We start from the raw sequence: 85,734 nt of genomic DNA, 5'->3' as shown, positions 1-85,734 counted from the left end.
GCGGATACGCCGGCTGTTTTTCAAAATCGACTCAGACTGGTTCAAGCAACACCTCCGGCAAGTTTTTCCCGCAACAACGCTTCAAGCTTCAACTGATCCGCTTCAAAACCCCGGATGCCTTCGGCCAACTTCTCGGTGGCCATGGCATCCTCGTTCATCTGCCAGCGGAACTCGGCTTCACTCAGTGGGCTGGGCAAGCTCCCCCTCTGCCCGGCGCCATCGATCCGTACCGGCACCAGCAGACCCTCGGTGCCCTCAAGCGCCTCCAGCAGCGCCGGACTGATGGTCAACCGGTCGCAACCGGCCAGCGCCTTGATCTCACCGACATTGCGAAAGCTCGCGCCCATGACCACGGTCGAATACCGGTGCTGACGGAAGTACTGCAGAATGCGTTGCACCGAGCGCACGCCCGGCTCTTCGTCGGGCGCGTAAACCGTCCCGGGCTCGGCCTTGCCGTACCAATCGAGAATGCGCCCCACGAACGGCGAAATCAGGTAGGCCCCGGCTTCGGCACAGGCCCGCGCCTGGACGAAGTTGAAGATCAGCGTCAGGTTGCATTGGATTCCCTGCCCCTCCAGCACCTCGGCGGCGCGCAGGCCTTCCCAGGTCGCGGCCAGCTTGATCAGGATCCGCTCGCGAGCGATACCGGACTGTTCGTACAACTCCACCAGGCGCTGCGCCTTGGCAATACTCGCCGCGCTGTTGAAGGACAGCCGGGCGCTCACCTCGGTCGAGACACGTCCCGGCACGAGGGCCAGAATCTGTTTGCCCATGGCCACCACCAGCCGATCGCAGGCCTCATCTATCGCTGCATCGCCGCTGATCCCCTGGCCACGCACCTCACCGAGGATCTCACCGACCAGAAGGTCGTACTGACCGGACTGCACCGCCTTGAAAATCAGCGACGGGTTGGTGGTTGCGTCCTGGGGGACGAAGCGGCGAATCGCATCGAGATCGCCGGTATCGGCCACCACGACGCTGTGTTGTCTCAATTGTTCAAGCAGGTTGGACATTTCTTGGGCTCTTGTTGATTTTGTTCAGTCCCTGGCACTGACCCTGACCAGACTTCATCAGGCACGGCGGTCCCCGACCTATGTGCCGGACAACCCCCTGTTCGCGGCCTCGACGGCCGTGATCCGCTCGACCTTCGAGCCGGAACGCTCAGCTTCGAACTCGGATCCGAGGAAGATTTTGACAATGCTCTTGGCCAGCTCAGGACCGATCACCCGTGCACCGATGGACAGGATCTGCGCATCGTTGCTTTTACGTGCGCGCTCGGCGGAATAGGTGTCATGGGCCTGCGCGGCACGCACCCCCTTGATCTTGTTCGCGGAAATGGCCATGCCGATACCGGTTCCGCAAATCAGCACCGCCAGGCGGTGCTCGCCGGCACTGACCGCGGTCGCCACCGCGGCCGCGATATCCGGGTAAAGCACCGGACTCGAGGAGTAGCAACCAAAGTCCTGAAGCCTGTAGCCCAGGGCGGCAATGTAGGGCTTGAGCAGTTCCTTGAGTTCGTAGCCCGCCTCATCGCTGCCGATGGCCACCGAAAACAGTGTGTTTGCATCCATAAGTTTTCCTCCGTTGCCCGACAGAAGCACAGGCAACGATCAAATGATCACGCAATGAAATTTTGCACAAGCATTACTCAGCCACAAACAGGCTTCTGTCAAGCTATTTCTTTGACAAAAAACAGCAAAAACAGCTTATAACGAGCTAAATCGTCAAAAAATAGAAGACATCGTTGACAGGGTACGGAAAATTGCTTTAAACATATGATCACTCGCCGATCATTTGATCGGTGAGACCTAACAATAAAATCAGCAAGAGGATTTCCCGATGGCGATGCCATTACTGCTCCAGGCTGAAAATGTCGCCAAAGCCTATGCAGGGATCCCCGCCCTGCGTGACGGGCGCCTCTCTCTGCGAGCCGGCAGCGTGCACGCCTTGTGCGGCGGCAACGGTGCAGGCAAATCAACCTTTCTCAGCATCCTCATGGGCATCACCCAGCGTGACGCGGGCAGCATCCTGCTCAATGGCCAGCCGGTGCAGTTCGATCGTCCGAGCGCGGCCTTGGCCGCCGGGGTGGCGATGATCACCCAGGAGCTGGAGCCCATCCCCTACATGACCGTCGCCGAAAACATCTGGCTGGGCCGCGAACCACGCCGCGCCGGTTGTATCGTCGACGGCAAGGAGCTGAACCGGCGTACCCGGGAACTGTTGAAAAGCCTGGAGTTCGACGTCGACGCCAGCAGCCCGATGCATCGCCTGAGCGTGGCGCAGATCCAACTGGTGGAAATCGCCAAGGCCTTCAGCCACGATTGCCAGGTGATGATCATGGACGAGCCGACCTCGGCCATCGGTGAGCGCGAGGCTGAAACCCTGTTCAAGGCCATCCGCCGCCTGACCGCGCGTGGCGCCGGGATCATCTATGTGTCCCACCGCCTCAGCGAACTGGCGCAGATCGCCGACGACTACAGCATCTTTCGCGATGGCGCCTTCGTTGAAAGCGGACGCATGGCCGATATCGACCGCGCCCACCTGGTCCGTGGCATCGTCGGCCAGGAGTTGCAACGCATCGATCACAAGGTCGGGCGCGAATGCGCCGCGCAAAACTGCCTGAACATCGAAGGGCTGAGCCGCGACGGTGAGTTCCAGGACATCAGCCTGCAACTACGCCAGGGTGAGATCCTCGGCATCTACGGCCTGATGGGCTCGGGCCGCAGCGAGTTCCTCAATTGCCTCTACGGCCTCACCGCGCCCGACTCGGGAAGCGCCACGCTCCAGGGCCAGCCCCTGCCGATCGGCGTGCCGGCGGCGACCATTCGCGCCGGCATGTCACTGGTGACCGAAGATCGCAAGGACAGCGGCCTGGTCCTCAGCGGCAGCATCCTGGCCAATATCGCCCTCTCCGCCTACAAGCAGCTGTCGAGCTGGTCAGTGATCAATACGCGCAAGGAAAACGAACTGGCCCAGCGCATGGTCAAGCGCCTGCAGATCAAGATTTCCTCCCTCGACCTGCCGGTGGAATCCATGAGCGGCGGCAACCAGCAGAAGGTCGTGCTCGCCAAGTGCCTGTCGACCCAGCCGATCTGCCTGCTCTGCGATGAACCGACCCGCGGCATCGATGAAGGCGCCAAGCAGGAAATCTATCACCTGCTGGATGAGTTCGTGCGCGCCGGCGGGGCGGCCATCGTGGTCTCGTCCGAAGCCCCGGAACTGCTCCATCTGAGTGATCGCATTGCCGTCTTCAAAGGTGGCCGGCTGGTCACCGTCAGCTGCGATACCGCCCTTTCCCAGGAAGCCTTGTTGAGTCTCGCCTCATGAACGCCAAAACCCTTGCCCCACCTGTTCCTGCCCGCGTATCCGCAACCACCCGCCCAGGCGCGCGCCTGCGCCTAGCCCTGGACCGCTTCGGCCTGCCGCTGGTGTTCATTATGCTGTGCATCGTCATGGCCTTCGCCAGCGAGTACTTCATGACCTGGCGCAACTGGATGGACATCCTGCGCCAGACCTCGATCAACGGCATTCTCGCCGTGGGCATGACCTACGTGATCCTGACCAAGGGCATCGACCTGTCGGTCGGCTCGATTCTCGCGTTTGCCGGTTTGTGCAGCGCCCTGGTCGCCACCCAGGGCCATGGCCTGCTGGCGGCGGTCAGCGCCGGCATGTTCGCCGGCGCCATGCTCGGCGTGGTCAACGGTTTCATGGTCGCCAACCTGGCGATCCCGCCCTTTGTCGCCACCTTGGGCATGCTCAGCGTGGCCCGCGGCATGACCTTCATTCTCAACGACGGCAGCCCGGTCACCGACCTGCCCGACAGCTACCTGGCCCTGGGCATCGGCAAGCTCGGCCCGATCAGCGTTCCCATCCTTATCTTCGCGGTGGTCGCGCTGATTTTCTGGATGGTGCTGCGTTACACCACCTATGGCCGCTATATCTACGCCGTGGGCGGCAATGAAAAAAGCGCGCGGACCTCCGGGATCGGCGTACGCAAAGTAATGTTCTCGGTCTATGTGGTCTCGGGCCTGCTGGCCGGCCTCGCCGGGGTCGTCCTCTCGGCCCGGACCACCTCCGCCCTGCCCCAGGCCGGCACCTCCTACGAACTGGATGCCATCGCCGCCGTGGTGATTGGCGGCACCAGCCTCTCCGGCGGCACCGGCAGCGTGGTCGGCACCTTGTTCGGCGCCCTGTTGATCGGCGTGATCAACAACGGCCTGAACCTGCTCGGCGTGTCCTCCTATTACCAACAAGTCGCCAAGGGCTTGATCATCGTGCTCGCGGTGCTCATCGATGTCTGGCGCAAGAAAAAACGTTAAGCCGTTTCACTGAACCAACCGACTACAACAATAAAGGAGTTCCCCATGAAACTTTGCAGCGTAAAACTTTCCGCCCAAAAACTCGGCAAATCCCTCACTGCGCTGGCGGCGCTCTCCCTGCTCACCAGCAGTATTGCGCTGGCCCAGGAAAAGACCTACAAGATTGGTGCGGCGGTGTACGGCCTCAAGGGCCAGTACATGCAAAACTGGGTGCGCGAGCTGAAGGAGCACCCGGCGGTCAAGGACGGCACCGTGCAGCTCACCGTGTTCGACGGCAACTATGACGCCCTGACCCAGAACAACCAGATCGAAACCATGGTCACCCAGCATTACGACGCGATCATTTTCGTTCCGATCGACACCAAGGCCGGGGTCGGTGCCGTGGCACGCGCCCAGGAAAGCAACGTGCTGGTGATCGCGTCCAACACCAAGGTCGCCAGCGCCAACGTGCCCTTTATCGGCAACGACGATGTCGAAGGCGGTCGCCTCCAGGCCCAGGCCATGGTCGACAAGCTGCAAGGCAAGGGCACCGTGGCGATCATCCAGGGTCCGATCGGCCAGTCGGCACAGATCGACCGGCAAAAAGGCGAGATCGAAGTCCTGCTGAAGAACCCGCAGATCAAGGTCATCGAAATGAAGACCGCGAACTGGTCGCGCGCCGAAGCCCTGACCCTGACCGAAGACTGGCTCAACGCCCATCCCAAGGGCGGCATCTCCGGCATCATTGCGCAGAACGACGACATGGCCCTGGGCGCCCTGCAAGCGGTGAAATCCCACGGCCTGTCGCCAGACGACTTGCCGATCACCGCTATCGACGGCATGCCCGATGCCATCCAGGCGGCCAAGAAAGGTGAAGTCACCACCTTCCTGCAAGACGCCCAGGCACAATCCCAGGGCGCCCTCGATATGGCCCTGCACACCCTGGCGGGCAAGGACTACAAACCGCAATCACTGATCTGGGAGCGTTATGCCAAGGACGTGAAGTGGGCCGATGGCAGCGCCAAGACCTACATCCTGCCGTGGGTGCCGGTCACCAGCAACAACGCCGATGCCCTGTACGCCCAGGTCACCGGCACCAAGTAAGCGTCTGCCCAACCGAGAACCCGGGCCGGATCCGGCCCGTATGGAGTGTATGCAATGTCCAATTTCTGGAATCAGGCGTTCGACCTCAACGGTCGCTGCGCCGTGATCACCGGCGGTGCCGCCGGTATCGGCCTGGCCTGCGCCCAACTGCTGGTGGAGCGCGGCGCCAGGGTCGCCCTGCTGGACCGTGATCCGGCCGTGGTCGAGATGGCCGCCAGCCTCGGCGCAGGGCATATCGGCCTGGCCGTCGACCTGCGTCAGCTGGACCAGGTGCAAAGCGCCGTCGACCAGGCCGCCAGACAACTCGGCCGGCTGGATTACCTGGTCAACAGCGCCGGGGTCGCCTTGCTTGACAAGGCCCTGGACGTCAATGAAAGCGCCTGGGATACCACCCTGGACATCAACCTCAAGGCCAGTTTTTTCGTGGCCCAGGCCTGCGCCCGCTATATGATCGAGCAAGGCCACGGGCGCATCGTCAACCTCGCCTCCCAGGCCGCCGTGATTGGCCTGGATCGGCATGTGGCCTACTGCGCCAGCAAGGCCGCGGTGGTCGGCATGACCAAGGTCCTGGCCATGGAATGGGCCCCCCATGGCATCAACGTCAACGCGGTGTCGCCGACCATCGTCGAAACGGCGCTGGGCAAGAAGGCCTGGGCCGGTGAACTCGGCGAGCGGGCCAAATTGCAGATCCCGATCGGGCGCTTCGCCCAGCCGGAGGAGATCGCCGGGCTGGTGCTTTACCTGCTCAGCGATGCGGCCAAGATGATCACCGGGGAAAACGTGGTGATCGACGGCGGCTACAGCATCCAGTAATCGGCTCAGGCCTTACAAGAACAAGGAAACACTGCATGAATCGAATCATCAACGATCCGGACCAGGTGGTCGAGGACATGCTTCAGGGCATCCTCGTGGCGCATCCGCAACTGGCCCAGTACGAAGCCAATCCACGGGTCATCCGCAAGCGCCAGCCTTCCCCGGCCGGCCAGGTGGGGATCGTTACCGGCGGCGGCTCCGGCCATGAACCGGCCTTCCTCGGCTACGTCGGCCCCGGCCTGGTGGATGCCGTGGCCGTCGGCGAAATCTTCTCCTCGCCCACCGCCAAGAGTTTCTTCGATGCCTTCCGCGCCGCCGACCAGGGCGCTGGTGTCGCCTGCCTGTACGGCAACTACGCCGGCGACAATATGAACGTCAAGCTGGCGATGAAAATGGCCGCCAGCAAAGAGATGAACATTCGCACCGTCGTCGCCAACGACGACGTGGCCTCCGCCCCGCCGGCCGATATCGCCAAGCGCCGTGGTGTTGCCGGGGAAATCTTCATGTGGAAAGTCGGCGGCGCGGCCGCCGCCCAGGGCTATGACCTGGACGGCGTGATTCGCGTGGCCCAGAAGGCCGTCGACCACTGCCGCTCGATTGGCATCGGCCTGACCCCGTGCATCATCCCGGCGGTGGGCAAACCGAATTTCCAGATCGCCAATGGCATGATGGAGTTGGGTATCGGTCATCACGGCGAACCAGGGATCGAAGTCATCCCCGTGGAGTCCGCGGCGGCCATGGCCGAGCGCATGCTCGCGCCGATTCTCGCCGACCGCGATTTCGGCCAGGATGAAAGCGTCGTGGTGCTGGTCTCCGGCCTCGGCGCCACCCCGGTGATGGAGCTGTACATTTTCTACGCCGAGGTCGAACGCCTGCTCAAGACCAAGGGCCTGCGGGTTCACCGCTGTTATGTGGGCAATTACTTCACGTCACTGGAAATGATGGGCGTCACCTTGACCCTGCTCGGGCTCGATGCCGAACTGACCACCTTGATCGATCAACCGTGCCGCTCCATCGGCATGTCCCAGTCGGAGTAAACCATGGGCCAGCATTTCTCGAGTAGCAACGGCAGCGCCATCGTCACCAGCCTGGTTACGGTGATCGTCGCCAACCGCGAATACCTCAGCGAAGTCGACGGCGCCATCGGCGACGGCGACCACGGGATCAACATGGCCAAGGGCTTCGCCCGCTGCGGCAAGAGCCTTGAAGGTCGCCAACTGTCCCTGGCCGAAGCGCTGGACGAGTTGACCCTGGCCCTCATGGAAGGTATCGGCGGCTCGATGGGGCCGCTCTACGGCAGCCTGTTCATCGGCATGGCCGACGAAGTACGCGGCCGTGAAGAGATCGATGCAGCGAGTTTCGCCCGACTGCTGCGCGGTGGCCTCACTTCGTTGCAGGACATCACCGATGCAGGGGTCGGCGACAAGTGCCTGATGGACACCCTGATCCCCTCCGTGGAAGCCTTCGAACAGGCCGTGGCCGCGGGTATTTCTTTCAGCGAGGCCTTGGGCCGGATGAAAATCGCCGCCTCCCAAGGCCGCGATTCGACCCGCGACCTGGTGGCGAAAATCGGTCGCGCCAGCCGTCTGGGCGAGCGCTCCCTGGGGGTGCTGGACGCCGGTGCGGTGTCCTGCTGCCTGATCCTCACCGATCTCGCCGAATCGGTGGAAGCCCAACTGCGCGATTAACCTGGCACCTCCCCGACCGGGCCCTCGTCGAGTGCCGCCCGATCGCGGGAGGTTTCAGCCCTTCAGCTTGCGAGTCGCATCATCCAGCGCAAGGATGGTGTAGGCATTCGAGACCGTCGTCGCCAGGGTATTGATCACCCCGGAGCGCAACGCTCCCAGCGTCGCGGCGGCCTTGGTGTTCTCACTGGCAATCGCCACCACATCGGGAATCCGCGCCAACTCCTGCACGGTCAGGCCGATCACCCGCCCCTGCATGGTGTTGACGGCCGGTTGACCATGGATATCGATAAAGTCGTAGCCCATCATGTCGCCCACCGTACCGGAGAGTCGCGCCTGGGCAATTTCCTGGGGCGAGAACCAGCCCATGCGGACCATGTTGCTGTTCTCGCTCATATCGCCGATACCGATCAGCGCAATGTCGGCGCGACGGGCACGGTCAAGGGTCGAACGGACGGTGTCGTTATTGATCAGGATACTGCGCAATTCCGGATTCGCCACCAACGCCGGGGCATAGAGCGTTTCGCTCTCCGCGCCGAAACGCAAGGCCAGGCGCCGGCAGATATGGTCGGGATTCATATACTCGCCGGCTTTGAGCGAACCACCGATGGCACAGACAAAGGTGCAGTTGCGGGTCACCGGCAAGAACACGTTTTCAGCCACGGCCCCGACATTACGGCCCATGCCGACGGCAACGATCACGCCATCGCTCAAGGTCTTGTTCAGGTAGTGGGCGACCAGGCTGGCGACCGCCGAACGCTGGGTATCGGGGTCACCGTGATCGACGGCGATCAAGGCCCGGTCCAGCTTGAAACGCTCGACCAGCGCCTGCTCCAGTTCACTGTTCATCGCTGGATGTTGCAGCACCCGCACTTCGACGATCCCTTCGTCGCGCGCACGCTTGAGCAGCCGGCTGACTTTGGCCCGGGACAGCTCAAAGCGTTTGGCAATGGCCTCCTGGGTGATGTTCTCAAGGTAATAAAGCATGGCGACGTCGGTCATCAGATCGATGTCACTGGCGCCGCGCTGTGCACTGTCACTCATGAGAGCTTCCATTTCCGCGTCAAAAACCCATTGTCCCTATTTGCTACGGGTTAAGTCCAGTGGCGGGTCATCGGGATGACCTCGGCCTGGACCTCCTTGGGCTTCTCCTCTTCGACCTCGCCGTTGAGCACCTTGTGCATTTTCACGGTGTCCAGCGCCCCGACCCATTTGGCAATGGCCAGGGTGCCGACGCCATTACCAATCGTATTGGTGATAGCCCGTGCCTCCGACATGAACCGATCGACGCCCAGCAACAGCACCATTCCCGCGACCGGAATGGTCCCCAGGGAAGACAGCGTAGCCGCCAGGATGATGAATCCCGAACCGGTCACCCCCGCGGAACCCTTGGAGGTGAACATCAGCACCGCCAGCACGATCAATTGATCCGTCAGGGTCAGCGGGGTATTCGTCGCCTGGGCGATAAAGATGGCGGCAATGGTGTAGTAGATCGCCTGCCCATCCGGGTTGAAAGTCAGGCCCGAGGGAATGATCATCCCGGCGACCGGCTTGGAGACACCGGCCTTTTCCATCTTGGCAATCATCTGCGGCAGCACCGATTCCGAGGAACTGGTACCAAGCACGGTGAACAATTCTTCCTTGATGAACTTCAGAAACTTCCACAGGCTGAAACCGCTGTAGCGGCAGATCGGGCCCAGTACGAAGATCACGAACACCGCACAAGTCAGGTAGACACAGGCCATCAGCTTGCCGAGCGAGAACAGCGAGCCAAAGCCGTATTTACCAATGGTGAAGGCAATGGCGCCGAAGGCACCGATGGGAGCCAGGCGCATGACCATGTTGACGATACGGAACATGCCCTGCATCAGACTCTCCAGCGTATCGACGAAGACCTTTGCCCGAGGCCCCACATTGGCCAGCGCGATACCGAGCAGTATGGAAAACAGCAGGATCTGCAGTACGTTGCCCTTGGCAAACGCATCGACGATGGTGTCGGGGATGATGTTCATGACGAAGTCCATGAACGAGTCGTGTTTCACCGCAGAGGTGTAGGTGGCCAGGCTGGAGGTATCCAAGGTGGCGACATTGATGTTCATGCCAGCACCGGGCTTGAACAGATCAACCACCACCAGGCCGATGACCAATGCCAGCGTGGACACCACTTCGAAGTAGAGCAGCGCCCGGAAGCCGACCCGGCCCAGCTCCTTCATGCTTTCCATACGGGCGATCCCCGTGACCACGGTCAGAAAGATCACCGGTGCGAGCAGCATCTTGATCAGCTTGATGAACGCGTCGCCCAAGGGTTTGAACGCGGCGGCGGTTTCGGGAGCGAGTACCCCGACGATAGCGCCGAGGATGACCGCGATAAGGACTTGTACGTAGAGTTTGCCAAATATTCTTTTCATGACAGGGCCCTGATTTTTTATTGTTGTCAGGAAATGCCAAGGGCTCGGATCGCTGATCCGCCCCTTGGCGTTGCGCCGCAGTACTCCGTTGAATCGGTGGAAAATATCAGCGGCTGATCAGTTCGATCACCGCATCGGTGACCTGGCGGGTGGTGGCCTTCCCGCCAAGATCCGGGGTGTGCAAACCACTTTCGGTCACCGCTTCGATGGCCGACATCAGCTGTTTCGCCGCGGCGGGCTCGCCGAGATGTTCAAGCATCATGGCGGCCGTCCAGAACGTCGCGATCGGGTTGGCAACACCTTTGCCGGTGATATCGAAGGCCGAGCCGTGGATCGGCTCGAACATCGAGGGGAATCGGCGCGAAGGGTTGAGGTTGGCCGTCGGCGCGATGCCCAGGCTGCCGGACAGGGCAGCGGCCAGGTCGGAGAGGATATCGGCGTGCAGGTTGGTGGCGACGATAACGTCCAGCGTCGCTGGCTTGAGCACCATGCGCGTGGTCACGGCATCGACCAGTTCCTTGTCGATCCTGACGTCCGGGAAGTCCTTGGCGACTTCATAGAAGATCTCGTCCCACAACACCATGCCGTGACGTTGGGCATTGGACTTGGTGACCATGGTCAGGTGCTTGCGCGGACGGCTGCGTGCCAGCTCGAAGGCAAAGCGATGAATACGCTCGACCCCGACCCGGGTGAACACCGACACTTCGGTGGCGACTTCTTCGGGCAGGCCCCGGTGGACGCGACCACCGTTGCCGGAGTACTCGCCCTCGGAGTTTTCCCGCACCACCACCCAGTCGATCTGGTCACCGTTGAGCAGCGGGCTTTTCACCCCGGGCAGAACGCGAGCCGGACGCACGTTGGCGTACTGGTCGAAGCCTTGGCAGATCGGCAGGCGCAGCCCCCAGAGGGAAATGTGGTCCGGTACGTTGAGCGCGCCGACGGCACCAAAGAAAATGGCATCGAAGGTTTTCAGTTCTTCCAGGCCACCCTCGGGAATGTAGTAGCCGTTTTTCAGGTAGTTATCGGAGTTCCAGTCGAAGTGTTTGAAATCCAGCTCGAAAGCCGACTTTTTCGACAGGGCTTGCAGCACCTCGACGCCGGCGGCGATGACCTCGACACCAATCCCATCACCAGGCACCGCAGCAATTCTGTATGCGTTCATCGTCAACTCCACTCTCGTCACGTTCTTGTTGTTCCCGTTGGCCTGGGCTGTCCAAGCAGGGTGTGAACGGAGTATATGTAGTGAATCTGGAGACGTGAGTGACTCCAAATCACTACATAAATAACTTTGAGTTACGAATGAACCAGACGCTGGATTTGTCTTTTTTCTACCTGCTGGCCAACAAAGGCAGCCTGGCAGCGACTGCCCGGGAACTGGGTGTCACCCCGCCGGCGGTGAGCAAACGCCTGACGGCGCTGGAGGCCCGGCTGGGCGTACGCCTGGTCAACCGGACCACGCGCTCGATGAGCCTGACCTCGGAAGGCGAGCTGTACTTCTCCCATGCCGCCCGCATCCTGACGCAGATCGATGAGCTTGAGCAGTTGCTCAGCAGCAGCCGCGCCACGCCCAAGGGCCTGATTCGCGTCAACGCTTCGCTGGGTTTTGGCCGCCGGCATATCGGCCCGGCCCTCGCTGCATTTTTTGCCCAATACCCCGAGGTGGAAATTCAGCTGGAAATCAGCGACCACCCACTGGATCTGGCCACCCACGGCTTCGACCTGGGCATTCGCTTCGGCAGCTTGCCGGACGCCGCCTTACACGCCCGCAAGATTGCCTCCAATCGTCGCTTGCTATGCGCCTCGCCGCTCTACCTGGACAAATATGGAACCCCTTGCAAGCTCGCCGAACTGAAAAATCACAATTGCATTTTCATCCGCCAGAACGAGTCGCCCTATGGCGTCTGGAGTTTCAACAACAGCGGGCACACGGAAAACATCAAGGTACACGGAGCCTTGGCTTGCAACGATGGCGAGGTGGCCCTGAACTGGGCGCTGGAAGGCTATGGGATCTTGTTGCGGGCCGAATGGGACATCGCCCGCTATGTGCGCAGCGGCCGGCTGCGCCTGGTGCTGGAGGACCAGACGCCAACCCGCGCCGATGTCTATGCGGTGTACCCGCAGCAGTTGCATTTGTCCGCGCGGGTGCGCAGCCTGATCGACTTTCTGATCGAGCGTTTCAAGCATATCGACAATGTCGAGGACAATTGAATCGACGTTGGCCGCAAGCCGCTCCTAGCAGAAACATTTCCACCACCCGACCGACCAACGCCTGGACCTGTTCGACCTCCAGCGGTTCCGAACTGGGCTGGTAGAGCCTGACCCGTACTTCCGCAGTCATATCGACCGCGTCGTCTCGATGGCGCTCGATCATGAACTTGACGCCTCCTTCGGGTGAGTCAGCTCCCCTCTTCTCGCCTGATAGCACCATACGAAATCGCCGGGAAAAGGCATTGTGCTACCTGGAAAGTTGATGTTATGTTTATAACAACAACAAAACAAATGACATAAACATAACAATAGCAGATCTCGGCGCACCGATATGTCCATGGAAAAAAACAGCTTTCTCCAGCGACTGGAGCAACAGTTCTCCAGCCTGACCCCCACCGGCAAGCGCATCGCCAGCTATCTGCTGGGCAATCCGGAGCAGTTGCCGTTCGAGTCGGCCGACAGCATCGCGCAGCAAGCCTCCACCACCGGGATTTCCGTCGGGCGCTTTTTGCGCTCCCTGGGCTACCGCAACCTTGATGAAGTGAAAAAAAGCCTGCGCGGAGAAGCGCCGAGCTCATGGCTGATCACTGACCGGATTGCCGCCTTTCGCGCCGAAACCAACCAGGACGACGCGCTCGACCGCTCCATGACTCGCGAAATCGAAGCCATCCAGCACGCCTATGGCCTGGCCCGCAGCGAAGCCTTTGGCAAGATCGTGCAACGTATCCATGAAGCCGATGCCGTGTTCATTCTCGGGATCCAGTCGACCCGCGGGATTCTCACCGCGTTCCATAGCCACCTCGAATACATTCGCCCCAAGGTCTACTACGTCGACGGCCTCTCCGGCATCTACGCGGAAACCCTGAACTCCGGCTTCGCCAATCCCTACGCGATCATTGCCGACTTTCGCGCCTACTCCAGCGTGACCCAGACCTTCTGTGACGCGGCGCTGGAAAACAACCTGCCCCTGGCCCTGATCACCGACCTGCAATGCCCCTGGGCCCGGGACTACCCGCTGGATCTGTTGCAGCTGAAAACCGATGTCGGGCAGTTCTGGGACTCCCCCGCTCCGCTGGCCTGCCTGTTGAACCTGGTGGTCTCGGCCGTCGCGGAGAAGTACGGCGAACGCCTCGATGAACGCCTGGCCAAGAACCGCCAATTGCAAAAAGCCTTCGGCCAGTTCGAAGGCTGACCCACCGCCTCTGCGAATCCCAACTGGAGTGTTTGCGTGAACAACAGCCCCCTTGTAGAGATCGATGCCCAGCGTTATCAGGTGCAAATCGACCTGATCTACGCCAGCGCGGACAACCTGGCTGGAAAAGTGATCTACCCGACTGCCCGTTGCCTGCTGCATCGTCAAGCCGCCGACTGTTTGAACAAGGCCAGCTACCTGGCGCGCCTGGCCGGATTGACCCTGCGCATCTATGACGCCTACCGCCCGCCCTACGCCCAATACCTGCTATGGGAAGCCTTGCCGAACAACGACTACGTGCGCGACCCGCACCTGGGTTCGCACCACAGCCGTGGCGTGGCTGTGGACCTGACCCTGGTGGACGCCGATGGCGAGCCGCTGTACATGGGCACGGCCTTCGACGCCATGGAAGAGCGCTCCCATCAGTTCTACCCCGACCTACCCGCCGACGTGCAACGCAATCGCCTGCTGTTGCTGGGGATCATGCTCGGCGCCGGGTTCCAGGCGATCGATACCGAATGGTGGCATTACGAACTACCGAATGCCGACGATTACCCCCTGCTGGAGGAGGTGTAAACCACGGCCCTGAGAACCCCAATCAAACCGCAACGCCAGCACTGACGAAACCACAGAGTTTCGCAAGCGACACAGCGCAGCCCGCCTCAGGGGCGGCTGAAAACAACAATAAAACAGCGTTATTGATGCTTCACCTGCAACTGCCCGGTTATAGCTTTTATAAAAAACCTGACGAACTTCCATACATCGAATGATCAAGGAAACCGGCATGAACCCAACGAACACCGTGACCCGCAAACCCTTTCCCGGCACCGGCAAACTATTGCTGAGCGTTCTGTGCAGCGCCTTGAGCCTCGGCGCCTGGCAGGCCGCGACCGCGGCGGTGCCCAAGGACACCCTGGTCATCGGCAAACCCGCCGACCCGCAGACCCTCGACCCGGCCGTGACCTTTGACAACAACGACTGGACCATCACTTATCCGTCGTACCAGCGCCTGGTCGGTTACAAGGTCGAGGGCGATAAAAGCAGCACCGAAGTCCAGGGCGACCTGGCCGAAAGCTGGACCGTTTCCCCGGACAACCTGGTCTGGGAATTCAAGCTCAAACCCGGCAACAAGTTCGATGACGGCGCCCCGGTGGATGCCGCCGCGGTGAAGTTTTCCTTCGATCGCCTGATGACCCTCAAGCAGGGTCCGTCCGGGGCCTTCCCCGAGGATATGGTGGTGGCGGTGGTCGATCCGCAGACCATCCGTTTCACCCTGAAGACGCCCTTTGCACCCTTCCTGTTTACCCTGGCCCACAACGGCGCCTCGATCATCAACCCCGATGTGGTGACCAAGACACCCGACGTCAATGCCTGGCTGTCCAGCCACACCGCGGGTTCCGGCCCCTTCCGCCTGAGCACCTGGCAGAAAGGCCAGTCGCTGACCCTGGAGCCGAACACCTACTTCGCCGGGCCCAAGCCCGCGCTGAAAACCGTGGTGGTCAAGATCATCGCCGAGCCTTCCGTGCGTCGCCTGCAACTGGAACACGGTGACCTGGACATCATCGAAGACATGCCCGAAGACCAGCTCGGCGCGCTGGCCAAGAAGTCCGGCGTGGTGGTCCGGGAATTCCCTTCGTTGCGGGTGACCTACCTGTACCTGAACAACAAGAAGGGTCCGTTGGTCAGCGTCGATGCCCGTCGAGCGATTACCCAGGCGGTGGATTACAACGGCATCGTCAAAGGTATTCTCAAGGACAAGGCCAAGCTGATGAACGGGCCGATCCCGGACGGCATGTGGGCCTACGACAGCTCGTTGCCACCGATGAAACAGGACCTCGCCGCCGCCAAGGACAGCCTGGCCAAGGCCCCGCAGAAAATCACCAGCCTCAGCTACATGTACTCGGACAAGGATCCCAACTGGGAACCGATCGGCCTGACGCTGCAAGCGGCACTGGCCCCCCTGGGCATCAACCTGAAGATGGAAAAACTCGCCAACGCGACCCTGCGCGAGCGCGTCGGCCAGGCCGATTACGACATTGCCTCGGGCGCCTGGAGCCCGGACTTTGCCGACCCCTATATGTTCATGAACTTCTGGTTCGACTCGAAGATGCAGGGCCTGCAAGGCAACCGTTCGTTCTACAGCAACCCCGAAGTCGACAAGCTGATCCGCGAAGCGGCCGCCACCAGCGACACCGCCAAGCGCGTCGAGCTGTACCAGACCGCACAGAAAATGGTGCTCAAGGACAGCGTCTACGCCTACCTCTATCAGAAGAGCTACACCTTGCCGATGCGTGACTCGGTCAAAGGCTACGTGTTCAACCCGATGCTCGAACAGGTCTTCAACCTGGGCAACATGAGCAAGTAAAGCGGCTCCCCCGCGCCGGCCGTTCGCGGCCGGCGCGGCGTCTGATTCTCGTCGTTGCTGTGACTGAGGTGCCCAATGGCCTTCCTGACTCTATTGCGCAAGCGCCTGCTCGGCCTGGTATTGGTCGTGTTCGGCGTTTCGCTGATTACCTTTGCAATTTCGCACCTGATTCCCGGGGACCCGGCCCGACTGATCGCCGGCGACCGTGCCAGCGATGCGCTGGTGGCGGGCATCCGTCACCAGTTGGGCCTGGACCTGCCGCTGTATCAACAATATGGCCGTTACCTGATGGACCTGCTGCACGGCGACCTGGGGACTTCGATCCGCACCAACCGCCCGGTCCTCGAAGACCTGCAGGCGTTCTTCCCGGCCACCCTGGAGCTGGCGCTGGTGGCGCTGGTGCTGGCGATCCTGGTGGGCGTGCCGCTGGGGGTGCTGTCGGCGGTCTATCACAACCGCGCCATTGACCAGATCGCCCGGACACTCGCGGTCACCGGTATTTCCACCCCGGCCTTCTGGCTCGGGCTTGGGGCGATTGTGCTGTTCTACGGCCAGTTGGGCTGGCTGCCCGGTGGTGGCCGCTTGTCCGAGGGACTGGCACCACCACCGACCTTCAGCGGTTTCTACCTGATCGACTCACTGATTGCCGGTGACGGCGGGCTGTTTCTCGATGTGCTGCAACACCTGATTCTTCCCGCCGCGACCCTGGGCTTCGTGACCCTCGGCGTGGTCGCCCGGCAGATTCGCTCGGCAATGCTGGAGCAACTGTCCGAGGACTATATCCGCACCGCCCGCGCCTATGGCCTGTCGCGCTGGACGGTGATCCTGCGCCACGCCCTGCCCAATGCACTGATCCCTTCGGTGACCGTGCTCGGGCTGACCCTGGGTGACCTGCTCTATGGCGCCGTCCTGACCGAAACCGTGTTTGCCTGGCCCGGCATGGGCGCCTATGTGGTCAAGTCGATCCAGTCGCTGGACTTCCCGGCGGTAATGGGCTTCGCGATCCTGGTGTCATTTATCTATGTACTGCTGAACATGGCCATCGATCTTTTGTACCGCGTGATCGATCCACGCATCGGCGAGGTGAATTGAAATGTCCGTGACCCTGACCGCCGCACGCGGCCCGCGCTGGGGCGAGAAACTCGCCTACCTGGCCTATCAGGTCCGCCGCAGCCCGCTGACCATGGCCGGCCTCACGATCAGCCTGATCGTCCTGCTATGCATGATCTTCGCCCCCTGGCTGGCCAGCCACGATCCCAATGCCCTGGACCTCGGCGCGCGCCTGATGCCACCGTCCGCCGAACATTGGTTCGGTACCGATGAGGTCGGCCGGGACCTGTTCAGCCGCGTCCTGTTCGGCAGCCAGCAATCGGTGGGCGTCGGCCTGTTCGTGGCCTTTGCTTCCTGTTTGATCGGTGGTTTGCTGGGCTGTTTTTCCGGGGTGATCGGCGGGCGTTTCGACGCGCTGATCATGCGCCTGATGGACATCATGCTGTCGGTGCCATCCCTGGTGCTGATCATGGCCCTGGCCGCGGCGCTGGGGGCGAGCCTGTTCAACGCCATGCTGGCGATTACCCTGGTGCGAATCCCATCCTATGTGCGGCTGGCCCGCGGCCAGGCCTTGAGCATCCGCCAGATGGGCTACGTCAAGGCCGCCCAGACCTTCGGCGCCGGACGCTGGCACATGGTCCACTGGCACGTGGCGCGCAACGCCATGCCACCGTTGCTGGTGCAACTGAGCCTGGATATCGGCAGCGCCATTCTCATGGCCTCGGCCCTGGGTTTTATCGGCCTCGGGGCACAGCAACCGACCGCCGAATGGGGCGCGATGGTCGCCACCGGGCGCAACTACATCCTGGATAACTGGTGGTATTCGACCTTTCCCGGCCTGGCGATCCTGATCACCGCCACCGGTTTCAACCTGCTGGGCGATGGCGTGCGCGATCTGCTCGACCCACGGCAACAGGGGAAATGACCATGCCGACCTCCACCCCCGTATTGGCCATCGACAACCTGAGCCTGGAATTCCCGGCCTACAAGAACAACGTCAAGGCCTTGAATGGCGTCACCCTGCACGTCAATCCCGGCGAAATCGTCGGCGTGGTCGGCGAGTCCGGCTCGGGCAAGTCGGTCACCGCGATGCTCAGCATGCGTCTGCTGCCCGAGCGCAGTTATCGCATTACCGCCGGCAGCTTGAGCATGCTTGATCGCGACATGCTGGCGGCCTCCGAGAAGGAGCTGCTGCAGATCCGCGGCCGCGATGCCGCGATGATTTTCCAGGAGCCGATGACCGCCCTGAACCCGACCCGACGCATCGGCCGGCAAATGCTCGACGTGATCATCCATCACCAGAAGATCAGCGCGGCCGAGGCCCGTCTCAAGGCCATCGCGCTGCTGCATGACATGCATATCGCCAGTCCTGAGCAAGTCCTGGAGAGCTATCCGTTCGAGCTGTCCGGCGGCATGCGCCAGCGGGTGATGATCGCGCTGGCGTTCTCCTGCGAACCGCAACTGCTGATCGCCGACGAACCGACCACCGCCCTCGACGTCACCGTACAACGCCAGGTGCTGTTGCTGCTCAGGGAGAAAGCCCGGCAGAAAGGCACCGCCATTTTGCTGATCACCCATGACATGGCCCTGGTCTCGCAGTTCTGCGACCGGGTTTATGTGATGTACACCGGGGCCGTGGTCGAGCAGGGCCTCACCGCCGAGGTGATGAACAACCCGCAGCACCCTTATACCCAGGGGCTGCTCAGCGGCCTGCCCGAGATGGTCGAGCCAGGGCTGCCACTGATGACCATTCCCGGGCAAGTACCGAACCTGGCCGCCCTGCCCGTCGGCTGCACCTTCGCGGAACGCTGCGCCCACAGCATGCCGATCTGCGCCCAGCGTCCGAGCCTCAACCCCATCAACGGTAATGAGCAACGCAAAAGTGCGTGCTGGTTACCGGTCAAGGAGCTTTCGTGATGAACAGTGCCGTGATTCACGCCGTGACCGACATGGCCCCCGAGATTCTCCGGCTGGACGACGTGCGCGTACGTTTCCCGGTCAGCAACGACTGGCTGGGCCGACCACGGGGTTACGCCCACGCGCTGAACGGTATCGACCTGCAAGTCAGGGCCGGCGAAACCCTGGGTATCGTCGGCGAGTCGGGCTGCGGTAAAAGCACCCTGGCCCAACTGCTGATGGGGTTGGTGGCACCGAGCAGCGGCGCACTGAACTGGGCCGCTCGCACCGACGGCAAAGGCAGCAGCAATGTCCAGATCGTGTTCCAGGACCCGCAATCCTCTCTAGATCCGCGCCTGCCGATCTGGAAAATCATCACCGAGCCGCTGTACGCCCGGGGTCATGCACCGCGTGGGCAAATGCGCGATATCGCGGCCCGGGTCGCGGCTCAGGTGGGCATACGTGCGGAATACCTCGACCGCTTCCCCCATCAGTTTTCCGGTGGCCAGCGCCAGCGGATCGCGATTGCCCGCGCCCTCTCTTCAGACCCGGACATCATTGTCCTCGACGAACCGACCTCCGCCCTGGATATCTCGGTTCAGGCGCAGATCCTCAACCTGCTGGCGGAGCTGCAACGCGTCCGCAACCTGACCTACATCCTGATTTCCCATAACGTGTCGGTCGTGCGGCATATGGCCGACCGGGTGGCGGTGATGTACCTGGGGCAGATCGTCGAACTGGGCAGCGCCGCCCAGGTGCTGGAGCAGCCACGTCACCCCTATACCCGCCTGCTGCTCGAAGCGGTGCCGCGACTCGGCGTGCCCCTGCAGGCGGAACAGGTGGCGGCGCCGACCGAACTGCCGGGGAACCGGCGCCTTCCAGAGGGCTGTTTCTTTCGTGAAAGGTGCAGCTTGTGTACTGCCGGCTGTGAAAAGCCGCAGGCCTTGCTGGGAGAGGAGCCGCAGCGGGTCAGGTGCCATGTGCAAGGCTGACAGGCGTTCGGTTTTCAAAATGTGACGCCGCGCGTTGAGAATGACACTAATGTTCTGTAGGCCATTCGGATTTTTCACGTCACGGACCTCTGGACACCATGAGAAAAACAACAAAGCAGTTGCTGGTTCACGAAATTGCCGACTGGCATCACCGCGGCCTGATCGATGCCGAAGCCCGCAAGCGGCTGAGCGCGCCCTACGAACAACCGGGCCAGCTGTTATCCAACGTCCTGCAATGGCTGGGGATCGGCGCGGTCCTGCTGATCGGCATGGCGGTGCTGGGGGGCTTGAGCCTGTTCAGCCAGTCGGTGACGGTCGGCGCCGTGCTGTTCTTCTTCGCCGGGGCCGGCCTGTGGTGGGGCGGTGTGCGCATGGCCCGCGATCCGGCCCAGCGCACGCCGGTTACCGGTGTGGCGATCCTGACCATCGGCCTGATCCTGATCGGCGCCAGCCTGTTGCTGGGCACTTCAGATAATGACGTGGGTGAGTATGGCAATCTACCGTTGGCGCTGCTGGTCACCGCGCTGCTGAGCGCCCTCACCGCCTACCGTTATCGTCTACGCTGGCCGCTTCTCCTGGGCCTGCTGTGTGCATTCCATGGGCTGGGCGCGTGGGGCCGGTATGTCGGGCACGGCGGTTATTTTTTCGATATCCAGGACCCGCGTTCGATGGCCGTGATTGCCGCGCTGGCGGCGGCATTGGGTCTAGTCCATCAACTGGCCGAGGAGCGCCAATTGCGCCGCTTCTGCGGATTTGGCCGACTGTATGTGATCTTCGGGCTGCTCTACCTCAACTGCTCCCTCTGGTTTCTCAGCCTCGATGACCTGGGCAGCGACACGCGCATATGGACCCTGCTGTTTACCCTGGTAGCCATCGGGCAATTGGTGGTCGGCGCACGCTTCAAGCATCCGAGCTTTACCGGTTTCGCCGTGGTGTTCCTGGGCATCGACCTGTACACCCGCTTTTATGAGTACTCCTGGGACCGCCTGGGCATTGCAACGTTTTTCGCGGTGGCCGGGATCATCGGCCTGTTACTGGGCTGGTCATTTGAACGCATGGCCCTGCGCGTCAAGGGAGCAGCACAATGAGCCCGGATCAGCGTAATCAACAGGTGCACAACGCACTGGATCAATGGCTGCGAGACGGCCAGATCGACATCGACCAGCACGCCCGCATTGGCGAGCGTTATGTACTGACGCGCTGGGACTGGCGCTCGCTGGGCCGCTGGTTCCTGACCTTTGGCGCGATCAGCCTGGCGGCGGGGTTGCTGCTGTTTCTGCGCGAACACCTGGAATTCACCTTGCCGAAACTGGCCGTCAGCCTGGCGCTGGTAACCCTGGGACTGTTTGTTGGCGGGCGCTGGCTGATCGGCAGGCAGCTGAAACTGTTGGGCGGCACCCTTGAGTTGCTCGGTGGTTTTGCCTTGATCGGCACCAGTTTTGTGCTGGGCATGATCTATTCGGACGGTTCGGGCAACTGGCCGGCGCTGCTGCTGGTCGATCTGCTGATACTGCTGGTCCTCAGTTACGCCCTGAACAACGTCTTGCTGTTGACCCTGTGCAGCGTGCTGTTCTTTGTCTGGTTTGGCGGGCGCAGCGGCTATCAGTCCGGCTGGGGCGCCTACTGGTTCGGCATGAACTACCCGCTACGCTTTCTCGGCGCTGCGGTCGCGTTGATCGCGGCGGGCGTGGTGCATCTGCGCGGCGAGGCCGGGTGGCTGGGACGTTATGGCGGCTTTGCCAAGGTGTGGATTTCCTGCGGTTTGTTTGTCGGCGAAATGTCCCTGTGGCTACTGTCGCTGTTTGGCAGCTACGAGCTGATCGATGGCCCCTGGCACCTGGCCGATGCCGGGGAACTGGTGATGTATAACGTGCTCTGGGCGCTGGTCAGCCTGGGGGTTCTCGCGCTGGGGATTCGCTTGCGTTTCGGCATGTTGGTGGGCTATGGCTCGACCTTCTTCATCATCCAGGTCTACACACTGTTCTTCACCCGGATCGCCGAGACCCTGGGTTGGCTGATGAGCTTGCTGATAGCCGGTGGCAGCCTGCTGGCGCTGGTGATCTGGCTGGAGTCCGAGCGGCAGAAACGCCGTGGCACGGCTGCCGAGGCTTGAGGCAGATTCACCCTGCGAGAGCAAAACCCTCGCAGGGTGCCCGGCGTTACCGGATAAACGCCTGCAAGTCGCTGCCTAGAGCCCTGATCGCCACTTTAAAGTCATTGGTGGTGACGGCTTGGCTCGAATTTCTCAGGGTTTCACCAAAGACTTTACGCACCACTTTGGCCACAGTCTGGCCGCTGCTCCCATCGATCAGTTCGGCTTCGATGTAAAGTTCGGTGCTCTGGTCGCGATGGCCCGTGGCGGCAGTCACGCCGCCGACGACGGCGGCGACCGGAACGATTTCATACCAGCGCATGCCTTCGTTCGACGCCGTAACACCAGTGATGGCAGCACGCATGATCAGCGTGCGCGAACCGACAGGCGCAGATTGAGCGTTCGCTACGATCCGGTATTTCTGGCCGAGGACGCTTTTGGCGTTGTTGGTCATGTACGCCTGCAACTCTTCAAGGGTCTTGAGATTGACCCTATCGTCGGGCCGAGGTGCCGGGTAGAGATCCAGTTGCTTGAACGCGACCGTATCGTAGGCGTTCGGGTTCCAGGAGGGGATGACCCAGCGCATCGCCTTCTGGCCGCTGCTGGTAGTAACTTCCTGCAAGTTGTTGTAGTTGGACAAGAAGCCGGAGTACTGCGACTTCTCGGTGATTTTCGAGGTACAGCCACCTAGCAACAGGCTACCGAATGCAACACCTAACAGGCATTTACGGACCGTGTTCATGTGTTCCTCACTTTTGGGTTTGATTGTTCCTTCAGGCAAGCCGACCACGTCATTTGCGAATCAATGTGGCAGGAACGAGTGTAGCCACAGATTGCCGGCGCATCCCCTAAGGGCACCCTATACCCTGATATGTCGACCAGTTGCGCGCGGCGCCAGCAATAATGCTCGCCAACTGCCCGATGGCCTGCTGATGGGCCAGCACCAGGTCCTGTACCTGCGGGCCGGCCGATTGGCGGATGACGCTGCTGCACGTCAGGCTGCGACGTTTCTCGCCGTCGCCGCGCAGGCTGATACTCCAGACCACATCGATCAAGGCGTACCGACCCGGCAGTGAGTCGAAACGTCGGACGTCGGTTTGCAGAGAGAGTGTCGCAAGGCCCTGGGCCTTGGGTAAGCCCGCCAGATCTCGGATACCCAGTTTGAGTTCCATCTGCCCGGCCAGGGCGTCATGGAACTCGTCGGCCAATGGCGCGCTCCAGCGCGAGGTTTCGAGGATCGTCAAGGCTCCGCTGCCCTGGCGAACAACCACTTGTGGCTGGTCGACCTGGACCGGTATGCGCACGGGCAGCATCTCGAACTGGAAGGCTGGCGCGGCTACATTCGTGCGCACTGTGCTATCTGTCGCCGTCGGCACCAGCGTGTAGTATTGGGTCGGCGCCGAGCTGCAGGCCGCCAGGCCCAAGGTGGTGAAAACAGCCAGGAAGCGACGGGTCATAGTGTTCATTCCTGGTCAATGTCCCGAGAGGTGGACGGCGAGGATTGATAGCGATCGGGCTGGTTTTCTTTGAGGCGTCCACGAATCAGTGCCTCGGGGTGCCGCCCCAGGAAATCGGTCAGCACCCGCACCGAGCGAGCAGTACGCTGGAGCTCTTCCATCGTCCGGCCCAACTGCTGGCGCTGCGGTGAGTCTTCGGAAAGGCTGTCATTGGCCGAGGCCACGGTTTTCCGGGTCTCAGCCAGGGTATCGCGCACTTGCGGCAAGACTTCACCATTGACCTTTTTCAGGGTTTTCTGCAGTTCGCCGAGGCTACCATTGAGGTTTCCAGCAATCTGCTCGATCGGCAGCTTGCTGATCTTGTCGACCACGCTTTGCAATTGCTCCTGAAGTTTGTCCAGGCTGCCCGGTATCGTCGGAATCTCCAGCGGCCGTGCCGCCACGTCGAACGTCACAGGTTTCGCACCAGGGTCGAAATCCAGGGCGATGTAGAGTTGTCCGGTGAGCAGGTTGCCGTTCCGGGCCTGCGCCCTGAGCCCTCGCGAGACGAGTTCGGCCATCAATTGCGCACCTTGGGTTTCATCGTCCCCACCCCGAAGCTTCAATATTTTTTCATGGGCCTTACCCAGCCTGTTCGGGTAAATCACGGCCCCTACTAGGGTGGGGAAGTCTTTCTTGACCTCGTCATAATCCAGGTCTACTGACACCACTCGGCCAAGGGTCACCCCGTGAAAATCCACCGGTGCATTGACCACCAGGCCGCGCAGGGGCTGATCGAAACGCATGCGGAAGTAGCGAGGCTCGCCATCGGCGGGCGCCATGGCGGTGTCCTGATCCTTGAACAGCGTAAACCGCGCCCGTTCTTCAGCCTGCTGAGGATTGGGACTGTATTTGGGTTCAACAAAGGCTATCCCTCCGGCGAGAATCGAGGTCACGGACTCAGTGTTCACCTTCAGGCCGTCGGCGCTCAGGCTGATATCAACGCCACTGGCATTCCAGAAGCGCGTATCGCTCGTCACGAATTGGTCGTTTGGCGCGTGGACGAAGATCTCCACCTCGACACCTTTACCGTCCTCCGAGAGTTTGTAGGACACCACCTCGCCAACCGGAATGCGGCGGTAGTAGACGTTGGAGCCGATATCCAGCGAGCCGAGATTGTCGGTGTACAAGGTGTAACGCTTGCCCTTCTGACCGTAGGTGATGGGCGGTGGGGTCTCCAGGCCGATGAAGTCCTTTTTGCTCTTCTCCGATTCACCGGCATCGGCGCCGATGAAAGCGCCGGACAGCAGTGTACCGATCCCCGAGACACCGTTAGCGCCGATGCGCGGGCGCACTACCCAGAACCGCGAGTCATCGGTGGCAAACGACTTGGCGGAGGCGTCCAGGTCAAGGGTGGTCTCGACGTGGCTGCGATCGTCTGCCAAGGCAATCGACGTCACTTTGCCGATCACCACGTTCTTGTATTTGACCTGGGTCTTGTTGACTTCCAGCCCTTCAGCCGTCAGAAAGCTCACGGTGATCTGCGGCCCCGCCTGCCTGGCGTTATGCACCACCATCGACAACCCGATCAGCGCCGCGACAATCGGCACCAGCCACACCAGCGATACGTTGAAGCGCCGACGCTTGACCTCGGGGCTGCCTGGAACCGGCGTATCGGCAGAACTTGGGTAGTCAGGCATTTTCAACCTCTGCGTCCCAGATAAGCCGGGGATCAAAACTCATGGCGGCGAACATCGTCAGTACCACCACCAGGCCAAAGAACAGGATGCCCATCCTCGGATCGATGGTACTCAGAGAACGAAACTGCACCAGGGCGGCGATCAGGGCCACCACCAGCACATCAAGCATGGACCAGTAACCCACCACTTCGATCAACCGATAGAGTTTGGAGCGCTCACGCATGGCCCAGCGACTGCGGCGTTGACAGGTAATCAGCAGCGTACCCAGCACCAGAAACTTCATGCACGGCACCGCCACGCTGGCAATGAAGATCAACAGCGCCAGGTCCCACTCGCCGGCCTGCCAGAACTCCATGATCCCGCTGAAGATGGTGTTTTCACTGCCACTGCCAAAGATGTCGGTGTACATCACCGGCATCAGGTTGGCCGGGATGTAGCAGATCATGCTGGCCAGCAGCAGTGCCCAGGTGCGGGCCAGGCTATCGGGTTTGCGCCGATGCAGCCGGGCGTCACAGCGCGAGCAGCTCGCGTCCGCCAATGGGCAGGCCTGCCCGCAGGTGTGACACAGGGCCAGATTCATTTCACTGGCATAGGGCGGCATGCTCACGGAATAACGCCCTCCAGGTCTTGCCACAGCCGACGGATACCTTTGCCCGAAATCAGGATGATCAACACCGTCAGCATGGCCAGTGCCCACAACCCGAGTCCCGGATGCACATCGAGCATGCCGGCCAGTTTGATGATGGCCACCAGAATCCCCAGCAAACACACTTCGAGCATGCTCCAGGGACGCAATTGCTCCAGGGTTCGCATACAGATCTTGAAGCCGGGAGCCGCACGCCCGACCAGGGCAAAACTGAGTACCCAGCACAACAAGATGATTTGCAGCATGGGCGCAAGGATGATCGCCAGTCCCGCCACGGCCGCTATTACGCTGATTTGTCCCTGTGCCAGGGCTTCCACGGACTGCCACAGCGTCGCCTGGTTACTCAGGCCTTGCAGGCTGATGGAGATCACCGGAAACGCGTTGGCGAAAACGAAAAGCAGCGCCGCGCTGATGGACAGCGCGAGGAGTTGTTGAAGGCTGAGTTGGCCGCCACGGGCCAGAATGGCAGAACAACGGACACAACGCGCAGTCTGCCCTTTGGCCAGCGGTACGGCTGTGTACACCGAATCGCAATGCTCGCAGATGATCCAGGCTGGAGAAGAGATCATAGGCTCGTCCGTGGCTTACAGAGGATTCATTCCCACGAGCCGGACAAGATCGCCAGGCTCAAGGGACGAGTTTCTTGTGGGATCAAATCATCATAGAAGCCCGGATCGAAACCGGTTGCTATTTGACGCATAAAATCAACGGTCCCGCTCCAAAGCACCCACAGCGGACACCGGTGTTACTGGTGGTGCGCAACTCTGACCAGCGCGCCGCGTGTGTTAGTCTGAATCGATGACAGATGAAACTCGGCCGGTCAGAGAAGTACAGGGCAAACTTGGCTCGACTCACAGCGCCTTGTACGCCCCTCATTCAGCCCTCACCGGCTGCATCCGAGCCTATCTATCGCGCAGCACCCGCGAAATCGCCGCCCTGACTCCCGAGGAGCGTCGCAATCACTTCCCACCCACCTCTACCTGCGTCATCGTTTGGGTTATCCGCGGGCAGGATTCTCGCGTGCCCGACAAATGCACGTCCTTGCCCGTTGTATTTTCAGGCCCACACACGCGCCCCTCGTTCAGCGACAACGGAAACGAGGTTCATTTCTTCACGCTGCTGATCTATCCCGATGCCATACAGGCACTCACCGGCCTGGAGATCAGGCCGCACATCAACTGTTACAGCCCGTTCGCCTCACTGTTCGATTCAGACTGGCAGGACATGGCACACGCGGTACTGACGGCCTCGGATGATGGGGCGCGGGTCAGGTTGATCGAGGAATTCCTGGGGCCGCGCTGGGCGGCGGCCCAATCGGCGACAGCCACGCAGAACCACGACTCAGTGACTACCGCGCCCCCTTACTCGGCGGCAATGGCCCGTGCACATCGCCTGGCAGCCTGGTCCAGCGATGTGGCCCTGCGCGCAACCGTTCAAGGCCGAGGCCAGAGCGAACGACAGGTCGACAGGCGGATCAAGAGCTGGACCGGCCAGACGCTACGGCAACTGCGTGGCCTGGGTCGGATCGAAGAAGTGCTACTGGCGGCGAATCCAGTCGCATCGGGTGTCGCGCCAGCATGGTCCAAGCTGGCTGCTGACAGCGGTTTCTCCGATCAACCCCATCTGTGCCGAGAGTTCCGACGCTACACCGGATTCAGTCCGGATGAATTGAAACGCTGCCTGGACCATGAAAGCTTCTGGGTCTACCGCATCTGGGCTTAGGCCCCCTCCAGTTTGTCCGAAACATTCAATACGGCGCCGGATTGCACGGATATATTCGAGGTCTGTTCCACTCCGAGGCGAATCGGCCGCCCAATAAAATGACACTTCGATTTCATACCGTCTGTACATGGGTTTGTGCATTGTGCCTGGCACTGGCCCTGATCTGGATGTGGGTGCCAGAACTTCTGCTGCAAAGCTGGAATGTCGGCTACACCGAGGCAACCGGTTTGGTGGCGCGGCGCTCGGCCGCACTATTCCTGGGCATCGCCCTGATGCTGGCGCGGTTGCGCAGCGCCCCGCCCTCAGTTGCCAGAACGGCGGTAGCCGATGGCTTCGCCGTGACCGGCGGCGTCCTGGCGGTGTTGGGTGTGGGGGAACTGTGGGCGGGTCATGCGGGGCCGGGTATCTTGTCGGCCGTGCTGGTGGAGCTCATTACCGCCTGGGCGCTCGCGTCCAGCGTTCGACACAAACCTGCCCCCAGGTCTGAGGAGCCGTAGCCTGCCAGGTATCACGTCCAGAGCTGACGCTGGGGCGCATCCCGGCAGGGCCGACTGACAACCGCCAGCCCTGCCGCTGATATACCGAGAGTGTTATTGATCATCCTCACGCCGTGGCAACGGCGGCCGGTACTCATTGGCCTCTTCGGCATCGGGCGCTTGCATGGAGCTGGCGGGCATGAACACATGGGTCAGCAGCTCGCGGGCATCGACGTCGAGCACCCCAGGCACCGCGCGGACCCGATCAATGACCTGCTCGCACTGGCGATGGGTCAGCACCCGGCCGCTCAACGACACCGTACCGGCATGGGTTTTCACATGGATATGCAGGCTTTGCGCGGAGTCCGCCATGGCCAGGGCGGATTTGACCCGGGCGGTGGTCCACGTGTCGTGCACGGCCATGCCCAGATCGTGGGAGTAATGCTGCAAGGAATGGTTTTTCATGGCAGAACCCTCTGTCGAGTCTTCAGACGTACTGTTCATACCCGGGGCGCGGCTGTGGAGTACGCGCCACCGCCACACAGACGCTGATTAATTATAGTGCGCTCTGCCCAAAAGCGACGGCAGGCGCCCGGCGGCACCCCATCCAACCCCTACTCGGAACGCGACTGAGCCCGGGCCCGCCGGAAGGCATGGGGCGATTCCCCCGTCCAGCGCTTGAACGCATGGATAAAGCTGGCGGATTCCGAATACCCCAACGTCTCGGCAATCTGCTCGATCTGCAGACGCGAGCCCGTCAACAAACGTTCGGCCATGGCCTGGCGCACTTCGTCGCACAAGCCGAGATAGGTCGCGCCCTCCTCCTGCAAGCGGCGCCGCAAGGTCCGCACCGACATGCACAAAGTGATAGCCAGTGGCCCCATCGCCGGCATGGCGGCCGGCTGCGCGGCCAGCAACTCGCGCACCCGCCCGGCCAACCCGGCGCTCTTCGGCCCGACCGGCAAACCTCGGCGACACTGGTCATGGGCGATATGCAGCGCCAGGGGATCGGCCAACGCCAGCAGGATATCCGCGTCGGCCTGGCTGAAGACCAGGGCGCTTTTCGGCGCATTGAAGCGCGGCCGTACACCGGTGAATTGCTGATAGAGCGCCACATCGGCCGGCTCGGCAAAGCTGAACTCGATGGCCCGAGGGATCGCCGTGCGTCCGAGCAGATCGCTGGCGATCCTCAATCCGGCGACAAAGGAGCGCTCGACGATGAACGGGCGCAAATCCAGGGGGATATCGCTCTCTTCGCATTCGATCCGCAGGTCCGTCGCCTGGGCGTCGACCACCACGCGCACCAGGCTGGCATTCAACTCCGAGTAATACGGAATCAGTGAAAAGGCATCGCGCAACGTGGAACTGCTGACCAGGGCAAAGCCCAGCGCGGCCAGTGAAGTGAAGCGGTAGCGCGAACCCACTTCCAGGCCCAGGCCTGTGACGCACCCACAGTGCTTGAGCAGGTTACGGATCAGGCGAAATTCCTGCTCGAAGGAAACCAGATGGGTCGGGGCTTCCAGGTCCGCGGGCTCAAGTCCGGAGCCGGCAAGAAAGTCCACGGTCGACAGGCCACGTTCACCACCGACCTTGGCCATGATCACCGCGCTGCTGATGCTACGCTGTTGATTATTCACTCGCGCGTCGACTCCGCCGAAAGGAACCCAAGGTCGATCACAGTGCACTCCCTATCAATAATATGGCCGAACAGATCATGTTCACCCCAGACGCCATCTCTAGACTATTGCTAACGCAAGACCGCGCAACACTCGCCCGCTTCGATCCGGACACTAACCGTCAGCGGCGCTCTCCATTTTGCCCATTTGACCAGAAGCCTCGACCGAGATGAACACCCGCCCTCCCCGCATCCCCCGTCCGGACAGACGCCTGCCAGGCAGCGCAAAAGTGCTGGCCGGCGCACAGGCCTGCCTGGCACTGGCCGGCTGCAAGCAACCGCCGTCGATCAGCGTGGTCGGTGCGTATTTCCCGGACTGGCTGTTTTGCGCGATCGCCGGCGTGCTGCTGACCCTTCTGGTCAGGGCCGTGCTGCTCAGGACACAGCGTACCCCATGGTTACAGCCATGGGTGCTGAGCTACCCACTGCTGGCCCTGGTTTTTTCGCTGTTGAGCTGGCTGGTCTTTTTCTAACCCGGGCGTTTCCCCATGCAAACACATTCGTCATCACAGGTTCCTCGTCGACTGCTCATTGCCGCCCTCTGCATCGCCGCCCTGGGCCTGCTGCTCTGGGTGATCGCCCGGCTGGATGCGCAACCGCGCACCGACGACGCCTACGCCTATGCCGATACCGTCAATGTCACCCCGCAGGTCAGCGGGCGCATCGTCGAGTTGCCGGTGCGGGAAAACCAGCAGGTCCATCAGGGCGATGTGCTGATGCGCATCGATCCACGGCCCTACCAGGCGGCACTGGACGAGGCCAAGGCGTCGCTGGTGGAGCTGGATCGGCAGATCGGCCTGAACGAACGGCAGATCGCCGCCCAACGCTTGAACGCCGAGGCCGCCCATGCCGAAATCGAGCGGGTCCAGGCCCAGGCCAAGCAAAGCGGCGACACCCTCAGGCGCCAGGAAGCCCTGCTGTCCCACGGTTATATCTCCGCGGAAGCCATCGACCAGTCGCGAACGTCCAGGCTCAGCGCCTTGTCGCAACTCAATGTCAGCCAACTGCAAGCGCGCCAGGCCAGCACCGCGGTCAGCGGCGTCGATGCCCAGGTGGCCCATCGGGCGGTGATTGAAGCGCAGATCGCCCGGGCGGCACTGAACGTCGAGTACAGCACTGTTCGCGCGCCGTTCGACGGCCGTGTGGTCGGCCTCAAGACCACCGCCGGCCAGTTCGCCTCGGCAGGCCAGTCGGTGTTCAGCCTGATCGACACCGGGCATTGGTTCGTGGTCGCGAATTTTCGCGAAACCGAGCTGAAAAATATTCGCCCGGGCGACGCCTCCACCGTCTACCTGATGAGCGATACCCGTCGGACATTCAGCGGCAATGTCGACTCGATCGGCTTTGGCGTATTTCCGGACGATGGCGGGAGTGATGTCAACGGCTTGCCCAAGGTCGCGCGGTCGATCAACTGGGTCCGGGTTTCACAACGTTTTCCGGTGCGCATCCGGGTCAATGGCTCGGACCTGCAGCCGTTTCGCCTTGGGGCGTCGGCGGTGGCGGTCATCAACACCGGTAACAGCCCGACGCCCGCCTCGACGACCCCGACGCCATGAAGGGAGAAGCGCAGGGACAATCGTTATGGGACATTTTCAAGGAAGAAATGAGCGATCACCCTGGCCGAGTGAACGCGGTCCTTCGTCATCTGCTCGCCTGCACGATCGTCATCCTGATCGCCATGAGCTTGCAGGTGCCGTTGCTGTCGATCTCCCTGGTGCTGGTGTTCTTCGTGAGCCAGCCGAGCGTGGCCCTGACCCGGATGCTCGGCACGCTGTTTGTCGTCAGCACCACGCTGGCCGTGGGCGTGGCGATCCTGTTGCTCAAATTCAGCTTCGACTATCCCCTGCTGCGCATCACCGGCGCCAGCCTGGTGTTTTTCGCCAGCGTGTTTTTCATGCGCACTTGTCGGCTCAGCCCCTTGTTTTTCGTGATGGCCCTGATAACCATCTATATCCAGAGCCAGGTCGACCTCAATAACGATCCCGAAGCCCTGACCCGGGCCTGCCTCTGGGCCTGGATCGCGATTGTCTATCCGACGCTGGTGACCGTGGCGGTCAACACCCTGCTGCTACCGGCACCGCCGCCACCCGGTGAAGCGGCATCGGCCCCCAAGCCACCGCTGCTGGTGGCCGATGCCTTTGAAAACCCGGTCTATCTGCAGTTCGCCTTCAAGACCCTGCTCGCCGCGCTGGTGTGCTACCTGCTGTACACGGCGGTCGACTGGCCGGGTATCCACACCGCCATGCTCACCTGCCTGATCACGGCCATGCCGAGCCTGGAAAAAACCCTGCACAAAGGCCTGTTGCGCATCCTCGGCTGCCTGGTCGGCAGCGCCCTGGCCCTGATGTGCATGGTCTGGGTGGTGCCGCAGATCGACAGCATCGTCGGCCTGTTGCTGATGAGCCTGCCGGTGCTGGGCCTGGCCGCCTGGGTCAGCGCCGGTTCGCCGCGCAGCAGCTATGCCGGGATCCAGATCGTGTTCGGCTTCGCCCTGGCGCTGCTGGCCGACTTTGCGCCGATGACCAATCTGAGCGAAATCCGCGATCGGCTGGTGGGCATATTGCTGGGGGTCATCGTGACAGCCCTGATTCATGCCGGGTTGTGGCCGGAGTCCGCGAAAGCCTGAGGCCACAACACACAATACCGCACCAATAGTATGATACGCTTTGCCCTATCAACAGCATTCCTCTGAGGCTGAATCATGGGAACCGTGCGTAAAACCATCACTGTGACCGACAAGCAAGACAGCTGGATCAAAGCGCAGATCGACGCGGGTCACTATACCAATGACAGCGAATACATCCGCGACCTGATCAGGCGTGAGCAGGAACGCAGTGCCGAACTTGAAGCTATTCGCACTGCGCTGATGGACGGTGAGGCCAGCGGCGAGCCACGCCCGTTCGACGCTGATGCATTCAAGCGGAGAATGTTGACCACGCATGGCTGAATATCGTCTTACACCCGCTGCCGAACGCGATCTTGAAGTGATCTGGACTTACACCGTTCAACAATGGGGCATCGACCAGGCCAGTCGCTATACAGATCTCATGACAACCGCCTTTGCAGAATTGGCGCAATCACCCAAGACAGCCCAGGCCTGTGATCACATCCGGCCAGGCTATCGCCGCAGCAACGCTGGACGGCACATGATCTACCTGCGTATCACCGCTTATGGGATCGTGATCGTTCGTATCTTGCATGATCGAATGGATGCGCCGCGCTATCTGTGAATGTCAGCCCCTTCGTCGAAGCTCCGTGGGCGACAGGAAACACAGCAGCATTGGCCCCAACCCCTGAAATAGTGCGGCCTCTCCCCTCTGCGGCAGATTGCCGCTGGCCTTTGCCCGCCGTGCTCGACGTGGCAAGATCACAGCCCTCTTCCTGCCCCTGACCGGGAACCCACGTGCCCCGCACTCGAACCCAGCAGCGATTCGCAACCTGGATGGCCATGCTGGCCCTGGGTCTGCTGCTGTTCGTGCCGACGATTTCCCGTACCGTCCAGGCCCTCGAGCACCAGCCACCAAGTGGCATCGAGTGCCCCGCACATGCCATGGACATGTCCCACCCTTCGGGCGGGCACGAGCATAACGGCGCCCACGAGACGCTCGACGCCTGTGGCTACTGCTCGCTGTTTCACGACAGCCCGGCCCTGCTCTGGGCCGTGGCGGTACTGCCGCCGCTGGTGCCGGCCACCCCCACCCTTGTTTCCTGCAAAACACCCAGCCCGGCCTATCAATGGCCGCTGGACCTGTGTCCGCGCGGGCCGCCCCAGGCCTGATCCAGGCAGTTCCCGAACAACAAACCATCCGCTGAACACCGCGAGCGCCCTGGCGCCCGTGGTTTTTCCGCGTGTTTTGTCGCCCTGAATCACGGATCCATACCGATGCCCATGACTCCCCAGCAACGCGCCCTCCGCGCGTTGAAGCGTCCGGCCACCCTTTTGCCGGCTGGACGCCTGTCAACCCTGAACCACGCCCTGCTCTCGGCTCTGGCCAGCGGCCTGGTGCTGCTGCCGACCGCCCTGCCGGTACGCGCCGACACCCCGGCGCCGAGCACCAGCAGTGCCGACGCCAACCCCATCGTCCTCGGCAATGTCACGGTGACCGCCGACGACCAGGTACAGCCGCTGCCCCACGCCATCGCCAGCGCCCCGGCGGTGGTGGAAAGCCGCAGCGCCGAGCAGATCCAGGACAGCGTCAACCTGATGACCTCGGCCGAGGCCCTGAAATACCTGCCGAGCCTCGAAGTGCGCGAACGCTATATCGGCGACCGCAACGGCATCGTCTCCACCCGCACCACCGGGACTGTCTCCAGCGCCCAGTCGCTGGTCTACGCCGACGACCTGCTGCTCTCCAACCTGCTGGGCAACAGCTACAGCTTCCCGCCGCGTTGGGGCCTGGTCTCGCCCAGCGAGATTTCCCGGGTCGACGTCATGTACGGGCCGTTCAGCGCGCTTTACCCGGGCAACTCCCTGGGCGGCGTGGTCACCCTGGAAACCCGCATGCCGACCCGCCCGGAATTCCACGCGGCGATCACCGGCGCGCAACAGGACTTCAAGCTCTACGGCACCCACGAGAACTACAACAGCGGCAACGTCAGCCTGGCCGGCGGCAACCGCGTCGGGCCGTTTTCGGCCTGGGTCTCCTACGATCATCTCGATGCCCGGGGCCAGCCGATGAGCTTTGCCACCTCCAGCCTCTCGAGCAGGAGCGCCGCGGCCTCGGCCACCCGCGTCAGCGGCGCGCAGCAGGACACCGACCAGAACGGCAACCCGCGCCTGGTGTTCGGCGGCTATTCCATCGACCACAGCGTCCAGGACCAGGGCAAGCTCAAGCTTGGCTGGGACATCAACCCGGACGTCACCGCGATCTACACCCTGGGTTTGTGGGCCGATGAGTCCCATACCAGCGTCGACAGCTACCTGAAGAACAGCGCCGGCCAGACCTTCTACAACGGCCCGGTGAATATCGGCGGCAAGGCCTACACGGTGTCCGGCCTCAACCCCGGCAGCACCGACGAGCTGCATATCCTCAATGCCCTGTCGGTGGGCAGCGATACCCGGGGCCCGTTCGACTGGCATGCCGCCTACAGCAACTACCAGTACCTCAACGAAGAATCGCGCTCGGCTTCCAACTATGGCCAGACCTCGGCCGGCACCCGCCAGGTGCAAGACGGTACCGGTTGGCAGACCGGCGAGCTGCGCGGGATCTGGCGTCCGCAACCGTTGTTCGGCCAAGCCCATGAAGTCACCTTCGGCTATCACATCGATGACTACCTGCTGAAGCAGGACACCTACCAGGTCAGCGACTGGCAGAACGGCAATGGCGGAGCGAAGAGCGCGGCCTCCGGCGGCGAGACCCGCACCCAGGCACTGTACCTGCAGGACGTCTGGAAACTGGCGCCGCGCTGGACCCTGACCCTCGGTGGCCGTGAGGAATACTGGCAAGCCTTCGACGGCTTCAACCTCAACACCGCGACCACCCCGGCCCAGGTCAGCTACCCCGACCAGCGTCGCCACAACTTCTCGCCCAAGGCGGCGCTGGCCTTCGACATCACTCCGGAACTGCAAACACGCTTGTCCTACGGCCGCGCGGTGCGCTACCCGACGGTGACCGAGCTGTTCCAGCAGGTCACCAGCGGCAACCAACTGGTGCAGAACAACCCCAACCTCAAACCCGAGGACGTGCAATCCTACGACTGGACCACGCAGTACAGCTGGAGCCAGTACCAGATGCGCGTCTCGCTGTTCCAGGAGAATCGCCGCAACGCCCTGTTCTCGCAGACCGACACCACGGTCAGCCCCAACCTGACCCAGGTCGAGAATATCGACCGCGCACGTATCCGTGGCGTGGAAACCGCCCTCGATGCCCACGACGCCGGCCTCGACGGACTGGACCTGTCGGGCAGCCTCACCTATGCCGAATCCGAGGTGCAGCAGGACAGCCTGGCGCCGGCCGCCGAAGGCAAGGAGTTCCCGCGTATCCCGCGCTGGCGCAGCCGGATCTCGGCGGTCTACCACCAGAACGCGCAGCTGACCTACGCCCTCGGCTACCGCTACTCCAGCGGCGCCTACAGCACCCTGCTGAACACCGACAGCAACCATGACACCTATGGCGGCATCAGCAGCTACAGCGTGTTCGACATCAAGGCCAGCTACAAGATCGACGCGCACCTGACGGCCTCGGCCGGCGTCGACAACCTGGGCAATGAAAAGTACTTCGTCAGCCCGCATCCCTATCAGCAGCGCACCGCCTTCCTGGGGCTCAACTATGACTATTGATCCGGCACTGCACGACGCCATTCACCAGAGCGGGAGCCACGCCCCATGACCACGCTCACAACGGCCAACAAGCGCGCAGGGCTCTATCGGCTGATCTGGCGCTGGCATTTCTATGCCGGCCTGTTCTGCATTCCCTTTGTCCTCGCCCTGTCGCTGAGCGGTTCGATCTACCTGTTCCGTCCGCAGATCGACGCGTTGCTCGACAGCCCCTACAACCACGTCCAGGCCGATGCGTCACGGAGGCCGATCAGTGAACAGATACAAGCGGCCCTGGCGTTGGTGCCCGGCAGCGTAGTCAACGCCTATCAACTGCCGGACGGCCCGACCGAGGCCGTGCAGATCCTGGTGGGTAAAGGCGATGCGTTGCAGCGGGTCTATATCGACCCGGTGACGGCCAAGGTGGTGCACCAGGTGGCGGATGACGAGCGCTTCACCCGCCAGCTGTTCCACTTGCACGGTGAATTGCTGATGGGCGGCCTGGGTTCGGCGCTGGTGGAACTGGCCGCCGGCTGGACCATTGTCATGCTGCTTTCCGGGCTCTATCTCTGGTGGCCGAAAGGCGGTCGCCTGGCCGGGGTCATCTATCCGCGACTGGGCCAACGTGGCCGGCTGTTCTGGCGGGACCTGCATGCGGTGGTCGGCTTCTGGATCTCGCTGTTCGCGGTCCTGCTGATCCTCAGCGGCCTGCCCTGGGCGACCGTTTGGGGCGGCGCCCTCAAGGAAGTGCGGCAGTGGGCCGCGAGCCACGCCGTGGAACAGGACTGGACCACCGGCCGGGCTTCGGAAATGGCCCAGCGGCGGGCGATGAACATGCCCATGACCGACGAGCACGCCAATATGCCTGGCATGCACCACGATATGCCGATACCGACGAGCCCCCCCATCGCTCCGGACTACAGCCCGCTGGAGCGCCTGGTGCCAATGGTCCAGGCGCTACACCTGCCGTCGCCGGTTCTGATCACCCCGCCCTCGGCACAGTCACCCAAATGGACCGCCCGCTCCGACGCTGCGAACCGCCCACAGCGGGTCAACCTGACGCTAGACCCGGTCGGCGGCACGGTGCTCAAGCGTGTCGACTTCAGCCAGCGTCCCCTGCTCGACCGTGTCATCGGCTACGGCGTGGCGGTCCACGAAGGCCAACTGTTCGGCCTGGCCAACCAGTTGCTCGGCCTGCTCACCACCTTCGGCCTGATGACCCTGTCCCTCAGCGCCCTGGTGCTCTGGTGGCGCCGACGCCCCCAGGGCGCCCTCGGCGCACCGCCGGCCCTGGCCGAAAGCCGTTATCCGGCCGTCATGCTCGGTGTGCTGGTGCTGCTCGGCCTGTACCTGCCCTTGCTCGGCGCCTCCATGCTGATGCTATGGCTGCTGGAGCGTTGCCTGCTGTCACGGGTCAGGCCGCTGCGCAACTTCCTCGGCCTGGCCGCCGGATAAGGCCTAGGCCCGGGGCGCCGGCCAGTTGTCGGGGATCACCGCAATCACGTCGATCTCCATCAGCCATTGCGGCTGGCCAAGCCCCGAGATCACCAGGCCGGTGGAGATCGGGAACACCCCCTTGAGCCATTTGCCGACCACCTGGTACACCGGCTCGCGGTAACGCGGGTCGATGATATAGGTGGTGGTCTTGACGATATGAGAGAGGTCCGAGCCGGCCTCTTCCAGCAGTTGCTTGACGTTTTTCATCGCCTGCTCGGCCTGCGCCCCGGGGTCGCCGAGCCCCACCAGATTGCCGTCGAAATCGGTGCCGATCTGGCCACGGACATACACCGTGTTGCCCGCCCGCACGGCCTGGCACAGGTCATTGTCCAGCGACTGGTTCGGGTAGGTGTCCTTGGTGTTGAACATGCGGATACGCGTATGGGTGGGCGTGGACATTGATAACTCCTCGAAAGAAAGACAACGCCGCACAGCGCAGTGCGGCGGGCGGACATCAAGCGCTGACGGCGGACCGGGTCACTGAGGGGCTGGCAGCGGCCATATCCGCCTCACGCTGGGCGGCATCGCGATAGGTGAGGTACTGGCGCTGGATGGCAATCTGATCGGCGATGTATTTGGCATCGTGCCAAACACCCCAGATAAACGACGAACCCCGGCGTGACTGCCACGGCAGCCCGAGAAAGTAGATCCCCGACTCGCTGGACACACCGCGCTGATGGCGTGGCTTGCCCTTGTCGTCGAAGGCATCGACCTTCATCCAGCTGTAATCGGTGGCAAAGCCGGTGGCCCAGATAATCGTGGTGATGCCCGCTTCGGCCAGATCGAGTTGGAGGATCGGCCGGGTCACACACTCGGGATCCGGGAAGGTGCGACGGGCCTCCGGGTCCGGCGGCAGGTCCAGGCCATTGCGCTCTATATAGGCGTCAGCGGCATTGAGCAGCGCGAGATAATTCTCGTCGCCCCGGTCCAGATTGTCCGCCAGGTCGGCCTGGAAGCTGACCACACCATTATCGAACGACCGGGTCAGCCCCACCAGTTTCAGGCCGCGTTGGGCCAGCTCGCGGAAGTCCACCGTGCGCCCGCCGTCGGCGCCGCTGACGGCAATGGTCACGTGCTCCCTACCCGGCTTCATGGCCGCCGCATCCCATTCGCCGAGCACTCCCAGCCACCAGCAGAAATCACGCTGGCGATAGGCCCGTGGAGGCCGGTCGTGCTGGCCCACCGAGAGGTACACGGTGCGGCCGCCGCGTTGCAGCTCATCGGCGATCTGCGTCCCCGAAGAACCGGCACCCACCACCAGCACGGCGCCCGCGGGCAATTGCTGGGGATTGCGGTACTGCGCGGAGTGGATCTGGTTGAGGCCGGGGTCCCGGGGCGCAATCGCCGGAATCACCGGGCGCTGGAACGGCCCGGTGGCCACCACCACGCGACGGGTCTGGATCACGCCCTCGGAGGTTTCCACGGTGAAGCCCGGCCGGCCGCTATTGCGCTCGACCTTTTTCACTTCCACACCGGTGCGGATCGGCGCATTGAACTTGCGGGCATAGGCCTCGAAATAATCCGCCACCCGCTCTTTCGGGGCGAAGGCATCCGGACTGAGATCATCGAACTCCAGGCCTGGAAAACGATCGTGCCAGGCCGGCCCATTGGCCACCAGCGAATCCCAGCGGCCGCTGCGCCAGGCTTCGGCAATACGATTGCGTTCGAGCACCAGGTGCGGCACGCCGAGTTTGCTCAGATGCTCGCTCATGGCCACGCCGGCCTGGCCGGCGCCCACAACAAGCGTATCGATTTCAATGATTCCAGCTGTCATGCCTGTGTCCTTCTCGAAGGCGAGTGTGCAGGCATTCTGTGCAGATACAGGGAATAGCGAAATTATGATTTTTGTCGTCGCAAGGCAGGAAAAAACTAGGCCTGGGGGGAAACCTCAGGCCGGCGCTGGAGTGGCCCCCTCCTGTTGGACCAGCATGCCGTGGCACATCAGCCCCAGGACACTGCGCATGTGCCGGGCGTGGGCCTCACGGTCCGGGGTCGGTTCAGTGGCCAGGCGGATAAAGGCGACATTGGCGTACTGGTTGAACAGTGTCGCCGCCACCTCGATATCCACGCTGTCGCGCACTTTGCCCAGGCGTTGAAAGTGCACCAGCAGCGCTTTGGTTTCCTCGATGACCGCGCTGTTCCACGGCTGCAAGGCCTGGGACAGCTCGCCGGTAAACAGCGACGGCGCCAGCTCCCGCCACAGGGAAGCGGGCATGGCCTGCAACTGATAATGGGTCATCAGCCCTTCAAGCTCGCACAAGGCCTCCAGCGGGTCGCTGTTGTCATCGAGATGGGCGCGCGCCTCGCGCATCGCCTGCTCGTCGGGGGCCTTGAGCAAGGCCACGAGAATCTCCTGCTTGCCGCCGAAATAATTCACCACCGTAGGTGCCGAGACCCCGGCCTGGTTGGCGATCTGCTCCAGACTGGTAGCGGCGAAACCGTTGGCCTTGAACAGCAGCAGCGCGGCCTCGGCGATCACTTGCCGGCGCTGTTCCTTTTGCCGCTCTCTGAGTCCGCTCATGTAGGTCCTGAGGTGATTTTTCGTAGGTCCAAGCCTACTGAAATAGTTTTCCACCAACAAATATTTTCTTTACAAAAATATTTTTAAGTGCCAAATATTATTTAGCCACCCCACCCCAAGGAGATAGTCCATGTCCGCCGAACTCGACCCCAATCGCAGCACCCGCGACTACCAGGCGTCCGATGCCGCCCACCACATCCATGCGTTCGTCGACCAGAAAGCGCTCAATGCGCAAGGCCCGCGGGTGATGGTCGGCGGCGACCGCCTGACGCTCTGGGACAACGATGGCCAGCGCTACCTGGACGGCATGTCGGGCCTGTGGTGCACCCACCTCGGTTATGGCCGCAAGGACCTGGCCGCCGCTGCCCACGCGCAGCTGGAACAACTGCCCTATTACAATATGTTCTTCCACACCACCCACCCGGCGGTGATCGAACTCTCCGAGCTGCTGTTCAGCCTGTTGCCGTCCCACTATAGCCACGCCATCTATACCAACTCCGGCTCAGAGGCCAATGAGGTGCTGATCCGCACGGTGCGCCGGTTCTGGCAGGTGATGGGCAAGCCGGAGAAAAAAGTCATGATCGGCCGCTGGAACGGCTACCACGGCTCGACCCTGGCGGCGACCGCCCTGGGCGGCATGAAGTTCATGCATGAAATGGGCGGCACCATCCCGGATGTGGCGCACATCGACGAGCCCTACTGGTTCGCCCACGATGGCGATCTGAGCCCGGAGGCATTTGGCCTGCGCGCGGCCCGCCAGTTGGAAGAGAAAATCCTCGAACTGGGGGCCGACAAGGTCGCCGCCTTTGTCGCCGAGCCCTTCCAGGGTGCCGGCGGCATGATCATTCCCCCCGCCACCTATTGGCCGGAAATCCAGCGCATCTGCCGTCAGTACGACGTGCTGCTGTGCGCCGACGAAGTCATCGGCGGCTTTGGCCGAACCGGCGAATGGTTCGCCCACCAGACGTTCGGCTTCGAGCCCGACACGCTGTCGATTGCCAAGGGCCTGACCTCGGGCTACATCCCCATGGGTGGCCTGATCCTGTCGCGGCGCATGGCCGAAGCCCTGGTGGAAAAAGGCGGTGTTTTCGCCCACGGGCTGACCTACTCCGGCCACCCGGTGGCGGCGGCAGTGGCCATTGCCAACTTGAAGGCCTTGCGTGATGAAGGCGTGGTGCAGCAGGTGAAAACCGACACCGGGCCTTATCTGCAGAACTGCTTGCGGGAAGTGTTCGGCGAGCATCCGCTGGTAGGCGAGATCCAGGGCGTCGGCCTGGTCGCCGCGCTGCAGTTCGCCGAAGACAAGGCCAGTCGCAAGCGCTTTGCCAACGAGAACGAGATCGCCTGGCGCTGCCGCACCATCGGTTTCGAGGAAGGCCTGATCATCCGCTCGACCCTGGGCCGCATGATCATGGCGCCGGCCCTGATCGCCACGCGGGCGGAGCTGGACGAACTGGTGGACAAGACTCGCATCGCGGTCGATCGCACAGCCCGCGAGTACGGCCGCCTGTAACGCCCGACGCCCACTGACAAGTTTTTACTTAACCAAGCGCCATAAAAAACCTCGTTTCGCCCGCTGCCGCTGATGGACAGAATGCAGTCATACCCAATCCCCGCCCGGGCAGCCTCTGCGCAGGCTGTCCGGGGCGCGGATGGCGACTCTGGACGGAAACAGGATCACCCCACCATGACGTTTTCAATCGTCGCCCGTTGTGCCGAAACAGGCCAATTGGGCATAGCCATCAGTTCATCCAGCATTGCCGTCGGCGCCCGCTGCCCCTGGCTGCGCCCCAGCGTGGGGGCGGTCGCCACCCAGAACATCACCCTCCCCGCCCTCGGCCCTCAGGTGCTCGACCAACTGGAACTCGGGCTGTCGCCCGCGCAAGCCCTGGACAAGGCGCTGACCCGCAACGGCTACAGTCAATTCAGGCAGTTGACCGCCATCGATCACCTGGGCAACACCGCGCACTTCAGTGGCGGCGAAACCCTGGGCTGCCACAATGCGCTGTCCGGCGAGCAGTGCGTGGCCGCCGGAAACATGCTGGCGAACCCGGGGGTGATCGAAGCCCTGGTGTACACCTTCGAAACCAGCGGCGGGCAACTCGCCGACCGCCTGGTCGCCGCCATGCAAGCCGCGGTGGCGGCCGGTGGCGAAGCAGGACCCGTGCATTCGGCGGCCATGGTGGTGGTCGGCGAACTGATCTGGCCGATCATCGACCTGCGGGTCGACTGGGCGGATGAAGACCCGGTGGGCAAGCTGGCGCAACTCTGGGCCGACTACAGCCCGCAAGTGCAGGACTATATCGTCCGCGCCCTGGACCCGACCAAGGCGCCCAGCTACGGCGTGCCCGGGGATGAATAGATGAACAGCAGCCGCGATCTACTGGCCGCGCTGATCGCCTTCGACACCACCAGCCGCGAGTCCAACCTGCACTTGATCGAGTTTGTCCGCGACTACCTGGCGCGGCTGGATGTTCCTTGCCAACTGATCTTCAACGAGGCGCGCAGCAAGGCCAACCTGTTCGCCACCCTGGGCCCGGACGACCGTCCGGGCATCGTGCTCTCCGGCCATACCGACGTGGTACCGGTGGACGCCCAGCCCTGGACTGTCGCGCCGTTCGAACTGAGCGAAAAGGACGGCAAGCTCTACGGTCGCGGCACCGCCGACATGAAGGGCTATATCGCCTGTGTGCTGGCGGCCGTGCCGCAATTGCTGGCCGCGCCGTTGCGCATGCCGGTGCACATCGCCCTGTCCTATGACGAAGAAGTCGGTTGCCTGGGCGTGCGCTCGCTGCTCGCCGAACTTGAACAGCGGCCGCACAAGCCGCTGCTGTGCGTTATCGGCGAACCCACCGAACTCAAGCCGGTGCTCGGCCACAAGGGCAAACTGGCGATGCGCTGCGATGTCCACGGCGCGGCCTGTCACTCGGCGTACGCCCCCCAGGGCGTCAATGCCATCGAATACGCCGCCGAACTGATCGGCGAACTGGGGCGTATCGGTTCACAGCTGCGCGCCCCGCACTTGCACGACCCACGCTTCGACCCACCCTTCAGCACCGTGCAGACCGGGCTGATCAGCGGTGGCAAGGCGCTCAATATCGTCCCCGCCGACTGCCGCTTCGATTTCGAAGTGCGGGCACTCCCCAACCTCGATCCCCGTGAAGTCGCCCAGCAATTGGAGCAGTACGCCGAACAACAGGTACTGCCGAAAATGCGTGCCGTCAACGAGGCCAGCAACATCCGCTTTTCCGAACTCTCGGCCTACCCCGGACTGGCCACCGACCCGCAGAGCGAAGCGGCGCGGTTGATCGCGCAGTTCTGTGGCTCGAGCGAGTTCAGCACCGTGGCCTTCGGCACCGAAGGCGGGTTGTTCGACGCCATCGGCATTCCGACGGTGGTCTGCGGCCCCGGCAGCATGGACCAGGGCCACAAGCCCGATGAGTTTGTCAGCCTTGAGCAGCTCCAGGGCTGCGATGCAATGCTCCAGCGCCTGATCCAGGCGCTGCGAAGCTGATCCCTCAGGCGTCCAGCTTGGGCGCCAAGACCTCGCGGCAATGGTCGACAAACAACTGCGCCGGCTTGGTCAGTTGCCCACGGCGCAACCAGGCGGCGGACAACCCGGAGCCGGTGACCTGCTCGGCCAACGGCACGCGTACCACCTTCTGCCCGTCGTAGGTGTAATCGGAATATGGCCGGGTGACCAGAATTGAAAAGCCGAACCCGCGCCCGACCATACCCCGGACCATTTCAATGGAAGGCGAGCTGAACAGGATATGCGGGGTCAGGCCCAGCTCCTCGAAGATGCTCACAAAGTAGGTCCGGCTGGGTTGCACATCCAGCAGCACCATCGGCTCCAGCACCAGGTCGTGTAACGAGACCTTGGCCTGGTGGGCGAAACGATGCCCTTCCGGCAACAGCGCATAGGGTTGCTGCGGCGCCATCAGCGGTACGGTATCGATGGTGCTGTCCAGGTCATGTTCATAAAGAATGGCCAGATCGATACTGCCCGACGTCAGCGCCTGCACCAGTTCCTGTTGTTCGCCATCGCGAATACGGATCTCCACCCCCGGCCAGCGGTCGCGAAAGCCGGCGATCAGGCGCGGCAGATAGAGCGGCGCGACGGTTTCGAAACAGCCGATATCGATCTGCCCGGCGACCACATCGTTGTCCGCCAAGGCATTCTGTTCGAACTCGTGGGCCACCCGCAGCAGTTCCTGGGCCTTGCGGTAGAACCGTGCACCACTGGGGGTCAGCGATACGCCCTGGGCGTGATGGCGGATAAACAATTGCACGGCAAAGCTTTCTTCCAGGTGCTTGATCGCGGTCGACACCGAAGGCTGGGCGATATAGAGCTTGCGGGAGGCTTCGGCGACGCTGCCGCACTCGACAGTGGTGACGAAATATCTGAGTTGTCGCAAGTTGTAAGCGGCCATGGCTACCTCGGAAATGGCAAAGCGAATGCATCCACATCGCCCATCAAGAATCGGGCCGGGTCCTCAGAAGCTTACACGCCACCGATAAAAACCGTACCGCGCGCACTGCCCCGACGACGTGAGCATCCAGCCGATTCTGCGGTGTTCACGAAACGCGAGAAACCATTAATTTCCTGGGGCCTGACGCTAAAAAACCTGTCCAGGCACGCGCCATTTCAGTGCACGCCTGATGAGTTTTTTTATCGATAGCGAAGACATTTTTACTCATTTCGTGGACCGCGCACTTCCCCCACTATCGGCACAACGGATCGTGGACATGGCCCATCAGAGGCTATTTTGGAGGGTGCAGTGACTGACTTGAACACGTGGCAACGCCTGGCGGGACAGCAGCGCCTGATCGATGTCGCCTGTATTGACGGGCGGGCCCATACGGCCCGGGACGGCGCCACATTCGCCGTGATCAACCCTGCCACCAACGCCTTGCTCGCGCGGGTCACGGCCTGCTCGGACGTCGATATCGACAGAGCCGTGCGGGTGGCCCGCAACAGTTTCGACAACGGACCCTGGGCCCGGATGCAGCCCAGGGAGCGCAAGGCGATCCTGCTGCGACTCAGCGAGTTGATCCTGGCCCACCGCGAGGAGCTGGCGTTGCTCGACTCCTTGAGCATGGGCAAACCGGTGACGGATGCCTACAACATCGATGTCCCCGGCGCGGCCCAGGTCTTTGCCTGGTACGCCGAAAGCCTCGACAAACTCTACGACCAGGTGGCGCCCACCGGCCCCGGCACCCTGGCGACCATCACCCGGGTGCCGTTGGGTGTGATCGCGGCCGTGGTGCCGTGGAATTTCCCCCTGGACATGGCGGCCTGGAAAGTCGCGCCGGCCCTGGCGGCAGGCAACAGTGTGATTCTCAAGCCCGCCGAGCAATCGCCCTTCTCCGCCCTGCGCCTGGCCGAGCTGGCGCTTGAGGCCGGTGTGCCGCCCGGGGTGTTCAATGTGGTCACCGGCCTTGGCGAACAGGCCGGGCGCGCCCTGGGCCTGCACCCGGATATCGATGCGCTGGCCTTTACCGGCTCGACCCAGGTCGGCAAATACTTCATGCAGTACGCGGCGCAATCCAACCTCAAGCAGGTCTGGCTGGAATGCGGCGGCAAGAGCCCGAACCTGGTGTTCGCCGATTGCCAGGACCTGGACCTGGCGGCGGAAAAGGCCGCCTTCGGGATTTTCTTCAACCAGGGTGAAGTCTGCTCGGCGAACTCGCGGCTGCTGGTCGAGCGCTGCATTCACGATGAGTTCGTCGAACGCCTGCAGGAAAAGGCCCGCCACTGGCAACCGGGCGATCCGCTGGACCCGGCCAGCCGGATGGGTGCGATGGTCGACGCCCGGCAGGCCGCTCGGGTGATGGATTACATCGGCCAAGCCAGTACCGACGGCGCCCGACGGGTAGCCGGTGGTGAGCGGGTGACGATCAACGGCTCGAACAATTTCATCCAGCCGACGCTGTTCACCCAGGTCAGCCCCGACATGCGCCTGTCCCGCGAGGAAGTCTTCGGCCCGGTGTTGGCGATCACCGCCTTCGACGATGAAGACCATGCCGTACGGATGGCCAACGAGCATATCTACGGCCTGGCCGCGTCGCTGTGGAGCGACGACCTCAACCGCGCCCATCGCGTCGCGGCCCGTTTGAATGCCGGCACCGTCTCGGTCAATACCGTGGATGCCCTGGACGTCTGCGTGCCCTTTGGCGGCGGCAAGCAGTCCGGCTTTGGCCGCGACCTGTCACTGCATTCGTTCGACAAATACACCCAGTTGAAGACCACCTGGTTTCAGTTGCGCTGAATCCCCGGTAGTCCACCACCTCGCGGGCCGGCACCGCCGCCCGCGTCAATCCATCAACCAGCAGGGAAAAGCGCATGAAGACGCACTTCGACTATGTCATCGTCGGTGCCGGCTCCTCCGGCTGTGTACTGGCGAACCGCTTGAGTGCCGACCCGACCCTCAGCGTCTGCCTGATCGAAGCCGGCGGCCACGACAACAGCCCGCGAATCCAGACGCCGGCCGGCACCATCACCCTGTACAAGAGCAAAAAGTACAGCTGGAACTTCTTCTGCGCTCCGCAGAAGAACCTCGCCGGCCGTACCTTGCACACGCCACGGGGCAAGGCCCTCGGCGGCTCCAGCTCGATGAACAGCATGATCTATATTCGCGGCCACGCCAGCGACTATGATCGCTGGGCGCAGGCCGGCTGCCCCGGCTGGGACTGGGACAGTGTGTTGCCGTACTTCAAGAAGTCGGAGAACAACCGACTCGGCCAGGACCCACACCGGCATGGCAGCGCCGGTGAGCTGAACGTCGAGGCCGCGCGCGATCCCAATCCGCTGTCGAAGCTGTTCGTCCAGGCCGCCGAACGCCTGGGCCTGCGCCGTAACGATGACTTCAACGGCGAGCAGCTCGAAGGCTGCGGTATCTACAACCTGACGCAAAAAGAGGCCCGCCGCCTCTCCAGCTACCGGGCCTTCGTGGCGCCGGTGATCGATCGCCAGAACCTGACCGTGCTGACCGACTGCACCGTGCATTCGCTGATCCTTGAGCGGCGCACGGCCAAGGGCGTCAGGCTCGAAATGGCCGGCAGCCAACAGACCCTGCACGCCAGCCGTGAAGTCATCCTTTGCGCGGGCGCCCTGGGCAGCCCGCAGTTGCTGCTGGCCTCAGGCATCGGCCCGGCGCAGGAACTGCAAGCCGCCGGGATCCCGGTCGAGCACGACCTGCCCGGCGTCGGCAAGAATTTGCAGGACCATCTCGACGGCCTGGTCACCGTTCGCTCCAGAAGCCCGCTGACCCTGGGCTTTTCCCTCGGCTCCCTGCCCAGCATTCTCAGCGCGCCGCTGCGCTACCTGCTGGCCAAAAAAGGCTGGCTGACCACCAACTATGTCGAGGCCGGCGGCTTTGCCCGAACGCCCCTCGCAGAGATGCTGCCGGATGTGCAGTTCCATTTCGTACCCGGTTATCGCAGCCATCGAGGCCGGCTGTTCGAGTGGGGCCACGGTTATGCGGTCCACACCTGTGTACTGCGGCCCAAAAGCATCGGCGAGCTGCACCTGGACCGCAACGGCAAGCTGGTGATCGATTTCAACTTCCTCTCCGATCCCGCCGACGCCAAGGTGCTGATCGAAGGTTTGAAGCTGGCCCGGCGCATTCTCGCCGCCCCGCAGTTCGATGGCATTCGCGGTAAAGAGATGCTTCCCGGCGAGGCCGTACAGACCGATGAGCAGCTGCTGACCTACGTGCGCGACTACGCCTCGACGGTGTTCCACCCGGTGGGCACCTGCAAGATGGGCGTCGACCCCATGAGCGTGGTCGGCCCGGACTTGAAGGTCCATGGCCTGAAAGGGCTGCGGGTGGTCGACGCCTCGATCATGCCGACCCTGATCAGCGGCAACACCAATGCACCGTGCATCATGATCGGCGAGAAAGCCGCCGACCTGATCCTGCTGCGCGCCCCCCTGAGCGCCGCCGGCATTCGCGACAACGAACGCCTGACCGGTTGATTGCAGCCCCCCAAGGAAAAACGCTGCCACCCGGAGCCGGGCGGCGGCGTTTTCCAGCTTGCCCACCCGCCAGAACCGCGCCGCAGAGGCTTTTCGCCGCTGCCGGCCTACCCAGTTTTTTCCTCTTTAGCGACGACATATTTACTCATTTTCCTGGCCCGCCACATCAGCCAATATCAATCTCGCCCCAACAGAGGCACAAGGTCCGTCAGAGACCCCAGGTTGTTCAGTTTTTGGCGTCTTGCCCCACTGCCCCGAGATATACCAACTAAAAAACCAACATTCCGGGAGTGCACAATGATCAAGTCTTTCGTCTCGCGCTGCATACGTCCACTGGCCTTGACCGCTATCGCCGCCGGCGTTGCCGGTGGAGCCCAGGCCGGCACCCTGTCGATCGGTCACACCACCTGGGTCGGCTACGGCACCCTGTATCTGGCCCAGGACCTGGGCTACTTCAAGGACAAGGGCCTGACCGTGGAACTGCCGACCATCGAGGAAGCTTCCATGTACATGGCCGCGCAGGCCTCGGGCAAGCTGTCCGGCTCGGCCTCGACCCTGGATGAAATCCTCAAGTACCGCCCGCAATTCTGCTTCAAGGCTGTCGCTGCGCTGGATGAAAGCCATGGCGGCGACGGCGTGCTGGTGGGCAAGGAGGTCAACAGCCTGCAGGAACTCAAGGGCAAGGCCGTGGCCGTCAATGAAGGCTCCGTCTCGCAGTTCTGGCTCAACTACCTGCTGAAGAACGCCGGCATGAAGATGAGCGACCTGACCATCCAGAACATGACCGCCGACGATGCGGCCACCGCCTTTATCGCCGGCCGCGTACCCGCCGCCGTGACCTGGGAACCGCACCTGAGCACCGTGCGTGAAAAACACACCGGCAAGGTGTTGATCGACAGCAGCAGTACCCCCGGGGTGATCGTCGATGTGGTGGCCTTGAACTGCGAGGTCGTCGACAAGCAGCCGGAAGATGTCAAAGCCCTGGTCGCCGGCCTGTACAAGGCGGTGAAGTACACCCAGGAACATCCGAAGGAGGCCTACGCGATCATGGCCAAGGGCGTCGGCGGCTACCTGGCGGACCCGGCGGAACTGGCCTCGGCGGCCAAGGGCGTGCGTTTCTATGACCAGGCCATGAGCGAAGCCCTGCTGGGCAGCAATGGCAGCAAAGGTGCCGCCGAAGGCGTGCTCAAGCTGGCCAACGAAACCGCCAGCGAGTTGCAAGGCAAGCCTTACAACGTCAGCTACGCCGACCTGATCGACAATCGCTTCATCACCCCGAAATAGGAGGCGGCATGTCCAAGCGTAATTCGTGGTTGAACCGCTGCCTCACGCCCAAGACCGGCTTGCCGGTCCAGGTGGTCTGGAGCGCCAGCGGGCTGGCCTGGGTACTGCTGATCGGGCTCTGGGCCGTGCTGTCCTATGGCGGCGTGGTGCCGGCGATGTTCCTGCCCACCCCGGGCGCCGTGCTGGAGGCGGCGCTGCGCCTGAGCCGTGACGGCACCCTGGGGCCGCATGTCTGGGCCAGTGTGGAAGTGGTGATGGTCGGTTTTATCATCTCCTCGCTGGTGGCGGTGCCCATCGGCCTGCTGATGGGCAGTTTCCGGGTTGTGCAGGCGTTCCTCGAGCCGCTGGTCAACTTTATCCGCTACCTGCCGGTCACCTCGTTCGTGCCGCTGTTCATCCTGTGGATCGGCATCGGCCTGGAACAACGGGTCTCGGTGATTATCTTCGGGGTGTTTTTCCAGCAACTGGTGATGATTGCCGACGTGTCCAAGGGCGTGTCCAAGGACCTGGTCAACGCCTCCTACACCCTGGGTTCCAACCGCATGGATGCGGTCCTGCATGTGATCGCCCCGGCATCACTGCCGGGGGTGCTGGACACCCTGCGGGTGACCATGGGCTGGGCCTGGACCTACCTGGTGGTGGCCGAACTGGTGGCGGCCTCCAGCGGCCTGGGCTACCTCAGCCTCAAGGCCATGCGCGGCTTTCAGGTCGACGTGATTTTCCTGGCGATCGCTGTTATCGGCCTGTTGGGGCTGGTCACCGATCAATTGTTCAGACTTCTTCGCTTGAAGGTGGCCGCATGGGCTCAGTAACGGCAACATCCCCCCGGCTCGTCACGCCAATGAGCATCGCCCCCAGCGCCGCCCCGCGCCTGCGTGTCGACAGCGTCAGCCTGCAGTACAAGACGCCTTCGGGCGGAACCTTCACCGCCCTGGAGAAGGTCTCGTTCGAAGTCCCCGATCAGCAGTTCGCCGTGCTGGTCGGGCCTTCGGGCTGCGGCAAGTCCAGCCTGCTCTACCTGACGGCGGGGCTGGCCGAACCCACCTCGGGCGACATCTACGTCGGCGGCCAGCTGGTCGACGGCCCGGGCGCCGACCGTGGCATGGTGTTCCAGAGCTACACCCTGTTTCCCTGGCTGACGGTGCGCAAGAACATCGAGTTCGGCCTCAAGCGCCGTGGCATCGCCGCCGCGGAGCGCCGCGAGACGGTGGACTACTACCTGAATGAAGTCGGCCTGCTGAAGTTTGCCGATAACTATTCCAAGCAGCTTTCCGGGGGGATGATGCAACGGGTCGCGATAGCCCGCGCCCTGGCCAACGACCCGCAGATCCTGCTGATGGATGAGCCCTTTGGGGCGCTGGACAGCCAGACGCGCCTGCAGATGCAGCAACTGTTGCTCAAGGTCTGGGAGCACACCAAGAAGACCGTGCTGTTCGTGACCCATGATATCGACGAAGCCATCCTGCTGGGTGACCGCATCTTCGTCATGGGTGCCCGGCCGGGGCGGATCAAGGAGGTGCTGGACGTTCCAATAGGCCGGCCGAGAACCCTGGACATGGTCATGGACCCGGGGTTTATCCGGATGAAGCGGGAGATCTTTCATCTGCTGCATGATGGGCCGGAAGACCACCAGGCCGGTTAAGAATCAGGCAGGGCGCTTTTCCCGAGGATGAGAAAGCCCAATCGTAACCGATTGGGCCGAATCAATACGGTGACCGCTGTATGACGTTTTGTCAGTCAATCTGTATCTAACAGGCTCGCATCGCCCCCTCTATTATCCTGCGCACCACCCAGGTGCCTCGAGGAGCTACGCCATGCCCGAACTGTCCAACCTGCTTGCCTACGGCCTGATCTCACTCGGCATGGTGCTGACGCCCGGGCCGAACATGATCTATCTCATCTCGCGCTCGATCTGCCAGGGGCGCATGGCCGGGCTGATTTCCCTGGGCGGCGTGGCCTTGGGTTTTGTCGTCTATATGTTTTGCGCCGCATTGGGCATCACCGCGCTGCTCCTGGCGGTTCCCTACGCCTATGACGTCCTGCGCCTCGGCGGCGCGCTCTACCTGCTCTACCTGGCCTGGCAGGCGGTCAAGCCCGGCGGCCGCTCGCCGTTCCAGGTCCGCGACCTGCCCAAGGACAGCCCGCGCAAACTGTTCACCATGGGCTTTGTCACCAACCTGTTGAATCCCAAAGTCGCGGTCATGTACTTGTCACTGTTGCCCCAATTCATCGACCCCGTCGGCCACGACAGCGTGCTGACGCAATCCCTTGTGCTCGGTTTTACCCAGATCGTCATCAGCGTCAGCGTCAACGCGCTGATCGCTGTGATGGCGGGTTCCATCGCGGCATTTCTCGCCAACAGGCCAGTGTGGCAGATCGTGCAACGCTGGCTGATGAGCACGGTGCTCACAGGCTTGGCCGTGCGCATGGCCATCGAGGGGCGGCGCTAAAGCCGGCTGTTTGCGCTTGAACGCAAAAGAGCGACAGCCATCAGCCCCCCTGACCGATCAGGATATCCTCGAAGAACGCCCCCACCGCCTCGGTCGGATGGCAGAGCTGGATTTCCAGGACCCAGACCATCTCGCTCGGCACGATCTCCAGCTCGGCCAGCTTCTCCTGCCCGAACAACGCGTGGGGGAAATCGGCGATGCGGTGCCCGGCCAGGTTTCGCTCCAGTCGCCAGCCCTTTGAGTCCGCACTGCGTTCGGCGAAATCATAGAGTTCACGGCCGGTCAGCCCCTGGTGCCAAGCCTCGCGGGTTTCGTCGAACACCTCGTGCAAGGCCTTGACGCACGCCTGGTACAGCGGATGCTCGCCGAAGACGAAGGTGTCGCCGTAATCGCCTTCATAACCGTCCCACACCGGGCCGAGATCGACCACGGCGATATCGGTCGCGCGTAGCTTGCGCTGCGGATCGATGCCCTGGCGTGGCGTGCGCACGGTATCGTCGCCAAAACGGATATAGGTCGGATGCCAGGTGTGGGACGCGCCCATGGCCTGCAACTGCTGATTGGCCATCTCAAGGGCCTCGGCGGTGGTCATCCCGACCCGCAGTTGGCTGGCGATCAAGGCCAGGGCGCGGACCGATTGCTCGCGGGCGGCCAGCATGCCATCCAGGGAATAACGCGGACCGACTTTTTCCCAGACCGGATCCAGCGGCTTGGGCGCCGACCCGGGCAGCGACACGCCGCTGGGCACAAAGGCCTCCGCGACAAAACGGTGAGCCGGCACGCCCGCCGCGAGGCAGTGCTCGCGGACATCGCGGATCATCGCGCTGTTACCACAGGCATACACCTGGGCATCCGCCCAAGGATGCGCCCGCTCAAAGGCAATCTGCTGCACCCGGGCCTCCGACGACAGCACCGGGTGCCAGACAAACCCGGGATACTCGATGCGCGCCTGGTCCAGGAACTCGCGGTCGTAAAAGTCCCCGGGCTGCGAGCCGCCCCAGTACAACGTCACCTCGGTGCCCCGGGCCAGCGCGGTCAGCAGCAGCGGCTTGATCCCGGCGTAGCCGGTCCCCGTGGCGAACAACACCACGGGCCGAGCGTCCTCGTGCTGCCAGGTACAGGCACCCAACGGGCCTTCCAGGGTCAACCCGTGACCGACGTCCAGCGTCGCCAGGACCTGCTCGGAAAACCGTCCGCCGCTGACCCGGCGAATATGAAAGACCAACTGACCACCCTCTTGCGCCGGGAGATTGGCAATGGAGAAACACCGACTGTCGCCATCGTCGAGGCGAAAGCGGACGTACTGGCCGGCGCGAACCTCAACCGGTTCCAGGGTTTCCGGCATCAGCACCAGCTCGGTGATATCGGAGCTCAGTGCACGCTTGCCCAGGACCCGTACGGGGATTTCCAGCTTGGGCCTGTCCAGCGACCAGCCGGGGATTTCCAGGCGCATATCGGCGCAGGCATGGCTCTGGCACAACAACATCTCATCGGCGGCCAGCGGATAGGAAGGTGCCGGAGCCTCCGCGGCCAGGAGCTTGTCACGGTACTGCCCGGCCACGACCTTGACCTTGCACGAGCCACAGGCCCCGCGACGACAGGAAAACGGCACCGACAGGCCACTGGCGAGCATGGCGTCGAGCAACAACTCGTCACCGGCTTCGAAGGTTTTGCCCGAGGGCGACAACTCAATGACATGGCGTGCGTTCATAAGGACCTCGGGGGTGAATGTGCGCCAATTGTTGCGTTAGACTAGGACCATTAAAACCTCCAGTTTTGGATAGTTCAGATGGTCCAGATGCGTAAATGGCGACCCTTGCTCAACCTGGAGGGAGGCGAGACTCAAGCGTCCTACCGCAAGATTGTCGAAGGCCTGGTGACCGCGATTGTCGACGGACGCCTCACGCCCGGGACCTTGCTGCCCGGCACGCGGGAAATGGCGCGCTTGCTCGACGTCAACCGCAAGACCGTGATCCTGGCCTACGAGGAAGCCATGACCAAGGGCTGGCTGGTCAGCGAACCGCGCCGGGGCACCTTCGTCAACGCGCAACTGGCCCCAACGACCATCGCCCGCAGCGCCCCGCCCGCCTTCGCGCTGGAACTACGGGCACAACCCGCCGTGCCGTATTTCACCCCGGGCCAGCCGGCGACGGCACTGCAACAGCATCCCGGCGCGCTGTTCTTCGACAACGGCGCCTGTGACCACCGTTTGCTGCCGCAAGCCGTCCTGCATCGCTATTACCGCAACGCGCTGCGCAAGAGTTTCGTGTCCAATACCGTGCGTCACGGCAGCGACGGGACCAGTCATGCGCTGCGCCGGGCGCTGGCCGAGATGCTGCGCAACAATCGCGGCCTGGCCGTCGAGGCCGAGCATATCTGCCTGACCCAGGGCGTGCAGATGTCGCTGTACCTGACCGCCAGCGCGCTGCTGGAGCCCGGTGACGTGGTGCTGGTGGAGCGCCTGAGCTATCCGCCGGCGTGGGAGATCTTCCGTAAACTGGGCGCGCGCCTGGTGACCGTGGACCTGGACAACGAAGGCTGCCGGGTCGATCAGATCGACGCGCTGTGCCGGCTGCACAAGGTACGGATGATCTATCTCACGCCCCATCACCAGTTCCCCACCACCGTCAGCCTGCATGCCGGGCGTCGACAACAACTGCTGGCCTTGGCCAGGCAGCATGATTTCTGCGTGATCGAGGAAGACTACGACTACGAGTATCACTTTGACGGTCGCCCCTACCTGCCCCTGGCCAGCGACAGCGCTCAGCGCCATGTGATTTATATCGGCTCGCTGTCCAAGTCGCTGGGCTCGACCTTCCGCTGCAGCTATGTGGTCGCGCCCAGCAATGTGATCGAGGTGCTTAACCGCAACGCCGCGCTGACCCTGGGCCACGGTGACGCGGTGTCGCAGCAGATGCTGGCGGACCTGATCAATGACGGTGAACTGAAAAAGCACCTGCGCCGAGTCTCGAAGGAATACCGCCAGCGTCGGGCAATCCTCCATCGTTGCCTGGTGGAGGGCTTTGGCGAGCGCATTTCGGTGCAGGAGCCTGAAGGCGGCCTGGCACTGTGGGTGCGTTTCGCGGACGAGATAAACGTCGGCCAACTGGTGGAGAAAGCCCTCGAGTTCGACCTGGTGGTGCGTAACAGCCGCCAGTTCGCGCCCACGGATCAACCGGAGAATGCATTACGCCTGGGTTTTGCCTCACTGGATCGCGATGAAATCCGCGAGGCCACGCGGCGTTTGGCGCAGGCGGCCCAAGCCATCGCCGGCTAGATGCCGTGCCCACTGGCTTGACCGTCCGCACCATCGCCAAGGAACAGCCAGAAGATTTCGTATACCATCGGCACAACCCATTGCGAACGATCAGAACCGTGGCCCTACCAAAACTCAACGCTCCCGACCTCGGCAACTCGCCTTCGACGTCGGAAATCATCACCCGCCATCTGCGCGACGCCATTGTCGCCGGGCATTTCGCCGAGGATGAGCCGATTCGCCAGGATGATATCGCCCGGCAGTTCAACGTCAGCAAGATTCCGGTGCGCGAAGCCCTCAAGCGCCTGGAAGCCGAAGGCCTGGTGATGTTCCAGCGCAATCGCGGGGCGATGGTCACCCGGGTGTCGGATGCGGAGCTGGCGCAGATGTTCGAAGTGCGCATGCTGCTGGAAGACAAGGCGCTGCGCCTGGCGATTCCGAACATGACCGAAGAAACCTTCGCCCGTGCCGAACGCATCTGCCAGGAATTTATCGGTGAAGATGACGTCGGTCGCTGGGCCGAACTCAACTGGGAACTGCACGCCTGCCTCTACGAACCGGCGCAACGGCCGTTTCTGGTGGGCCTGATCCGCTCGGTCAACGACAAGCTGGAACGCTACCTGCGCATGCAGATGAGCCTTTCCGCCGGCAAGGAACGCGCCGACCACGAACACCGGGAGATTCTCGCGGCCTGTCGCGCCGGTGATGTGGACCGCGCGGTGACGCTGCTCGACGAGCATATCGCCGGCGTCTGCAAGACCCTGTTCGAGCATCTGCCCCACAGCCATTGACGGTATCGCGTACTGTGCTGATTTCGTCATCGGCACAGGCTAAAACCCTCAAGCCGCCGCGCCCCTCTCCAGGCCACTCTGTCCGTCACTTATCGGAACGGACGTGGCCCTCCCATGAAACGCATCAGCGTGATCGACTCCCACACCGGCGGCGAACCTACCCGCCTGGTGATCGCCGGTTTTCCTGACCTGGGCAACGGCAGCATGGCCGTGCGCCGGCAGCGGCTGGCCGAACAGCACGATCAGTGGCGCGCGGCCTGCGTCCTCGAACCACGGGGCAGTGATGTGCTGGTCGGCGCCCTGCTCTGTGAGCCGGTGGACCCGAGCGCCTGTGCCGGAGTGATTTTCTTCAACAACACCGGTTACCTCGGCATGTGCGGCCACGGCACCATCGGCCTGGTGGCCTCCCTGGCGCACCTGGGCAGGATCGGCCCCGGCACCCACAGCATCGAGACACCGGTGGGCACGGTGCAGGCGACCTTGCACGACGACCATTCGGTGAGCGTGCGCAACGTCCCGGCCTATCGTTACCAGAAAGCCCTGGCGCTGGAGGTGCCGGGTATCGGGGAGGTGGTTGGCGATATCGCCTGGGGCGGCAACTGGTTCTTCCTGATTGCCGAGCATGGCCTGGATATCGCCGGCGATAATCTCGAGGCCCTGACCGCCTATACCTTCGCCGTCCAGCAAGCCCTGGAGGCCCAGGGTATTCGCGGTGAAGATGGCGGGCTGATCGATCATATCGAGCTGTTCGCCGATGACGCCCACGCCGACAGTCGCAACTTTGTCCTCTGTCCCGGCAAGGCTTACGACCGCTCCCCTTGCGGCACGGGCACCAGCGCCAAACTGGCGTGCCTGGCGGCCGACGACAAGTTGCAACCGGGGCAGATCTGGCGTCAGGCCAGTGTGATCGGCAGCGAGTTCGAGGGTTCCTACGAGCATCAGGGCGAGCGCATTGTGCCGACCATTCGTGGCCGCGCCTTTATCAGCGCCGAGGCCAGCCTGATCCTCGAACAGGACGACCCCTTCGCCTGGGGCATTCGCCCGTGAACGAGGGCCGGGTGGCCGATGTGATCGTGATCGGCGCCGGCATCGTCGGCGCCGCCTGCGCCCAGGCGCTGGCCCGGCGTGGCTTGCAGGTCCTGGTGCTGGACGCCGGCCTGCCCGGGGCGACTGCGGCGGGCATGGGGCATTTGCTGGTGCTCGACGACAACCCGGCCGAACTGGCCCTCAGCCAATACTCCCTGCAACGCTGGCGCGAAACGGCCCCGACGCTACCCGACCGTTGCGCCTACCGCAGCAACGGCACCCTGTGGCTGGCGGCCAATGCCGAAGAAATGGCCGTCGCCCAGGCTAAATACCTGAACTTGCAGGCCCAGGGCGTGGCCTGCGAGTTGATCGGCGGCAACGCCTTGCGCCAGTGCGAACCCGAATTGCGCGCTGGCCTGGAAGGCGGACTGCTGATCAATGGCGACGGCATTCTTTATGCCCCGGCGACGGCCAATTGGATGCTGGAAACCAGCAATATCCGCCAGCGTCGGGCGCGGGTCAGTGAAGTCGATGGCAACCGTGTGCGCCTCGACGACGGTCACTGGCTGCAGGCCGATGCGGTGATCCTGGCCAACGGCGTCCAGGCCAGCGAACTGTGCCCGGAATTGCCGATCGTGCCGAAAAAGGGCCACTTGCTGATCACCGATCGTTACCCCGGAAAAGTCACCCGCACCCTGGTGGAACTCGGTTACGTCACCAGCGCCCACAATGCCAGCGGCCCTTCGGCGGCGTGCAATATCCAGCCGCGTCCCACCGGGCAATTGTTTATCGGCGCCTCACGGCAATTCGGCACCACCGACCCGCAGGTCGAAGGCTGGATGCTCGCCAAAATGCTCAAGCGCGCCATCGAGTACATGCCCGGGCTGGCGCAACTCAATGGCATCCGCGCCTGGACCGGCTTTCGCGCCGCCAGCCCCGACGGTTTGCCGCTGGTGGGCCAGCACCCGCAACGCCAGGGCTTGTGGCTGGCCGTCGGTCACGAAGGCCTGGGGGTGACAACGGCACCCGGCACCGCCGACCTGCTGGTGGCGCAATTGTTCGATGAAGCGCCGCCGCTGGCCGCACGGCCTTATCTGCCGCAACGTTTTCTCGGGGAGCCGGTTTATGCCTGAATTGCTGTTGGACGGCCATCTTCTGAAGGTTGCCGAAGGGACCAGCGTCGCCGCCGCCTTGGCGCTCGGCGGCGACGGTTGCAGCCGCACATCGGTCAGCGGCCAGCGCCGTGCGCCCCTGTGCGGCATGGGTATTTGCCAGGAATGCCGGGTGAGCATCGACGGACGCCGTCGTCTGGCCTGCCAGACGCTGTGCCGTGACGGCATGTGCGTGGAGACTCAAGCATGAGCGAATACGCCGATCTGCTGATTATCGGTGCAGGTCCCGCCGGTATGGCCGCCGCCCTCGCCGCGGCGCCCAGCGGCGCACGCATCGTCATCCTCGACGACAACCCGCTGCCCGGCGGGCAGATCTGGCGCGACGGACCTCAGGCCACGTTGCCGAAGCAGGCCCACCGTCTGCGCGAGCAACTGGAGAACCACAGCAATATCCAACGCCATGCCAGTACCCGGGTGATTGCCTGCACCGGTCCGAAACAGCTGCTGGTCGAAGACGATGAACGCGGCTGGGTGATTGTCTACGACAAACTGATCCTGTGTACCGGCGCGCGCGAATTGCTGCTGCCCTTCCCTGGCTGGACCCTGCCCGGCGTCACCGGTGTGGGCGGACTCCAGGCGTTGATCAAGGGCGGCTTGCCAGTGCGGGAGGAACGTCTGGTGATCGCCGGCAGCGGCCCCTTGCTGCTGGCCAGCGCCGCGACCGCCAGGCACAACGGTGCCCGGGTGCTGCGTATCGCCGAACAGGCGAGCACCCGCGCCGTCGCCGGTTTCGCCGCGCAACTGCCGCGCTGGCCGGATAAACTGCTGCAATCGTTCACCCTGTTCGACCACCATTATCGAACCAACAGCCATGTGCTCGCCGCCCTGGGCACGGATCGCCTGGAAGGCGTGCGCCTGCAACAGCAGGGCAAAATCGTCGAGCTGGCCTGCGATCGGCTGGCCTGCGGTTTCGGCCTGATCCCCAATACCCAGCTCGGCCAAGCCCTGGGCTACGCACTCGATGGCCAGGCCCTGGCGGTGGATGCCTGGCAGGCCGGCAGCCGCGCCGATCATTACGCGGCGGGTGAGTGCACCGGTTTCGGTGGCAGTGAGCTGGCCCTGGTCGAAGGCGCGATTGCCGGGCATGCGGCGGTCGGTGAACGTCCGCAGGCCCAAGCGTTGTGGCCGCTGCGAGCACGCTGGCAGGGGTTTGCCAAGGTCTTGAACCACACCTTCCGCCTCAAGCCGACACTCAAGTCACTGGCCCAGGCCGACACCCTGGTGTGCCGCTGCGAAGATGTGCCCTATGCCGCACTGGTGCCACACGCCGACTGGCGCGAGGCCAAACTGGCCAGTCGCTGCGGCATGGGCGCCTGCCAGGGCCGGGTCTGCGGCGGCGCCGTACAGCACCTGTTCGGCTGGCAACCCTCGGCACCGCGCCCGCCCTTCAGCCCGGCGCGGATCGAGACCTTGCTATGCCTGGACGACGCGCCGCCGGCCTGAATGCCGGCCCGGGGCTTCCGGGCCCGGCGCCGAGCCTCTATGATCCAGACGATCGCCCCCAGGCTTCCAGCACCATGTATGCCTCGCTCAGCCACTTCAAACCCTGCGATCTGCCGACCCTGTTGAGCAGCTTGCAGCCGATTGCGCCGCTGCTCGATACCCTGTCGGACGTGGTGTTTTTCATCAAGGACAGCGAGGCCCGCTACGCCTTCGTCAACCAGACCCTGGCCCGGCGCTGCGGCTTCAAGGAGAGCGCCGAGCTGCTCGGGCGCACTGCCGACATGGTCTTCCCGGAACGCTTCGGCCCGCTCTACACCGCCCAGGATCGCCGGGTGCTGTCGAGCGGTCGCGAGCTGGCCGATCAACTCGAACTGCACCTCTATTACGGCAACCAGCCGATCTGGTGCCTGACCCATAAACTCGCGCTACTGGATACCCAAGGTCATATCGTCGGCCTCGCCGGGATCTCCCGGGATTTGCAACTGCCGCAGTCCAGCCACCCGGCCTTCCCCAAGCTCGCCGCCGTGGATGCCCATATCCGCAGCCACTTCGCCCGGCCCATCAGCCTGGCCGAACTGACGGCGATTGCCGGGTTCTCGGTGGCGCAACTGGAGCGTCACTGCAAGCGGGTGTTCCAACTCACCCCACGGCAGATGATTCACAAGGCGCGCCTGGAAGAGTCCTCGCGACTGTTACTGGACACCGACTTGCCGATCACCGAGATCGCCCTGCGCTGCGGTTACACCGACCACAGCGCCTTCAGCCGCCAGTTCCGCGCCCTGACCAGCCTGGCGCCCAGCCAATACCGCGACAGTCGTCGCTGAGCCTCCCCCCCTTGAAACCACACAACACTGTTGTGTGGTTTCACTGTGGGAGCGGAGCTTGCCCGCGAAGAGGCCCTTGAGGCCGCCAAAAGCTTCGCGGGCAAGCTCCGCTCCCACAATGACATTGAGTCGGCGCTGGCTGGAGACGGTGTTCCTTTAAAGGGCGTTGCCGCGAAAACATGCTCCCTTCTGTAACACCCTCTCCCCCTCTATCGGCGAGCACCTGGCCCCCAGCTCCCTGACAACCCCTCTAAGCCGAGGACCGACAAAGAATTCATGTTCTGACGTTGAAACAGGCACAGTCATTGCTAATCTAATATCGTATACGAAATTCCTAATACGACAGCCAACACCACTCACCGATAACGAGGTCTCCATGAAAAATCCCGTTTTTGCCGCAGCGCTCAGTGTGGTTCTCAGTTCGTCCTTTATCGCCACGGCCCAGGCCGACAAGCTCGACGACATCATCGGCTCGGGCAAGCTGCGTTGCGCCGTGACCCTGGATTTCCCGCCGATGGGCTCCCGTGACGAGAGCAACAAACCGGTGGGTTTCGACGTCGACTACTGCAATGACCTGGCAAAAGTCCTCGGGGTCGATGCCGAGATCGTCGAGACGCCGTTTCCCGATCGGATTCCGGCACTGGTCTCGGGCCGTGCCGACGTGATCGTCGCCTCCACCTCCGACACCCTCGAACGGGCCAAGACCGTCGGCCTGTCCCTGCCCTACTTCGCCTTCCAGATGGTGGTCCTGACCCGCACCGACACCGGCATCAGCAAATACGAAGACCTCAAGGGCAAGCCAGTCGGCAACACCAGCGGCACCTTTGAAGCCCTCGCCCTGGAAAAAGACCAGAAGAGCTGGGGCACCGGCAGCTTCCGCGCCTATCAATCGCAGAACGACACCATCCTCGCCGTCGCCCAGGGCCATATCGACGCCACCGTGGTCACCAATACCGTGGCAGCCGCTACGCTCAAATCAGGCAAATACAAGAACCTGAAAGTCGCCGGCAACGCGCCGTACGTGATCGACTACGTCTCGCTGGGGGCCAAGCGCAACGAGTATGGCCTGATCAACTACCTCAACCTGTTTATCAACCAACAGGTGCGTACCGGACGTTACAAGGAGCTGTTCGTCAAATGGGTCGGGACCGAGATTCCGCCGACCGACCTGACCGTGCCCCACGTCTACTACTGAGGAAACCTGAATGCCCAGCACGCCCACTTCCCTGCCAGGACGTAGCCTGGTCGAAGGAGCCGCCCAAGGCCCCTTGCTGTTCGCCGACGTCGGCCTGAGTTTCTGGGGCGGAGTCGATCCGTTCAGTGGCGAGGTGATCGACCGCCATCACCCCTTGAGTGGCGAACACCTGGCCGGCCGCGTGCTGGCGCTGCCCAGCGGCCGGGGTTCCTGTACCGGCAGCAGCGTCATGATGGAGTTGATCAGCAACGGTCATGCGCCGGCAGCGCTGGTATTGGCCAAACCGGATGAAATCCTGACTCTCGGCGTGCTGGTGGCCCAGATGATTTTCGAGCGTTCCCTGCCGGTGCTGTGCATCGGCCGGGAGGCCTTCGCCGCCTTGCGCGGCCGGGCCTTTGCCCGGGTAGAAGGCAGCCGCCTGACGCTCTTCGACGAGACACCCGCCGATCACTGGCAGGCACCGACCACACCGGTGCAGGCACAACCTGCGGCAAACCGCGTCGCCCTCAGCGAACACGACCTCGCCCTGCTGGACGGCCAGTATGGCAAGGCCGCCCAGGTAGCCATGCAAATCATCCTGCAAATGGCCGAACTGCAAGGCGCACCCGCCTTGCTGGACGTGACCCAGGCGCATATCGACGGCTGCATCTATACGGGCCCGGCGAGCCTGCGCTTTGCCGAACAACTGGTGCAATGGGGCGCGCGCGTTCGCGTCCCGACCACCCTCAATTCCATTTCCGTGGACCAGCGCCGCTGGCGCGAATTGGGCGTCGCCCCGGCTCTCGGTGTACCCGCCAGTGCCCTGGGCGATGCCTATATGGCGATGGGCGCGCAGCTCAGCTTCACCTGTGCGCCCTACTTGCTCGACAGCGCGCCGAAGGCCGGCGAACAGATCGTCTGGGCCGAATCCAACGCCGTGGTCTACGCCAACAGCGTGCTCGGCGCCCGTACCCAGAAGTACCCGGACTACCTGGATATCTGCATTGCCCTGACCGGTCGCGCGCCGTTGATCGGCTGCCATCTGGACGCCCAGCGCAAGGCCCGGCTGCAAATCGAACTGCCCGCCCTGGGTGAGTTGGACGACTCGTTCTATCCGCTGCTCGGTTATCACATCGGTGCCCTGTCCGGCAGCCGGATTCCCCTGGTGCTCGGGTTGGAACAGCGCCAACCAAGCCTCGACGACCTGAAAGCCTTCGGCGCGGCCTTCGCCACCACGTCCGCGGCGCCGCTGTTTCATATCGCCGGGGTGACCCCGGAAGCGCTCGATCCGACCCAGGTGCTGGAACCGGGTGTTGTGCTGCCGGTGGAAAAAATCCGTCTGCCAGACCTGCTGCTGAGCTGGCGTGAACTCAACAGTGCCCGCGACCCGCGTGTGGAGGTGGTGTCCCTGGGTAACCCGCATTTTTCCCTCAGCGAATTTGCCCATCTGGCCCGTCTGTGCCGGGGTCGGCACAAGCACCCCGACGTGGTCCTCGCCATCACCTGCGGGCGTGCGGTACTGGAACAGGCCCGCGCCGCCGGGCATATCGCGGCGATCGAAGCCTTCGGCGCGACCCTGGTCACCGACACCTGCTGGTGCATGCTCGGCGAACCGGTGATTCCGCCGGCCGCCACCACCTTGATGACCAACTCGGGCAAATACGCCCACTACGCCCCTGGCCTGGTGGGGCGCAAGGTGCACTTCGCCAGCCTGGCCGAATGCGTCGAAGCCGCCTGCACCGCCAACGCCAGCGGACGCTTGCCGGCCTGGCTGGCACCGGCCGTCCCACAGGAGACTCCCGCGCATGTTTGACTACACCTTCCAATGGCGCGCGGCCCTGCGCGCCTTGCCGGATATGCTCGCCGGGGCCGTCGTCACCTTCGAGACCGCCGCCCTGTCGATGATCTTCGGCGTGCTGATCGCCCTGGCCCTGACGGTGATGCGCGAAACCAGGAATCCGTTGCTGCGTGGCATCGGTAACGGCTGGGTATCGATTGCCCGCAACACCCCGTCGCTGTTCCAGATCTACATCCTCTACTTCGGCCTCGGCTCGCTGGACCTGCATGTCAGTTCATGGTTCGCCCTGCTGGCCGGGATCACCTTCAACAACGCCGGTTATCTCGCGGAAAACTTTCGCGGCGGCCTCAAGGCGGTGCCCGATACCCAAGTGCGCGCGGCACGTTCACTGGGGATGAGCGCCTTCCAGGCCTACCGGATGATCATCGTCCCGCAGTTGCTGCGCATCGTCTTCTATCCGCTGAGCAATCAGATGGTCTGGGCGGTGCTGATGACCTCCCTGGGGGTGGTGGTCGGGCTGAACAATGACCTCACCGGGGTGACCCAGGAGTACAACGTCAAGACCTTCCGCACCTTCGAGTTCTTTGCCATTGCAGCGGTGCTGTATTACCTGATTGCCAAGGCGATCGTCGCGGCAGCCCGGCTGATGGCCTGGCGACTGTTCCGCTACTGAGGAGGTGACCATGTTTTCCACCAGTTTTTCCTGGAATGACCTGCTGTTCCTGCTCAACGGCGCCTGGGTCACCCTGCAACTGACCTTCTGGGCGATCCTCCTGGGCTCTGCCGCCGGGCTGCTGTTCGGCTTGTTGCGGGCGCTGTTGCCCCGCGCCAGCCTGCCCCTGGCCTGGGTGCTGGACGCGTTTCGCAGCGTGCCGTTGCTGATCCAGTTCGTCCTGTTCAACTCACTGAAAAGCATCGTCGGCCTGAATATCAGCGCCTTCAGCGTCGGCTGCATCGTGCTCGGGGTCTACACCGCCGCGTACTTCACCGAGATCGTCCGCGGTGGCGTGCTCTCGGTGCCCCTGACCCTGCGCCGGGCCAGTCGCTCCCTGGGTCTGAGCTTTCTGCAGGACCTGCGCTGGATCGTCCTGCCGATGGCCACGCGGGTGGCCTTCCCCGGCTGGCTGAACCTGGTGCTCGGGGTGATGAAAGACACCGCGCTGGTGATGTGGATCGGCATCGTCGAACTGCTGCGCGCCTCGCAAACCATCGTCACGCGCATCCAGGAACCGCTGCTGGTGCTGTGCATCGCGGGCCTTATCTACTACGTCATGAGCCTGGTGGTCGCTCGCCTCGGCGCTCGTCTGGAAAGAAGGTGGCAAGAAAATGATTGAGATCGACAACGTACACAAATCCTTCGGCGACCTGGAAGTGGTCAAGGGCGTCAGCCTGACGGTGAACAAGGGCGAGGTGGTGTCGATCATCGGCGGCTCCGGCTCCGGCAAGTCGACCCTGCTGATGTGCATCAACGGCCTGGAATCGATTCACAAGGGCAGCGTGCGCGTCGACGGCATCGAGGTCCATGACAAGGCCACCGACCTCAACCGCCTGCGGCAGAAGATCGGCATTGTGTTCCAGCAGTGGAACGCCTTCCCGCACCTCACCGTGCTGGAAAACGTGATGCTGGCGCCGCGCAAGGTGCTCGGCAAAAGCAAGCAGGAGGCCGAGGAGCTGGCGGTCCGGCAACTGACCCACGTGGGCCTGAGCGACAAGCTCAAGACCTTTCCCGGCAAGCTCTCCGGCGGCCAGCAACAGCGCATGGCGATTGCCCGGGCCCTGGCCATGTCGCCGGACTACATGCTGTTCGACGAAGCCACCTCGGCCCTTGATCCGCAGTTGGTGGGTGAAGTGCTGGACACCATGCGCATGCTCGCCGAAGACGGCATGACCATGGTCCTGGTGACCCATGAAATCCGCTTTGCCCGCGATGTGTCCGATCGCGTGGCGTTCTTTCGCAACGGCCTGGTGCACGAGATCGGCGCGCCCGACCAGGTCATCGGCAACCCCGTGCAGCCGGAAACGGCGGCGTTCCTCAAGTCCGTGAAATAAACATGATCCCTGAATAAAACACGCTCCTGTAGGAGCCAGCTTGCTGGCGATGAATGTCGCCACACCGCGATCAGTCTGATGCCACGCGTTATCGTTGACGACCATCGCCAGCAAGCTGGCTCCTACAAGGTCCGCGAACAGTCACAGGAGGAGTTTGCAATGCGTTCTTCAAAAATCGTCCACGTGGTCAGCTGCCACGCCGAAGGTGAAGTCGGCGATGTGATTGTCGGCGGCGTCGCCCCGCCGCCCGGGGCCACCGTGTGGGAACAGTCGCGCTGGATCGCCCGGGATGAAACCCTGCGCAACTTCGTCCTCAACGAACCCCGTGGCGGGGTGTTCCGCCATGTCAACCTGCTGGTGCCGGCCAAGGACCCGCGGGCGCAGATGGCCTGGATCATCATGGAACCGGCCGATACCCCGCCGATGTCCGGGTCCAACTCGCTGTGCGTGGCCACCGTGCTACTCGACAGCGGCATCCTGCCGATGACCGAACCCCAGACCCGACTGGTGCTCGAAGCGCCAGGCGGATTGATCGAAGCCGTGGCCGAGTGCAAGGACGGCAAGGTCCAGCGGGTGGAAATCAAGAACGTGCCGTCGTTCACCGATCGCCTCGACGCCTGGATCGAAGTCGAGGGCCTGGGTTCGATCCAGGTCGACACCGCCTATGGCGGCGACAGCTTCGCCATTGTCGATGCCCAGCGCCTGGGGTTTGCCATCCGTCCCGATGAAGCCAGGGACATGGTCGAGACCGGCCTGAAGATCACCCGCGCCGCCAACGAACAACTGGGCTTCGTCCACCCGCTGAACCCGGACTGGTCGCATATCTCCTTCTGCCAGATCGCCGCGCCGGTGGTCTACGAGAACGGCGTCGCCACCGGGGCCAACGCCGTGGTGATCCGCCCCGGCAAGATCGACCGCTCGCCCTGTGGCACCGGGTGCTCGGCACGTATGGCGGTGTTGCAGGCCAAGGGCGTGCTGCAGGTCGGCGAGCGTTTTATCGGGCGTTCGATCATCGGTTCGGAGTTCCACTGCCGCATCGATTCCCTGACCGAACTGGCCGGGCGCGCAGCGATCTATCCGTGCCTGTCCGGACGGGCCTGGATCACCGGCACCCACCAGTTGCTGCTCGACCCCGCCGATCCCTGGCCACAAGGCTACCGGTTGTCGGACACCTGGCCCGGCGCCTGAGCGCCAACGCCAGCGCTAGACGGCTGATAGAGAAAAACCGGGATGCCCTGACGGCGTCCGGCGAAAAAACACTGGTCTAATTTTTTCACTTAAAATATCGTATACGAAATACGTTAATCCACTGGAGAGCATCATGAGCAAACGCATCAATTGGAGCGGCGTCTTCCCGGCGGTCACCACTCAATTCAACGACGACTTCACCATCAACCTGGAAAAGACCCACCAGGTGATTTCCAACGTCATCCGTGACGGCGTCTCGGGCCTGGTGGTCTGTGGTTCGGTGGGGGAAAACACCTCCCTGACCGCCGAAGAGAAAATCGCCGTGACCGAAGTCGCGGTGGACGCCTCCCGTGGTCGCGTGCCGGTGATCTGCGGCGTGGCCGAGTTCACCAGCGTGCAGGCGGCCAAGGTCGCCAACGCGGTGCGCAAGGTCGGCGTCGACGGCGTGATGCTGATGCCGGCGCTGGTCTACGGCTCCAAGCCCTTCGAGACCGCCGAGCACTACCGCTACGTGGCCAAGAACGCCGACGTGCCGTTGATGGTCTACAACAACCCGCCGATCTACAAAAACGACGTGACCCCGGACATCCTGATTTCCCTGGCCGACTGCGACAACGTGGTGTGCTTCAAGGATTCCTCCGGCGACACCCGACGCTTTATCGACGTGCGCAATGAAGTCGGCGACCGTTTTGTGCTGTTCGCAGGCTTGGACGATGTGGTGCTGGAAAGTATCGCGGTGGGGGCTGAGGGCTGGGTCTCGGGCATGTCCAACGTGTTCCCGATAGAAGGCGAAACCATCTTCCGCCTGGCCAAGGCCGGGCGCTTTGCCGAAGCCATGCCGATCTACGAATGGCTGATGCCGATCCTGCACCTCGACGCCCGTGCCGACCTGGTGCAATGCATCAAGTTGTGCGAAGCCATTGCCGGTCGCGGCAGCGCCCTGACCCGTCCGCCACGCCTGGCCTTGCCGGAAGCCGACCGAGTATTTGTCGAGCAGATCATGGCCAAGGCAATGGCCAATCGTCCGTCATTGCCGGACGTGGGTCTCTGAGTTGTCCTGACAGGAGTTTTCCATGTCCGAGATCATCGGCCACAACTACATCGGCGGTGCGCGCAGCGCCGCCGGAACCGTCACCCTGCACAGCCATGATGCCAGCAGCGGCGAGGCCCTGCCCTTCGTCTTCACCCAGGCCACGGCTGCTGAAGTAGATGCCGCCGCCCAGGCTGCCGCGTCTGCCTACCCGGCGTTTCGCGCGCTGTCAGCCAGCCGGCGAGCGGAGTTTCTTGAGGCCATCGCCGCGCAACTGGATGCCCTGGATGATGACTTCATTACCCTGGTCACCCGCGAGACCGCCCTGCCCACCGGCCGTATCCAGGGCGAACGCGCCCGCACCAGCGGTCAGATGCGCCTGTTCGCGCAAGTCCTGCGCCGGGGTGATTTCTACGGCGCGCGCATCGACCGCGCCTTGCCCGAACGCCAGCCACTGCCAAGGGTCGACCTGCGCCAGTACCGAATCGGCGTCGGCCCGGTCGCGGTGTTCGGCGCAAGCAATTTCCCCCTGGCATTCTCCACCGCCGGTGGCGATACCTCGGCCGCGTTGGCTGCGGGCTGCCCGGTGGTGTTCAAGGCCCACAGTGGGCATATGGCGACGGCGGAACAGGTGGCCGATGCAATCATCCGCGCCGCCGAGCAAACCGATATGCCCAAGGGCGTGTTCAATATGATCTACGGCGCCGGGGTCGGTGAAGCCCTGGTCAAGCACCCGGCGATTCAGGCCGTCGGTTTCACCGGCTCACTGACCGGGGGACGCGCGCTCTGCGATATGGCCGCCGCACGGCCGCAGCCGATTCCGGTGTTCGCCGAAATGAGCAGCATCAATCCGGTGCTGGTGCTGCCCGAAGCCTTGCAATTGCGCGGCGAAAAGATCGCCAGTGAACTGGTGGCTTCAGTAGTGCAAGGTTGCGGTCAGTTCTGTACCAACCCGGGCCTGGTGATCGGCATCGCCTCGCCAAGGTTCACGGCGTTCACCGCGCTGCTCAGTGCCTTGATGAACGAACAACCGGCGCAAACCATGCTCAACGCCGGCACGCTGCGCAGCTACGGTAACGGTGTGCAGGCCCTGCTCGATCATTCAGGCGTCAGCCATCTGGCCGGTAAGCCACAGCAGGGCAATCAGGCACAGCCGCAACTGTTCAAGGCCGATGTCCGTCTGCTGCTCAATGGCGATCCGCTGTTACAGGAAGAGGTCTTTGGCCCGGCCACTGTGGTCATCGAAGTAGCCGACAATGCCGAACTGCAACAAGCGCTGCAGGGCTTGCACGGTCAACTGACAGCCACGCTGATTGCCGAGGCCGGCGATCTGCAACGTTATGGCGAGCTGCTACCGCTGCTGGAGCAAAAGGTCGGGCGGGTATTGTTCAACGGCTATCCGACCGGTGTCGAAGTCGGTGATGCGATGGTCCATGGCGGGCCTTATCCGGCCACCTCCGATGCACGGGGCACCTCAGTCGGCAGCCTGGCCATCGAGCGTTTCCTGCGCCCGGTGTGCTACCAGAACTGCCCGGATGCCTTATTGCCCGAAGCGCTGCAAAACGCCAACCCGCTGGGCATCAATCGCCTGGTCGATTGCCACAGCCAGCGCACACCGCTGTAAAAACCGGGCACCATCGGCTGGATCGATGGTGCCCTGATTCATTCAGGCCAGCAGCGCTTTCAGATCGTTGTACAGCGCCTCGGGAATCTGCACACCCTCCACCAGACTGCGCGCACGCGCCTCATAACGCCGTTGCGACGGCAAGCGTGCGCCCTGCCCCTCAATGCTTTCGAACACGGCTTCGGCACGGGCCAGATGCTGCTCGGTGGCCGCGCCGAGAAAACGCTGCGGATCAAAGGCGATAAGCAGTTCGCCATGGTACGGCGACGACTTGCTGCCGGCGTCATAGGCCAGGGATTCGGCACTGGTCAAATCACCGATCAGCGGCCCGGCGATCAACTCCACCATGGCCGCCAATGCCGAGCCCTTGTGCCCGCCGAACGTCAGCATCGCGCCGCTATCGAGCACCACATTGGCATCGGTACTCGGCTGCCCTTGGGCGTCCACGCCCCAGCCTTCGGGAATGGCCTTGCCGGCACGCCGATGCAGCTCGATCTCGCCACGGGCAATCGCGCTGGTGGCGAAATCGAAGACAAAGGGATTGTTACCGGCACGCGGCCAACCGAAGGCGATGGGATTGGTGCCGAACACCGGCTGACTCCCACCGGCCGGTGCGACCCAGGCATGGCTGGGCGTACAGGCCAGCGCAACCAAGCCGGCAGCGGTCAGTTGCTCGATCTCGACCCAGAGCGCGGAGAAATGCACACAGCGATTGATCGCCAGGGCCGCGATCCCGTTGGCCCGGGTTTTCTCTTGCAGCAGCGGCAGGCCCGCCTGGAACGCCAACTGCGAGAAACCACCCGCCGCATCGACACGCACAATGGACGGCGCCTGATCGATAACCTGCGGCTCAGCGTCGGCGGCCACCTTGCCGTTCCTCAGTGAATTCACACAGCCCAGCACCCGATACAGGCCATGGGAGGCACAGCCATCGCGCTCGCCGGCAATCACCGTGTCGGTCACCGCCTGGGCGTGGGCAAGGTTGAAACCGTTGTGCAACAGGATCGATTCGGCCAGCTCGCGAGCTTCAGCCAGGGACAGTCGGATCATAATCAGCTCCTTGAACAGACTGTCCAGACTGGTCCATTCCAGGGCTCACGGCTTGATCGCTTTAGGCCAGGACGATGACGAATTCGGCACACCCTTGTAGCTCGACAGAGACCGTATTGCCCAGCCATCGAAACATTCTGTAACCCCCTCGATTTGGCAGGCGCGGCGCCAGCACGTTCAATGAGCGTTTTCTGCAAGGAGCAGGCTATGCCTACCGAACAAATCATTCTGATGGCCATCTTTGGCATTGTTGTCATTGCCTGGGGTATCAGGCTGGACATGAAGAACCACAAGAAGGAAAAAGCCGCGCGGCAGGCCCAGGGCAATAACGGGGCTTGATCGGGTGATCGGCGTCTCCTCTGGCCGGCCGCCCCTGCTCAAAAAACAAAGCCCAGCATCAAGCCGGGCTTTTTTTATGGTGTTGGCCTCAGCCTTTTGGAGGCGCCTTGAGGCTATCCAATCGACCGCTTTCCAGCAAAGCCTTGTACTTCAACGCATCCGCTTCACTGTGATAAACGCCGACCAGCACATCGCCCTGGTAGACATCCCACATCCGGACGCCCGCGTTATTGGCGTCATGGGACATGTGATCCTCATCGCGTTCTTTGACGGTAATGACCATTGGCACATCCTCTGGGTTGAGGCAGGTAAGATATTTTTTACTCCTGTTGCTTCCAAGATTCCATACTCAATACCTTGGAAACGGGGGCCGCTTTACTGTCTCGCGAACTCAGCCATTTGGGTGGTTGCCCACTGCTGACGATAGCTGATTGGAGGGAGATGCGCCCTCCAGCAAGGCATCCACCACCGCACGCGCCACCTCCACCGAATGCAGCATGCCCCAGAACAACGCCCGCTCGACCGGGTTGGTGTGCAGGCTGATTTCGTCGCCGTTGAGTTCCGCCGTTTCGAGCAGATTGGAAACGTAGACCAGGGCGTCCTGGGCGGTGATGCCGGGTTGGATGGCGAATAGCGTGGGTTTGTAGGGGGCTTCGGGGGTGACGGGTTTGGAGCTGGTGAATGCCAGGGTGTCGAGCAAACGGGGGGTGTTTGCCGGGGCTGGCTCGGACTCGTTGAATGGCGTATCAGAGAGTTTGCGCAGGTACATAGCCCTATCGGCAGTGCTGAGGGCTTTGCGAGCGAAGGGCGGATCGGGAGTGATTTTCTTAGCCATGGAGATACTCCTATTCACTAAAGGAGCCCGCCACATTTCGTTACCAAGCGAAGGGGTGGCGAACTGTACGCAGGTTGGTAAACCGGTGAATAGGAACCGGCAGGCCGAAGCCTCCTGCGCACAGCCCGCCATAACGCGAACACAAAAAAACCGCTCTCGCGGCGCTGTGCGCCTACTCAAATCCGGGTTACCAAGCCCGATCGCTGAATTTGCAGCGACACCTGAACATTAGCCCCGACGTTTGGCGCAAGCAATATTCTCCCATGCCTGAAACGTGTGGGAAATATGAGTTTTTTTGGAAGGCTATTTCGCGTGTCTTGCGGACTGTCGCCAGTTGGTGCTGAACGCATGGCACACATACTGGCCTGGGCTGCATACCACATGGATGGCAACCCGATCCCAATAGGCGGCTCTTTCTATGAGGACTGGCCTCCTGACGCAGCCGAAACAAGGTAGTATTCGCCTGCTTTCGGCCAACTGCGGACATTCATGAAGTAGGGAAAACTATGGCAACTGAGCGCGTCTATAGCTACTTTGACTATGACGGAGAGGTCGAACTGCCGGAAGAAGGAGTGGCAAATTTCGGAGGCGCGCCACACTACTTTTGGCTCCGTGAAGGCAGTTCAACACCTGAACATGGAATTTATGACCTTGCGCCCATCGATGTCATCCTACTGGACAAGGTCGTAGAGGCAGAAGCGATCTGGCACGCATGGGACTTGGACTACCACGCAGGGAGAGTGGAACTGGATAGCCATCCAATGCGCTCCGGCGTCAATCTTCATTTCGCGAGTCTCATGCGCGAAATCTCAGCAGCCGCGTCGCGGCTTCGCGCAGACGCGTTTCGGCGCGGTGCGACATTCAGGTCGACCCAAGCGTATCTAGTCCATGCGAGTCAGTTCCAAGGCAAGCGGTGGCCTGTACCAGGCCTTCACTCAGCGACTCTTGAAGTGAGCTGGCTGAACGCCTAGGTTTGATTGCGAACGCGGTTGCACGACCGTTTTTCGGCGAAGCGAACTTCCGCTTCGGGTCGGTCAGCGACGGCCTGACTTCAACCGTCGCTAATCGGCCGATTCTGTTGAAAAAGTCGGTCTCGGTTTTCACAACACGCAGGCGCGAATGGACCTACGGTAGTCAGCCAGCTTCAATCGAAGGCAGGCCCCACTTTTTAAATCGTATTGGCCAAGGCGCTGGTGGATGATGCTGAGTTAGGGATGATGCACATCAGCCAGCCGCCACAAACCTCCGCCTGGTCACGAACAGCCCCGCGCCCACCGGCACGGCAAGGACCGACATCAATCCCATGTCAAAGCCCAGCAACTGAGCCTGGCTCACGGCAATGCAGCCGATTGCGCCAGCCACCACCAGCGTCACCCCTAGCCACTTGCGCAGCGGGTACGGCTTAAGAAACCGATCGAGTAGAAAGGCCAGCGCCACGACGATGATCGTCTGGGTAATTTCGGACATGTGCAGCCCCACTCAGGTCTTGATGATCAGGGATTCGGAAGAGCGCTGTGGGCCAATCCCACCATTGACCTGCGCCTGGATGCTGACGATTACGTCGCCTGCATGGTAGGTGGGCAGAGCGTCATTGACGTACGAGCGCACACCCGCCGTTACAACAGTACCTGCGGCGAAACTGCCTACAGGCCCAGCTAAACCGCCCACAGTACCGGCAGCGCCACCGAAGGCGGAGGCGGCCAGGTTGGCGAGTTTGGTGCGTTGGGCATCTAGGGCGTCGGCCTGTTGCCGGGTCAGCGGCTTGGAGATACCGATCATCATCACGCACGGCAGGTTCTTGGCCTGCATCTTGTCGTACACCTCTACGACCTTGCTGTTGACCTGATAGTGGGCGCTTTTCGCTTCGCCAAAATGAAGCTCGCGCAGGCGGCCGCGCTCGCTGTCGGTGAGGGTGATCTTGAGACGCTAAAAACGATCCCCTGCGGGGTCATGTATTGGAAAGTCCCTTCGACCTTCATTGCACGCATCCTTTCGAGCAAAAGGGGGGATTCTCTACAAACAGCGCCCAAGATACAAACCACTACTTTGCTGGCAGATCGCGGTCTGATGGAAGAAAACCTGCAATTGATCTGCGGCCTCGCACTGCCTGATGAATGCCAAATCGCGCGCCAGAAGCTGCAACGCTCTCCCCCGCCCACTCACCGTACGCAACTAACAGTGGCCTATGAAACGTCCTGTCCAGATCGAACCTGCCCACCCAATTCGGGTAGTTGCCAGCCAGCGGCGCTGTTAGGCCTTGGCCATCAGTCGAGCATGTGCTGTTGGTATGAAATTGAGTGATTTACGCGGCGTCGCCGCAGTGACTTAAATTCTGCAGTTTTTAAAATAATGAATTTCCCAAATCCCAGTAGAAAGTTTCAAGTGGTTGGTGTTAACGAGTTCAGCTTGTACCACGTCTTTTTGCACCACAATGACATCAGAATGCCCGTGGCAATCGACACCAGTGGTATGCTTGAAGCAACACCCAGTGTTGGAAACACCAACAGTATTTGCGAGTCGTTACCGCCGAGCATCATCGAAGCCCCAATCCCCATCAAAATACCTGCCAACAAATGAACACCCGCCTTTGATGGGGCAAAGGCCTCGAAACGGAACGTATTCCTGTACAGGGTAAAACTCAGCATGCCTGCCAGTAACATAACAAACACCGCAATACGCCGGGCGCTGATTGCCATATCGGCTTGCCAGAACATCTGCGAAACGTTGTAAAAGAACACACTAGGTGTCCATAACGGCTCGAACGTATAGAGCGCACTCGTCAATGCACCGAGCAGCATACTGGAGAGCACCAGGTGTTTATTACCATGCACGGCGACCAAAAATATCAGCACCAGCGCCACTACACCGATCAACAGCCAGTAATGACGGCTGGAAATTTCCGGCATCAGAAGGGTTTTCTGTTCGGGCATCATGCGCAGGTAATACCAGAGCACGATCCCCAGCACCCAGCCGATCATCGTGAACAGTTTATTGAAATTGCCGCTGGCAAATCTGGTCAGTGTGCCGACGCTGCAACCGTTGTTCAGTACCGATGCCACCCCGAACAACAAGCCTCCCGCAATCAGTAAAGGATAGGAAATACCAGGCGAGTACAGCGGCAGGCTGACCTCAGAGAAACGATAGAGCGGGGCCAGCATCAACCCGAACAATCCACACGATGTCAGTGCCACAAACAACGTCGGGCGACCAGCCAGCAATTGTTCGCACGCTTTGACAAGACACATACCCATTCGCTGCGAAACCCAGCCGATCAGGAACGCTAATACCAACGCCATCAGTAAAGAGAAAACCATGTTCGTGCGCCACTGCTGATTTGGATGGACCGGGCCTCAGTAGGCATTAGCGTAGCTCTCGATCAGGCGACCTGTGTATCTGACGCGGAAAATTGGGACCGGATGTGCCAGACGCCGTCAGATGCGGAATTTCACGTTCCTGATCTGAGGTTCTGGCGGTCACTCAGGGATGGACTGCCATGCGAGCAGCCTGGCAGAACTGGTTTATTTGGAACGTCTTACCAATTTGAACCGCCAACAGACAGATCAGCGTCGGCCGGGTCGTTGACGCTCACTGCGCCAGTATTACCGTCGTGGCTGATGTACGGGCAGTTCCCTGTCGGTGGAACTGGAAAATTCTGGTCGTTGCTGTAGTCAAATATCCTGCTTTGTCCAAGGTGGTCCGTAATTCTCCAGGTTCCCTTAATCACGCCTTCGTCGGACGTGTACTGGATTTGCGCCGTAGCGTTCGGTGGTAAAATCCATGGCCCGTTTTGAGACTGACCCGAGCCGTCGCCGGAGAACCAAACGTTACCAAATTGATTACCTGCACTGCCATCGGTCACGATTTCAAATGTCCAGCTTGCATCCGATTGGTTGTAGATATGGCGGTCTGTCATGCTAGTTCCTTCTTGGGGGCGGGATCAGTTGACCACTACACGCATCACTGAGGTTCATTGCTTCCATAATGCCGTTTGGCCACCCGAGAGCTTAGCAGCACGTGCGTAGGGGGGCTCTATCTTCGTTCACGCATCCGGTAGCGGCGTCTCTCATATGGCATGGGCGAACCGCATCTGAAGACAAGAACGGCATCATTGGGGAGCCTGCAGAATTCAGAAAAATAACAAATCCCCCCCCTTTAGACATTGACTGATCGTTAAGACTCCCAAGCAGCACAGGGCAAAAAGCCTGAGAGACTGAGTGCTTTGTCGTTGATCAGTTGGCATCACTCAACGAAGTTTTAACGATGCCATTGTCAGCAAGTACGGTTCTGAAAAATCCAACCGCACTTCCCAAAACAGACGCTCCTACCCTTTTGCTATATAGAAAAGCATTACCCACGTCATGCCAATAGTAGAACAAGCAGCCCCCATCAAGACACTGGCGATCTTTCTTATGCCCGCAAAACCGCTAGTTGAAATAAGCTTTGCTATCAGACCTACACTTCCCCCCACCGCTACAACCTGGCGAAAATGGTCTATGGACATCGTCAGGGGATCATATTGCTTACGCAAGAAAAAGCCCGCAAAAACAATCCCAAGAATCACTGACAGCAAGATATATTTCCCGCCGAGTACTGATTTTTTCTCATCCATCTGTGCCCGTCCCAAACCTCTAGTCAGATCATCAACCCACCCCCTTCCTGGCCCGCCCTGCTCCTCGGCATAGGGAAACGTGGGACATATTTATTTTACGCAGAATCCGACCTCGGCTAACCGCAGCCTCACCACAGGGGGACTTCAACCAAAAGCTGATGTCCAGGGCAAAAAATAAATCCGCCACCTTTTCACCGGAACTATTTGACCTAGGCAGCGCCAGGCGGCCATGGCTTTGGATCGGACCTGTCAGGCGGATCATAGAGTTCCTGCTCCCATGCTTCGAACGCAGGCGAGGCTTTGTAGGAGGGATCACAATATTCGCGAATGTATTGCGCGGCTCGAAATTCTGCGTATTTGGCGTTTGTCGGAGCCCCGTACTCGTCAAGTTCTAGAACATTGACAAAAATTGCGTACGCGGTCTCCAGCATGCTCGGCTCCTCCGTCATGCATACCCGGTAGTCAACACCCTCAAGTAGCGGAAGCCCTACTGTGCCGTTCGCGATCCAGAAGCTAAATGTTCTCAGCGCGCCGGAAAACTGCGGACTCAATCTCTTTGGGTAAAGCATGCTGGTTGTTGCTCCAAATCAGCTCAATCTGCATTCTCGGGTTTCACCGTCTGGCAGACAAGCCTCTAGGCCACTTATTGATATCTGAGATGGCGCACCGATCACCACAGACAGCAATCGGCCAAAGCTGGTCGCTCAGGAGTCACTCAAACACAGGGCGAAGAAAGCTTCGCTCATAGCTCAGAATGAACTTCAATTCGGTCGCCTATCCCATTCCAAAGCACCAATATCACTGAACAGACGCTGAATGACGAGTTGAATTCATGCCCAGCAAGAGGCCACCTGGTTGCTCCGTGTAGTCAATGCCACTAGGCTGCGCTGGCCCTCTCAGCGGGCAACTTTGACTTCAAGGGAAGCGTACATGGATCGATTTCTCCGCTTTCACCCCAGGCTGGTACAGCTGGAGCTCTACTGCGTCATCTTTCCGATGATGTGCATTTATACTTATTTTTCCTTCCGCTACGTTCCCCTAATTGCACTATTTGCCTTAGGCTCAGTGTCACTATTGATACTGTTGCTCATCCCGTTGTTCCTGTGGTGGGGGTTGCTCGGGCTGGTTCGTCTGTTCAAACACTTCAGAGATGCGCAGGTCCGGGTTGGCCGGAATACCTGGCTGGGTATCGCCGGCAGTCTCGTTGCCATTTTGTCGATGGTGTTGTGGAAGACAACCGACTGGCAAAGGCTGATGTGGTTGGGAGTTGGCTTACCGTATCTTGCGGTGGTCGCGCACTGGACGTGGCTTTATTGGAAAAAATACCGGCAATCCATCGCAGCAATTAAAGGCTTTCGCTGGGTAGTTGTAGCTGCGCTGCTTGTGACATGTTTTTATGCAGCCACCGCGCCACTAGATATAAATCTTGGCCGGCTTTGAGCGCCGCGCCAGCGGTTAGGAATCTATTTCGTACAAAGCCTGGAAAAACCGTACCAGGGATACGCACGCCCAGACTAAAAAGCCCGCGAACAAGGATGCGTCAGAGGAGTGTCAATTCGCGGATTTGGAGTCCAACTCAGCAATCGCGCCGCCGGCCATTAGATGCAATTTCTCGCTCAACCTTCATGACCACCACCATTGAGCCCCAAACCCGGCGCTTTCACTTCAGAGATGTGTCACTCATCCGCCCAATTTGCTGGCAAGCATTTCCCGCACAGCGCCGACCAAATGAGCCTCGCCAGCACGCGCAGGTAACAGGCTGAACTCAACGTCGGGCAAAGGCGGTAACGGGAAGGCTGGCCGGCAAATCTCTGCGCCCATCGGCACCGCCGAGGTATTCAGGCAAGCGACGCCCAGCCCTGCCATCAGTGCTGATTGCAGCCCTGCCACTCCGGACGCGGAATGGGCAATCACATACGGCACGTTGTGTGCCTCCAGCGTCTCTCGGGTGAGGCGTTGGAGGCTGCATCCCTGTGGCAGCACCAAAAGTGGCAACGCGTTATCTTCTTCATTCCTCGGCTCAAACCCCGAAGCAGATACCCAATGCAATGCTTCCCGACGCACCGGGATGCCCTCGGGAAGGCTTCGGCCATCGAGTATGCGCATTGAAAGGCCGATATCGAAGTCACCCGTATCTGCCCCGCTTTCTATTTGCAGACTCTTTCGCACCGACACATGCAGTCGAAGGCGTGGATAGTTCAGGCGCAGTTGCTTCAACAACTCGGCAATCGAGCCAGGCAAAAAGTAGTCGGTGATCGCCAATCTCAATTCGCCGGCAAACGTCACTCCGCGCACGTCTTCAAGGGCGCGATCACTCAAGGCCAGCAGTTCTCGTGCATGCACCATCAGGCGCTCCCCGGCCGGCGTAGGCCGCACGCCCTTTTTCCCCCGTTCCAGCAGCGTTACCCCGGTGAACGCTTCGAGCTTGCGCAATTGTTCGCTCAACGCTGATTGCGACCGACACAGTCGCGGCGCGGCCTCCGATAGGCTGCCGGATTCCATGGCAACGGTAAAAGATCGCAAGAGATCAAGGTCAAAGGGGCGCATGCTCATCCTGCTGTTTTCCCGATAGATAGATGCATATCTTCCGGCTTTTCAGCAGCAACGCAACTTCTTACTCTGCGCTGGACATTCATTACCCGCAAAGGAGCTCAACATGCCCGGTATAACACTCAAGATTTCTGGCGAGCCGAACCTTGAACTGGTCCACAGCATCGTCCCCAAGATCACCACTCTGACCTGTGAATTACTGGAAAAGCGACCGGAACAGACCCTGGTGATGGTGCAGTTCCTGCCTCATGAACAGTGGTTTATCGACAGCCGCTCGCTGGCCGAACAAGGACGCAACTCGTTCCGCCTGGAAGTCACTATCACGGATGAAACCAATACCAAGGCCCAGAAAGCGCGCTACCACCATGAGGCTTTCGAATTGCTGGCCAAAGAAATAGGCAATGTTCACCCTCACTCAAACATCCATGTGATCGACTGCCGTGCCAGTGCCTACGGCTATGGTGGTTTGAGCCAGGAGTACAGACTCCACCACCCTTGACCCCCGGTTCATCGTGACCGGCGCAATTCGAGCTTACATAGGTATCGATACCTGTCTGATGACTTCAGTGGGATGACCTCCATGGGTCGGAAGAAGCCTTTGAGCGACGATAGCTAGGCCTTGAAATTAAAGAAACCTGGCGAAGAGCATTGGGCGCCATGCTCGGTGCCCAATTATGGACTCAGCCGCGTGCGTTGCGTCCCGGCTCATCCTCAGCAACCCGCCACCGCCAGTACTTATCTGGTCCGACCCATACAACAAAGTCGAGTGTCAGCTTCTTGAAGGCGTTCAGCACAGCGGTGCCCAGCACGAGGTTGCCTTCAGTATTTTCGCGCAGCAGTACCTCAGCGTTGGCCCTGACTATATGGTCGACAACGTCGTCTTGGTAAAGGCACCCGCCCTTTTCGATTTGTGCCAACATCCAGCCAGAAACTGACTCGGCATCAGTAGTCACTTCGGCTCGTCCTCAACCGGCACTAGCGATTCGCCGGGGAAGCGGCCCATCTCCAGTTTCTTGCCTGCGAACCACTGACACTCAAAATTTTTACTATCGCTGCCGTAGGCGCCTCGGACTGTCATCACTGGGCCGCCAGATTTAATCCTCACCAGATCCCCAACCTCGAATAGTGTTTCCTTAGGCATGTCGCTTTCCTTGAGTAGTAGCTAATTGGCATGCCGATAGTAGTCCCATGGCTGAACGAAGCACAACCCGTATGCCAGCGCTGCACAGTCGCGCTTTTATGCATCGTTGATAAGATTCCTTTCGCTGCTGCTTGATGTGCGTCGGCATTACGTCGCATGCAGCCGAATGCATCTGGTACATGTATCGAGATGTGTCTGCCCAGTGAGGATCTCTCAGCGAGCGAGATCGCTGCTTTTTATACCGGTTCTACTTTCAAAGCAATTCTAGCCGCCGCTAGAGCTGCAACCAAACACAGTTCCAAATTAACCTGCAACTGGTAGATATCCCCCTCTGCAATTCTGCTACTCACCCGAGCCAGGGATGAATTGGTTGTACACATCTATCGAACCGGCTTCCCTTCTTAACATGCTATAGCTGCAATAATCCAAAAAATCAGGAAAGTGTCGCTTCCTAATATAGGTCGCGAACTCACTCAGCGCAGCACACGCGTTATAACAGCTATCTGAGACCTTCTTCTGCCAAACTTCCAGCTGCTGATCAAAAAAAACCGCCATTGGATTAGGGTAAGTTCTCTTCCAAGTGCTATTCCAACACCTTTCACCATTTTGCTCAAATGTACCCTCATCATGAAAAACGTTCACAAGCTCATTTAGCCGAGCAACAAGATTCTTAATCACCACGGACTCATCATCTAGGAAGTTCATCGAAAAGAGCTTTGACACTAAGATCGCGATGGCTTTTAAATCTATTACATCCAAAGCCCCATAAGATATTTGCTCATCCATCTCCGTCCATTTCTCGATGGAGAGATTTTCTGACACAGCCTGCGCTGCAACTTTTATCGCCGACGAGTGAGTTCTGCCAATACTATATCTATTAATTAGACGCCGCTGTTGACCATCCTCTAGCTTATAGAATAAATCTTCGAGCCCACCTAAAGTCAGAAACTCTGCATCAACATTACGATCCCGCCCCAACTTCGCCACTCGACGGATAACTTCGGCATCGGCACCCTGATATTTGTCGTTCAGAACAAAAACATACTTCTTTAGCTTTATTAAATAGTGCCAGCTCGCTGCCAGCTTATCGAAGTCATTGACAAGCTTTAGTGAGGCGGCTTTAAGAGTAGCGTCAGTGATCCTTTGCGGCGAATACACCTGGTAAAATGTTCCGGTCGCTCCGACAAACCCGTCATTGCCCCCATCTCTTTGCTGTCTCACAGGACAGAAGCCTGGCACAGCCATTCTCATAAGCTCATTGAAGAAGCTCTGAAATGACAAGTCATCAGACTTATGAAATATCAACTCCAGTTCTAAAGCGAACTTTACATCGCTCATCCTCGCACCACCCCGATACCCTACTATTCGGCAATATAAGATTCACGTAGCGCCTTGAGTGTTTCCAAATCATCAATCCAGTAGCGCGATGTCAGTTCGATTGCAAGATTTTTCCCTAGCTCACTGACTTCATCCCGCAGCAGCTTGATTGAGTTAAACTTAGCTTCCGAGTCAATGATCTTGCGGATTCCATCTGGGGTGTTTAAGCCCATTGTCCACAATTTGCTGTCGATGAGCCGAGTCAATTGCTGCTTTGCCACCGCAACCAAAGCTAACTCGTTGTACGCCGGAACCGACATAGGGCTGCTTTCGAAGTGGTACACCAACCCTGCAATTTCATAGCTATTTATCAGAATAGCTGTAGGATTATCACTGTCTGCTTTCAGATTTTTGAGCATACGAATAATCTTCTTAGCTCCACCGCGCGTGCATGTTTCTTTCTCGTTTATTTTATCAATATGAAGAAATGGTCTATTCAGAAATGTATTATGAGTGTTTTTCTGATAGATCTTAACTTCGCGATCTCGCTTATTTTGGCTAGCCTGATAGGTAGCTGAGTCATGCCAATGTGAAGGCACCACATCCACGCTTCGCGCTAGGCTTCCTCCAGACAGAGCTATCGCCTTATCTTTGGTGATATCAACATCGGCAGCTGGATAGGCAGCTTTTAATGCCACCTCAAGCGCCTTCCGCAGAGCAGCAAGCTGATCGATGCCGCTAGGGCCAACCCAATCTGAATAAGCTGTAGTGTTAGCCCTGACGCCCTGAGCATCTATAGTCAAATATTGACCTAACAGCACCAAAATGTCGATGTCGCTAACGCCTCTAATGTGGACGTTTAGCGGGACAGAACCCTGATATTCAAATTTTATATCTCGGTCGATCCTGTTGGATATCTGGCTTTTAACCCTCTCGCCTTCAGCAACAGAGTTTCTGGTGTAGGTTGGATCAACCTCCTGCATGATTCCCAGCGCGTACTTCGCCCACTGCTTGATCGAGCGGGTCTCAAATTTTTCTGAACGATTACTCGCCGTTGCATAAGCACTATCCATCACAACCGTGCTACTGCTGCCACGACGCCGAGATTTCAGGTCAGCAAGCCTACGATTAACATCCTTTGCCATTATCTATTTCCTTGTAAATGTCATGATGCCAGCGGTGCCACGCCCTTTAGCAGTGAAATAATCCCCAGTAGAAATTTTGAGGCCTTTAGAAAATCTCATTTCACTGTACCCCTGATGGGCATTGAGATGCGCATTGCCGGGCTTAGGCTTATTATAATAACTGTACATCAACATCCAGCAGCCATCAGGCTCAGGAATCAATGCTACCGACAGGCTATGAGAAACGGATGACCTGGTTTCTAACCTGACTCGAATTTTTTCCCAAGTTTGAGATATGGTTACATCACCCTTCCAATCTTGAGTGACGGTTCCATCATCATTAAGTGTCTGGCCGACGCAGCCCCAATCTCCAGCAATATTGGGAACTTGAGCCAAGAAGCTCAACGGCCGCCAGCCGTACTTATTGAAGAACCAGTGAAGAGCTGTATAAGTCAGGCTTGCGGTGATTGGAATCACCAGAAAATACTTACTCCAGTCTGGCAAGCCCAACTGCGCCATCAGATCGGATAGCCCGATCCCAATAGCCGGGAGAAAGGAGACAACTATCGTGGCTAGCATCCCTAGGTAGCGCCCGATGGTGCTTCGGCGATGCCCAATTACCGAGTACTCATGATCCTGCATGCCATCCCTCGCATCGCAACTCCGTTGACCGAGTGAGGATGATAGCACTTTGGAATTGAGCGTTCTCGAAACTAGATCTGTGTCGTGACCCGCACACGAACGGCGGCTCGGGATTCAAGGCTTGCTTTAACCACGCTCACGACCCTATGGATGCTGGTCTCTGGCGGAGGCAGTGAGGTCATCCAGTTCCTCAGACAAGGCCTTTAAGGCTTCTGGATCTGTACCGCGCTCGGTTTCTGCGAGGGTCAGGGCCACCAGCGCGGCGTCATTTAACCCCAGCTCAGCTGAAAGGCTTATAAGCATTAGAAGCGTGGGGACGTTTTGTAGCCTCTAGCCTGAGGCTTCCACAGAGAATTTTACTTAACCGATTACGAGAGAGATGGCACGGGCAAGACATGCTGGGGCACAAAAAGGCGGTATCTGCTTCGCAGCAATGTGTGTCGGCTATGGGTCGGATAGCGACGGTCTAGCATCGACCGTCGCTATAGATGGTCAGACTTCCGTCTGTTCCGCCATTTCCAGGGCATCATCGACCTCGATTCCCAGGTATCTGACGGTGCTTTCAAGCTTCGTATGACCAAGCAGGAGTTGGACAGCTCTCAGGTTCTTTTGGCTTCTTGAGACACGAGAAGGAAATTACCTCGTTGGTAGCTTCAAACGTGGAGGCGGGCGACGGAGTTTTCTTGAGTTGCTTCGTTCCGGTGAACGTCTCCAATCTGAGGATTGAATGTTCTGGGGGAGTGGAACTGCATGGCAGCTGATGAACGCTGGACAGTTGCTCGGGCAACGAGAAATTTCGATGAGTTGCTAGAGAAGGTAATCATGACGCGTAAACCGGTTTTTATCGATGGTCAGCAAAGGAGCGCAGTGCTGATCTCGATCGAAGAGTGGAACGCCGTCCAGGATGAGCTCCGCCCCCGTGTTCTGTCAGACCTCTGAGAAATCGCTTGCTAGAAGTGCCAATCCGATGAGAAGAAGGCCTCCCTGCGTCACCCTCCCCCTCGCGCTGGAGCTGGAGCTGGAGCTGGAGCTGGGATTTTTCCTGACCGTGAAGTCCTTCCAATCCCAACTGATGACTGACGGGGTAAGTAACCACCAGAAACAACACCACACCGGTCACATCCGAGACGGAATGCTGGTAGGTCTGGGTGAACGGAATTCCGTTGCCGATGGGGTCATTCCGTGTCACATCCGCCCATCGAGAATCCTCAAAGTTATGGCCAAATGACATCTTCGCCGGTACATTCCTTAACCCGTTGCGCCATGGAAAGAGGAATGGGGGCACGGCCCCGCCGTTACACGGGTATGGACTGAGAGATAGAAGGATGAAAGATCCAGATGCTAGCCCCAGCGCAGCGGGGTATGGCTACCAGTATGAACGCGCGCTGTACCGTATCTTCACGGCACCCAATGCGCAGACTAGGTTTGGCATTGAAACGGCTGATGATGTTGAAGAGATCAGCCAGACAGCGACAGGTTCTCGGCGTGTGTCAGAACAAGCGAAGCTCTCTGTTCAGCCTCGCAAAAACCCACTGCAAGACAGCAGTAAAAACCTGTGGAAGACACTCCGCATCTGGTTGAACGGGTTAGCGGCTGCCCGGAAGGAGCATGAGGAGTTGCAATTCCTCCTCGTCACGAACCGCGTGCTTAAGAAAGGCACGCTGGCCATGCGGCTCTCTGATGCCCTTTCAAAGCAAGATGTGGCAGACGCGGTCGTTGCGCTTCGAACGCATGCCGCCGGAATGACAGGCAAGCCTGGCGAGATCGCTCGGGATGTCATCGCGTACTCGGACGCCGACTTGGCATTTCTGATCGAGCACATGTCCATTGAGGACGGCCAGCTCAATGCTCAGATGAAGCAGCGGGTGATCGCGTCCCTCCACCTCCCCGAGGATGCGGTAGCGAATGCTGAGGACATCTACCATGGTCTGGTCGGTTTCCTGTTCGACCATTGCCAAGAGACCTGGGTAGCCCGAAAGCCTTTCTGGACGACCGCTCAGCCTTACTACAACAAGCGTCAAGCGCTCGTTGAAGCGTTCATGAATGGCCCTTGGGAACCTCTGCCCTTCGAGAAAACCGAGTTCGCAGAGTGGGCCGAGAAGATCGACCCCGCGGACATGCTTTTCGTGGAGCAACTCACCAAAATCAACGTGCCGAAAAACCTGCTGATGAAGCAATTCGGCTTCTACTGTGCCGCCTACTCTGAGCGCATCCGCCTTCTGGAGTCAGGTGGAGTTCTGTCCAAGGACTTTGATCTGGCTGAGCGTGTGCTCAGTGACCGTTGGGAGGCGATCAACGACCGCCACCAGTTGGACAACATGACGTCGCTGGATGACTACGGCACGGCTGATTACAAATCTGTGATGACCAAAACCTTATTTCCAGAAACCTTTCCCATGAAGGTTGGACGGGTGAACTCCACGGCTCAGTACCTGTTCAGCGGCACCTATCACAGGATGGCCAACGCCGATGGAACACATTCGCCCATCCATTGGCACCGTGACGCACCGACCTCGGAGGATGAGTCATGAGTGAGGTGTATCTGGATCATCAATTGATCCACAACTCGTCATTGGCCTGCTTTCTTCTGACGCACTTCATAGTCGAATACCAAGAGGCAGGGCTTGGGCAAACCCCGGATCTACCGAAACTGATGCTGGTGCTGCCCTTTGTGTGGAATCAGCGCTCACGCGATGCGTTGAGCCCGCGCACTAGCCGCTCCACCCTGGGTGCAGTGCTCAGGGAGACCCCGGTGTTGAAAATTGATCTGCAGCGAAGGGTGTCCGCCCATGCGGCTACCACCCTACAAGGGCTCAATCTCGCCGTATCTTCGCGTCTGGTTGGAAAGATCAGCTCCAAGGGGAGTGAGACCAGCTTCCAAGTCCTAGTCGATCGTTGGCCACGAGGCATCAAGAACACCATCCCCGCGGCCATGCTGCAGACCACTGAAAAACTGGCGAAGTGGTTTGCCACCGACACGACAGAAAATCTGTACAAGCTCTTGT

Annotated in this window: 86 protein-coding genes and 2 pseudogenes; 56 read left to right on the top strand and 32 right to left on the bottom strand. The window is 61.2% G+C overall.

All coding sequences use genetic code 11. From position 1 onward, the window contains the following. Window positions 1-41: 41 nt before the first annotated feature. Together tal and rpiB are read right to left on the bottom strand one after the other, a co-directional pair. Window positions 42-1,013, bottom strand: a complete 972-nt coding sequence (tal, locus tag M5C01_RS30345; protein ID WP_152741978.1) for a transaldolase — start codon at window positions 1,011-1,013, stop codon at window positions 42-44. 78 nt (window positions 1,014-1,091) lie between these two features. Beyond that, complete coding sequence (rpiB, locus tag M5C01_RS30340; protein WP_152741979.1) at window positions 1,092-1,571, bottom strand: ribose 5-phosphate isomerase B; 480 nt, start codon at window positions 1,569-1,571, stop codon at window positions 1,092-1,094. Between the two features lie 268 nt (window positions 1,572-1,839). Between rpiB and M5C01_RS30335 the strand changes: the two genes are divergently transcribed. From M5C01_RS30335 to dhaL, 6 genes are read left to right on the top strand one after another with little or no spacing between them, the layout of a single operon-like run. Next, window positions 1,840-3,327: a sugar ABC transporter ATP-binding protein gene (locus M5C01_RS30335; protein ID WP_152741980.1), complete on the top strand. Its 1,488-nt coding sequence runs from the start codon at window positions 1,840-1,842 to the stop codon at window positions 3,325-3,327. Then, window positions 3,324-4,319, top strand: coding sequence for an ABC transporter permease (locus M5C01_RS30330; RefSeq protein WP_152741981.1), 996 nt, complete (start codon window positions 3,324-3,326; stop codon window positions 4,317-4,319). The genes M5C01_RS30335 and M5C01_RS30330 overlap by 4 nt, the downstream gene beginning before the upstream one ends. Window positions 4,320-4,364: 45 nt before the next feature. Further along, window positions 4,365-5,402, top strand: a complete 1,038-nt coding sequence (locus tag M5C01_RS30325; RefSeq protein WP_152741982.1) for a substrate-binding domain-containing protein — start codon at window positions 4,365-4,367, stop codon at window positions 5,400-5,402. A 54-nt stretch (window positions 5,403-5,456) separates the two neighbouring features. Then, a complete protein-coding gene (locus M5C01_RS30320; RefSeq protein WP_152741983.1) occupies window positions 5,457-6,215 on the top strand; it encodes an SDR family oxidoreductase in 759 nt (252 codons plus the stop codon). Between the two features lie 35 nt (window positions 6,216-6,250). Then, window positions 6,251-7,252, top strand: coding sequence for a dihydroxyacetone kinase subunit DhaK (locus M5C01_RS30315; RefSeq protein ID WP_152741984.1), 1,002 nt, complete (start codon window positions 6,251-6,253; stop codon window positions 7,250-7,252). A 3-nt stretch (window positions 7,253-7,255) separates the two neighbouring features. Further along, window positions 7,256-7,903 (top strand): dihydroxyacetone kinase subunit DhaL, encoded by a 648-nt coding sequence (dhaL, locus tag M5C01_RS30310; protein WP_152741985.1) that lies wholly within the window; start codon window positions 7,256-7,258, stop codon window positions 7,901-7,903. Between the two features lie 54 nt (window positions 7,904-7,957). Here the strand turns inward: dhaL and M5C01_RS30305 are convergent, their stop codons facing one another. The 3 genes from M5C01_RS30305 to M5C01_RS30295 form a co-directional block, all read right to left on the bottom strand. Continuing rightward, window positions 7,958-8,944: a sugar-binding transcriptional regulator gene (locus M5C01_RS30305; protein ID WP_152741986.1), complete on the bottom strand. Its 987-nt coding sequence runs from the start codon at window positions 8,942-8,944 to the stop codon at window positions 7,958-7,960. A gap of 50 nt (window positions 8,945-8,994) precedes the next feature. Further along, entirely contained in the window at window positions 8,995-10,308 is a 1,314-nt protein-coding gene (locus M5C01_RS30300) for a dicarboxylate/amino acid:cation symporter (RefSeq protein WP_152741987.1), read from the bottom strand. 106 nt (window positions 10,309-10,414) lie between these two features. Beyond that, entirely contained in the window at window positions 10,415-11,470 is a 1,056-nt protein-coding gene (locus M5C01_RS30295) for a tartrate dehydrogenase (protein ID WP_152741988.1), read from the bottom strand. A 137-nt stretch (window positions 11,471-11,607) separates the two neighbouring features. On the opposite strand from M5C01_RS30295, the gene M5C01_RS30290 reads away from it, so the two are divergent. The 10 genes from M5C01_RS30290 (at window position 11,608) to M5C01_RS30245 (ending at window position 22,124) form a co-directional block, all read left to right on the top strand. Continuing rightward, complete coding sequence (locus M5C01_RS30290; RefSeq protein WP_152741989.1) at window positions 11,608-12,516, top strand: LysR family transcriptional regulator; 909 nt, start codon at window positions 11,608-11,610, stop codon at window positions 12,514-12,516. 331 nt (window positions 12,517-12,847) lie between these two features. After that, window positions 12,848-13,708, top strand: coding sequence for a MurR/RpiR family transcriptional regulator (locus tag M5C01_RS30285; RefSeq protein WP_152741991.1), 861 nt, complete (start codon window positions 12,848-12,850; stop codon window positions 13,706-13,708). Between the two features lie 36 nt (window positions 13,709-13,744). Next, a complete protein-coding gene (ddpX, locus tag M5C01_RS30280; protein WP_178130016.1) occupies window positions 13,745-14,284 on the top strand; it encodes a D-alanyl-D-alanine dipeptidase in 540 nt (179 codons plus the stop codon). 208 nt (window positions 14,285-14,492) lie between these two features. Continuing rightward, window positions 14,493-16,073, top strand: a complete 1,581-nt coding sequence (locus M5C01_RS30275) for an ABC transporter substrate-binding protein (protein WP_152741992.1) — start codon at window positions 14,493-14,495, stop codon at window positions 16,071-16,073. 75 nt (window positions 16,074-16,148) lie between these two features. Further along, entirely contained in the window at window positions 16,149-17,165 is a 1,017-nt protein-coding gene (locus M5C01_RS30270) for an ABC transporter permease (protein ID WP_103494291.1), read from the top strand. Between the two features lies 1 nt (window position 17,166). After that, entirely contained in the window at window positions 17,167-18,048 is an 882-nt protein-coding gene (ddpC, locus tag M5C01_RS30265; protein WP_103494290.1) for a D,D-dipeptide ABC transporter permease, read from the top strand. Continuing rightward, window positions 18,045-19,040: an ABC transporter ATP-binding protein gene (locus M5C01_RS30260; RefSeq protein ID WP_178130017.1), complete on the top strand. Its 996-nt coding sequence runs from the start codon at window positions 18,045-18,047 to the stop codon at window positions 19,038-19,040. The genes ddpC and M5C01_RS30260 overlap by 4 nt, the downstream gene beginning before the upstream one ends. Further along, window positions 19,040-20,011: an oligopeptide/dipeptide ABC transporter ATP-binding protein gene (locus tag M5C01_RS30255; RefSeq protein WP_152741994.1), complete on the top strand. Its 972-nt coding sequence runs from the start codon at window positions 19,040-19,042 to the stop codon at window positions 20,009-20,011. Before M5C01_RS30260 ends, M5C01_RS30255 begins: the two co-directional genes overlap by 1 nt. A 98-nt stretch (window positions 20,012-20,109) precedes the next feature. Next, window positions 20,110-21,099 carry a DUF2157 domain-containing protein gene (locus M5C01_RS30250; RefSeq protein WP_152741995.1) on the top strand — a complete coding sequence of 330 codons (990 nt, stop codon included), beginning with the start codon at window positions 20,110-20,112 and terminating at the stop codon, window positions 21,097-21,099. After that, window positions 21,096-22,124, top strand: coding sequence for a DUF2157 domain-containing protein (locus M5C01_RS30245; RefSeq protein WP_152741996.1), 1,029 nt, complete (start codon window positions 21,096-21,098; stop codon window positions 22,122-22,124). Before M5C01_RS30250 ends, M5C01_RS30245 begins: the two co-directional genes overlap by 4 nt. Window positions 22,125-22,170: 46 nt before the next feature. Here the strand turns inward: M5C01_RS30245 and M5C01_RS30240 are convergent, their stop codons facing one another. The 5 genes from M5C01_RS30240 to M5C01_RS30220 all read right to left on the bottom strand — a co-directional run bounded on the left by M5C01_RS30240 (window position 22,171) and on the right by M5C01_RS30220 (window position 26,454). After that, window positions 22,171-22,845 carry a DUF3313 domain-containing protein gene (locus M5C01_RS30240; RefSeq protein WP_152741997.1) on the bottom strand — a complete coding sequence of 225 codons (675 nt, stop codon included), beginning with the start codon at window positions 22,843-22,845 and terminating at the stop codon, window positions 22,171-22,173. A gap of 106 nt (window positions 22,846-22,951) precedes the next feature. Continuing rightward, window positions 22,952-23,560 (bottom strand): PqiC family protein, encoded by a 609-nt coding sequence (locus M5C01_RS30235; RefSeq protein WP_152741998.1) that lies wholly within the window; start codon window positions 23,558-23,560, stop codon window positions 22,952-22,954. 5 nt (window positions 23,561-23,565) lie between these two features. Then, window positions 23,566-25,239 (bottom strand): MlaD family protein, encoded by a 1,674-nt coding sequence (locus M5C01_RS30230; protein ID WP_152741999.1) that lies wholly within the window; start codon window positions 25,237-25,239, stop codon window positions 23,566-23,568. Further along, window positions 25,232-25,846: a paraquat-inducible protein A gene (locus M5C01_RS30225; protein WP_178130018.1), complete on the bottom strand. Its 615-nt coding sequence runs from the start codon at window positions 25,844-25,846 to the stop codon at window positions 25,232-25,234. The genes M5C01_RS30230 and M5C01_RS30225 overlap by 8 nt, the downstream gene beginning before the upstream one ends. Continuing rightward, entirely contained in the window at window positions 25,843-26,454 is a 612-nt protein-coding gene (locus tag M5C01_RS30220; protein WP_103494281.1) for a paraquat-inducible protein A, read from the bottom strand. Before M5C01_RS30220 ends, M5C01_RS30225 begins: the two co-directional genes overlap by 4 nt. A 451-nt stretch (window positions 26,455-26,905) precedes the next feature. Between M5C01_RS30220 and M5C01_RS30215 the strand changes: the two genes are divergently transcribed. Together M5C01_RS30215 and M5C01_RS30210 are read left to right on the top strand one after the other, a co-directional pair. Continuing rightward, complete coding sequence (locus tag M5C01_RS30215; protein ID WP_152742000.1) at window positions 26,906-27,607, top strand: AraC family transcriptional regulator; 702 nt, start codon at window positions 26,906-26,908, stop codon at window positions 27,605-27,607. 41 nt (window positions 27,608-27,648) lie between these two features. After that, window positions 27,649-28,104: a hypothetical protein gene (locus M5C01_RS30210; protein WP_248764446.1), complete on the top strand. Its 456-nt coding sequence runs from the start codon at window positions 27,649-27,651 to the stop codon at window positions 28,102-28,104. A gap of 93 nt (window positions 28,105-28,197) precedes the next feature. Here M5C01_RS30210 and M5C01_RS30205 read toward each other — a convergent pair whose 3' ends face one another. Together M5C01_RS30205 and M5C01_RS30200 are read right to left on the bottom strand one after the other, a co-directional pair. After that, window positions 28,198-28,548 (bottom strand): BON domain-containing protein, encoded by a 351-nt coding sequence (locus tag M5C01_RS30205; RefSeq protein ID WP_103494278.1) that lies wholly within the window; start codon window positions 28,546-28,548, stop codon window positions 28,198-28,200. A 149-nt stretch (window positions 28,549-28,697) separates the two neighbouring features. Continuing rightward, window positions 28,698-29,720 carry an AraC family transcriptional regulator gene (locus M5C01_RS30200; protein ID WP_152742001.1) on the bottom strand — a complete coding sequence of 341 codons (1,023 nt, stop codon included), beginning with the start codon at window positions 29,718-29,720 and terminating at the stop codon, window positions 28,698-28,700. A gap of 208 nt (window positions 29,721-29,928) precedes the next feature. Between M5C01_RS30200 and M5C01_RS30195 the strand changes: the two genes are divergently transcribed. The 8 genes from M5C01_RS30195 to M5C01_RS30160 all read left to right on the top strand — a co-directional run bounded on the left by M5C01_RS30195 (window position 29,929) and on the right by M5C01_RS30160 (window position 37,469). After that, window positions 29,929-30,231 carry a YtcA family lipoprotein gene (locus tag M5C01_RS30195; protein ID WP_152742002.1) on the top strand — a complete coding sequence of 101 codons (303 nt, stop codon included), beginning with the start codon at window positions 29,929-29,931 and terminating at the stop codon, window positions 30,229-30,231. Window positions 30,232-30,246: 15 nt separating this feature from the next. Beyond that, window positions 30,247-31,314 carry a multidrug transporter subunit MdtN gene (gene mdtN / locus M5C01_RS30190; protein WP_103494275.1) on the top strand — a complete coding sequence of 356 codons (1,068 nt, stop codon included), beginning with the start codon at window positions 30,247-30,249 and terminating at the stop codon, window positions 31,312-31,314. Window positions 31,315-31,361: 47 nt separating this feature from the next. Further along, entirely contained in the window at window positions 31,362-32,384 is a 1,023-nt protein-coding gene (locus M5C01_RS30185; protein ID WP_248764445.1) for an FUSC family protein, read from the top strand. Window positions 32,385-32,459: 75 nt separating this feature from the next. Then, a complete protein-coding gene (locus tag M5C01_RS30180) occupies window positions 32,460-32,705 on the top strand; it encodes a type II toxin-antitoxin system ParD family antitoxin (protein WP_152742004.1) in 246 nt (81 codons plus the stop codon). Then, a complete protein-coding gene (locus M5C01_RS30175) occupies window positions 32,698-32,988 on the top strand; it encodes a type II toxin-antitoxin system RelE/ParE family toxin (protein ID WP_103494272.1) in 291 nt (96 codons plus the stop codon). The genes M5C01_RS30180 and M5C01_RS30175 overlap by 8 nt, the downstream gene beginning before the upstream one ends. Window positions 32,989-33,161: 173 nt before the next feature. Next, window positions 33,162-33,536: a DUF2946 domain-containing protein gene (locus M5C01_RS30170; protein ID WP_152742005.1), complete on the top strand. Its 375-nt coding sequence runs from the start codon at window positions 33,162-33,164 to the stop codon at window positions 33,534-33,536. A gap of 105 nt (window positions 33,537-33,641) precedes the next feature. Then, a complete protein-coding gene (locus M5C01_RS30165; protein WP_152742006.1) occupies window positions 33,642-36,038 on the top strand; it encodes a TonB-dependent receptor in 2,397 nt (798 codons plus the stop codon). Between the two features lie 45 nt (window positions 36,039-36,083). Beyond that, window positions 36,084-37,469: a PepSY domain-containing protein gene (locus tag M5C01_RS30160; RefSeq protein WP_152742007.1), complete on the top strand. Its 1,386-nt coding sequence runs from the start codon at window positions 36,084-36,086 to the stop codon at window positions 37,467-37,469. 3 nt (window positions 37,470-37,472) lie between these two features. Here M5C01_RS30160 and M5C01_RS30155 read toward each other — a convergent pair whose 3' ends face one another. The 3 genes from M5C01_RS30155 to M5C01_RS30145 form a co-directional block, all read right to left on the bottom strand. Continuing rightward, window positions 37,473-37,910: a RidA family protein gene (locus M5C01_RS30155; protein WP_152742008.1), complete on the bottom strand. Its 438-nt coding sequence runs from the start codon at window positions 37,908-37,910 to the stop codon at window positions 37,473-37,475. A 55-nt stretch (window positions 37,911-37,965) separates the two neighbouring features. Then, window positions 37,966-39,285 carry an NAD(P)/FAD-dependent oxidoreductase gene (locus M5C01_RS30150; RefSeq protein WP_152742009.1) on the bottom strand — a complete coding sequence of 440 codons (1,320 nt, stop codon included), beginning with the start codon at window positions 39,283-39,285 and terminating at the stop codon, window positions 37,966-37,968. 114 nt (window positions 39,286-39,399) lie between these two features. Further along, on the bottom strand, window positions 39,400-40,032 hold the full coding sequence (locus tag M5C01_RS30145) for a TetR/AcrR family transcriptional regulator (protein WP_103499583.1): 633 nt from the start codon (window positions 40,030-40,032) through the stop codon (window positions 39,400-39,402). Window positions 40,033-40,162: 130 nt separating this feature from the next. On the opposite strand from M5C01_RS30145, the gene M5C01_RS30140 reads away from it, so the two are divergent. The 3 genes from M5C01_RS30140 to argE all read left to right on the top strand — a co-directional run bounded on the left by M5C01_RS30140 (window position 40,163) and on the right by argE (window position 43,546). Next, on the top strand, window positions 40,163-41,545 hold the full coding sequence (locus M5C01_RS30140) for an aspartate aminotransferase family protein (RefSeq protein ID WP_152742010.1): 1,383 nt from the start codon (window positions 40,163-40,165) through the stop codon (window positions 41,543-41,545). Window positions 41,546-41,719: 174 nt separating this feature from the next. Continuing rightward, the gene (locus tag M5C01_RS30135; RefSeq protein WP_152742011.1) at window positions 41,720-42,394 is read left to right on the top strand and encodes a DUF1028 domain-containing protein; all 675 of its coding nucleotides are present in this window, start codon (window positions 41,720-41,722) and stop codon (window positions 42,392-42,394) included. Next, window positions 42,395-43,546: an acetylornithine deacetylase gene (gene argE, locus M5C01_RS30130; protein WP_152742012.1), complete on the top strand. Its 1,152-nt coding sequence runs from the start codon at window positions 42,395-42,397 to the stop codon at window positions 43,544-43,546. It abuts the gene before it with no gap. Window positions 43,547-43,550: 4 nt separating this feature from the next. Here the strand turns inward: argE and M5C01_RS30125 are convergent, their stop codons facing one another. Then, window positions 43,551-44,465: a LysR substrate-binding domain-containing protein gene (locus M5C01_RS30125; RefSeq protein WP_103499579.1), complete on the bottom strand. Its 915-nt coding sequence runs from the start codon at window positions 44,463-44,465 to the stop codon at window positions 43,551-43,553. 348 nt (window positions 44,466-44,813) lie between these two features. Here M5C01_RS30125 and M5C01_RS30120 point away from each other — a divergent pair, with 348 nt between their 5' ends. From M5C01_RS30120 to M5C01_RS30095, 6 genes are all read left to right on the top strand, one after another. Then, window positions 44,814-46,304, top strand: coding sequence for an aldehyde dehydrogenase (locus M5C01_RS30120; protein ID WP_178130019.1), 1,491 nt, complete (start codon window positions 44,814-44,816; stop codon window positions 46,302-46,304). 74 nt (window positions 46,305-46,378) lie between these two features. Continuing rightward, window positions 46,379-48,013 carry a GMC family oxidoreductase N-terminal domain-containing protein gene (locus tag M5C01_RS30115; protein ID WP_152742014.1) on the top strand — a complete coding sequence of 545 codons (1,635 nt, stop codon included), beginning with the start codon at window positions 46,379-46,381 and terminating at the stop codon, window positions 48,011-48,013. A gap of 297 nt (window positions 48,014-48,310) precedes the next feature. Continuing rightward, on the top strand, window positions 48,311-49,297 hold the full coding sequence (locus tag M5C01_RS30110; RefSeq protein WP_103499576.1) for an ABC transporter substrate-binding protein: 987 nt from the start codon (window positions 48,311-48,313) through the stop codon (window positions 49,295-49,297). 8 nt (window positions 49,298-49,305) lie between these two features. After that, window positions 49,306-50,109 (top strand): ABC transporter permease, encoded by an 804-nt coding sequence (locus tag M5C01_RS30105; RefSeq protein ID WP_100941672.1) that lies wholly within the window; start codon window positions 49,306-49,308, stop codon window positions 50,107-50,109. Beyond that, window positions 50,097-50,939 (top strand): ABC transporter ATP-binding protein, encoded by an 843-nt coding sequence (locus M5C01_RS30100; protein ID WP_152742015.1) that lies wholly within the window; start codon window positions 50,097-50,099, stop codon window positions 50,937-50,939. Before M5C01_RS30105 ends, M5C01_RS30100 begins: the two co-directional genes overlap by 13 nt. 172 nt (window positions 50,940-51,111) lie before the next feature. Beyond that, window positions 51,112-51,747, top strand: a complete 636-nt coding sequence (locus M5C01_RS30095) for a LysE family translocator (protein WP_103499560.1) — start codon at window positions 51,112-51,114, stop codon at window positions 51,745-51,747. Between the two features lie 40 nt (window positions 51,748-51,787). Here M5C01_RS30095 and M5C01_RS30090 read toward each other — a convergent pair whose 3' ends face one another. Next, window positions 51,788-53,458, bottom strand: a complete 1,671-nt coding sequence (locus tag M5C01_RS30090) for an NAD(P)H dependent flavin oxidoreductase family protein (RefSeq protein ID WP_152742016.1) — start codon at window positions 53,456-53,458, stop codon at window positions 51,788-51,790. A gap of 78 nt (window positions 53,459-53,536) precedes the next feature. Between M5C01_RS30090 and M5C01_RS30085 the strand changes: the two genes are divergently transcribed. The 15 genes from M5C01_RS30085 (at window position 53,537) to M5C01_RS30015 (ending at window position 69,122) form a co-directional block, all read left to right on the top strand. Then, window positions 53,537-55,024, top strand: coding sequence for a PLP-dependent aminotransferase family protein (locus M5C01_RS30085; RefSeq protein WP_152742017.1), 1,488 nt, complete (start codon window positions 53,537-53,539; stop codon window positions 55,022-55,024). A 98-nt stretch (window positions 55,025-55,122) separates the two neighbouring features. Further along, a complete protein-coding gene (locus M5C01_RS30080) occupies window positions 55,123-55,794 on the top strand; it encodes a GntR family transcriptional regulator (RefSeq protein WP_177103273.1) in 672 nt (223 codons plus the stop codon). A gap of 114 nt (window positions 55,795-55,908) precedes the next feature. Further along, complete coding sequence (locus tag M5C01_RS30075) at window positions 55,909-56,841, top strand: 4-hydroxyproline epimerase (protein ID WP_152742018.1); 933 nt, start codon at window positions 55,909-55,911, stop codon at window positions 56,839-56,841. Next, on the top strand, window positions 56,838-57,953 hold the full coding sequence (locus M5C01_RS30070; RefSeq protein ID WP_178130020.1) for an FAD-dependent oxidoreductase: 1,116 nt from the start codon (window positions 56,838-56,840) through the stop codon (window positions 57,951-57,953). The genes M5C01_RS30075 and M5C01_RS30070 overlap by 4 nt, the downstream gene beginning before the upstream one ends. Then, a complete protein-coding gene (locus tag M5C01_RS30065; RefSeq protein WP_152742019.1) occupies window positions 57,946-58,182 on the top strand; it encodes a (2Fe-2S)-binding protein in 237 nt (78 codons plus the stop codon). Before M5C01_RS30070 ends, M5C01_RS30065 begins: the two co-directional genes overlap by 8 nt. Beyond that, window positions 58,179-59,435, top strand: a complete 1,257-nt coding sequence (locus M5C01_RS30060) for an FAD/NAD(P)-binding oxidoreductase (protein WP_152742020.1) — start codon at window positions 58,179-58,181, stop codon at window positions 59,433-59,435. The genes M5C01_RS30065 and M5C01_RS30060 overlap by 4 nt, the downstream gene beginning before the upstream one ends. A 74-nt stretch (window positions 59,436-59,509) precedes the next feature. Further along, the gene (locus M5C01_RS30055; RefSeq protein WP_103499587.1) at window positions 59,510-60,259 is read left to right on the top strand and encodes an AraC family transcriptional regulator; all 750 of its coding nucleotides are present in this window, start codon (window positions 59,510-59,512) and stop codon (window positions 60,257-60,259) included. A 376-nt stretch (window positions 60,260-60,635) separates the two neighbouring features. After that, complete coding sequence (locus tag M5C01_RS30050) at window positions 60,636-61,454, top strand: transporter substrate-binding domain-containing protein (RefSeq protein ID WP_152742021.1); 819 nt, start codon at window positions 60,636-60,638, stop codon at window positions 61,452-61,454. Between the two features lie 10 nt (window positions 61,455-61,464). Then, on the top strand, window positions 61,465-63,246 hold the full coding sequence (locus M5C01_RS30045; RefSeq protein WP_152742022.1) for an aconitase family protein: 1,782 nt from the start codon (window positions 61,465-61,467) through the stop codon (window positions 63,244-63,246). After that, window positions 63,239-63,904 carry an amino acid ABC transporter permease gene (locus M5C01_RS30040; RefSeq protein WP_103499549.1) on the top strand — a complete coding sequence of 222 codons (666 nt, stop codon included), beginning with the start codon at window positions 63,239-63,241 and terminating at the stop codon, window positions 63,902-63,904. The genes M5C01_RS30045 and M5C01_RS30040 overlap by 8 nt, the downstream gene beginning before the upstream one ends. 10 nt (window positions 63,905-63,914) lie before the next feature. Further along, window positions 63,915-64,565, top strand: a complete 651-nt coding sequence (locus tag M5C01_RS30035; protein WP_103499548.1) for an amino acid ABC transporter permease — start codon at window positions 63,915-63,917, stop codon at window positions 64,563-64,565. Beyond that, window positions 64,558-65,280, top strand: a complete 723-nt coding sequence (locus tag M5C01_RS30030) for an amino acid ABC transporter ATP-binding protein (protein ID WP_152742023.1) — start codon at window positions 64,558-64,560, stop codon at window positions 65,278-65,280. Before M5C01_RS30035 ends, M5C01_RS30030 begins: the two co-directional genes overlap by 8 nt. 159 nt (window positions 65,281-65,439) lie before the next feature. Next, a complete protein-coding gene (locus tag M5C01_RS30025; protein WP_152742024.1) occupies window positions 65,440-66,468 on the top strand; it encodes a proline racemase family protein in 1,029 nt (342 codons plus the stop codon). Window positions 66,469-66,601: 133 nt separating this feature from the next. Next, complete coding sequence (locus M5C01_RS30020; protein WP_100941688.1) at window positions 66,602-67,519, top strand: dihydrodipicolinate synthase family protein; 918 nt, start codon at window positions 66,602-66,604, stop codon at window positions 67,517-67,519. Window positions 67,520-67,541: 22 nt separating this feature from the next. Beyond that, complete coding sequence (locus M5C01_RS30015) at window positions 67,542-69,122, top strand: aldehyde dehydrogenase (NADP(+)) (RefSeq protein WP_152742025.1); 1,581 nt, start codon at window positions 67,542-67,544, stop codon at window positions 69,120-69,122. Between the two features lie 42 nt (window positions 69,123-69,164). Here the strand turns inward: M5C01_RS30015 and M5C01_RS30010 are convergent, their stop codons facing one another. Then, the gene (locus M5C01_RS30010) at window positions 69,165-70,172 is read right to left on the bottom strand and encodes an Ldh family oxidoreductase (RefSeq protein ID WP_152742026.1); all 1,008 of its coding nucleotides are present in this window, start codon (window positions 70,170-70,172) and stop codon (window positions 69,165-69,167) included. 207 nt (window positions 70,173-70,379) lie between these two features. On the opposite strand from M5C01_RS30010, the gene M5C01_RS32940 reads away from it, so the two are divergent. After that, window positions 70,380-70,511: a hypothetical protein gene (locus M5C01_RS32940; protein WP_255916955.1), complete on the top strand. Its 132-nt coding sequence runs from the start codon at window positions 70,380-70,382 to the stop codon at window positions 70,509-70,511. A gap of 88 nt (window positions 70,512-70,599) precedes the next feature. Here M5C01_RS32940 and M5C01_RS30005 read toward each other — a convergent pair whose 3' ends face one another. The 7 genes and pseudogenes from M5C01_RS30005 to M5C01_RS29975 form a co-directional block, all read right to left on the bottom strand. Next, complete coding sequence (locus tag M5C01_RS30005) at window positions 70,600-70,794, bottom strand: hypothetical protein (RefSeq protein WP_100941691.1); 195 nt, start codon at window positions 70,792-70,794, stop codon at window positions 70,600-70,602. Window positions 70,795-70,902: 108 nt separating this feature from the next. Further along, entirely contained in the window at window positions 70,903-71,346 is a 444-nt protein-coding gene (locus M5C01_RS30000) for a hypothetical protein (RefSeq protein WP_152742027.1), read from the bottom strand. 1,224 nt (window positions 71,347-72,570) lie between these two features. Then, window positions 72,571-72,813, bottom strand: coding sequence for a hypothetical protein (locus tag M5C01_RS29995; RefSeq protein ID WP_152742028.1), 243 nt, complete (start codon window positions 72,811-72,813; stop codon window positions 72,571-72,573). 12 nt (window positions 72,814-72,825) lie between these two features. Next, window positions 72,826-73,325, bottom strand: a pseudogene (locus M5C01_RS29990) (hypothetical protein). 399 nt (window positions 73,326-73,724) lie between these two features. Beyond that, window positions 73,725-74,660 carry a YeeE/YedE thiosulfate transporter family protein gene (locus M5C01_RS29985; RefSeq protein WP_152742029.1) on the bottom strand — a complete coding sequence of 312 codons (936 nt, stop codon included), beginning with the start codon at window positions 74,658-74,660 and terminating at the stop codon, window positions 73,725-73,727. Window positions 74,661-74,878: 218 nt separating this feature from the next. Beyond that, window positions 74,879-75,259, bottom strand: coding sequence for a hypothetical protein (locus tag M5C01_RS29980; RefSeq protein ID WP_152742030.1), 381 nt, complete (start codon window positions 75,257-75,259; stop codon window positions 74,879-74,881). A gap of 408 nt (window positions 75,260-75,667) precedes the next feature. Then, window positions 75,668-75,955 (bottom strand): hypothetical protein, encoded by a 288-nt coding sequence (locus tag M5C01_RS29975; protein ID WP_152742031.1) that lies wholly within the window; start codon window positions 75,953-75,955, stop codon window positions 75,668-75,670. Between the two features lie 930 nt (window positions 75,956-76,885). Here M5C01_RS29975 and M5C01_RS29970 point away from each other — a divergent pair. After that, window positions 76,886-77,395, top strand: a complete 510-nt coding sequence (locus tag M5C01_RS29970) for a hypothetical protein (protein WP_152742033.1) — start codon at window positions 76,886-76,888, stop codon at window positions 77,393-77,395. Window positions 77,396-77,635: 240 nt separating this feature from the next. Here M5C01_RS29970 and M5C01_RS29965 read toward each other — a convergent pair whose 3' ends face one another. Further along, complete coding sequence (locus M5C01_RS29965; RefSeq protein WP_248764443.1) at window positions 77,636-78,508, bottom strand: LysR family transcriptional regulator; 873 nt, start codon at window positions 78,506-78,508, stop codon at window positions 77,636-77,638. 103 nt (window positions 78,509-78,611) lie between these two features. Here M5C01_RS29965 and M5C01_RS29960 point away from each other — a divergent pair, with 103 nt between their 5' ends. After that, complete coding sequence (locus tag M5C01_RS29960) at window positions 78,612-79,004, top strand: 4-oxalocrotonate tautomerase (protein ID WP_152742034.1); 393 nt, start codon at window positions 78,612-78,614, stop codon at window positions 79,002-79,004. A 181-nt stretch (window positions 79,005-79,185) separates the two neighbouring features. Here M5C01_RS29960 and M5C01_RS29955 read toward each other — a convergent pair whose 3' ends face one another. The 6 genes and pseudogenes from M5C01_RS29955 to M5C01_RS29930 form a co-directional block, all read right to left on the bottom strand. Further along, entirely contained in the window at window positions 79,186-79,458 is a 273-nt protein-coding gene (locus tag M5C01_RS29955; RefSeq protein WP_248764442.1) for a hypothetical protein, read from the bottom strand. After that, on the bottom strand, window positions 79,455-79,646 hold the full coding sequence (locus M5C01_RS29950; RefSeq protein WP_152742035.1) for a DUF2158 domain-containing protein: 192 nt from the start codon (window positions 79,644-79,646) through the stop codon (window positions 79,455-79,457). Before M5C01_RS29950 ends, M5C01_RS29955 begins: the two co-directional genes overlap by 4 nt. Window positions 79,647-79,988: 342 nt before the next feature. Then, entirely contained in the window at window positions 79,989-80,984 is a 996-nt protein-coding gene (locus M5C01_RS29945) for a hypothetical protein (RefSeq protein ID WP_152742036.1), read from the bottom strand. A 23-nt stretch (window positions 80,985-81,007) separates the two neighbouring features. After that, the gene (locus M5C01_RS29940; protein WP_248764441.1) at window positions 81,008-82,108 is read right to left on the bottom strand and encodes a hypothetical protein; all 1,101 of its coding nucleotides are present in this window, start codon (window positions 82,106-82,108) and stop codon (window positions 81,008-81,010) included. Window positions 82,109-82,111: 3 nt separating this feature from the next. Then, window positions 82,112-82,729, bottom strand: a complete 618-nt coding sequence (locus M5C01_RS29935; RefSeq protein WP_152742037.1) for a hypothetical protein — start codon at window positions 82,727-82,729, stop codon at window positions 82,112-82,114. 492 nt (window positions 82,730-83,221) lie between these two features. Next, window positions 83,222-83,338 (bottom strand): annotated as a pseudogene (locus M5C01_RS29930) (integrase); the annotation flags it as partial. Window positions 83,339-83,479: 141 nt separating this feature from the next. On the opposite strand from M5C01_RS29930, the gene M5C01_RS29925 reads away from it, so the two are divergent. From M5C01_RS29925 to M5C01_RS29915, 3 genes are all read left to right on the top strand, one after another. Next, entirely contained in the window at window positions 83,480-83,668 is a 189-nt protein-coding gene (locus tag M5C01_RS29925) for a hypothetical protein (RefSeq protein WP_152742038.1), read from the top strand. Between the two features lie 386 nt (window positions 83,669-84,054). Next, the gene (locus M5C01_RS29920) at window positions 84,055-85,260 is read left to right on the top strand and encodes an ABC-three component system protein (RefSeq protein ID WP_152742039.1); all 1,206 of its coding nucleotides are present in this window, start codon (window positions 84,055-84,057) and stop codon (window positions 85,258-85,260) included. Beyond that, window positions 85,257-85,734: three component ABC system middle component (locus M5C01_RS29915; protein WP_248764440.1), on the top strand; the 478-nt coding region annotated here is incomplete at its 3' end. The genes M5C01_RS29920 and M5C01_RS29915, both read left to right, overlap by 4 nt.

It is taken from the genome of Pseudomonas sp. MWU12-2319 (assembly GCF_023242525.1).
Taxonomy (GTDB): Bacteria; Pseudomonadota; Gammaproteobacteria; order Pseudomonadales; family Pseudomonadaceae; genus Aquipseudomonas; species Aquipseudomonas gingeri_D.
Note: the sequence above shows the minus strand (reverse complement) of the source record. Positions and strands in the feature narration are given on the sequence as shown.

What these genes read in the sequence shown, in the direction of transcription:
- tal (WP_152741978.1), bottom strand. Translation starts at nt 1,013, where the DNA reads ATGTCCAACCTGCTTGAACAATTGAGACAACACAGCGTCGTGGTGGCC.
- rpiB (WP_152741979.1), bottom strand. Translation starts at nt 1,571, where the DNA reads ATGGATGCAAACACACTGTTTTCGGTGGCCATCGGCAGCGATGAGGCG.
- M5C01_RS30335 (WP_152741980.1), top strand. Translation starts at nt 1,840, where the DNA reads ATGGCGATGCCATTACTGCTCCAGGCTGAAAATGTCGCCAAAGCCTAT.
- M5C01_RS30330 (WP_152741981.1), top strand. Translation starts at nt 3,324, where the DNA reads ATGAACGCCAAAACCCTTGCCCCACCTGTTCCTGCCCGCGTATCCGCA.
- M5C01_RS30325 (WP_152741982.1), top strand. Translation starts at nt 4,365, where the DNA reads ATGAAACTTTGCAGCGTAAAACTTTCCGCCCAAAAACTCGGCAAATCC.
- M5C01_RS30320 (WP_152741983.1), top strand. Translation starts at nt 5,457, where the DNA reads ATGTCCAATTTCTGGAATCAGGCGTTCGACCTCAACGGTCGCTGCGCC.
- M5C01_RS30315 (WP_152741984.1), top strand. Translation starts at nt 6,251, where the DNA reads ATGAATCGAATCATCAACGATCCGGACCAGGTGGTCGAGGACATGCTT.
- dhaL (WP_152741985.1), top strand. Translation starts at nt 7,256, where the DNA reads ATGGGCCAGCATTTCTCGAGTAGCAACGGCAGCGCCATCGTCACCAGC.
- M5C01_RS30305 (WP_152741986.1), bottom strand. Translation starts at nt 8,944, where the DNA reads ATGAGTGACAGTGCACAGCGCGGCGCCAGTGACATCGATCTGATGACC.
- M5C01_RS30300 (WP_152741987.1), bottom strand. Translation starts at nt 10,308, where the DNA reads ATGAAAAGAATATTTGGCAAACTCTACGTACAAGTCCTTATCGCGGTC.
- M5C01_RS30295 (WP_152741988.1), bottom strand. Translation starts at nt 11,470, where the DNA reads ATGAACGCATACAGAATTGCTGCGGTGCCTGGTGATGGGATTGGTGTC.
- M5C01_RS30290 (WP_152741989.1), top strand. Translation starts at nt 11,608, where the DNA reads ATGAACCAGACGCTGGATTTGTCTTTTTTCTACCTGCTGGCCAACAAA.
- M5C01_RS30285 (WP_152741991.1), top strand. Translation starts at nt 12,848, where the DNA reads ATGTCCATGGAAAAAAACAGCTTTCTCCAGCGACTGGAGCAACAGTTC.
- M5C01_RS30275 (WP_152741992.1), top strand. Translation starts at nt 14,493, where the DNA reads ATGAACCCAACGAACACCGTGACCCGCAAACCCTTTCCCGGCACCGGC.
- M5C01_RS30270 (WP_103494291.1), top strand. Translation starts at nt 16,149, where the DNA reads ATGGCCTTCCTGACTCTATTGCGCAAGCGCCTGCTCGGCCTGGTATTG.
- ddpC (WP_103494290.1), top strand. Translation starts at nt 17,167, where the DNA reads ATGTCCGTGACCCTGACCGCCGCACGCGGCCCGCGCTGGGGCGAGAAA.
- M5C01_RS30260 (WP_178130017.1), top strand. Translation starts at nt 18,045, where the DNA reads ATGACCATGCCGACCTCCACCCCCGTATTGGCCATCGACAACCTGAGC.
- M5C01_RS30255 (WP_152741994.1), top strand. Translation starts at nt 19,040, where the DNA reads ATGAACAGTGCCGTGATTCACGCCGTGACCGACATGGCCCCCGAGATT.
- M5C01_RS30250 (WP_152741995.1), top strand. Translation starts at nt 20,110, where the DNA reads ATGAGAAAAACAACAAAGCAGTTGCTGGTTCACGAAATTGCCGACTGG.
- M5C01_RS30245 (WP_152741996.1), top strand. Translation starts at nt 21,096, where the DNA reads ATGAGCCCGGATCAGCGTAATCAACAGGTGCACAACGCACTGGATCAA.
- M5C01_RS30240 (WP_152741997.1), bottom strand. Translation starts at nt 22,845, where the DNA reads ATGAACACGGTCCGTAAATGCCTGTTAGGTGTTGCATTCGGTAGCCTG.
- M5C01_RS30235 (WP_152741998.1), bottom strand. Translation starts at nt 23,560, where the DNA reads ATGACCCGTCGCTTCCTGGCTGTTTTCACCACCTTGGGCCTGGCGGCC.
- M5C01_RS30230 (WP_152741999.1), bottom strand. Translation starts at nt 25,239, where the DNA reads ATGCCTGACTACCCAAGTTCTGCCGATACGCCGGTTCCAGGCAGCCCC.
- M5C01_RS30220 (WP_103494281.1), bottom strand. Translation starts at nt 26,454, where the DNA reads ATGATCTCTTCTCCAGCCTGGATCATCTGCGAGCATTGCGATTCGGTG.
- M5C01_RS30205 (WP_103494278.1), bottom strand. Translation starts at nt 28,548, where the DNA reads ATGAAAAACCATTCCTTGCAGCATTACTCCCACGATCTGGGCATGGCC.
- M5C01_RS30195 (WP_152742002.1), top strand. Translation starts at nt 29,929, where the DNA reads ATGAACACCCGCCCTCCCCGCATCCCCCGTCCGGACAGACGCCTGCCA.
- mdtN (WP_103494275.1), top strand. Translation starts at nt 30,247, where the DNA reads ATGCAAACACATTCGTCATCACAGGTTCCTCGTCGACTGCTCATTGCC.
- M5C01_RS30185 (WP_248764445.1), top strand. Translation starts at nt 31,362, where the DNA reads ATGAGCGATCACCCTGGCCGAGTGAACGCGGTCCTTCGTCATCTGCTC.
- M5C01_RS30180 (WP_152742004.1), top strand. Translation starts at nt 32,460, where the DNA reads ATGGGAACCGTGCGTAAAACCATCACTGTGACCGACAAGCAAGACAGC.
- M5C01_RS30175 (WP_103494272.1), top strand. Translation starts at nt 32,698, where the DNA reads ATGGCTGAATATCGTCTTACACCCGCTGCCGAACGCGATCTTGAAGTG.
- M5C01_RS30165 (WP_152742006.1), top strand. Translation starts at nt 33,642, where the DNA reads ATGCCCATGACTCCCCAGCAACGCGCCCTCCGCGCGTTGAAGCGTCCG.
- M5C01_RS30160 (WP_152742007.1), top strand. Translation starts at nt 36,084, where the DNA reads ATGACCACGCTCACAACGGCCAACAAGCGCGCAGGGCTCTATCGGCTG.
- M5C01_RS30155 (WP_152742008.1), bottom strand. Translation starts at nt 37,910, where the DNA reads ATGTCCACGCCCACCCATACGCGTATCCGCATGTTCAACACCAAGGAC.
- M5C01_RS30150 (WP_152742009.1), bottom strand. Translation starts at nt 39,285, where the DNA reads ATGACAGCTGGAATCATTGAAATCGATACGCTTGTTGTGGGCGCCGGC.
- M5C01_RS30145 (WP_103499583.1), bottom strand. Translation starts at nt 40,032, where the DNA reads ATGAGCGGACTCAGAGAGCGGCAAAAGGAACAGCGCCGGCAAGTGATC.
- M5C01_RS30140 (WP_152742010.1), top strand. Translation starts at nt 40,163, where the DNA reads ATGTCCGCCGAACTCGACCCCAATCGCAGCACCCGCGACTACCAGGCG.
- M5C01_RS30135 (WP_152742011.1), top strand. Translation starts at nt 41,720, where the DNA reads ATGACGTTTTCAATCGTCGCCCGTTGTGCCGAAACAGGCCAATTGGGC.
- argE (WP_152742012.1), top strand. Translation starts at nt 42,395, where the DNA reads ATGAACAGCAGCCGCGATCTACTGGCCGCGCTGATCGCCTTCGACACC.
- M5C01_RS30125 (WP_103499579.1), bottom strand. Translation starts at nt 44,465, where the DNA reads ATGGCCGCTTACAACTTGCGACAACTCAGATATTTCGTCACCACTGTC.
- M5C01_RS30115 (WP_152742014.1), top strand. Translation starts at nt 46,379, where the DNA reads ATGAAGACGCACTTCGACTATGTCATCGTCGGTGCCGGCTCCTCCGGC.
- M5C01_RS30110 (WP_103499576.1), top strand. Translation starts at nt 48,311, where the DNA reads ATGATCAAGTCTTTCGTCTCGCGCTGCATACGTCCACTGGCCTTGACC.
- M5C01_RS30105 (WP_100941672.1), top strand. Translation starts at nt 49,306, where the DNA reads ATGTCCAAGCGTAATTCGTGGTTGAACCGCTGCCTCACGCCCAAGACC.
- M5C01_RS30100 (WP_152742015.1), top strand. Translation starts at nt 50,097, where the DNA reads ATGGGCTCAGTAACGGCAACATCCCCCCGGCTCGTCACGCCAATGAGC.
- M5C01_RS30095 (WP_103499560.1), top strand. Translation starts at nt 51,112, where the DNA reads ATGCCCGAACTGTCCAACCTGCTTGCCTACGGCCTGATCTCACTCGGC.
- M5C01_RS30090 (WP_152742016.1), bottom strand. Translation starts at nt 53,458, where the DNA reads ATGAACGCACGCCATGTCATTGAGTTGTCGCCCTCGGGCAAAACCTTC.
- M5C01_RS30085 (WP_152742017.1), top strand. Translation starts at nt 53,537, where the DNA reads ATGGTCCAGATGCGTAAATGGCGACCCTTGCTCAACCTGGAGGGAGGC.
- M5C01_RS30075 (WP_152742018.1), top strand. Translation starts at nt 55,909, where the DNA reads ATGAAACGCATCAGCGTGATCGACTCCCACACCGGCGGCGAACCTACC.
- M5C01_RS30065 (WP_152742019.1), top strand. Translation starts at nt 57,946, where the DNA reads ATGCCTGAATTGCTGTTGGACGGCCATCTTCTGAAGGTTGCCGAAGGG.
- M5C01_RS30060 (WP_152742020.1), top strand. Translation starts at nt 58,179, where the DNA reads ATGAGCGAATACGCCGATCTGCTGATTATCGGTGCAGGTCCCGCCGGT.
- M5C01_RS30055 (WP_103499587.1), top strand. Translation starts at nt 59,510, where the DNA reads ATGTATGCCTCGCTCAGCCACTTCAAACCCTGCGATCTGCCGACCCTG.
- M5C01_RS30050 (WP_152742021.1), top strand. Translation starts at nt 60,636, where the DNA reads ATGAAAAATCCCGTTTTTGCCGCAGCGCTCAGTGTGGTTCTCAGTTCG.
- M5C01_RS30045 (WP_152742022.1), top strand. Translation starts at nt 61,465, where the DNA reads ATGCCCAGCACGCCCACTTCCCTGCCAGGACGTAGCCTGGTCGAAGGA.
- M5C01_RS30040 (WP_103499549.1), top strand. Translation starts at nt 63,239, where the DNA reads ATGTTTGACTACACCTTCCAATGGCGCGCGGCCCTGCGCGCCTTGCCG.
- M5C01_RS30035 (WP_103499548.1), top strand. Translation starts at nt 63,915, where the DNA reads ATGTTTTCCACCAGTTTTTCCTGGAATGACCTGCTGTTCCTGCTCAAC.
- M5C01_RS30030 (WP_152742023.1), top strand. Translation starts at nt 64,558, where the DNA reads ATGATTGAGATCGACAACGTACACAAATCCTTCGGCGACCTGGAAGTG.
- M5C01_RS30025 (WP_152742024.1), top strand. Translation starts at nt 65,440, where the DNA reads ATGCGTTCTTCAAAAATCGTCCACGTGGTCAGCTGCCACGCCGAAGGT.
- M5C01_RS30020 (WP_100941688.1), top strand. Translation starts at nt 66,602, where the DNA reads ATGAGCAAACGCATCAATTGGAGCGGCGTCTTCCCGGCGGTCACCACT.
- M5C01_RS30015 (WP_152742025.1), top strand. Translation starts at nt 67,542, where the DNA reads ATGTCCGAGATCATCGGCCACAACTACATCGGCGGTGCGCGCAGCGCC.
- M5C01_RS30010 (WP_152742026.1), bottom strand. Translation starts at nt 70,172, where the DNA reads ATGATCCGACTGTCCCTGGCTGAAGCTCGCGAGCTGGCCGAATCGATC.
- M5C01_RS32940 (WP_255916955.1), top strand. Translation starts at nt 70,380, where the DNA reads ATGCCTACCGAACAAATCATTCTGATGGCCATCTTTGGCATTGTTGTC.
- M5C01_RS30005 (WP_100941691.1), bottom strand. Translation starts at nt 70,794, where the DNA reads ATGGTCATTACCGTCAAAGAACGCGATGAGGATCACATGTCCCATGAC.
- M5C01_RS30000 (WP_152742027.1), bottom strand. Translation starts at nt 71,346, where the DNA reads ATGGCTAAGAAAATCACTCCCGATCCGCCCTTCGCTCGCAAAGCCCTC.
- M5C01_RS29995 (WP_152742028.1), bottom strand. Translation starts at nt 72,813, where the DNA reads ATGTCCGAAATTACCCAGACGATCATCGTCGTGGCGCTGGCCTTTCTA.
- M5C01_RS29985 (WP_152742029.1), bottom strand. Translation starts at nt 74,660, where the DNA reads ATGGTTTTCTCTTTACTGATGGCGTTGGTATTAGCGTTCCTGATCGGC.
- M5C01_RS29980 (WP_152742030.1), bottom strand. Translation starts at nt 75,259, where the DNA reads ATGACAGACCGCCATATCTACAACCAATCGGATGCAAGCTGGACATTT.
- M5C01_RS29975 (WP_152742031.1), bottom strand. Translation starts at nt 75,955, where the DNA reads ATGGATGAGAAAAAATCAGTACTCGGCGGGAAATATATCTTGCTGTCA.
- M5C01_RS29970 (WP_152742033.1), top strand. Translation starts at nt 76,886, where the DNA reads ATGGATCGATTTCTCCGCTTTCACCCCAGGCTGGTACAGCTGGAGCTC.
- M5C01_RS29965 (WP_248764443.1), bottom strand. Translation starts at nt 78,508, where the DNA reads ATGAGCATGCGCCCCTTTGACCTTGATCTCTTGCGATCTTTTACCGTT.
- M5C01_RS29960 (WP_152742034.1), top strand. Translation starts at nt 78,612, where the DNA reads ATGCCCGGTATAACACTCAAGATTTCTGGCGAGCCGAACCTTGAACTG.
- M5C01_RS29950 (WP_152742035.1), bottom strand. Translation starts at nt 79,646, where the DNA reads ATGCCTAAGGAAACACTATTCGAGGTTGGGGATCTGGTGAGGATTAAA.
- M5C01_RS29945 (WP_152742036.1), bottom strand. Translation starts at nt 80,984, where the DNA reads ATGAGCGATGTAAAGTTCGCTTTAGAACTGGAGTTGATATTTCATAAG.
- M5C01_RS29940 (WP_248764441.1), bottom strand. Translation starts at nt 82,108, where the DNA reads ATGGCAAAGGATGTTAATCGTAGGCTTGCTGACCTGAAATCTCGGCGT.
- M5C01_RS29935 (WP_152742037.1), bottom strand. Translation starts at nt 82,729, where the DNA reads ATGCAGGATCATGAGTACTCGGTAATTGGGCATCGCCGAAGCACCATC.
- M5C01_RS29925 (WP_152742038.1), top strand. Translation starts at nt 83,480, where the DNA reads ATGGCAGCTGATGAACGCTGGACAGTTGCTCGGGCAACGAGAAATTTC.
- M5C01_RS29920 (WP_152742039.1), top strand. Translation starts at nt 84,055, where the DNA reads ATGAAAGATCCAGATGCTAGCCCCAGCGCAGCGGGGTATGGCTACCAG.